Source organism: Neobacillus nitrireducens (assembly GCF_030915405.1).
Lineage (GTDB): Bacteria > Bacillota > Bacilli > Bacillales > Cytobacillaceae > Neobacillus.
The window spans coordinates 230,686-346,028 of the sequence record NZ_CP133262.1; the positions used below are offsets into that span (position 1 = coordinate 230,686).

General features: G+C 38.3%; 86 protein-coding genes, 2 pseudogenes and 1 riboswitch (2 of these 89 only partly in view). Of the genes and pseudogenes, 71 read left to right on the plus strand and 17 right to left on the minus strand.

Translation table 11 applies throughout. The annotated features are described in order from the left end of the window. From RCG22_RS01155 to RCG22_RS01170, 4 genes are all read left to right on the plus strand, one after another. Positions 1-67, plus strand: the end of a protein-coding gene (locus tag RCG22_RS01155) for a hypothetical protein (protein WP_308105352.1). The gene continues 332 nt to the left of window position 1, outside the view; 67 of the gene's 399 nt are visible here — the last part of the coding sequence; its start codon lies off the left edge, out of view; it ends in the stop codon at positions 65-67. A 1,497-nt stretch (positions 68-1,564) separates the two neighbouring features. After that, entirely contained in the window at positions 1,565-2,737 is a 1,173-nt protein-coding gene (locus tag RCG22_RS01160) for an endonuclease NucS domain-containing protein (protein ID WP_308105353.1), read from the plus strand. Positions 2,738-2,817: 80 nt separating this feature from the next. Beyond that, positions 2,818-3,291 carry a hypothetical protein gene (locus RCG22_RS01165; RefSeq protein ID WP_308105354.1) on the plus strand — a complete coding sequence of 158 codons (474 nt, stop codon included), beginning with the start codon at positions 2,818-2,820 and terminating at the stop codon, positions 3,289-3,291. A 431-nt stretch (positions 3,292-3,722) separates the two neighbouring features. After that, positions 3,723-4,541: a hypothetical protein gene (locus RCG22_RS01170; RefSeq protein ID WP_308105355.1), complete on the plus strand. Its 819-nt coding sequence runs from the start codon at positions 3,723-3,725 to the stop codon at positions 4,539-4,541. Positions 4,542-4,795: 254 nt separating this feature from the next. Here the strand turns inward: RCG22_RS01170 and RCG22_RS01175 are convergent, their stop codons facing one another. The 3 genes from RCG22_RS01175 to RCG22_RS01185 are packed head-to-tail and all read right to left on the minus strand — an operon-like array spanning position 4,796 to position 6,456. After that, positions 4,796-5,509 (minus strand): hypothetical protein, encoded by a 714-nt coding sequence (locus tag RCG22_RS01175; protein ID WP_308105356.1) that lies wholly within the window; start codon positions 5,507-5,509, stop codon positions 4,796-4,798. Between the two features lies 1 nt (position 5,510). Continuing rightward, positions 5,511-5,696, minus strand: a complete 186-nt coding sequence (locus tag RCG22_RS01180; protein WP_308105357.1) for a helix-turn-helix domain-containing protein — start codon at positions 5,694-5,696, stop codon at positions 5,511-5,513. Continuing rightward, entirely contained in the window at positions 5,680-6,456 is a 777-nt protein-coding gene (locus tag RCG22_RS01185) for a rolling circle replication-associated protein (RefSeq protein ID WP_308105358.1), read from the minus strand. The genes RCG22_RS01180 and RCG22_RS01185 overlap by 17 nt, the downstream gene beginning before the upstream one ends. A gap of 349 nt (positions 6,457-6,805) precedes the next feature. On the opposite strand from RCG22_RS01185, the gene RCG22_RS01190 reads away from it, so the two are divergent. Together RCG22_RS01190 and RCG22_RS01195 are read left to right on the plus strand one after the other, a co-directional pair. Next, complete coding sequence (locus RCG22_RS01190) at positions 6,806-7,375, plus strand: hypothetical protein (RefSeq protein ID WP_308105359.1); 570 nt, start codon at positions 6,806-6,808, stop codon at positions 7,373-7,375. Positions 7,376-7,501: 126 nt separating this feature from the next. After that, positions 7,502-8,197 (plus strand): hypothetical protein, encoded by a 696-nt coding sequence (locus tag RCG22_RS01195; protein WP_308105360.1) that lies wholly within the window; start codon positions 7,502-7,504, stop codon positions 8,195-8,197. Positions 8,198-9,024: 827 nt separating this feature from the next. Here RCG22_RS01195 and RCG22_RS01200 read toward each other — a convergent pair. Continuing rightward, on the minus strand, positions 9,025-9,288 hold the full coding sequence (locus RCG22_RS01200) for a hypothetical protein (protein WP_308105361.1): 264 nt from the start codon (positions 9,286-9,288) through the stop codon (positions 9,025-9,027). Between the two features lie 768 nt (positions 9,289-10,056). Here RCG22_RS01200 and RCG22_RS01205 point away from each other — a divergent pair. The 17 genes from RCG22_RS01205 (at position 10,057) to RCG22_RS01285 (ending at position 38,257) form a co-directional block, all read left to right on the plus strand. After that, a complete protein-coding gene (locus RCG22_RS01205; RefSeq protein ID WP_308105362.1) occupies positions 10,057-12,135 on the plus strand; it encodes an Lcl C-terminal domain-containing protein in 2,079 nt (692 codons plus the stop codon). Next, positions 12,132-13,388 carry a lecithin retinol acyltransferase family protein gene (locus RCG22_RS01210; RefSeq protein ID WP_308105363.1) on the plus strand — a complete coding sequence of 419 codons (1,257 nt, stop codon included), beginning with the start codon at positions 12,132-12,134 and terminating at the stop codon, positions 13,386-13,388. Before RCG22_RS01205 ends, RCG22_RS01210 begins: the two co-directional genes overlap by 4 nt. A 341-nt stretch (positions 13,389-13,729) precedes the next feature. Beyond that, on the plus strand, positions 13,730-13,915 hold the full coding sequence (locus tag RCG22_RS01215) for a hypothetical protein (protein ID WP_308105364.1): 186 nt from the start codon (positions 13,730-13,732) through the stop codon (positions 13,913-13,915). Positions 13,916-14,593: 678 nt separating this feature from the next. After that, positions 14,594-15,577: a tyrosine-type recombinase/integrase gene (locus tag RCG22_RS01220; protein ID WP_308105365.1), complete on the plus strand. Its 984-nt coding sequence runs from the start codon at positions 14,594-14,596 to the stop codon at positions 15,575-15,577. Positions 15,578-16,097: 520 nt separating this feature from the next. Next, positions 16,098-16,298 carry a helix-turn-helix domain-containing protein gene (locus tag RCG22_RS01225; protein ID WP_308105366.1) on the plus strand — a complete coding sequence of 67 codons (201 nt, stop codon included), beginning with the start codon at positions 16,098-16,100 and terminating at the stop codon, positions 16,296-16,298. After that, positions 16,298-17,098, plus strand: a complete 801-nt coding sequence (locus tag RCG22_RS01230; RefSeq protein WP_308105367.1) for a BrxA family protein — start codon at positions 16,298-16,300, stop codon at positions 17,096-17,098. The genes RCG22_RS01225 and RCG22_RS01230 overlap by 1 nt, the downstream gene beginning before the upstream one ends. Then, positions 17,082-17,630: a hypothetical protein gene (locus RCG22_RS01235; RefSeq protein ID WP_308105368.1), complete on the plus strand. Its 549-nt coding sequence runs from the start codon at positions 17,082-17,084 to the stop codon at positions 17,628-17,630. Before RCG22_RS01230 ends, RCG22_RS01235 begins: the two co-directional genes overlap by 17 nt. 11 nt (positions 17,631-17,641) lie before the next feature. Beyond that, positions 17,642-21,262, plus strand: a complete 3,621-nt coding sequence (gene brxC, locus RCG22_RS01240) for a BREX system P-loop protein BrxC (protein ID WP_308105369.1) — start codon at positions 17,642-17,644, stop codon at positions 21,260-21,262. A 14-nt stretch (positions 21,263-21,276) separates the two neighbouring features. Next, complete coding sequence (pglX, locus tag RCG22_RS01245) at positions 21,277-25,026, plus strand: BREX-1 system adenine-specific DNA-methyltransferase PglX (RefSeq protein WP_308105370.1); 3,750 nt, start codon at positions 21,277-21,279, stop codon at positions 25,024-25,026. 12 nt (positions 25,027-25,038) lie between these two features. After that, positions 25,039-27,276 carry a PglZ domain-containing protein gene (locus RCG22_RS01250; protein ID WP_308105371.1) on the plus strand — a complete coding sequence of 746 codons (2,238 nt, stop codon included), beginning with the start codon at positions 25,039-25,041 and terminating at the stop codon, positions 27,274-27,276. Between the two features lie 126 nt (positions 27,277-27,402). Beyond that, positions 27,403-29,454: a protease Lon-related BREX system protein BrxL gene (gene brxL, locus RCG22_RS01255; protein WP_308105372.1), complete on the plus strand. Its 2,052-nt coding sequence runs from the start codon at positions 27,403-27,405 to the stop codon at positions 29,452-29,454. Positions 29,455-29,776: 322 nt separating this feature from the next. After that, on the plus strand, positions 29,777-29,983 hold the full coding sequence (locus RCG22_RS01260) for a hypothetical protein (RefSeq protein WP_308105373.1): 207 nt from the start codon (positions 29,777-29,779) through the stop codon (positions 29,981-29,983). Positions 29,984-30,183: 200 nt separating this feature from the next. Then, positions 30,184-30,855: a hypothetical protein gene (locus RCG22_RS01265; protein WP_308105374.1), complete on the plus strand. Its 672-nt coding sequence runs from the start codon at positions 30,184-30,186 to the stop codon at positions 30,853-30,855. Between the two features lie 472 nt (positions 30,856-31,327). Next, positions 31,328-32,584, plus strand: coding sequence for a metallophosphoesterase family protein (locus RCG22_RS01270; RefSeq protein ID WP_308105375.1), 1,257 nt, complete (start codon positions 31,328-31,330; stop codon positions 32,582-32,584). Then, positions 32,581-36,114 carry an AAA family ATPase gene (locus RCG22_RS01275; protein WP_308105376.1) on the plus strand — a complete coding sequence of 1,178 codons (3,534 nt, stop codon included), beginning with the start codon at positions 32,581-32,583 and terminating at the stop codon, positions 36,112-36,114. Before RCG22_RS01270 ends, RCG22_RS01275 begins: the two co-directional genes overlap by 4 nt. Positions 36,115-37,808: 1,694 nt before the next feature. After that, complete coding sequence (locus RCG22_RS01280; protein WP_308105377.1) at positions 37,809-38,060, plus strand: hypothetical protein; 252 nt, start codon at positions 37,809-37,811, stop codon at positions 38,058-38,060. A gap of 2 nt (positions 38,061-38,062) precedes the next feature. Then, complete coding sequence (locus RCG22_RS01285) at positions 38,063-38,257, plus strand: hypothetical protein (protein ID WP_308105378.1); 195 nt, start codon at positions 38,063-38,065, stop codon at positions 38,255-38,257. 283 nt (positions 38,258-38,540) lie between these two features. Here RCG22_RS01285 and RCG22_RS01290 read toward each other — a convergent pair whose 3' ends face one another. Both RCG22_RS01290 and RCG22_RS01295 read right to left on the minus strand, forming a co-directional pair. Beyond that, positions 38,541-38,678: a hypothetical protein gene (locus tag RCG22_RS01290; protein ID WP_308105379.1), complete on the minus strand. Its 138-nt coding sequence runs from the start codon at positions 38,676-38,678 to the stop codon at positions 38,541-38,543. Further along, positions 38,669-38,881: a hypothetical protein gene (locus tag RCG22_RS01295; RefSeq protein ID WP_308105380.1), complete on the minus strand. Its 213-nt coding sequence runs from the start codon at positions 38,879-38,881 to the stop codon at positions 38,669-38,671. The genes RCG22_RS01290 and RCG22_RS01295 overlap by 10 nt, the downstream gene beginning before the upstream one ends. Positions 38,882-39,254: 373 nt before the next feature. Here RCG22_RS01295 and RCG22_RS01300 point away from each other — a divergent pair, with 373 nt between their 5' ends. After that, on the plus strand, positions 39,255-39,398 hold the full coding sequence (locus RCG22_RS01300; RefSeq protein ID WP_308105381.1) for a hypothetical protein: 144 nt from the start codon (positions 39,255-39,257) through the stop codon (positions 39,396-39,398). Positions 39,399-40,497: 1,099 nt separating this feature from the next. On the opposite strand, the gene RCG22_RS01305 is transcribed toward RCG22_RS01300, so the two are convergent. Then, positions 40,498-41,583, minus strand: coding sequence for a replication initiation factor domain-containing protein (locus tag RCG22_RS01305; RefSeq protein ID WP_308105382.1), 1,086 nt, complete (start codon positions 41,581-41,583; stop codon positions 40,498-40,500). 421 nt (positions 41,584-42,004) lie between these two features. On the opposite strand from RCG22_RS01305, the gene RCG22_RS01310 reads away from it, so the two are divergent. The 26 genes and pseudogenes from RCG22_RS01310 (at position 42,005) to RCG22_RS01435 (ending at position 76,898) form a co-directional block, all read left to right on the plus strand. Next, entirely contained in the window at positions 42,005-43,684 is a 1,680-nt protein-coding gene (locus tag RCG22_RS01310) for a hypothetical protein (RefSeq protein WP_308105383.1), read from the plus strand. Between the two features lie 375 nt (positions 43,685-44,059). Beyond that, the gene (locus tag RCG22_RS01315; protein ID WP_308105384.1) at positions 44,060-44,986 is read left to right on the plus strand and encodes a dynamin family protein; all 927 of its coding nucleotides are present in this window, start codon (positions 44,060-44,062) and stop codon (positions 44,984-44,986) included. A 117-nt stretch (positions 44,987-45,103) separates the two neighbouring features. Next, positions 45,104-46,054, plus strand: coding sequence for a hypothetical protein (locus RCG22_RS01320; RefSeq protein WP_308105385.1), 951 nt, complete (start codon positions 45,104-45,106; stop codon positions 46,052-46,054). 531 nt (positions 46,055-46,585) lie between these two features. Continuing rightward, the gene (locus RCG22_RS01325) at positions 46,586-48,682 is read left to right on the plus strand and encodes a dynamin family protein (RefSeq protein ID WP_308105386.1); all 2,097 of its coding nucleotides are present in this window, start codon (positions 46,586-46,588) and stop codon (positions 48,680-48,682) included. 708 nt (positions 48,683-49,390) lie between these two features. Beyond that, the gene (locus tag RCG22_RS01330; protein ID WP_308105387.1) at positions 49,391-50,398 is read left to right on the plus strand and encodes a helix-turn-helix transcriptional regulator; all 1,008 of its coding nucleotides are present in this window, start codon (positions 49,391-49,393) and stop codon (positions 50,396-50,398) included. Positions 50,399-50,509: 111 nt separating this feature from the next. Next, positions 50,510-51,160, plus strand: a complete 651-nt coding sequence (locus RCG22_RS01335) for a hypothetical protein (protein ID WP_308105388.1) — start codon at positions 50,510-50,512, stop codon at positions 51,158-51,160. A 601-nt stretch (positions 51,161-51,761) separates the two neighbouring features. Then, complete coding sequence (locus RCG22_RS01340; RefSeq protein ID WP_308105389.1) at positions 51,762-52,313, plus strand: hypothetical protein; 552 nt, start codon at positions 51,762-51,764, stop codon at positions 52,311-52,313. Then, on the plus strand, positions 52,274-52,813 hold the full coding sequence (locus RCG22_RS01345; protein ID WP_308105390.1) for a Wadjet anti-phage system protein JetD domain-containing protein: 540 nt from the start codon (positions 52,274-52,276) through the stop codon (positions 52,811-52,813). Before RCG22_RS01340 ends, RCG22_RS01345 begins: the two co-directional genes overlap by 40 nt. Further along, positions 52,791-54,362, plus strand: a complete 1,572-nt coding sequence (locus tag RCG22_RS01350) for a hypothetical protein (protein ID WP_308105391.1) — start codon at positions 52,791-52,793, stop codon at positions 54,360-54,362. Before RCG22_RS01345 ends, RCG22_RS01350 begins: the two co-directional genes overlap by 23 nt. Continuing rightward, complete coding sequence (locus tag RCG22_RS01355) at positions 54,352-55,104, plus strand: DUF6063 family protein (protein ID WP_308105392.1); 753 nt, start codon at positions 54,352-54,354, stop codon at positions 55,102-55,104. Before RCG22_RS01350 ends, RCG22_RS01355 begins: the two co-directional genes overlap by 11 nt. After that, positions 55,097-59,440: a coiled-coil domain-containing protein gene (locus tag RCG22_RS01360; protein WP_308105393.1), complete on the plus strand. Its 4,344-nt coding sequence runs from the start codon at positions 55,097-55,099 to the stop codon at positions 59,438-59,440. Before RCG22_RS01355 ends, RCG22_RS01360 begins: the two co-directional genes overlap by 8 nt. Before the next feature lie 1,094 nt (positions 59,441-60,534). Further along, entirely contained in the window at positions 60,535-60,681 is a 147-nt protein-coding gene (locus tag RCG22_RS01365) for a hypothetical protein (RefSeq protein ID WP_308105394.1), read from the plus strand. Positions 60,682-60,783: 102 nt separating this feature from the next. Then, a complete protein-coding gene (locus RCG22_RS01370; RefSeq protein ID WP_308105395.1) occupies positions 60,784-61,122 on the plus strand; it encodes a tyrosine-type recombinase/integrase in 339 nt (112 codons plus the stop codon). Positions 61,123-61,388: 266 nt separating this feature from the next. After that, positions 61,389-62,525 carry a DUF4145 domain-containing protein gene (locus RCG22_RS01375; RefSeq protein ID WP_308105396.1) on the plus strand — a complete coding sequence of 379 codons (1,137 nt, stop codon included), beginning with the start codon at positions 61,389-61,391 and terminating at the stop codon, positions 62,523-62,525. A gap of 325 nt (positions 62,526-62,850) precedes the next feature. Next, entirely contained in the window at positions 62,851-64,524 is a 1,674-nt protein-coding gene (locus RCG22_RS01380) for a hypothetical protein (RefSeq protein ID WP_308105397.1), read from the plus strand. 4 nt (positions 64,525-64,528) lie between these two features. Continuing rightward, on the plus strand, positions 64,529-67,528 hold the full coding sequence (locus RCG22_RS01385; protein ID WP_308105398.1) for an ATP-binding protein: 3,000 nt from the start codon (positions 64,529-64,531) through the stop codon (positions 67,526-67,528). Then, positions 67,518-68,489, plus strand: coding sequence for an HNH endonuclease (locus RCG22_RS01390; RefSeq protein ID WP_308105399.1), 972 nt, complete (start codon positions 67,518-67,520; stop codon positions 68,487-68,489). The genes RCG22_RS01385 and RCG22_RS01390 overlap by 11 nt, the downstream gene beginning before the upstream one ends. A 28-nt stretch (positions 68,490-68,517) precedes the next feature. Further along, positions 68,518-68,949 (plus strand): SMI1/KNR4 family protein, encoded by a 432-nt coding sequence (locus RCG22_RS01395; RefSeq protein WP_308107059.1) that lies wholly within the window; start codon positions 68,518-68,520, stop codon positions 68,947-68,949. Between the two features lie 11 nt (positions 68,950-68,960). Next, on the plus strand, positions 68,961-69,221 hold the full coding sequence (locus RCG22_RS01400) for a hypothetical protein (RefSeq protein WP_308105400.1): 261 nt from the start codon (positions 68,961-68,963) through the stop codon (positions 69,219-69,221). A 256-nt stretch (positions 69,222-69,477) separates the two neighbouring features. Then, the gene (locus RCG22_RS01405) at positions 69,478-70,257 is read left to right on the plus strand and encodes a DUF2726 domain-containing protein (RefSeq protein WP_308105401.1); all 780 of its coding nucleotides are present in this window, start codon (positions 69,478-69,480) and stop codon (positions 70,255-70,257) included. A 68-nt stretch (positions 70,258-70,325) separates the two neighbouring features. Beyond that, positions 70,326-71,531, plus strand: a complete 1,206-nt coding sequence (locus RCG22_RS25485; protein WP_308105402.1) for a hypothetical protein — start codon at positions 70,326-70,328, stop codon at positions 71,529-71,531. A gap of 215 nt (positions 71,532-71,746) precedes the next feature. Next, a complete protein-coding gene (locus tag RCG22_RS01415) occupies positions 71,747-72,682 on the plus strand; it encodes an NADP-dependent oxidoreductase (protein WP_308105403.1) in 936 nt (311 codons plus the stop codon). 296 nt (positions 72,683-72,978) lie between these two features. After that, positions 72,979-73,146: pseudogene (locus RCG22_RS01420) on the plus strand (electron transfer flavoprotein subunit alpha); the annotation flags it as partial. 350 nt (positions 73,147-73,496) lie between these two features. Beyond that, entirely contained in the window at positions 73,497-74,990 is a 1,494-nt protein-coding gene (locus tag RCG22_RS01425; protein ID WP_308105404.1) for an RNA-guided endonuclease InsQ/TnpB family protein, read from the plus strand. A gap of 184 nt (positions 74,991-75,174) precedes the next feature. Then, a complete protein-coding gene (locus tag RCG22_RS01430; protein ID WP_308105405.1) occupies positions 75,175-76,356 on the plus strand; it encodes a methyltransferase domain-containing protein in 1,182 nt (393 codons plus the stop codon). 134 nt (positions 76,357-76,490) lie between these two features. Continuing rightward, positions 76,491-76,898, plus strand: a complete 408-nt coding sequence (locus tag RCG22_RS01435) for a hypothetical protein (RefSeq protein ID WP_308105406.1) — start codon at positions 76,491-76,493, stop codon at positions 76,896-76,898. 173 nt (positions 76,899-77,071) lie between these two features. Here the strand turns inward: RCG22_RS01435 and RCG22_RS01440 are convergent, their stop codons facing one another. The 3 genes from RCG22_RS01440 to dld all read right to left on the minus strand — a co-directional run bounded on the left by RCG22_RS01440 (position 77,072) and on the right by dld (position 81,028). Then, on the minus strand, positions 77,072-77,833 hold the full coding sequence (locus RCG22_RS01440; protein ID WP_308105407.1) for a hypothetical protein: 762 nt from the start codon (positions 77,831-77,833) through the stop codon (positions 77,072-77,074). A 137-nt stretch (positions 77,834-77,970) separates the two neighbouring features. Further along, positions 77,971-79,023, minus strand: a complete 1,053-nt coding sequence (locus tag RCG22_RS01445; RefSeq protein ID WP_308105408.1) for a C45 family autoproteolytic acyltransferase/hydrolase — start codon at positions 79,021-79,023, stop codon at positions 77,971-77,973. Between the two features lie 322 nt (positions 79,024-79,345). Beyond that, the gene (gene dld / locus RCG22_RS01450; RefSeq protein WP_308105409.1) at positions 79,346-81,028 is read right to left on the minus strand and encodes a D-lactate dehydrogenase; all 1,683 of its coding nucleotides are present in this window, start codon (positions 81,026-81,028) and stop codon (positions 79,346-79,348) included. A gap of 532 nt (positions 81,029-81,560) precedes the next feature. Between dld and RCG22_RS01455 the strand changes: the two genes are divergently transcribed. Continuing rightward, a complete protein-coding gene (locus RCG22_RS01455; RefSeq protein ID WP_308105410.1) occupies positions 81,561-82,685 on the plus strand; it encodes an NADH:flavin oxidoreductase in 1,125 nt (374 codons plus the stop codon). Between the two features lie 66 nt (positions 82,686-82,751). On the opposite strand, the gene RCG22_RS01460 is transcribed toward RCG22_RS01455, so the two are convergent. Next, the gene (locus RCG22_RS01460) at positions 82,752-84,233 is read right to left on the minus strand and encodes a S8 family serine peptidase (protein WP_308105411.1); all 1,482 of its coding nucleotides are present in this window, start codon (positions 84,231-84,233) and stop codon (positions 82,752-82,754) included. Positions 84,234-84,474: 241 nt separating this feature from the next. Here RCG22_RS01460 and RCG22_RS01465 point away from each other — a divergent pair, with 241 nt between their 5' ends. The 6 genes from RCG22_RS01465 to RCG22_RS01490 all read left to right on the plus strand — a co-directional run bounded on the left by RCG22_RS01465 (position 84,475) and on the right by RCG22_RS01490 (position 90,093). Beyond that, the gene (locus RCG22_RS01465; RefSeq protein ID WP_308107060.1) at positions 84,475-85,392 is read left to right on the plus strand and encodes a sigma-54 interaction domain-containing protein; all 918 of its coding nucleotides are present in this window, start codon (positions 84,475-84,477) and stop codon (positions 85,390-85,392) included. 309 nt (positions 85,393-85,701) lie between these two features. Further along, positions 85,702-86,262, plus strand: coding sequence for a hydantoinase/oxoprolinase N-terminal domain-containing protein (locus RCG22_RS01470; RefSeq protein ID WP_308105412.1), 561 nt, complete (start codon positions 85,702-85,704; stop codon positions 86,260-86,262). Positions 86,263-86,301: 39 nt separating this feature from the next. Further along, on the plus strand, positions 86,302-86,511 hold the full coding sequence (locus tag RCG22_RS01475) for an SDR family NAD(P)-dependent oxidoreductase (protein ID WP_308105413.1): 210 nt from the start codon (positions 86,302-86,304) through the stop codon (positions 86,509-86,511). A gap of 50 nt (positions 86,512-86,561) precedes the next feature. Beyond that, complete coding sequence (locus RCG22_RS01480) at positions 86,562-87,236, plus strand: IS607 family transposase (RefSeq protein WP_308105414.1); 675 nt, start codon at positions 86,562-86,564, stop codon at positions 87,234-87,236. Further along, positions 87,190-88,731 carry an IS200/IS605 family accessory protein TnpB-related protein gene (locus RCG22_RS01485; protein WP_308105415.1) on the plus strand — a complete coding sequence of 514 codons (1,542 nt, stop codon included), beginning with the start codon at positions 87,190-87,192 and terminating at the stop codon, positions 88,729-88,731. The genes RCG22_RS01480 and RCG22_RS01485 overlap by 47 nt, the downstream gene beginning before the upstream one ends. Positions 88,732-89,064: 333 nt before the next feature. Further along, complete coding sequence (locus tag RCG22_RS01490) at positions 89,065-90,093, plus strand: saccharopine dehydrogenase family protein (protein WP_308105416.1); 1,029 nt, start codon at positions 89,065-89,067, stop codon at positions 90,091-90,093. Positions 90,094-90,281: 188 nt separating this feature from the next. Here RCG22_RS01490 and RCG22_RS01495 read toward each other — a convergent pair whose 3' ends face one another. After that, a complete protein-coding gene (locus RCG22_RS01495; protein ID WP_098259826.1) occupies positions 90,282-90,992 on the minus strand; it encodes an SGNH/GDSL hydrolase family protein in 711 nt (236 codons plus the stop codon). 290 nt (positions 90,993-91,282) lie between these two features. On the opposite strand from RCG22_RS01495, the gene RCG22_RS01500 reads away from it, so the two are divergent. From RCG22_RS01500 to RCG22_RS01515, 4 genes are all read left to right on the plus strand, one after another. Beyond that, a complete protein-coding gene (locus RCG22_RS01500) occupies positions 91,283-92,665 on the plus strand; it encodes an MFS transporter (protein ID WP_308105417.1) in 1,383 nt (460 codons plus the stop codon). 272 nt (positions 92,666-92,937) lie between these two features. Then, positions 92,938-94,329 carry an FAD-dependent tricarballylate dehydrogenase TcuA gene (gene tcuA / locus RCG22_RS01505; RefSeq protein WP_308105418.1) on the plus strand — a complete coding sequence of 464 codons (1,392 nt, stop codon included), beginning with the start codon at positions 92,938-92,940 and terminating at the stop codon, positions 94,327-94,329. Further along, positions 94,304-95,476, plus strand: a complete 1,173-nt coding sequence (tcuB, locus tag RCG22_RS01510; protein ID WP_308105419.1) for a tricarballylate utilization 4Fe-4S protein TcuB — start codon at positions 94,304-94,306, stop codon at positions 95,474-95,476. Before tcuA ends, tcuB begins: the two co-directional genes overlap by 26 nt. Before the next feature lie 369 nt (positions 95,477-95,845). After that, positions 95,846-96,724 carry a LysR family transcriptional regulator gene (locus RCG22_RS01515; protein WP_308105420.1) on the plus strand — a complete coding sequence of 293 codons (879 nt, stop codon included), beginning with the start codon at positions 95,846-95,848 and terminating at the stop codon, positions 96,722-96,724. A gap of 57 nt (positions 96,725-96,781) precedes the next feature. Here RCG22_RS01515 and RCG22_RS01520 read toward each other — a convergent pair whose 3' ends face one another. Further along, positions 96,782-96,961 carry a hypothetical protein gene (locus RCG22_RS01520; RefSeq protein ID WP_308105421.1) on the minus strand — a complete coding sequence of 60 codons (180 nt, stop codon included), beginning with the start codon at positions 96,959-96,961 and terminating at the stop codon, positions 96,782-96,784. Positions 96,962-97,479: 518 nt separating this feature from the next. Here RCG22_RS01520 and RCG22_RS01525 point away from each other — a divergent pair. Next, positions 97,480-98,475, plus strand: coding sequence for a hypothetical protein (locus RCG22_RS01525; RefSeq protein ID WP_308105422.1), 996 nt, complete (start codon positions 97,480-97,482; stop codon positions 98,473-98,475). 194 nt (positions 98,476-98,669) lie between these two features. On the opposite strand, the gene RCG22_RS01530 is transcribed toward RCG22_RS01525, so the two are convergent. Continuing rightward, on the minus strand, positions 98,670-99,632 hold the full coding sequence (locus RCG22_RS01530; RefSeq protein ID WP_308105423.1) for a helix-turn-helix transcriptional regulator: 963 nt from the start codon (positions 99,630-99,632) through the stop codon (positions 98,670-98,672). A gap of 111 nt (positions 99,633-99,743) precedes the next feature. Here RCG22_RS01530 and RCG22_RS01535 point away from each other — a divergent pair, with 111 nt between their 5' ends. Next, positions 99,744-100,223, plus strand: a complete 480-nt coding sequence (locus RCG22_RS01535; protein WP_308105424.1) for a GyrI-like domain-containing protein — start codon at positions 99,744-99,746, stop codon at positions 100,221-100,223. Between the two features lie 12 nt (positions 100,224-100,235). Further along, positions 100,236-100,358: pseudogene (locus RCG22_RS01540) on the plus strand (DUF8821 family protein); the annotation flags it as partial. Between the two features lie 162 nt (positions 100,359-100,520). On the opposite strand, the gene RCG22_RS01545 reads toward RCG22_RS01540, so the two are convergent. Together RCG22_RS01545 and RCG22_RS01550 are read right to left on the minus strand one after the other, a co-directional pair. Next, on the minus strand, positions 100,521-100,835 hold the full coding sequence (locus tag RCG22_RS01545; protein ID WP_308105425.1) for a DMT family transporter: 315 nt from the start codon (positions 100,833-100,835) through the stop codon (positions 100,521-100,523). Beyond that, positions 100,835-101,176, minus strand: coding sequence for a DMT family transporter (locus RCG22_RS01550; RefSeq protein ID WP_098259832.1), 342 nt, complete (start codon positions 101,174-101,176; stop codon positions 100,835-100,837). Before RCG22_RS01550 ends, RCG22_RS01545 begins: the two co-directional genes overlap by 1 nt. Positions 101,177-101,241: 65 nt before the next feature. Beyond that, a riboswitch (guanidine-I (ykkC/yxkD leader) is annotated at positions 101,242-101,339 on the minus strand. Between the two features lie 268 nt (positions 101,340-101,607). On the opposite strand from RCG22_RS01550, the gene RCG22_RS01555 reads away from it, so the two are divergent. The 4 genes from RCG22_RS01555 to argH all read left to right on the plus strand — a co-directional run bounded on the left by RCG22_RS01555 (position 101,608) and on the right by argH (position 106,229). After that, a complete protein-coding gene (locus RCG22_RS01555; RefSeq protein WP_308105426.1) occupies positions 101,608-102,324 on the plus strand; it encodes a (Fe-S)-binding protein in 717 nt (238 codons plus the stop codon). Between the two features lie 14 nt (positions 102,325-102,338). Beyond that, positions 102,339-103,769 carry a LutB/LldF family L-lactate oxidation iron-sulfur protein gene (locus RCG22_RS01560; protein WP_308105427.1) on the plus strand — a complete coding sequence of 477 codons (1,431 nt, stop codon included), beginning with the start codon at positions 102,339-102,341 and terminating at the stop codon, positions 103,767-103,769. Next, the gene (locus RCG22_RS01565; RefSeq protein ID WP_308105428.1) at positions 103,766-104,476 is read left to right on the plus strand and encodes a LutC/YkgG family protein; all 711 of its coding nucleotides are present in this window, start codon (positions 103,766-103,768) and stop codon (positions 104,474-104,476) included. Before RCG22_RS01560 ends, RCG22_RS01565 begins: the two co-directional genes overlap by 4 nt. Positions 104,477-104,699: 223 nt before the next feature. Next, positions 104,700-106,229 carry an argininosuccinate lyase gene (argH, locus tag RCG22_RS01570; protein WP_308105429.1) on the plus strand — a complete coding sequence of 510 codons (1,530 nt, stop codon included), beginning with the start codon at positions 104,700-104,702 and terminating at the stop codon, positions 106,227-106,229. Between the two features lie 230 nt (positions 106,230-106,459). Here the strand turns inward: argH and RCG22_RS01575 are convergent, their stop codons facing one another. Further along, positions 106,460-107,167 (minus strand): BsuPI-related putative proteinase inhibitor, encoded by a 708-nt coding sequence (locus RCG22_RS01575; protein ID WP_308105430.1) that lies wholly within the window; start codon positions 107,165-107,167, stop codon positions 106,460-106,462. A gap of 608 nt (positions 107,168-107,775) precedes the next feature. On the opposite strand from RCG22_RS01575, the gene RCG22_RS01580 reads away from it, so the two are divergent. The 3 genes from RCG22_RS01580 to RCG22_RS01590 all read left to right on the plus strand — a co-directional run. Further along, complete coding sequence (locus tag RCG22_RS01580) at positions 107,776-110,397, plus strand: S8 family serine peptidase (RefSeq protein WP_308105431.1); 2,622 nt, start codon at positions 107,776-107,778, stop codon at positions 110,395-110,397. Between the two features lie 26 nt (positions 110,398-110,423). After that, positions 110,424-111,272, plus strand: a complete 849-nt coding sequence (locus RCG22_RS01585) for a flagellar hook assembly protein FlgD (RefSeq protein ID WP_308105432.1) — start codon at positions 110,424-110,426, stop codon at positions 111,270-111,272. A gap of 531 nt (positions 111,273-111,803) precedes the next feature. Then, positions 111,804-115,343, plus strand: the beginning of a protein-coding gene (locus RCG22_RS01590; RefSeq protein WP_308105433.1) for a S8 family serine peptidase. Its footprint extends 3,555 nt past the window's final position; the window shows 3,540 of its 7,095 coding nt (coding positions 1-3,540); its start codon is at positions 111,804-111,806; the stop codon falls past the right edge of the window.

Sequence of the window (115,343 nt, forward strand, 5' to 3'; positions counted from 1 at the left end):
AAGGCAGATACGAAATGAAGCAGAAAAAAAGATAGCAAAAAAACTCTGGGTTAAACTAAAAGATTGATACTAATCTTATAATTAATAGCTGAGAGAACTGAAATTGTGGACTGGGGGATAAAGGTCACTAAACCCTAATATACCAAGGGATTTAGCTGGTGTCACTTGGTGGCAAGTTTGTGGCAAAACGAATCATACTGCCACCAATTGCATCTGTTTAAATCATATATACAAAAAACAAAAGCCTATTATATCTACAATTTCAAATAAAAACTGTTAAAATCCGAGTGACTTTACAACCTTGACAGGGAAGGGGGCGTGGGTTAGAAATTTAGAGTGAATTATGATGCTTAGATGTATTTATATTTTTAAAAGGAAAAATCCCTTTTAAAAAATTCCTAAAGGGTAGTAGGTATAACGAAGTCATCTGTTAATGGAGTTCGGTGCCCCACTCCAAAGTTGATCTTTCACTATAGTACTCTGGAATGGGCTGTGATAGCACAAAACCGAAAGAAATATATAAATTTCCTAAATCAGGATATTTTTACCAAAAATGGAAATAACGTTTGATTATTAAGAAGAAAATAAGAATACTTTGTGACAGTCTTGTGAATATTTTGCTCGAAGGTAGAATTTCCCCAGGTTTTGCCCTTTATATATAGATAGTGAGAGGCTTGTGAAAGGACATCACTTGTTAGATGCAAATTCACAACAAATTAACTGATAACGTTCACAATATTGGAAGCTTTTTACAGAATTGTGACAAATAAAAAAGAAAGACATAATCCAATTGGAATCTGTCATTTACGATTGTGAAAGCCTACATCAAGAAGAGCGAAGCGATAGAATCTGTCGGTGAAGAGTAGCACACCCACATCATAGACACACCCAATGAAAGCATGTGGAAGCAAACGGCATTGGGATAAGTCTGTTCTCGTTGAGAACCTACTCCCTAGTGGTAAATGCCAAAGGTGATAGGTTACAAGACTTAAAACCTTTTCTATTCATTTAGGGGTTATCTTATTACAATAGAGGCTAGCTTTCATGACATCTCTCAAAAGATCTGTAATGGCTCCCTCTCCCTCCCGCGTCCGAGTCCATACAAATAATGTTAGTGGCCGCCCGCTTCTAAGGCTGTCTCGTAAGAGACTGGAGCCACTAGAGCCTGATGACATGGTACCCCCTTAGTACATAATTTGATTTCCTTGTAAGAAACGACCAATTACCGGGCTAATAATATTGCTATGCTTACCATTCCCCAAAGCATAACCGTTCGAAACTTCAGAACCCTCCCAATTCAAAGCAAATCAAAGTGATACGCCCCCATTTTTACTCTCCTTAACCTGTTTATAAAAATAATACTAGAATTGAAGGTTGGAATATTCAATTATTAAAGGAAATTTCGGCAATAGTCTTACCGTTTTAATCGCAGAAGTGATTTATTTATATATATTTGTACTGATGTTAATCAAGACTTGCTTAACATCACATATAGAAATGTGTGAATCATTGTAAAGTTTATGGTAAAATATACCTAAAGATAATTTGAAAAAGGGGCGTCAAGGTGCATATTCTTTCAGAAAAAGAGTTCGAGGATATATTAGTATTACATCCAGAATTGATTGAAGATGGCTTAACATTGCTTGATAGGCAGGCTCAGCTGGAATCTAGAAGAACAGATTTAACTTTTTCCGATAAAGATGGGAATATTCTATTAGTCGAGTTGAAAAAGGACATGGTAACCTTAGAAAACGTCGATCAAATCACCGATTATGTTAGAAGATTAAAAGGGAAAGTAAATAAAAAAATAAGAGGGATGTTGATCGGTCAGGAGGTCACGCAACCAATCCAGGAAATATGTAAACAAAATAAAATTGAATGGAAGGAGATGACAACAGATCTTCTATTCCATTATCTACAAAACAATGATCAGAATGTATATGACTCTATCTTTATTAAGGGAAAGCTGCATAAAGAAGCAAAAACTGTACCAAAAATGAGCTTTCAAGACTATTTAAATCAGACATCACCCTTTGGTATTCCATATTCATCTTATCAATTTTTTAAGCCGGTTGATGCCAGTCCTGAACTGAGTGATGACGGCCAAGCGAATCAAAGAGTTACAGATGGCTTTAATCAGTTTATTATGGACCTTGCTTTTACACGATCCTTGTTTCATCAACAGATTAAAATAACAAGAAATCAGGATCAACCTGTTAAATGGAGCCAAAATTCGAATGGATCCTGGCAAGGATATGTCATCCCTTATACATTAACTTCAACAGATTTTCCCAATGGGTTACCTTGTGAAGTATATTTGGGAACGATAGGCTACCGTGGGAATAAAACCACATTTGCTGATGAAAAGTCTAGGTTTATCGTGGTGAAAGTAGGAACAGGAACTAACCATATGACAACGCAGTATGGTTATCATAAGTACCTAAGGACTGATAAAAAAGCACTTTTTCCATTTTTTGAGTTGAAATTTAATTCAAGAGGGTTGCCAAAAGCTTTATGGGAAACTATTTATCACACCCTTATTATTTATGGATATTATGTTCAGGACTCGGCCGATAAGAAACCGTCCAAGATTTTATGGGTAGGAGATATCCATTTGAATGATGTACAAGTAGAAGAAAAGATTAGTAATCTGCTAGAGGCACTTTTTGTGTTAACAATCGTTAAAGCTCATTATAAAGGGAGTGAAAAAGGGATAGAGTTTGATTTCCTTAAGTAAAAATATAATAAAGCCGATACTGGGGCTAGTTTGCAGCGGTTTTTGATCCTGTAACTAATAAGCATGAACGGGAGAAAAATATGCCAATTGATAGGGCGTTTAAATCGATTAATGATGCAGGTAGATTTGTAGAATCGAATAAGATCAGAATCAAAATACGAAATCTAGATGATATGCTGAATGTTCCTGAAGTGCCAGGGGTTTATTGGATAGAAACAACGATGCCGGAAAAGGAAATTTTCAATCCAAAGATTTATAAAGATAAGAAAAGAGTCACAACTCCAAAAGGTACAAAAATCATTGTTCAAGAAAAACAAAACCCATACATCATCTATAACGGTACAGAAAGCAATATAAATCGGAGACTGAAACAGCATTTATTTAAGGAAGGGAATGAGGGGACAGGGAAGCTAGGGCTAGAGATTCATAAAGGAAAATGGAAGGAATATGAATGGTCCGTCTTTTATATGAAAATTGAAGATGTTCCATTGAGAAATGCAATAGAGATCTGGTGGAGGCATAATATTGGCTGGCCGCCATTTTGCAAGAGATAGATTATCAAATTAGAAGGAGTTACATATGTTCCCTGCAACCATTACACAACGAAATACATCCTATCAGTAAATCGAACCAATGTTAACAGAAATTGAAATATAAGAATTACTTATACAGAAACAATACCGAGTTGTTGCAGTCGTTAACGAGAGTCTAGAAAAAGCAGAGTATTGTTTACAACTTTTCTCGTTTTACATGCTGCTAAATTGGAAAAAGTACGGAATTCACTTTGAAGCAAATTGCTTCCACATCGGGTCAAAGAGCCGATATTGTCGTCTGGCATAAAGATAGAGAAGTCAAGGAACATACGCTATTGGTGTTAGAATTGAAAGCTAAGCATATTTAATTAACTGATCATACTTTAGAACAGGTAAAAACCTATAATGAAATTTTAAAAGCTAAGTATATTGGAATTGCGAACGGTAATCAGGTGCAACTCTATGAAGTTCCAGGTGAAAAAACAATTCCCCTGATTAATGAACTATATACTTACTCCGAACTCGTAAAGGGAAAGGTGGAGTACACGAGCTTTCGTCCCTTGCAGCGACTATCCTATGACTTAACCACTTACGACAGATATGTATCTCACTTACGGAAGGAGGGGTATATTGGAGAAGGAACCCCTGTTGAGATGCATTCGTTTCTTTCTGAGTTGCAAAACTTTCTTTTATCCGGAAAAATGCATCTTAGCGGGCAGTACAGGTCTACCATTATAGAAGATTTATCGTACGGTGTGTTTTCCTTTGGAAATGCCAGTGGAGGATCCTTTCCAGGATATTACCGAAGTTTTATAGTACAAGATCTTGATGGTAAGTTTGAGATTTATAGAATAGGTATGTTTGGAACTCCGATCTTGATCGATGATCCTGTTTATGGGAACCGATCAGGAAATACGTATTTGACCGTTGCGAAGGATCAAACTGGTAGTTCATCAAATATTCTACAATTAAATATCGATCAGTTTTTTACCTACTCGAAAGGGAAAGATTTATATAAGGTTTTCCATAATGGCAGAAGAAATGGATTTAAAAATAAAGAAGTAATTGAAAGTGTTGAAAAATTTACACCTGACCTAATGTTGGCTGGGGAACTCTATTTAGGCTCTCTGCCTGCCCATCGCTCAATTACCAGTGAGGATGGATCTGACTTTATTGAAAGACTGATAGAATATGCATGCTTACGTGCCAAATTAGCACAAATACAGAAAAAGAAAGGAAGTAAAAACAAGAGAACCACTCTACACCGATGAAGCAAAAGAGTGGTTCGATAGTGAAGATTAACTCCAATAATAAAAAGATCATATGAGAGACATATGAATTCAGATTTGGGTTAGATGCAACTAAAACTAAAAGCAATTGAGCTGATAACCAAACAAGGAACTCGGTATTAGAGATCCTTGTTTTAAACTTGGGGTAATATTGCCCAGTTTTATTGTGATGCTTAATTCTCCTTGCCTGCAGGGAACCTACTGTTTTAATCTGATTTATTATCTTGTAATTAGTATTAACACTTTGAATAAATATTTACAATAATAAATCCACCTACTTTATTATATATCTCCGTCGAACTTTGACGTGGGAATTCAAGTAAGTTTCTCCTCTTAATATGTTCGTCTGCTTTTTCATTTCGGAGAACTTTAGGTCTTTTTAGGTTACTCTTAAATATTGTATGTGTTTGTTTAGTGCATAATGGACTTAGAAGGGTATTTGTTAACACGTCAACCAATGATTTAACTTCCATTTCCTCATTAGTTGTATCTACAAAGACTTGACTACCCCAGAGTTGAGTCATTCGCTCCTCAAGTAGCCTATCTAATTCTTCTTCGTCTAAATTAGGATCAAAATACTTTGTAGCCTCAAAGTAGTCAATGTCTGTCACAATACGAATTGAAGGCTGATTACTTGATGATTCTAAAGGAAGTTGAAGTACAGCGAGGCATTTAACGCTGGCCTGATTAAAAATATCCTGTAGAGAGGTTGAAAATTCTTCGAATATACCCTGAGCATTGGGTAAATCATTTAATTCTAATGGAAGTGTAAAATTTAGATTTATTTCCAAGTTTTCATTTATAAAATTCTTAATAAAAAGTCTCTTAAAATCAGTAATCGTGCCATTGGAACCTTTTTCAAAACTATGTTTTTCATGGTTACGTGTGCTCGTATAATCATATACAAAAACTGTGGTTCCACAGTCAACGAGTTTAGTTTGTCTCTTCATGTTAGTTGCCTCCCTCAATCCATTTAAGTAGAATTCGTTTTGATACCTTAATACGTGTGCCGATTCTAGTCACGTTAAATTCACCAGAATGAACTAGCTCATAAGCCTGCTTTCTGCCAATACCCAGTAGTTGTTGGATATCTGAGACATTTAGAATATCCGGGTAATCATTATAGTTCTTGTACATATTCCATTAGCTCCTTTGTGTTTTTAACATAATATTGTTGATAAATGGTATCACCGGTATGATGTGAAAAATAGTCTTTCCCGGTCCTTAGCGTTGGCTCACACTGTTCAAGGCATTGGTAAAAGTCATCGGGATTCTTGACCTCCAAAATAATAGGGTTTTTAAGACCGTGTGAGCGAAAGTATTTCTTGTGGCCGATTAGTCTTTGATCAGTTATCCCCTTATTGAAATAGTGCGCTAGCTTTTCATTTTCAATGGCATTAGACGTAATGATGGTTTTGTGGACAAAGCCATATTCCCAAAGTACTTGTAACTTTTTTGGAGGAACTTCTGTTAAGTTACAAACTAGATGATAGTGAATAGCTCCTTCACGTTTCTCATCCTGGAACTCTGTGACACCTAAATACTTAAATTTTGGTAGCTTGTATTTCTTTAAATGATAAGCAAGCCTTTTTTTAAAGTCTGCAAACATTTTATTACACTGCTCAATATCAGTAACATTTACATTTTCAGATGGTGCAAACGTTAGTGTGACAAATGCATATTGATTAGTAAAGTTGCATTCTAATAATCTCCGAATTTGATTCTTAGCACGACTGATGCTTTTCTTGACATTGGCTTCATAGTTTTCACTACTAAGTTCTGTAGCGTGTTTGCGACCGCCTAGACAAGTTCTGCCTGTGGGTGGGGGGTATGACTGCTGGGTGACTTCTACTAAATTGTTACTAATGATGGCTTTCGTATACTGTGGTATTTTCATATTTTCTCCAATTCATAGATATAGATTTTTAGTCAAATTAATCACTATTTATCAAGGTTTATAATATTTATTTCTTGTACACCGGCGTGCTTTTATTGTATCTGGATTTATTGCTAATAGTCGACCTCGCCCTACACCTTTAAGCAGGCAGTAATCTGATTCTCAAAAAGCCCTAATAGTGAATCTTTCACGTAGTTGCAAATTCCTTCTATTTTCGATGAAATGCTTTGATTCTTAAAAAAATGTAATGCATTACAATATTTACCAACATTATGAAAATGAGTATGATAAGTAAGAAATGGAGTAATAACCCCTTTTATGAAAACATATTTGAGAGGAGAATGATGGAATGGATAAAAGATGGGAGCATCATAAAGGTGTTAATAAGCAATATTTGATGAAATCTCAAATAAAGCCACCTGATGATGAAAAGCGAAGAGCAGAAGATATGATTCAAGATGAAGAAGTTATAAATATTTTCGTAGATGCTTCGGAACTAAAATATCAAGGGATTTTTGGACTAGGAGTTTGTTTTGTAGGACAAGGTGAAGTAATTGTAAAATCAAAAAAACATTATAATCAGTTGATGAAAAAACAAATTATTTATGCCGAGCTTTTAGCGATTATTTTTGCTCTTGAACAAATAACTACCATTCATAAACAAGGACTTAAAATTTTACCTGATATTAGGATATTTAGTGATTTAGCATTAATAGAGAAGTTAAATAGTACTAGCGACTTGACAAAAAATCAATCGATCAATTTAATTGCTGACAGGATAAGAAACCTATGGGAGACATTTGCGGAATACCAGCCTGAAAAAAAATTACAAATTCAAAGTATGAGTCATAGGGATAAGAGACATAACCCTTTTTATAAGGCAGCTCATAATGCGGCTAGAAAAATTATCGGACTTTGAATTAGTAAGTAAATTATAAGTAATTGGTGGAAATAGGAGAAATTCTTTCGTATCTGATTTTAACCAAATTAGAAAGAATTTAAAAAAATCAAATAAAATTTATATATTAATTGGGGAGGGAAAAAAATGATAAAAAAACCTTCAGAAGTATTAAAAGATTTATCGTTTGAATTAAAAAATGTAGTCGAGATTAATAATCAATATCTTGAATCTCTATTTGAAGCACAATATCACGGTAGAGGACATACCAGTATTAATTTAAATAAAGAGTCGATTGAGTGGATAAATAAGGAGCTGAATATCCTTTTTGAATTGCAGGAATCTAATCGGCTAAATCCCTTAATTGATGGTCAAGGTTCAACGCAAACAATTGATAGGTTGTATTTAAAATTGGGGATTTTGGAGAATACATTACAAAATATAAGGGCTTCTTTTATTGAATCAGGAAAATATGAGGTAAACGATTATTACTATAGAGACAAGTTTAATGCTGTTGATTTATCTAAAATTAAACATCAAATTTTGACTGACTTAGTCCAAACGCTTGTTTCGGTAAATACTATTGCTCATGAAGAAAATGTTTCTGCAATTGATGCTCTTGGAGTCATTCGCTACATTACAGAAAACATGCTTTGGTTAATAGATGAAGGTTATCATTCTCTCTTTCTTGGAAAGTTGACAGAAGAAGAAATTAAGGATGTATTAGTTCGAAAATATGATTGTCGTATGTTTGAAAAATCATATCCTATGATGGGTCTTTATGTGAATATTTGGTATCGAACATTCGCAAAGAAGGACAAAAATTGTGATGCGGAGAGGTAGTATTCTTACTCAATTTTATTCTTGAAATATAATTAGGATTTCCCATTTCTTCTCTAGAATTAATTAAATTAAAAGAATATAGGACGTAGAAAATTAAAAGTATGCTGAAGCAATAATTCCCTATATTGGTTTATTATTTTTAGAACTCTCTGAAGAATTTGCCTGAGATCTAAACATTATTTATGATAATAAACAAATTCCCGACATTATTGTTTTCCAACACTAATTCTTCAAATGGAAAAATTGTATTACTCATGGCGGGAATTTCCTTTGAATGTGTCTTTCTTGCTAATAACCAATTATTTTTAAGTTAGAGTGATCACCACTGCGTCTTTTAATTTCTACAATCAGCACAAGAGTCGCCATGCCAGTAAATATCCTGCAGTTATCTCTAAACTCCCAAATGGAGGCATAGCGAGGGTTCTAGCAGAATTACACTTTCCGCTAGAATCCTCTTCAATCCTCAAATTATTTAAAGTGTGTGACCAAACCAATCACTTAGGAAATTAATTATGAAGGTTTTTACTTTTAGTAAACAAAAATTCGAAGTTAATTATATGTATATTTAACTTGGTTAGTAAAAAAATTTCTCTATTAGGTAGTGTATTTATAAAAAAATTTGGAGGGGTAGTAGCTTTTAAGAATTCTTCGGCTAATGCCGATTTCCGCCCCACCCCCTTCATTAGGGGTTAGTTTGAACTTCTTATGGAAAACACAACTTCTTTTTCACGACGCCAGAAACAATAAATCATCTTACATGCATCAACATAGCCGAGGGAGGACGATGGAAAGTCGTAGCAGACATTCCAGGGCATTTCTAGTCACTATCAGTTTTTACCATGATAGTCTACTTCTACTCTCTTGAAATACTCCAAATGAATAGAAAGGTTTTTCTCCTTTCTTCCAGTTAATCCTCCACTTACAAAGTGGCTCATAAAAATGAGCAGACTTTTCCCCTTGTGTGGTGGCTTCGTCGTTCTTCTTCTTTCGTGTGAGATGCTATTCGCTTCGCTCACCTGAAGGAAGTTTGCTTTAATTGGGTGCCAGATTCCAATTTGTTGTTGAGTCTTTTTTCTTTTTGAATTGTTCACAAATTTAGTGAAAGATTCCAATAATGTGTCTATTGTCAGAATCTTTCGTGGAGTGACGGTTTACCCTTCGTGTCTGGGTATAGCTTACACTATTATTATATACCCGCAAAAACGCCATTTTTCTACCTCGGTCTTAAATGTCCACAAAAATTTCACGGAATGTTCGTAAATCATAAATTATTTACTAAGATACCGTTGGCAGCTAGAATCAACATTACTTGCCTACGGAAAGGATCATAATAGTGAGATTCGAAGAACTCAAAGTCACCATTTGACATAAGTTACATAAGGCAAAATTTCACCTGAAAGATATGTGTCTTGTATATTAGTGCGAAATCAGTCACATTCATAACATAAGGGGAATACCATCTAAAAACAGTGTAATGCACACCCCACATATGTGGATTGCGGACACTTGTTTTCTACCCGACTGTGGGCCGAAAACCAAATGGTTGAGGGGATTGAGCTCTACAATGGTTACTGCAACTAGGGAGACCCTACCGGTCTTTTCTTCTATTTAAGAGTATGGTCTTTGTTCTGGTTGGGTGGTATTGAGGGCGGAGCTCAGGCGGAAATTATTTGAATAAATAGTATTATTAACCTTGCTGAAAAAATATATCCAAAAAAAGTCATAAAATATTATAATGGTAAATAATACATACTTCTTCAATTAATTTAATGGGTCTCAATCATTAGAAGGGCAATATTTTACTAAAAAAACACAATAAGGAATCCGTCTATTTATCCTACTTCCTGGAGGAATGCAAAATGAACCAAATTAATAATTTATTAATAAAACGTGACCAAATAGTGGCCAGAATCAAGGAAATAGAGGAAAGTTGTGAGGGAATTGAAAATGAGAATAACGCCAGAAGAATTAATGAACTAAATCTTCAGAAGGCAAAGCTAACTGCAGAAAAATCCTTGTTAGCTGGAAAAACACATAATTTAGAAGTTGAAATTAAAAAATTGACTGATGAAATAAAAAGCCTTTCTGGGATTGGGATCAATCGTATTCTAAAAGCAATTAAAGAACAGAGATGGTATTTCTTCAAAAATAGGCCCAAGGTTGTAATGGATCGGAAAACAGGGTTACTCTGGGCAAATTTGAATTACTTTGAATATATAAAAGAGGAAGGTCAGTTTTATACTGCTTTTCAGGCAAAAGCACTATCGGACAAGCTGTCGCTTGATAATTTCAAAGGCTGGAGGGTTCCTAACCATCTTGAATTTTGGGATATGATCTCTGACAAATCATTCCCTTTTAGTCAGGGACAAAACTGGAGGATACATAATAAATATAATTGGCTTGTAGAATATCAGAATCAGATTAAGAGAAAAGATTTAGATGATGCAGGAGCAACAAACGATATTGTATCTGGTGATGGATGCCTACTTCCTTGCAGTTCCTGCTTAGCATCTGAGGACTATGCAATCAATGTATCTAAGGAGAACAAAGTTTATTCTGAGACTGAACGTGCGCAATTTACGTTGGACCTTTTTGTTAATAACGGTTTGGAACCAAGTTTTATTGATGGAGAAATAACACAACTTTTTAAAAGGATATACTTCGAAAAGCCGTCATTGATTGAGGAATTGAATTCCTTTCAAAATGAAATTATGAGCCTACAAGATGAAGTTTTGTTATCCACTTCTTTTGACTATCTTCAAATACTTTCGAAATACAATATTGAGGGTATTGATACCTCTATTATCAAATACCATGAGGCCGTCATTTCTGTGATTGATGATTTGATGGATAAGCTTCATTACTACGAGGATGTGAAAAGTGAAATCATCCGTGATTTTAATGTCATCGGCCTGAGGTTGTCGAGAAAATATGATGCAAATCCTAATCTTACAGATGAGGAAAATGAGCTATTTAAAAGCAGGCAAGCATACTTTAAAAGACATTTCGAGCTTAGTATGAACAATACGAATGCTCAACTTTTGGCTATAAAGAAGCAGGCAGAAGAGATCGGAGACCGAATTGAGGAAATTAACAGCGGGATGAATGCCCTAAAGGAACTTGCCGCTATAGAAAAAGAAGAGAGAGCTAGCTTTGCCTTCATCACTGAAAATGCGGTTACAATAATTAAAAATGCGCTGAAAAAGATTGAGTACTTTGAGAAACATAAATCATACGCAACGAACATCATAAGTTACTGGGACGAATGGAATGAAAATTACAAGACCTTCAAAACCAAATTAAGGGATGACCTTAAGGCTGCATGTGAAGATGGTGGCATAGAAAGTGATACGTATGAAGCTTGGTTTAAGGATTGGCAAAAGAAACGCTTCACGATTGAGGGAAGGTTTTTGCCGCTAATTGAATACTCTCTGAAAGGAAATCTTACCAATTTTAACGATTATGGACTGACAGAGGTTGATGTAATTGTTGGGCTGCTGGAGGAGTATAGAGAAGGAATAGATAGGTTTTATATTGAAGAAAGGAAAGCAATCCATACAAAGTGTTTCTTTTTGGTCGGTGGGGAATTGCAGGAAAAGTTTGAAGTAGAAAGTGAGCTATACAAGCTTGGATATCAATTCCAAAATGAGCTTAAAAATATTATTTTTGACCTTGAACGGGTAGAGGACCGATTGTTTTTACTGAAATGGGCTGATGGTTTGCTTGATTTGCAAATCGAAGAAATACTTGATTTTGTTAAAGATAAAGAAATTACGAAAATATCCTTGGACGTCCTTACTGAGTTCGCGGATCTTAAACGCAAGAATTTTGATACCTATATCTCGGATATCAAAGCTTACAGCGAAGGGTTACAGAGGCGTGAAAAAGAGTATAACTCACTTGTATTCAAGATGAGAAAGGAATTGGTTAAACAATGAGTTTCAGCCTTCCTCCAGCCTTTGGGCATCTAAAAGGAACGGAACAAGATGAAATATGGAATTGCACTACCCCCAGGAGGGCGGACCATATAAGTGTTTCACGAGGAGTGTATAACCATCATGGCATTTATATTTCCGATGGAGAGGTAATCCATTTTACCGGCGATGATGCAGACAATATTCTTGATTGGTCGAAAAATGAGGTAATCCAAACGGATCTAGCAGCTTTTTTGCAGGGCGGGACCCTTGAAGTGAGAGAATATACTAAGGAAGAGTTGATTGACCTTTATCCTGTTGAACATATAGTCCATTACGCAAGGGCTTGCCTTGGAGACAGGGGTTACAACTTGATTTTTAACAACTGTGAGCATTTTGCCAATATGTGCACTTTAGGGAGGTTTCGCAGTAAACAGGTGGAAAGAGTATTTGACATTTTTACAAGCGGTGAAAAACTACCGATAAAAGGGAGAAAAAATGGTATGGGTATTTTTGGAAGATTAGGGGATGCATGGAATGCTTTATGGGGTAACGGGAAAACGGGAACCAGCGGAAGAAGCAGTACAGTCACAACACAAACTTACACTTACGAACCGGACAAGGTGAAAATTGCTGAGATTGAGGCGGATATGAAAATTAGGCTGGCCAATAAAGAAAACGAACGCATAGAGCTTATGAAAAATGCCCGCCTTGACATCCTGGAATTTGAAGTGAAATCGACCATGGCAATTGAGGAGGCTAAAGCAAGAGGGTTCAATGTCATGGTCCAAACCTTTCTTTCCATGCAGGAAAAACTAAAGGAACTTGCTGAGAAAAGGCTTACCCTTATACAAAGCGGATCTATGCAAATTGTGAAGGAAATGGAAACTTTTTATGAAGAACTTTCCGACCGGGTCAAATCTGATAATGACAAATATAGTATCGATAAATTTCCTATGCTTTTATCATTGCTAGATCAATACGAAGCCGGTACACCTGCCCATGAGCTGTATCTTAAAAGGATTCAAGATGATATGGCGCTCCAGGTAAAGCATTACAACTTACAAATCGAATCAATTACTAAACGCCAGGACCAAATGGTAAACAGTCTTTTACAGGACAAGGAAACAATCCTTCAGCAAACCGGCCAGATTGCAGCAGGGATTTTGGAAAATATTTCAAAAAATTATAAAGGTCAGTTTGCATTAGAAGGCCAAAAACTCACTCAGCCAAAGCTTGAAAACGGTGCCAGGCTTTTAGAAAATACTAAATCTTAAACCAGTGCATAAGATATGGGTATTGGCTATTATGCAACTATATTATTTCTTATTTTGTAACATGTTATATTTGTATTAATAATTTAATAAGGTCAGAGATAATAATTGGATACCTCTATAATGCATTTTATTCATATACAATGGGAAGATCCTTTTTCATTATACGATCTTCCTTCATTGATGGATGGAGCAATGGATTATGGTATTTATCAGATCTACGGTAACTTAGAGTTTACGGTAGTAGAGTTCTATTGTATATAGCCAAGGCTGATTATCAGCTACTTGGTAAAAGAATTTCTCAAGACGATTGGTTTGACACAAACGATTCGAATAACATAAAAATGTATGTTGGAAGATTGCACGGTCCACAAAATCCACTAGAAGAATCATGGTCTAAAGAAATTGATTTAGCTGAAAGATTATTAATTTTTGTTCATAAACCTGCTTATTATTCATATTCTGAAATTGGGGTAACTACTGAGATCTTCTTCCAGAGTTATCTGGTTTTAGGTAGACAAGTATACTAGATAATTTAGATTATTTTACTTAGAGAATGGGAATAGTGCGAGGCTATTATGAGAAGACTCACTGAAATAGAATTAAGTAGGCTTCAATCCCAACAATAACCATTGAACACGTAATAATTTTTTTAGTCATTCTGTGCAAATTTATTAGAAATATTTATGTGAAAAAGCGTAAAAAATAAAAAATCTGCAAACCCAGAACAAAGGGTTTACAGAATGTGTCGGTAACTATAAAAAAATTGTACCTTAAATAAGTGACCTTTATTTTAATTTTTCTTTATTTTGGTAACATTTTGGTCACGTACAAAAAATAACTAACAATAACAATAAAATACTATACATTTTCATTTGTCTGAAAACCCTTTAGAATAAAGGATTATAAATAACTAATGATGATTAAAAGAAATTAAAAATACATCCTTCCCACAAACTTCAAAACTGCTTGTGACCTGCGTGCCAGGTCAGGTGGGTTCGATTCCCACGCAGTCCCGCCAAAATAACTCAATCATATCAAGGGTTTAAGCTGTTTTTTGTATGTGTTTTGTCAACAGTTTAAACTGTGATTTACGAGTGAAAAGTCATCAGTATTTTTTCTGAAAATTACAAAGTACTAGTGCGAATGATTTAGGGTGTACTAGTGTGTCAAATCCACCAAATTCTGAATGAAAGGTGGATTTTTTTATGTCTTCAATTAGGAAAACACATAGGAAAGGTTCAAGAAGTGCCCAGAGCATTAACCGTTTTAAACAAACGGAACAAAAGATGACATTGTTTGAAATGTTTGAACGATTTATGGTCTTTAAACAAACTGAAGGATTAGCAAAAGCAACAATTCGAGGTTATTATGAACATCTTCATTATCTTAATGATTACCTTGGTGGGGATGTCCCAAACGACATGGTGACGGTAGAACTATTTCGAAATTATATCGGTTATATGCTTAATGACCAAGGACTAAAACCAACGACTGTAAATGTGCGTATTCGAACCAATCGAGCCTTTTTACGCCACGCTTTTCAGGAAGGGTGGATTGAAACCCCTATACACGAAAAATTTAAGCCTATTAAAACCCCTGAGGATGAAATACAGGCTTTCACTCCAGCCGAGATTAAAGCACTACTCAATCAAATTGACGATTCACGTTTTGTCGGACTTCGTGATAAGGTGATGATTTACGTCTTATTAGATACGATGGTCAGAATTTCTGAGCTCTTAAAAATGAAAAGATGTAATGTTGATTTAAAAAGTGGCTCAATTAAACTTGAACCCCATGAAACGAAGACAAAGAGAAGCAGGAGTGTGCCAATCTCTACGAAGACTATCAAATTGCTTGAGGAATATATGAAAGAGTCGGATGATTTTGGTAGTGAATACCTTTTTGTGACATATGATGGTAGAGAAATCCTTGATAATACTTGGCGAAGAAGATTAACGGAATTGGGTGAATTGGCAGGTATCACCAATAAAAGAGTATCTCCTCATACCTTCCGACACACTGGGGCATTATTTTACATTCTGAATGGAGGAGATCCTTTTTCCCTTCAGAAGATACTTGGTCACTCTGATATGAGTATGGTGCGGAAATATATTCAAATGACGGATTTGGATGTTAAAAGACAGCATAACTCTTTCTCGCCCTTAAATAGTATTTTCGGAAAAAGATGAACGTGCGGTAGTTTATTCCTCTTGGAGTTGCTAAATCAATAAGAATACGTATATTAAGGTAGTCTTATTAAGTATCTCCTGACTGAACGCCCATTAAGTCCTAATTTTTATATATTTTCTGAGGGGGAAATAGGGCAGTTTTTTATTTTTTAATAAAACTTTCGAAGCCCACCTCCTCTTGCAAAAGAAGTTTGGTGATTTTTGGCTGTTTCAATTAGTTATGCCGGGATGGCAAAATACAAATTCTTTCATTATAATTACCAACCTCATAGGAACAAAAGATTCAAGCATATAGGGAAATAATTTATATAGCACTTTACGTCTCAAGATCAGTTGAACTCAGAAAAATAGTGTTAACATTGGTTTTATCGGCACTATTCGACAATAATATCTTGATTTCGGCATATCTATGAGGTATTTTATTAGTATATTGTGGAAATTATCTAAGAATAAGTGGCGATTTAAGCATGGTCACTTGGAGTAAATGTAATAATTACATATATAAAGAGGTAAAAAAACCATGGAAGAACGATGGCTTACTGTGGAAGACATTTGCAAATATCTCAATGTGAGCAATGAAACTATTTACAAATGGATTGAGCAACGGGAAATGCCAGGCCACCGGGTAGGACGCCGTTGGATGTTTAAACAAAACGAGGTAGATGAATGGGTTCGCTCTGGTGGTGCAGCGGACACCCCGAAAAGGATGAATAATAATTAATGGATGAATTGAATAACACAATAGAACTTGGTGTGTATGATACCGCGATTAACATCATTGGCGGGCTTAGGGATATTACGGTCATTTTCAAGGCGATAGATTCGCATTTCAGTCAATCTGATTCACTAGAAGAACTCGTTAATCAGCGAAATGAATTTAATCTGCGTACTGAAAAAAGCCGAACAAGGATTGAACGTGAGGTAAGAAAAGGATTTTTGCAGTTTAAGAACGAGGATCACCAGGATCTCATTCAGGGGATTTTCAGCGAGCGAGTGCCTCTACAGGACAAGCAGTTGGTTTTGGTTTGGCAGTTTGCTTTGAATAACAGATTATTCAGAGAAATTACATCGAGGGTTTTTGTGAAAACTTATTACTCTGGACGTACAAGCATCTCAAAAGATGATATTACTGCCTATCTGAAAGAGTTTCTTCTGCAAAATGAATCACTGCAGATCAGATGGTCAGAAAATACAATTAACACGCTATCGACCAAATACCTTAATTTGATGAGTAAGCTCGGTTTTCTAAGTCCCAGGAGAGTAAAGTCTTTCAAGCATATACGTCCATCTTCAGAAGCGCAAGTGCTCTTTCTTTACTTTGCAAAATTGTTCTCTCCTAACGCAAGTAATATCCTGACTAACGAGCTGCTTCCTATCAGCTTTATTTCTTCAGAAGATATTCAGAACCGGCTTAAAAAGCTCTCTTTGAAGGACTTCTTTAATATGAATTTCAACGGTGTTGCTTTGAACATCGAACTAACCCAAAGTTATAAAGGAGTTTGCGATGTCTTATATAAATGATCATCAGCAAAAGTTTACAGATTTGAAATTCCATATAGAAAACCAAGATCAACTTCGTCGGCAAGCAAATGGCGGGAACAGTATCTTGTTCTCATACCCGCCTGATGAAGAACAGCAGTATATTGAAAAAGCGAAAGATCTATATGCTGATAAGGCTGTATTTATTGATGTCAGCAAGCTGCTGGTTCAGTTCATTGATGAGGACGGTTGGGAGTCGTTTAAAGAGTATTATAATGACTTTACGAATACTCCCCACAAAATCTTTTGTTCTAATGATCCTACAACAGATCTGTTTGACCTGATTATTAGCGAAATTGAAAAAGCCTGTCAGAACAATAAAACTCCGTTTTTAATAAGAACAGGTTGCCTCTTTGGTACGGGAATTGAGAACGTTAACATCATGGAGAATAAGGCAGTTATGAATCTGCCTCATCCTCTTGTGATATTTTACCCAGCAAAAATTGAGGATGACAACATTTACTTTTTGAACTTCAAACTTGCATCAAAATATCGTTGCACGTTGGTGAAATAAGGGGAGCACTCATGACAAAAATAAACGAAATACTGACGCTGGATCTTCAGGAAGATATTAAGAGTGTGATCGATCTTGATGATCACTCCGAAGTGGAAATCCAACAGGAAATTGAAACTTACATTGTGACCGAAGGAATCGGTCGGCATCTTTACAACTTCACTAACCAATTTACTTCCAATATAAAAGAAACTGGGGTTTGGTTGTCCGGCTTCTATGGATCAGGTAAATCCTACTTCGGCAAGATGCTGGGTTATATTATCGACAATCCGATGATTAACGGAACACCTGCGAGAGAGCGATTTATCCCACGATTGAAAGGCGTGGCAGACGAAAGCCTAATTGAAAACTCCATCCGCAATCTTGAAGCGATCAATAGCAGAGTCGTGATTTTTGACGTAGCTAAACAGAACACAGACAAAAGTCTGGCATTCACTCTTTTTGCCAACTTCCTGAAAAGCCTTGGCTTCCGCGACGACTTATACGGCTACATGGAGTTTGATTTGTTAATCGATGGTAAACTCGAAGAGTTTAAAAGTAAAGCCGAATCGCTCGAGGGACAGGAATGGGATAAGTTGAAAACCAGCAATCGTCAGGTTGCAAGGGTCATGCGGAAAGTGTTTGCTGAAATGGGTTATAGCGAAGCTGACTACGCTGATACACATCAAGTTTACAGTTCCGCTATTGAGGATTTCTCTGCAAACAAGTTTAAAACTGAGCTTGAGAAATACTTGAAGCACCGGCCGGAGGAGACACTTGTCTTTATCTTCGATGAAGCCAGCGAAGCTATCAGCCAGAAGAAATTCACTTTATTGGATCTAGAGGGTCTTAGTGAAGCTCTTTCAAGTATCAGTAACAAAGTTTGGACCATCGCCATTGCTCAGGAAAAATTAGATGATGTTATTAACAATGCCAATGTGAACCGAAGTCAGTTGACCAAGGTAACGGATCGTTTTAAGACCAAGATTCACCTTGAATCAACAGAGGTTGATGTCATTATCAAAAACCGCCTACTCCAAAAAAAGGAAGCCGGATATCAGCAGCTTGTTAATTACCACAAAAATAACGAAGGGCTGGTATCTGATGCGACCAATTTGAAATCATCATTTCCGACTAAAACTGCAAATGGGGATGAGTTTGCAACCTACTATCCATTCCATAAGTATCAGTTCGACATTCTTCAGAAGTTTTTATTTAGCTCCAATGCGTTGGTAGCCACTCAGATCGCTGCACGTGGAATGATCATTACAACTTTTGATATTCTCCGAAAACAGATGCGGAATAAGGAAATTTACAGTTTTACCCCGGGCTACGCTATATGTACCGAGGCACAAACAGCTCCACCCATTGGACTGGTTAGTAAATACGATACTGCAAGAAAGATTCTAAAAGAGCGCAGCAGCATCATTGACGGTGAAAAGCTGCTGAAGACGATTCACCTTATGGCTGATTCAGGAGTTGTTTCGCCGACAGTAGAGAATATCACTAAAAGCTACATTTCTGATATTACAACTTACTATGATGTGAAGCCAGTCATTGAAGAGGCTCTCGGACTGCTGCTTGAAGCAAAAGTTCTGTTGCTTTCAAACAACAACTATAAAATTACTTCTGACCTTGAAGGCAAGCTCCTAGAAGAAATGAAGGACTTTGATGTTGAACTATTTAGCAAGAAAAGGTCTTTGATCAATTACATCAAGGACTACAAGCTGTTTACCCCGGTAGCCACCTTTAATGACGGCATAGACAGTTTCAAATTTAGCGTTCTTTCTGATCAGGATGACGAGCTCAGTGGCTCAGGAAACAAGCATCTGAAATTGACAGTCTACAGCCTCTTTAACATCAGCGAGAATCGGCAGGATTTTATTGAGAACCTTAAGCTGGAAACCCAGTTCGAAAAGGATGTTATCACGCTAGTCCCAGACAACGAAGAGTTTTCGCTGATTGATAAACTAATTGGTGAGGTTAGTCGCTACTTATATATGGAGGATAAATATTCCAATGATTCTGATCCCGCCAAGCGCCAGATCATTAGGGATTTCTCCATCATCCGCGAGGAAAAGGAAAAAGATCTCCGTATAAAGATTGAAAGTGCCTATCGCAATGCATCTTTGATTTATATGTACGATGAGCACCTACTTAACGCAGACAGGTTCAAAGGTACGATTAGCGAAATTCAGCGTAAAATGATCAAGAATATTTATACAAAGAGACTGGCTTCCGGGCTTTCTGAGGGTCTGGTTCCTAAAATTTTCAGCAGCCGCAAGGAAGGATTGAGCCGATTGTTTTCTGGTGATGACTTCAGGTTTTTTGATAGCCACGGTAACTTTACCGGTGATCATTTGAAGGTAGTCGAAGAAATCAATGCTAAGATTAAAAGCCGGTATGTAGATGGCCGCACACTGGAGTCAGATCTTTCCGGAGCACCGTGGGGCTACTCATTTGGGACCATTGTAACCACTTTAGCGGTTCTTCTTCGAGCCGGTCGCCTGTCTGTAAAATACAATGGTGACACATGGTTTTCTCATGAGCAGATCGTTATTCTGGAGGCCTTTACCAATGCTACGAAATTTAAGTCGGCTTCATTCAAGTCCATTACTACGACCCTATCTGCTGCCCAGAAAAATCAGGCGGTCCAACTACTTGTGGAACTTGAAATTGAGTCCCATACTAGACGAAAGGTTGACTGGAACATCAATGACTTTGATCTTGCCGACAGCATTTTGCACATGGCTGATCATTTTATTGGTGCACTGACAACGTTGAACGATACAGTCGAAGAATTTGAGACACTGTTTCCGACTGTAGCCAACCAGAAACAAACCTTGCTAAGTTTCGGCGGAAAGATTACTGAAAGCAATTACATCGAAAAGGTCGAATTTTTCCTTACTAATAGCGATCAGTTCTCAGTTGCTATTCAGACCATTCTGAAAGCGCAGAAATTCATCAAAAAGAACTTTTTCAAGGCCAAGGAGTTTATGGGTTTCATTGAAGAGGTTGCTAGAGAACTCAAAAAAGCAGACCGATCCGACAACACGATACAGGAAGCATATGATGAATTTCTACGTCTCTATAAACAGGACATGGTCAAAAATTTCGGTAACCTGCAACAGCAGGTACAAATTGTCAAAGACAGTTACTACAAGATGATTAAAAGCGCTGCAGCCGGAATGAGCCATGAATATCAGATTCTTGATGGAAAAGTAGATGCTGCGCTTAGAAAACTGAAGGGGTATCCGGCAGAGTTGAATGTGTATAACCAGAGAAAGCTTGATGAGCTTAAGCGCTATTGTTCAGACAGGATTATCAAAGAGCCTGTACTTGGGTATGCCATCAGTTGTAAAAATTGCGGCTATTCGCTTTCGGATATCCTGAACTATATAGCGTTGGCTCCTACCAAGGAGAACGAGTTAGTAATTATTCAAAGCAGTTTTGTTGCTGAAGTTCCCAAGCCGGAACCGAGTGGGGCTCCGGGTCAGCATCCTACGCCCAAGCAACCGCGCAAAGTTCGTTTTAAGGTTACCAGCAAGGTTATGACTGTTCAGGAATACAAATCGCTCCTGACCAAACAATTGGCGTTATTGACTGCTGCCAGCCCCGATGAAGAAATCGAACTGGATATAGAAACAATATGATAGGATGTTAGCCAATGAAACTGCCAGAACATGTAGATAAGATACGGAAACTTATTGAGGGTGCTTTTGATAAATATTTTGCCCGACTGGGGATTGGAAAGAACAAGCAGCTATCCATTGAAAAACTTCCCCCAGAAGTCAGAGACAAACGACTCCGTTTCGAGGAGATGCTCGAAAACCATATTGGTGAAACCGGTAATTACGAACACGCTCGCGAAAAGCTCATTGATGAGCTGACCTTTACACTGTTCAACCGTATGGCTGCTGTCAAAGTCATGGAAGCTGCTGCGCTATTCCCGCCGGTGCTGACTAAACAGCCGGAGCATGGTGATCGCTCATTTGGACACATGGCGTGGCTGGAAATGAACCCGCACATGCGTTCCGAAGAATTGGAAGGTATCCGTGAATACCTTAAATACGCCTTTAATGAGCTGGGGGAAACTCTACCGCTTTATAGTAAAGCCTATCCCTATGCTTTGCTACCTGATGCCATCAGTCTCAATGAAATCATCGACACCTTCAATGCGGTGGAAAAGGACACTCAGGTAGGCGATGATATTTGGCAAAGTGATGATGTCCTTGGCTGGATGTATGAGAGCTATAACAATATAAAGAAGAAGGCTCATAAGGACAGTGGTGGGAAAACCGAATATCATAAAGTTTCACTGCAGTCGCAGGTTTATACACCGCGCTGGGTCGTGCAGTTTCTGGTGGAAAACTCTCTTGGGAAACTTTATTTGGAAATGTATCCGAATTCCGAGATCAAAGGTCGTTACAAGATTGCCAACGCTCCTCAGACTCAGGAGCGCAAGCCTAAGCCACTGCATGAATTAAAGGTGATAGACCCGGCCTGCGGATCGGGAAATTTCCTTCTCTACGCCTTTGACTTTTTCTATGAACTTTATGTCGACCAGATCGAAAACTATGGATCCGATTATGATGAACAGGATATTCCCAAGCTGATTATTGAAAACAACCTGCACGGAATCGATCTCGATGACCGGGCGGTTCAACTGGCCCAGCTCGGCCTCTTTATCAAAGCTAAGAAAAAACGGAGAACTATTGGCGAACTCGCCTTTAATGTAGTCTCCTCAGACATCTATTTGCCTGAGTATGAGGCAGTAAAGCACATCTTTACAGAAGGGGAAACACTTGACCAAAGCCAACAGGAGCTGATTGCCGACATCTGGACCGATCTCCGGTTTGCCTACAAGTTTGGGTCCTTGATACGTCTGGATGAAAAGATAAAGGCAAAATTACTCCAATTGTTAGAACAGCGAGATATTGAAGAAGGCAATCTATTTTCAGATAAAAAACTTGGGATACCATTAAAATCTGTACAATTGGATATATTTACCGAAAGGGATATTGAAAAAGAAAAAAATTTCTCAGACACCTTCTTCAACAACCTGAAGACCGCTGTTAAGCAATACGCTAAAACTCAGGAGTACACCTTCCTAACCAGCAAGACGCGGGATGCTATTACATTCCTTGAATTACTCACCACAGAATACGATGTGGCTACCGCCAACCCGCCGTATACTGATAGTGCTGACTTTGGTCCTGAGTTGAAGAAATTCATCGAAGACAATTATAAAAAGCCATACAAGTTTCATACCAACCTGTATGCCGCTTTTATTAAGCGCTGTTATGAGCTGGTAAATAATAATGGCATGATTGCTATGATTAGTCCAAGAACTTTCATGTATATAAAAACATTTGAGTCTATCAGAGAGTACATTCTTTTGAAATCAAATGTAAATCTTTTAGCCGAGCTTGAAATGGGAGGTGTGTTTGAATTTTCTAATGTCGCTATAGATGCCGTAATGTATGTGTTTGAAAAAGGATTTTCAGATTCAATTGGCGTCTACTTTGATCTTAGAGAATATCATAATTACACAAAAAAAGGTAATATCTTTCAAAAAATATATGACAATTACATAAATGGTATACAGGATGAGCATGTTTATAAGCTAAACCAATCAAAACTGAAGATCATCAAGTCCTGGCCCTTCATTTACTGGATTTCCGATGAGTTCAGGGAAAAGTTTGCAACTGGATTAATTGAAAAAACAGCAGATATTAGAGCAGGTATCCAAACTTCAAATAATAATAGGTTTTTAAGATTCTGGTGGGAAGTAAATGACGAAGATATTCTTTCAGAAGTAGAAGGTTCAAAAAGTAGAAAAAAATGGGTGCGTTACTCCAAAGGAGGCCCATATCAAAAATGGTTTGGCAATCTCTGGCTAACAATTGACTGGGAACTTTCAGGGAAAAAGCTCCAAGAGTTTCTTATAACCAAAGGACAAGACCTTCATGCTCAAGAATATTATTTTAAGCAAGGGCTAACATATTCTGCTTCTGGATCGAAAGGGATATCTCTTCGATATTTACCACAGAATCACCTTTTTGACATAGGTGGGTCGTCTGTTTTCTTGATGAATGATTTCCAAAATACTTTCTATTTGATGGGGTTACTTAATTCAAAGTTAGTTTTTTACGTAACGGATTGCCTTAATCCAACTGTAAATAAGCAACCCGGTGATCTAAAAAGAATACCGCTCGTCATTCCTAAAAAGCAAGAGGAAGATTTTGTTGCAGAACTGAGTACTAAATGTTACTTAATTAAACGAAAACTTTGTGAATATTCGATTATTGAACCAGATTTTAAGGTGTCTCCATATAATCGGAATAATAGCCTTAAAAAGTTTTTTAATTTTGAAAACCACCTCCTAACCCAGGTGCTGATTAATGAGGCCATCATCAATGAAATGATCTTCAAGATTTATAACCTGACTGATCATGACAAAGCTATGGTTCTAGCAAAAGAAGGAGAATGCATCGGTGGGCTGCCAGTATTACCGGAAGCTCGGGTTGCCTATCTTGACGATACAGAAGCGACCAAAGAATTCCCTCTTGACGAGGTGCGTGATTTTATTGAGACTCTTTCGACTAAAGAATTTACCGATGAAGAGCGTGAGGCGATTGAAAACGGATTTCCAACCCTCTATCAGAGCAATAATGACCTGGAAGCATTCTGCATCCGCTATCAGGTCAATCCGATCAATGTCTGGTACTGGTTCAAACAGGGTAATGTAATTCCGCAGCAGCGGATGCACACACTGGCAATGGAGTTTCTTGCCGACATGATTCGGGAAATCCTCATGGAGGAAGAAGACGGGATTGTCCCGCTGGTGCCTAATGCCGGAGAAAAGGTGTTGCTGGATCGTATTGAGGAAAAATTCCGCGAAAAAGGTTTCAGCTCGGCCCAATATTCCAGTTTTGACACGGCCCTTGGCCGTCCAATCCATGAGTACCTGAACAAGCTTTTCTTCGTGGAGCTGTCCGACCACTTGAACATGTTTATGTACCTGCCGAAGACACCGTTTATCTGGCATCTCTCCAGCGGTCCGGAACAGGGCTTTGATTGTTACATTATCATCTACAAATGGAGCCGAGACAAACTTTTGCGCCTGCGCTCGGTCTATATCGAGCACCGGGAACGCTCATTGGTTAATCGTCAAAGCGATTTGGTAGGTAATGAAAGTGCCGAAGCACAGAACGAAAAAGACCGCATCTTCAGACAGCTCAAAGAGATTGAAGCCTTCAAAGTCAAGATTGATGAACTGCTTGCTGAAGGATACTCGCCCGTTCTCGACGACGGTGTCGGCAAAAATATTGCTCCATTGCAGAAAAAGAGAATGATTCCTTATGAGGTGCTCAATGCAGGTCAACTTAAAAAGTACCTTAATGCGGATTGGTAGGGAGAACTGACGATGATAGATATATGGTTTAAAAATGACCTGATGAATATTTACGGCCGTCATTCGGTGGCCGTATTCATTGATGAATCGGGCGAGGCGGAGTTTTTGCTAAAAACTGTCGAAGGTGAGTTTACCATTCATCAGCCAAATTCCGAGCTGGAGGAACTGCATGTAAAATATCTCATCGAGAAGGTGCAGCCCAGTAATGAGAGGTTCCTCATATATACTCGTTCGAAAAGAGAAGAACTAAAGTTTATCCGGGAATATTGCGAAACCTGCGGGTCTCTGGAAATCCGCTACTTGCAAAACTATATTAAGGAGAAGGTCCACCAGACTCTAAATCTAAACATTAATCTTAGCAAGGAAGAGTTGATTGCCGCCGCAAAAGTTAGCGTTGGTAAAGACCATACTTACTGGATGGATATTAGCCATAAGGGTGCAACAGTAATCTTTGACCTGAACAAAGAGCTTCTGCCTTTTGTTCATGATCCCGTTTCCTTTACAAAAGAAAAATACGATGCGCCACTTCGAGAAACATTTTACTGGGAAGTCAATGAGTTGCTTGGTCAGGAATATCTGCTTAAACCTGCGACTACACTGGCTCGTGAAGTAGTAAACGCCATACTAGATGGTTTAGCTGAAGGAAACCTCAACAAGACACTTGATTCTGTTTATAAAAATTGGCTCGATTCAGTATCTTACCGGGATTCATTTAAAGTGTATCTTGATAAGTATACACTATCGTCAGAACTTGATATTTGGAATGTCAGCATCAATCATCCGTTTCGCCTGGTGGACGAAAGATGGCTGTCCGAAGTTGGGAAAAAACTTTCAGATAAGGCTTCAATCCCGAATACCCTTGCCAAAATGCGACAACGCAATCAGAGCAGACAGGCTCAGGCGCTCGGCATACACTTCTGGAATGATGTGATTGCACTGTTGGAATTTGATTCCCAGGATATTACCTATCTGAGTTCATTCAGCGAGTGTGTAGAGTTCTATAAAAAACATTTCTGCAAGCTGGATACGGCCATTCGGAATCTATATACAGAATTTCTAAATAAAAAAGAGCTCCTCGAACCATTTCAGGAGCTCTATAAAGAGCATATCACTGTTTTTCTGGACAAATGGTTTAAATACTGGAGTGGCTACAAAGAAAACCAGACCGGTACACTGCAGGGGATCATTGATTCATCCAACGGCATGAAGACGGCAGTTATTGTGGGGGATGGGGTTGCCTATGAAATTGCGGAGCAGGTAGCCACAAAAATTAAAAGTTCAGTAAATCTCAAAAGGGATGCAATTCTTGCTGATATTCCAAGCGAGACCGAAAACAACATGAGCCGTATCTACATGAACAATGGAGTTATTGAAGCGGTTCATAGCAATCGAGAGAAATATCTGGCAGCACAGAATCTCGATGTAACAATTGATTTTATTAGACTTGATGAGGTTAACGAAGATGCTTTGGCGGGACAGTTTCTAATTTGCACTTATAAAGATATCGATGACATGGGTGAAAAGCTTCAACAGAAAGCTCTCAAGTATGTACCTGAAATCATCGACTTTTTCGCTGAAAAGATTTCACTCCTTCTCTCTAGCGGATATGGAAAAGTTTACCTGATTTCAGATCATGGTTTTGTTCTTACCGGGCTGTTAAGTGAGGCGGATAAAATTTCAGTATCTCCAAAGGGCGAGTTTGATAAGGCAGAACGCTATATCCCAACGGAAAGTAAACAACCAGAGCTAACCCCCACATTGATTGAAGCTGAAAGGGGCTATAAGCGGTTTAGGTATCTTTACTTTGCAAAGAACATCAATCCTTTCAAGACCCCTGGTTTATACGGCTATTCGCATGGAGGGGTATCACCTCAGGAACTGATAACTCCATTTTTCTGTTGGGAACGTTCCGGAGAATTGATATCGTCGCTGTCTGTTAGCATTGAAAATAAAGAAGAATTAAAAGATGTGACTGGCGAATTGTATTCAATAAAAATTCAGGCCGACAAAGGAACTGAGGATTTGTTTTCCATGGAGCGAAAGGTTTATCTGGTCTTCTTTGCGAACAAATCGCAGGTGAACAAAAGCGATGTATTCACTATTCAACAGAATAAGTGGATTACCAAAGAATATACGTTCGATGGACATCTGGAAATAGAAGTCCAACTTCTGGATGCTGCTACGAAACAGCAGCTTGACCGGGCTGTTATTAAACAAAATAAAGAAAGAGATTTAGGCGGACTTTTTTAATTAAATGGAACTAAAATGTTTGAGAAAGGCAGCGACAAGATTATTGATAAGAGCATTGATAAAATCATTGATAAGATCAATTGCTTGGTAAAGCAGCACAAATAGTGCTGATTGGAGGAGTCAGTTATGGCAGTATTAAATGACTTAGACATAAAACTTCTGGAGCACTTCAGAGGGTATGTCGTAAAAAAAGACCTTGTCCGCTCCGTAAAGATTGGAGCCAATGTACCGGTATTTGTACTTGAATACTTGATAGCAAACTCCTGCTCCACTGATGATGAAGAAAAGATTCGCATTGGTATGGAAAATGTGAAAAGGGTGCTCGGTGAACATTATGTGAATCCGGAAGAGAGTACATTGATTCAATCCAAGATCCGTGAGAGGGGTCGCTATAAAATCATTGATAAGATTTCCGTGGAACTGGATTCTAAAAAGGATATCTACTGGGCGAAGCTGCAAAACAGCAACATCAAAAATGGAAACATCAGCGATGACTTGGTGAAGCAGCATGAAAAGATGTTAATGGGGGGTATCTGGGCAATTATTGATGTGGAATACGATCCAAATATTAAAGTTGGACAGAATATATTCCCGTTTGTTATTACAGAAATTAAACCCATTCAGCTTTCCAGCTTTGATAACACCAGAATCATCAACAAACGCAAGGAATTCACAAAGAGTGAGTGGCTCGACCTTCTTTTAAGAAGCTGCGGCTATGAACCAAGTGCGGAAGGTGTCACGGATCGAATTAAAATGCTATTATTGTCTAGATTACTACCGATGGTTGAATCAAACTTCAATTTCATCGAACTTGGACCACGTTCGACAGGAAAATCCTTTGTGTTTAAGGAACTCACTCCTTATGCCGTATTGATTTCCGGTGGTCAGGGAACCGTAGCCAAGCTCTTTGTTCATGGCTCAACCGGAAAGGTTGGCGCTGTGGGTCAATGGGACGCAATCTGCTTTGATGAGGCTACAGATAAAATTTTCAAGGACCGAGACGCTGTTCCTCTGATGAAGGACTATATGGAGTCCGGTTCTTTCTCCCGGGCAGGTGCCGGTGGTGAAATCACTGGAGTTGCTTCCATCATTCTTAACGGTAACATTAACCAGCCAGTCGAAACGGTCCTGCAGACATCTCACCTGTTCAGTCCGCTTTCTGATGAAGTCAACAACGATACGGCCTTTTTAGATCGAATCCATTTTTATCTTCCTGGCTGGGAAATGATCAAGTTTTCACCGAAGCATTTTACATCCAGCTTTGGATTCAGTACGGATTACTTCTCTGAAGCATTAAAGTCATTAAGGCGTGTTACCTACACCGATGTAATCGAAAAATATTTTTCACTTGGAGCTCATCTAAAACAGCGTGATACCAAACCGGTAAAGAAGACTGTTTCCGGCTTAATTAAGCTGATGCACCCTGATGGAGAATACACCAAAGAAGATATTAAGGAGTATTTGGAAATTGCTCTCGAGATGCGTCGACGTGTCAAAGAACAACTGAAGCGTATTGGGGGAATGGAGTTCTGGGATACCAATTTCTCATACATAGACAAAGAAAGCCAGGAAGAGTTCTTTGTAGGCTTGCCTGAAGAAAAAGGTTCGAACCTTATTGAGAACACACCTTTGTCCCCAGGAGTTTGCTATACAAGTACCAGTGATGGCGAAAATGTAGCACTAGTGAAGATTGAAACCGTCGTAGTTGCAGGTTCTGGAAAGTTGAATGTTACTGGGGTCAATAACATGGCAGTGAAGGAGAATATTAAAAACACCTATCAGTACATAAAGGCTAATGAGAAAGCGATCTTGAGCGAAAAGCATTCGCTAAATAATTTTGATATCAGCATTCAGGTGACTAATCTTTTGGGTGCTGCAATCTCGTCTGGTATAGGATCTGCAGTTTATATAGCTATTGTATCGGCGCTTTACAAAAAGAATCTGAAGGCAGGCCTTGCTGTCCTCGGGAATATTTCTGTGGGAGGTGCCATTGAGCGGGTTATTAACTTTGCCGACAAGGTTACCATGCTATCTGAGAATGGTGCCAGGAGTGTAATCGTTCCGATGGATAACCTCAATGAGCTTTCAAACGTACCGCCAACAGTCCTTGGCAGCACGGATGTGCCGTTCTACCAGAACAATCATATGCTGATGCAAAAAGCAATTCTCTTGGACTAAATCAATATAAATAATAGTAACTGGATGAAATGCTACCAGCTAGAATATTCATAGGCTTTTAATGGTGGGAATTGATATTTAAAAATTGTTGAAAGTAAAACAGTGATATCTGAAATTAGCACGATTAAGCTTTATATTTTTTGGTTTTTTTGAGTCCCAGGAGGGAGAAAATTACCGGCCTACAGTATAGTGGAAACTGTAGGCTTTTTATTTTTTGGTTTTGTTGGCCATGTTAGGTGACAGTTATTTTTTGTTTAAAAACCAATAGTAGGCAATAGGAAGCAAGTAACCTTGATAAATCATCACATAAGCGGAATTTCAGGTGTTAAAATCAGTTGGTATCAATTCGTTTACTGCTAAATCTCCTACTTCCAGTTTAAGCAGTGCTGATGTATTCATGGGTGAAGATTTAAAATACACCGTCTGGTGGGAAGCTGCATATGTGTCATTTTCTGGGGAAAGGGCATCTGGGTACCGAGGAATTCCTGAATTTGCAGTGATAACGGTGAACAAGATCACCATGAAATAATAGATGAATTTACGCAGACCTCCAATGTATTAAGTGTTAAGCGCGTGCATCAAGAAAACTTAGTAACCGCCGAAAAGTTAATTAGGGGGTGTTCTTCTTCAAGTATTTCCTTACGTGAGAAAAAAACTCATTAGATTTCGTTTAAAATATCTCATTAGTGAACATAATAAATGGGAAAGGAAAAGGAGGGGGTGAAAAAAGTGTATTCTTTAGAAGAGACAATTCGCTTAAATCTGAGCACCGCCAAAGAGGAGGGAGTCAAACGCGCTGTAAGTCTTTTGCTGAACGAGACTACAATCCGTCGTATGGATGCGCACCTGAAACTATACAAACAATTCACCGATGGCAGTTTCGCGACCTCACGTAATCAACTTATAGAAATGGCTTTGGAGCAATACCTTAATGCCTCATCCCGAATCCTTCTTGAGGATTTTGGGGTGAATGATGAGGAATGGTTGGAAGGGGAACAAGATAACAAAATTAAGGAGGAAGAGAACATGCTTCAACTGCAGACCCAGGAAGCCCAGCAGGATACCATTGTTTGTTCGGCCCAGTATCATAATTACCAAAACATCTTTTTATCTGGTAATCACTGGTATTCAATAAGGACCGCCAAATGGAGACATCCCCATTTAAAATACATAGCGTTATATGTCGGGTCGCCCATCTCAGGGATTGTTGATTATGCAAAAATTGACGATTTTCAAAAGTGGACAGATGGAAGATGGGAGGTGTCGCTAAACGGAACCCCTCTGCCTTTGCCGCAGGGAAAACTTCCTTTAGGTAATGCTTCAATCCAAGACGTTCGTCGCCTCCGATACACTAATTTTCAAAAGCTAATGAGTGCAAAACAGGTTGCGGATCTATTCTAAAATATGATGGGAGGGAAGAAATCCTCCCTTTTTGCATTTGGCAAGATATAATTAGCAAGTCACGAAGGCCATCCAACCGATGATATTTACACTCGGGCGGCATACCTAGTTTATTCCTGATACCCTCAAAAATTGTTAAAGAAACGGACCCTGCCGTTTATGGTTTTTGCTATTCTGACAGTTAATAATGAAAACATTTACAAATGAAGTAACCTGACTCCGTTTTTAATGACCAGAAACGAGTTATTTATTGAAATTCTTGTGAACAAACAGGAATAATACCATTTTACTAGAATTTGTTAAAAGAAAAGTTGAGGGGATTGGAATGAATTTTCTTGTTTCACTCATCTCTCGTTCAGCATCTTGGACAATATGAAGGACATTGTGGAATTAATTGAGACAACGTGTGGGTGCCTTAGAGAATTGTAAACTTACTAAGTAGGAACAACAATAAAGTATTGAGGTGAGAAAGGTGTTTAAATTTATTCACTGTGCAGATTTACATCTTGATAGCGCGCTGCGGGGGTTATCATCAAGACCGGATGCTCCTGTGGAAGAGATTCGAAATGCCACTCGGAGAGCTCTTGAGAATCTTGTGAATCTGAGCATTCAGGAAGAAGTCAAATTTGTGATCATTGCGGGTGATGTCTATGACGGGAACTGGAAGGACCAGAACACCGGGATTTTCTTCAATTCTTGTATGTCAAAACTAAACAATGCAGGGATTATAGTCTTTTTAATCAGTGGGAATCATGATGCTGCCAGCAAGATTTCTCATACTCTAGTACCACCGCCAAATGTAAAGAAATTTTCGGTGGAGAAAGCTGAGACAAATAGATTGGATGACTTGGAGGTAGCAATCCATGGTCAAGGGTTTAAGCACCAGGCAGTGCATGAGAATCTGGCCCTCTCATACCCGGATCCTGTTCCAAACTACCTTAACATTGGCGTTTTACATACATCCGTGCAAGGTCAGTCTGGGCATGACCCGTATGCTCCCTGTACGATTGATGACTTAGTAAATAAAGGGTACGATTACTGGGCGCTGGGCCATATCCACCAGCGTCAGGTGTTAAACACAAGCCCGTACATCATATACCCTGGAAATATTCAGGGGAGGCATATTCGAGAGACAGGAAACAAAGGCTGTACGCTTGTTACAGTCAACGACGGAATGATTACGTCCGTAGAACACAAGGATTTGGATGTTCTGCGCTGGGAGTTGTGTACGGTGGACCTTACTGGTGCTGCAACCGATGATGAATATGTGAGTGCAGTTATCTCATCACTGGATTCGTCTATCGAGAAGAATAAGAATTCATTAATGGCTGTAAGGGTGGTATTACACGGACAAACGGAATTGCACGGACGTCTGCTGGCCAACGCGGACCATTACCGTGCAGAGCTTGTAAATGCAATTAACATGATTCCATCGGCCAGGATTTGGATTGAAAAAGTCAAATTTGAAACAAGCCCTTTGACAGTACCCTTATCTCTGCCAAACCACACTGATTCCCTTTCTGCACTGGAGAACACTTTGCAATCCGTAGATGAAGATTTTCTTGGGAATTTTCTTGCTCATGCGAAGTCAATTCAGGCCAAAATAAGTGCCTATACTCGGACCGAAGAAGCAACCAGTTTAGAATCGGTGGATGATGTTAAAGCATTACTGGGGAAAACGAAGGATATGCTACATTCCATGATGGTGAAAGGTGGTACGGGATTATGAGAATCCGGCGCATTGGTGTAGACTCTGTACTTCACTACAATTCTTTTAATCTTGATTTTAATGAGGGTAACGGCCTTCATGTCCTATATGGAAATAACGAGGCGGGTAAAAGTACACTTCTCAATTTGATGCTTGATCTTTTGTTCGGAGGCCAGCTAATTGGGCATTCCCGTGATTATTACGATACCAGATCTCAACTTGATGGTATTCTTGAAAATTTTAATAGTTCTCCTGTTACCATACAACGTAAGAAAAACCGCAATCGTCTGGTGCTCTCATCTGCTTCAAGTCTCTCTGAAGAAGACTTAGTTTCATTCATCAGTGGATATGACAGAGATCGTTTTATGTTGCTGTTTGGATTTGATCATGACCGCTTGAGGGAAGGTGGGCAGAGACTTCTTGAATCCGAAGGGAACGCCGGTGTTTCTTTGTTCGAGGCGGGCGGTGGCATCCAGTTTTTACAGAATCTAATGGCACAGCTTGGCAATCGCTCCAGTGAATTGTTAGACCCCAGTTTTCGCAAGAGTTCCGTTAAAAAATTAAACAAAGCCTGGACCGCATACAATAATGCAAAATCATCTGTGGATAAAGATAGTTTATCCGGGGATTTGTGGCTCCGCAATCGCAATGAAATCCTTGTACTAAGCAGGCAAGTAGAAGGGATGAAGGAAGAATTGCAGGGCAAGCAGAGAGAAGAAGCGAAACTCAAGAGGATAAACCGTGTCAGGACCATGATTACGGAACTTCAGTCCATTCGCAGGAACCTTCAGGATTACACTGGGGCAATTGTCCTGACGGATGAGCTGGACCAAATGATTCCAACGCTTATTAAGAATCACCAGGATGCATTAAAAGATTTGAATCGACTGAAAAGCGATCAGGAGAAGCAATCGGGAATTCTTCAGAGCATCCAACTCGATGCACCGGCCTTGGACCATGCAGAGGAGATTGAAAAGCTTACGGAAGGACTACAGCAATATGTTACCAGAACAACGGAGGAACTTCCTGGTTTAGAGGAAAAAATCCTAATCCGTGGTGGTGATGCAATTAATCTTTTAAAATCGATTGCGCCTAATATCTCCTTGAATGAAGTCGAGCAGTTAAGAATACCGTATGCGGATGAAATAAACATTGAATCACTTGCAGACCAATGTAAACGATTACGGCTGGACATTGAAAGGGAACAAGAAAATTACGATAAGTTAGTGTTCAAGCAGGAAAAGGTAAAACAGGACTTGCAAGAACTTGGATCGAGCAAAGATATGGCAAATCTCCAGCAGCGGGTGAAAGAATTCCGGGAGCAGGGGAACCTCGAGGAAAGCTGCACCACGATCGAGATGGAATTTCAGAAGAAAAAGCAAGAATTGAATCAGCTCTTGCAGGGCCAAACTCTTTGGAATGGATTATTGGAAAAAATTAACGAGCTAAAGATCCCTCTCCGTGAAACTATGGAGCAATATCATCAACTTTGGGAAACAACCAAGCAAAACCAAAATGAATGTGACCGCGACCTGAATACTAAAAAGAACCAATTAACGGAATTTAACAATCAATTGGAACAGTTGGAGCTCTCTGGTTATGTGCCGGTAGAAACGGATCTCGATGCTGCAAGGAACCGCAGAAACGCTGGTTGGTCATTGGTTAAACAGGCATGGCAGCAGGGCCTTCCTGAAACATCTGAAAAAGTTCAGGAATATGCGGGTAATGGAATACTGGCAGACGAGTATGAGAAATCGGTGAATGAGGCGGATCACTTGGCGGATCTGATGAGGAGGGATTCGGAACGTTCGGCCAAACGTGCACTTCTCCTCCTGCAAAAAGCCCAGACTGAACGAGATATTGATGAGTTGCTTGGAAAAAAAGAGCGTCTAGAAAATAAATTCCAAGATATCGAGGCAAAGTGGAAACAAGAATGGGAGCCATGCGGAATAGTACCGAAAACGCCTGCAGAAATGAAGGATTGGGCCAATACTTTTTATTCACCTTTGGTTAATGGATACAACGAACTTCAATCTAAGCAATTTCAGCTAGCACAGCTTAAAGAAAAGGTTTCTTCCTGTATCGCGACATTGAATAAAGAATTGCATGAAATTCAGATTCAGCCGCCATTGAACTCTGAGTTAAAGTTATTATTGGATTACTGTGACACACTTATAGCCGTGAATAATGAACGGGAAAGTGATCAAAAGTCGTTCAATAATCAAATGAAAGAGAATCAAATGAATCTGGAAGAAAACAATAACAAGCTTTCTAGAATTAAGGAGCAATTGAACGGTTTTGAGGCAGAATGGGATGAACTTCGTCAAAAGTATTCTTCGCTCCCGCAAAAAGTAGATACGGCAACCGCATATGTCCGAGAGCTTAAGAATTTGTTCGACTGTGTAAAAGAAGTCAATGACTTACAGTCCACTATTACATCATGCCAGCAAGCATGCCAGTTATTTGAAAAACAGGCAGCCGATCTTGCAGAACAATTAAAGGATCCGTTCACCTGCTCTGTTGATGTTTGGGTGCGTTCGGTACGAGAACGTCTTCAGTCGGCCAGAGACGCAGATAATAGATTCGAACAAATTCAATCTTCCATCAGCGATTTGGAGATGGATATACAAAAAGCCACTGGTGTTATGAACGAGTATGAAGTTGAACTCCAACAGTTAAAAGAGAAGTACGACTGTAAAGATATTGCTGATTTGGAAGTTCTGATTAAGCGGTCCGCAGCTTCTAAGGAACTTGACAAAAGTTACAAAGCGCAGGAAAGGTCGATTATCCAGGCGGGGGATGGGTTATCCATTGGCCAATTAGAGGCTGAACTTTCAGAGCTGGACAATCCCGATGACCTTTCAATCCGAGTTCCACAGTTGGAAGAGGAAATAACTGGCTTGCAAAACAACTTGGAAGATGAAAAAGAACGTCTCAATAAAATGCAGTTTGATTTTGATCAGCTTGATGGCAGCAAAGATGCTGCAGCCTTCAATGCCCAGTTGGTAGAAGAAAGCATAGAAGAAGTCGACCGTTATTGGAATGAATACCTGCAGGTAGAGCTGGCCAGACGCTTGCTCCAACGAACCATAGATGAGTTTCGGGAAAAGAATCAGTCTACTATCCTTGACATGGCAGGTGAAATTTTCCGGCGTTTCACTTCGGGTAAATACATGGAGTTGAGAGTAGACTATGATGACAACACGCCATTTATAGAAGCCGTTCATTCGGATGGCACGAAGCGGCGTGTTCACCAAATGAGCGATGGTACCCGGGACCAGTTGTTCTTGTCACTTCGACTAGCATTCGTCCAACAGCATCTCGACAGTTCTGACCCGCTGCCTGTGATTATTGATGATGTTTTTGTTAATTTTGATGATGAACGGACCAAAGCAGCTTTAGAAGTTTTACACGAATTGTCTGAAAAGACTCAAATCCTGTACTTCACCCATCATCAGTCCGTGGTGAATATGACAGAAAAGATGAAGGCATCTGGGAGGGTGCATGTCTATGATTTGAGTAAAACTTCAGGGGTTTTATCATTAAGCTAAGGCTTGGTGGGTTCCAACAGTATTATTTTAAAACGGCATTTTAAAAACGGCTTGGAAACCAAGAAGATGATCTCTGTTTTTTAACGGAGGTCATCTTCTTTTGATTGCAACGCTATCCATAGCGGTTGTAATAAATATTTATTGTAATGATGACACCCAATCTTAGTTCTTGGCAATAGGAAAGGATAAGCCGCGTACCAAGGGGCAGAGGTAAAAATCTCTTTTTTGAAAAGCTATGGTATTTGTAGCTGATGGCCCCAACAGGGACTCTATATTGGACATCTCCTGACTCAACGCCCAATAGGGATAAAAAATTAACCTTTTTTTGAGGCCGAAATAAATAATATATTATAGGCACGGAATATCTTTCCGAGCCTACCAGTAGTTGTAGATAATATATGAATAGTAATTCAACTAAGATGATGGAAACGGTCGGTGTGTCTTGCTTGGTTTCGTTTCCGGAATCATTACCAGTTTGATCACATGACTGTATCTTCCGAATGCATGCTAGTAATCTTGACTGCATTCATCACAGATGATGGCATGTATGTCAACTTGGAATCGCTAATCCAAGAACATAGCTTGTGGGATCCATGATTGCGTAATCATAGTTCAAGTCATGCATGGAAACCGCACCGCACCCATTTAGGTGATGTCTTGCACGACATCTTCGACGGCAAACACAATGTCTAAGTTGCATCAACCCATCAGGGTAGAATGAAACGTCGCCGCATTGCATTGATCAAAGGCTTTGGCAAGTACATCGATTGTGAAGCATGACATCATCAACGATTTAATACGAGGGCTATGTCAGTCGAGATTATTGATTGATGCATTTCTCTTCTAAAATACGGTTACCCAAGTTCTTCAAATGGACTGCTTTTAACCAAGACCCACAACCATCAATGACTAAGTGGAAGCCATGCTGCCTACTTTTGGTATGCTCCGAGTTGTGTTAGATCAAAGTACACCTACCCTGATCACTAGAAGGTCCTAAAAAAGGACAGACTTCTAGCGTCAGAAGGTTAGGTGTATTGACTCCATACTTTTGTTCAAGTCCTGAGAGATTATGAGTCACCGTTGTTAAACACGAAGATACCCTCCGTTCCCGCATCCTCCCATCCTGCCCAGAAGGATATCGCGGAAACGCTACGTCATTACAGACCAGGATTCCACCCGACCAGTTTTGCAAAGGGCGTCGTCCCCTTTTTAAGTCTCCTCTTCCAGATGGAACAACGGACCATCCTTGCCTCATGAAGAGTACGCTGATTTCATGCCATCATACGTCGGCTCAGCTCACCTTGTCCTTTTATTTCGAGTCGATGTAGGGTTTCGACTGTTATTCTTTTCGATAGTTTCTTCTTGGAAAACTATCAAACTGCATCTATTTAAAAGAGGTAGACCCTCTGACTTTGCTCTTAATACAACCCTTTAGTTTTAAAATTGCAACATTAACCTGAAGGGGATTTTTCAGGCTCCAAAATATAAGAAAATGAGATGAGATTAAGGGGATGCATTGGGAATTGAAGGGGATACTGCATCAATATATAAATGCCGTGAGTAGCCCAATGTTTTATTGCATCTAGCCTTCGGCTGGGGTTAATTACAGTCGATCATTTTGTTATACCTTTACCTTGATATAAAAAAAACAAATGGTTACCTTTCCTTCAACAAATTATTGGAGGAATGTTTTTATGGCAACCATTCATGGATTATCAAATACAAGGCTCCACAGCATATGGAGAAAAATGAAGGATCGGTGCAATAACCCAAGGGCCTCAAATTACATGAACTACGGCGGCCGGGGAATCATGGTCTGTGATGAATGGAACCAAGATTTCATGACCTTTTATGAATGGGCTATAGGTAAAGGGTATGAAGACCATTTGTCCATTGAACGAGACAATGTTAATGGAAATTATGAACCATCAATGGCAAGTGGATAACAATGAAAGAGCAAGGACGGAATAAACGTTCTACGATTCACGCAGTTATAGGCGGGGAAGAAAAGCCGCTTATCGAGTGGGCTGAACTTAATGGAATATCCTATAAAACTATTACAACGAGGTGGTACAGGGGATTACGGGGGAATGAGCTCATTGCTCCATCAAAGAAAGTGAAACATGATATCCAGACATCTTAGTCCTATTTCAGAAATTTTGAATAGGAAAGACCAATAATAAAGGCATTACCAAATTAGAAATATCCTGCATTCCCGATCTGTGAAATGGTGCTTGGTCCTATCTTCTGCGGCAGCAATCAAGCCATCCAACCAATGTTCCATGTCGGCATGATGATGTAACGGTGGTGGAAGCGGACCGCGACCAGAGCCATCATGACCATGAACGACATCCACCGTTGCACGACATCATGCAATATGAATCCAATGCAGTCATCGATGTCATGAACGAAACCAATGAATGCAATTATTCATGATGGACGACATCCACCGCTGCATGAAAGCATGCAATCCTGCATTCAAAGACATCGATGACGGCATCCACTGCTGTCATCGATGTCATAGATGACATCGTAACATGTAATGAAGATATTATTACATGCATCCATCCGTAATGAATGACATCCACAGTATGCATTCATTGAAGTCATCCGAAATGGACGACATCGAAGCATGTATCCGTGCATGATGAACGACATCAATGCATGCATCCATCGCAACGATGACATACAGCGGTGAAATGAATGACATCAATCCTTGCATCGGTGACGGATGACAAATCCATCGGTCATCATTACATGCATTCATCCAAGACGGACAACATCCACAGTGCACCTCTGCATTGAAAAGAGGGTTTCAAATACAGAGGGAAATCCTTCTCTCAATGGGGGTGAGAAGACGGGAGGATGGCTTATACTGGCTATTTTCGCCAATAGACATTGAAAAAATTAGGCTTTTTTGAATTGAAGAAAATGCTGCATTCCTTTGGGGGGATAGCAGCATTTTTGCGGTTTTATCAAGATTATTACATTGAAATCTTGGTTTTATTAAAACAGACTCCTACTATATAATATGGTGGTTTTCTTTTATTTTCGGTTGCAAATGAAAAATTTTTTCACTCCTGCAATAAGGACAGCTTTTTTACTGGATCGACACCATATAGAGTTCTTTCCATTCCTGTTTGAATATACAGAATTACCACCATGAAGGAACATTACAAGGCAAAACATATTCAGATTTAGTTCACCATGAATTGGATCCCAATCCTGACAAGGACGGAGAGCGGAAACACTACCGCTATGAAATGGAATATGAATTCGTTTAAAAGCTGAGTGAGTCCTTGAAGAATGAAGATTGGCAGAATGTCTTTATCAAAGGATTTGCCCCCTGTGACAAGGGAAAGCCTAGAGGAACTTGCATCCACCTGTTGGATTTTTTTCACGACCTCCGAATACCTTCATTCACTCGAGTGAAATCAAAAACAAGGCGTGGGAAAACTACATCCCTCAGGAGGTTGGGAAAGCGGCCGACAAAAAAGATGCGGCAAGTTAACGCTATCAATCCTTTGCTTGGGCGCAAGTATCGTATGTTTTTTGTAGAAAGCTCTCATAGCCTCCAGTTCTTCATCATAGTGGAATACGGCACACACAACTTCTTCAGTGCTTTGGTCAATTGTTCATGTTCTTTTTGGACTTTCGTTGCCAGTCCTTTTACCTTGTTTCTCCAACTGTCGGAGTGGATGGAGAAGTACAGCACGCATGAGTTTCAACTTGAAGTGGAATTGAAGGTAGAACCTGTTAAACAAGAACGACGTGTCAGACCATAAACGACGAGCACAATCCAACAGTCGTGCTCTTCCGAATAGGTCAGGTTGGTGAGGTTTTCATGTTGGAAAAACCGTGAAAAAATCGGCTGCACCATCAAACTGGCGAGCACCTGTATTCTGATAACCAACAGAATAGATCTCACGAAACTAGCAGATATCGATAATATCAAAATCTACAAGGGTCAGTATACTCAGAAACCCGATTCCGTCTCTTGAAAGAGCCACAGATGAGATGAAGGTTTCATCAAAACTACCGAGATGATTGAGGCAGTAGTAGTCTATAAAATGGCTCTGATTGTTTGAGGCATACTTGAATGCAGGATGCGATTGAAAATGACAAATGAGAAGAATTCTAATCCTGGCTGGAAATTGAAAGCTTTTTGAACCCATGTCAGGGCAACATGATCCTCTTTTACTATGGCCAAGTCTGGCAGGTCAATTAAAAATAGAAAAGGATGCTACGGCCTTCGGCCATGCATCCTATTAGAGGGAGTGCCAAAAATCTTTTACAAGACTGAAGGCATATGGATTGATTGGATATCTGCAGAATGTAAGGTAACCGTTACTCGACTTGTTATCATCCACCTGGCTTAGCCACTTAATCTACTACTTCCAACATATCTTCCGATGGGGGAAGGTGTTCCTGGGCTGAATGCTTATATTGATCGATTAAAGCATAATCCTTGGAATTCAACCGGCGGCGACCTTCTGTTATGATTGATTCAATTTGTCCTAAATCTCCATCATAGGCTTCACAAATCATTGCTAAAGATCGTGCCACTTGTTTATCGATCCAATTCTTTTTATCCTCAATAGTCGCTTGTTTTATCTCGTTTTTGGATAATGGGAGTTTTTCAACCTCCCCGAGAAACTTTATCCAAAAGGGAGCGGTCTTCCATCTTCTTTTGTTTGAATCGGTACCCTTTATGGTGAAACGCAGATACTCTTTTAAAATGCTGCATACCGTTTTTCCAATCGTTATTTCCCCGTCTTCTTCGGTTGCCAGAACCTTAGCCACAGTTTGGGCATGCTTGTTTCTTAATTGGATTTCGGTCCGGTTCCAAAACGTGATACCATCAGGTACCTTGTAATTGGTGTCTGTCCGTTCACTGAGTTTGTCATACATTCTGATTTGAATATCGGAAGTAACGGCCCCAAAGTAGACGGTGGCACCTGTGGCCTTCCCCGTATTAATGGTAAGTGTCTCAAAACGTACGGCCTTTTTGAACTTTGAGACAAGCTCTTGATTCTTGATCTTTCTTATAATGCCATTGATGGTGAAATACCCTATGAAGTCATCAACTGCAACATCTAATCGGGAAAAGGAAGCGCCGGTTGTCAACATTCTGTCAAATAGGTCTTTCCAAGAAAGCTGGTCGTATCCTTCATATTCTCTACAACCACGGCCCTTCATCTCGAGGTGAACCCCCATATCTTCCGTGCCATCATAGTAGACTGAGATTTTCCCATTACGAAGACACCGACGGTACCCATTCTGGCCGTTGCAAGACGAGAAACTGGATGGATCCAATTGAAGAATGTCCGCAATCAGTAATGCCGGACTTACATTTTTGAAGGTGGCTTCAACCCAGTCTACGCAAGCTCTCAAGCCATTTTCTAATGTACGCCCAACCCCCCTGTTAGTGTACGGAAACAAAAATTCCTTTTGCCCTTTCTTTTTCATATTGTTACATTCTCCTTCACTAATGAATTGTTCCGAAATAGATCGTGGAGCAAATACAACCCTTTAGGTTTTTAGAATGCAAGCTTTTATTGGTCAAAAATTTTTTTGGTTTAATGTGGCTGGTTAGTTCTGTATAAAGATTTGTCTGCAACTTGGAGAGTTTGGGCATGTTTAATTGGAAAGGAATTTTTCTGGATAAAATAATCAAGCCTACATTCAGCTGGTAAAGCCAGGAATGTGAGGTTTTTTTGAAAATCGGGTGATGGCCAAGTGAATGTAGCCTACCGGCCAGGATTTATGTGAATAAGGAAGCAAATTGAAATGGATGCGTAGCTATGGTCACAATTTGGATCAACACCGACGGATATTAATCAAGGAAAATGGTGTACCAATGATGCTGTAAGGGGAGAATTTGAAGATAATGACAAAGAAGATGAAGAAGAAACGCTTAAAGCATACTGAGGAAAGCATCAAAACAGCATTAGTAAATTTATATCAGGATGAATACACCTTAATCGTCTTTTATTCGGGTAGCCGATTTATTGTCCGCCACCGAGATGATCATGAGTATGAAACCAGTTATGATACTTTAATTAGAAAAAGATGCAAATGTAAAATCTGTTCCAACCTTCATAAAAAAACATTAGAGGAATTTCAGGAAGAACTGGATCGGCTTTTTCCAAAAAAGTACCGGGTTATTGGTGAGTACGAAGGATCGAGTAAGCCGCTTTTGATAGAGTGGACTGCTTGTAAGCATTCTTATCCTGTTCTGCCGTTATCAATTTTAAAGGGTGCAAAATGTCCGCGGTGTACGGGAAAGGATAAAAAGGATACGGCAAGGTTTATTTGGGAAGTTGAGAATCTGGTTGGGAATGAATATACGGTGATTGGTGAATATGTGAATACCCATATTCCTATGATTATTAAACATAATATCTGTGAAACCAAATTTCCGGTGCTGCGGAAAGATTTTATTAATGGCCAACGCTGCCCAGTATGTTCTAAAAAAAATGCCAAGCGAACGCGTTGGAATACCGATAGTTTCACAAAAAAGGTACAGGAGCTTGTGGGGAATGAATATGTGATTCAATCACCCTATGTCAACTCTAAAAACCATATTGACTTTTTTCATAAGACATGTGGGAGAACATCACCGATTTTACCTTCCAAATTTTTAAGCGGTGATCGGTGTCGACACTGTTTTGGTAGTTTCCGTATAACACATGAAGGATTTTTGCAAAAAGTCAAGGAACTCGTCGGAAACGAGTACATTGTACTTTCGAACTATCAAAGTATGCATAAGCCAGTCAAAATGGAGCATGTTGCATGTGGACGCAAATATTCTGTGGAGCCCAATAATTTTATTCGTTCGAATACTAGGTGTCCGGAATGTTTTGGTAGTGAAAAAAAGACAACCGATATTTTTAAGAGCCAGCTCTATAATTTAGTCGGGGAAGAATATGAGGTTCTGGGTGAATATCTGAATACAGACACTCATATTGAAATGAAGCATCAGCCGTGTGGAAGCATCTATCCAGTTACACCGAACAATTTTTTGCGGGGACGGCGTTGTTCACTGTGCCAAGGGAAGGCACCCAAAACAACCGAGATGTTTCGAGAGGAGGTTTTCGATTTAGTGGGAGACGAATACGTTGTTTTAGGGAATTATGTTGACGCTGACACTCATATCAAAATGCAGCATACATCGTGTAAGTATATATACGATGTTGTTCCTAATTCATTTTTATCAGGCGCAAGATGTCCCGATTGCAGAGAATATAAAGGGCAAAGAAAAATCGTAGATCATATAAAGGTAAGAAACCTTCCATATACAGTGGAATATAGAATTCCTGGTAACCTACGGTTGGATGTTGCTGTATTCGATCCGAAACATCATGGTAAATTACTTGCTGTTATTGAATTTCAAGGGGAACAACATTATCATCCCGTGTCCTTTTATGGTGGTCGTGAAAAATTCCGAAGACAAATCAAAAATGACCAACAAAAGAGAATTTATTGCATGCAAAATCACATTCATTTAATCATCATTCCATACTGGGAATTTGAACAAATCGGAAAAATTATTGATAAACATATTTGAAAACTGAGTAGTTTGAAACAAAAGTTTTAAATCTAGGTTTCTTTTTAGCGAGGAATGATACAAGCATAAAGAAATTAATGTTGGTTTAATATCTAAGATGGGGGTTGCTCCCTTTTAATATATAGGTACCATGCTTGGTGCCCAAATTTTAAAAATGATCACAAGAAAAGGAAAGCACGAAACCTTGAAATGAATAGTGATTCTAGTGCCAACACATGTAAAAAACATTTTCTCATTTGTATTTCCATGATGTCAGGCATCAATTTTCTTTGTTTACCCTATTAATTTATCATTTTTTTCCATAATGTGGTGAAAATGTCCTAACATTATATTACAATTTAATTAACAAATTAAAAAATAAAAGGGTGGTAAATAATGAGTGTCAAAACTCCAATTTCGTTGCAAACCATTAAACCCATTGTGGAACGTGTAAAAAAAGTTGATATTCAGATACGAGAAATTTCTAATCATGCGGTTATTGACTCAGAGAAACAACCAGTTTTAAAAAATCCAGAATGGATCAGTGGTCTAATTGATAGACTTACACGGGACTTTAGCATTATGATTATTGGCCAGCAATCTTCCGGCAAATCCTCATTTATTAACTCTCTTTTGGGCAGGAAATTATTAAAACATGCTGATGTCCCAACCGATGGGGTAGTTTCTGTTCTCTTGTACACAAATAAAAGTGACGGAGAACGAGCAGAAAAAATTAATAAAGATGGTACTATTGAATCTTTATCCCTAAAGGATGGGTTGCTTTTTTTACAACAACAATCAACTTCTATCAACATACAATTAAAAGTTAAAGAATTAAGGCTTTATATAAACCATCCACTTTTAAAAAAGTTTCGAATTATTAACACTCCCGGTTTGGGGGATTTATCAGAATTTGAAGAGGCAACACTGAAATATATGAACAGTGAAGAATCAGATTTAGTTATCTGGACGTTTTTTCCGGATAATGCAGCTAATATTGATGAACTGGCTGCTTTTTCAAACGTATTACATAGAAGAAAACATTCTGTATTGGGTGTCGTTACACATTCTTTAAGCGGGCAAGAGGATAATGAAGATTATTTTCCTTATGATGATATGGCACTAATTAACGTTAAAAATTCAATCCAATCAAAGCTTGGAGATTATCTTGATGAAATTATCCTTTACGATTCCCATACAACAAGAAAATTAAAAGAAAAGTTAGATGCTACCTCTGCTTTACTGAATGATGCATCGTTTCAAAAGCAATTGGAACGGTGTGGTTATTTAGCTTTAGAAGATTATTTCAAGCGAAAATTATGAAGCCAAAAAGAAAAACTTGAAGAAACTAAATATTTGATGGCATTGAAACGCTGCCAATCTCATCTTTTGGGATTACTATCGGTTACACAGGAAGCCAATTCTATATTCAAAAACAAAATGAAAATTGAACAGGATAATTTTGAAGCATGGGATCAAGTTGAACGGAAAATTATTCGCCATGCTAAAGATCGTTTGAAAACAGAAATTCGTGGAATGTCAGAAAAAAGATCACAGGAATTAATACAGATCATGAGTAATGCAACGACTGAAATTTTACAGAATGAATTCGGTTTACTAAGTACACTTGGCCGGGCATTGGTTTCATGGACAACCCTTTGTGATTCCCAAGCAGAGGCATTAAATAAGAGAATAAACTCAAATATAGAGAAAAGACTGGAGAATAGTCGATTTTACAGCAGGCTATTAAAAGATGCAGAAAGCACTTTAAAAGATGAATTAAAAAAACTGGAAATTGATTTGGAGGACTTTTATAAGGAAATAAATAAGTCTACTGAATTGCATACGGAATTAGAATTCAAGCCAGGAGCGCCTAAACAAGATTATAATAGTGTCCTTAACGAAACGCTTGCTCCTATTATAAAGGGGATTGTTTCTACGATATTACAGCAAATAACCAAAGAAACAAGTGAAAAGGTTGCAGGCGATACCGGCAAACAAATTACCCAGAAAGTTATCGAGAAAGCAGCTGGTGAAGCTGTTAAAGAAACTGGAAAAGCAGGGACCGCCAGTTTGTTAGGAAAAGTTGCAGGAGTGGTCACATTAATTTTAATTCCATTTGATATCAATAAAATAATATCCGATTTTAGTAAGGGAAAAGATGGCCTTATACAGTCAATTGAGTCTGTATATAAAATGGACCAACCATTATATGAACAAAGAATATATGATGACATCTGGTTTCAAGCTGATTCGGTTATTCAAAACATTATTGATAATGCCAAACAAACATTAAATGGAAGAATTTCCGATTGGGAAGAATGGTATGAACGGTCCAAAAAATGTCAGGAATCATTGGAAGACTTAAACACCATGATTGAGAATATATAAGGAGAATTAAGTTAATGGTAAAACAGGACCTAAAAACTTTGGCAGTTTTCTTTGGTGATGAAACCTGCATGAAGTATTTCATTCGCAGATGCTCTAAAGATAAAAAGTTTAAAGCGTAGAACAGTGAAAAAGCAAATGTGTTAAATGTGCCCATTTCTCCGAATGCTCAGCTTTGTTTTTTACCTGAACAAATACCAAATACCTGGCATTGGCAGGGAGGTGAATTGTTTTGGCTTCTGCCTGAAAGAGGTCCAGGTTTACATGACATCTCTCTTTTGAGAAGAGTATTGAACCTGCTTTTTCTACCTAAGAATGTTCCATTAAAAATCATTGTTTGTCTTCCGTCGGACCAAACCGAAAGGGAAGCCAATGATTCAAAAGATTCTATCATAAATTCAGTAATCTATCATATCCCACCCAGTTTTGAAACCGTATTAGAATTTGTTTGGATAGATTCTGACAATCATTCAAAAAAAGATATAAATAAAATCCTTTCAGAACTTTTATTGAAAGCTCAAGCAGGTGTATATAATGATAAACAGAACAATTTCACATCCAATAGAAATTGGGTCAAAAAGCATTAAATTATTGTATAAAGCTCTAGTATTAAGCAAGAAAATAGAAGGAAATGCAACTGATACCACCCTTCAGGGACGGATAAAAGGTCTTATTGATTATTGGAAAGAAGATCTTCCACAAGTAGCTCTTATTGGAGCCTTTTCATCCGGAAAGTCAACTCTGGTTAATCATTTACTTGGTGGGAAATTTCTTGTATCTGGTCGAACTCCCACAACAGCAGTTTTAACCCAAATTAAGTATGGTAGTTCCGGGAAAGCAGTCATTTATTTTCGGGATAAGGTACGGTTAGGACTTAGTTCCACTGAAAGTGGGGTAGACAAGGAAGCATTACAGTCGCTAATAATATGGCTGGATAATCCGAAAAAGTTCCGAATTAAAGAAGTAAGAGAGGTTCAAAATGAAAAGTCGATTTCAAAAAATATCAATCAATTAAAGAAGGAATTAAATCAATTATGGGATCATTTGTTTGATCACCAGTTACATAATCAACTTAAAAGTGGGGTGCGATTAAAAGGCAGAAAAATAAATATTGAACTGTTTGCAAGGACATTTGAAGTCTTTTTCCACGAACAACAGGAATTGGAATTAAATGTAGAGAAGAATGAGGAAATTTACAAGTTTCAGCACTATTTATCTGATTATTCTCATGCAATTCGGATAAAAAAGGCAATTTTATATTTGCCTAATCTTGTATTAAAAAACTTTAGCTTAATGGATACTGCAGGATTAAGCTCGCCTATACAGTTTCATACAGAAATTACAGAAGAATTACTAACAAGAGTGCCAGATAAAATACTTGTCCTATTGGATGCAAGAAGAGTGATTAATCCTAATAATCGATCTGTTTTACACACACTGAGACGATTCATTGCTGATTCCAAAGAATTGAAAAAAGTAACATTCTTACTTACCTATTGGGATATTGCCTTACGTACATATATGGAAGATGACCGTGAACCAGAACTATCCTATCAAGGTAAAAATGAACGTGCAACGGCAGCAAAGGAATACTTAGGCCATATGAAAGATAACTTAAACCGTTTGATTCAAGAAGAACTGGGGATTACGCCAAAAGCTGACATAAAGTTTTGGCCATTAGCCTTAAATGAAAATGCACCTATTGAATTACAAACAACTTTAAGTTCCTTTTTGGAGGATATAATAAAGGAATCAAAAGGGAAAATTAAAAAAGAAATGTGGAAGAAGCGGTGGAAAGCAGGTTTTGAAATCATTGATTTCATTAGGGAACAGCACCAGTATAGAATTGGATTTATCCAGTATGAAAAAAGCTTTCTTCAGCAAAAAACGAATATCGAGGATGAAATTAAAATATTGAATGAAATAGAAAGCATTGTTAGAGCATGTATAGATAGGAATATAAACAAGATTGATGGTATGGTAGATTCTGCTAAAAAAGGAATCGTATCCGAAATTAATCTTTTAAGTTCAAAGTCAGCCATCATCAATTATGCGGACAAGGGTTATCAAGTCTTTTTTTCTAAATTTATTGACTCTCTTACTTCTATTACTAAGCAGCAAACAGAAGAATTAATTGACTTAATAGATTTACCTAAAAATAACGATAATAGCAGCGGCAGTAGACTAATAAAAGATGATATTATTTTTCAAATTGATAAAAAGATATTAGGCCTTGAGGAAAATGCCAGAAGAGAAGTAAAAGACCAGGTCTCTGGTGTTGGGTATGTAATGAAATCCATTTGGGACTTTTTTTTAAGTGGTATTTATGAAATGACGGCATCGAATCGAGAATTTGCAAGAGATATTTTTCAAAGACAGGCATTTTCTACTTTAGATATTATCAAGAAAAAAGCAGATGAAAGAAATTTAAAAATGGAGAGACATTGTACTGAGGCGATTTCAAATATTTATGTACAAAAAGAACTCTTTTCCCTAAAACTCCATGAAAAGGAAAACAAAATTATTGAGTTTGATAGTCAGTTGGAAAATTTGAATGCCCTCTATAGGGAAATTAACCATCTTCAGAATGAAATTGAACAATTTTGTAAGGAGAATGGAATTCTTACGTAAGTTGTAGTTAATTTTGTCAGGCTTTACCATTGTAAATTTATAGTATTAAAGCAACAAATTAATTTAATTTAATTTAATTTAAGTGCAGCAAAAAAGTAGAGTATATATATAAGGCAAATTTATTGCAATGGAAATGATTAAGGAAATTAACGCCCACTCTAATCAATCAGCTTATTTCAGGAGCGAAAGTTGTGAAGAATTTTATGATGTAGCTATTTTGACAAAGGGACTGAGTCATTGACAAATAGAATAAAAGAAAATTATCAGATTTGATTGGAAGTAGGAGGAAATTTAATAAAATTTGAGTTATACTAAAACTAGTGGATCTGGCAAAGGTACAAGTGATTCCTTTGGAAAAAATACTAGTGTTTCTTCTAAATAAAAACTCATTAAAGGTTGATTTGGTGAGCATTTCCCTGATTTTGCCAACATCAATTATTTTGCAACCAGGGAGTGGCTTCTTCAAAACCGCTTGAGCGGCTCGTGTAGTCGCTGCTAGGTTCGATTCCTAGGCAGTCCCGCCAAAAAACATACATAATGATAACGTACAATGAATAATGCTCATTGTGCGTTTTTATTTTGTTTTAAATTATTTAAGTAAATGAACAGAGGAATATACTTCAGCTTTGTGGAATTTTTATACAGAATGGTTTTATTAAATAGTACTATAAAATTATACAATTCAATGGATTTTACGGAGTGATTAACATGAAACATGGGTCCAATACACAAAAAATAACCGTTAAGGATCGTATCATTAGATTACAAGAATTACTTAAAAAATTTACTGATGAGGATAATGGATTAACTGTTAAGCAAATTGTTGATAAATTTTATGATGAATATAATGTAGATGTTGGAATAAAAGCTATTCGTGATGACTTGAGGGAGCTAGAAGAATCCAGACTTTTTGATGTAACAGTTAATCAAGAAAAAGATGGATTAGAAAAATACTACAGCCATCAGCATCGATTGTTTGAAATATACGAATTACGTATGCTAATAGATGCAGTTTCTTCAGCAAAGTTTATTTCCAAAACCGAGACGGAAAATTTAATAAGGAAAATTGAAAATTTAACAAGTTATAACCAGGCGAAAAAACTTGAAAATAGGATACTCATCTCCGAAAGTGTAAAAAGTGAAGATCACAAAATAAAATACACTATTCATGAATTACATACTGCAATCTCAAATTCTCAAATAATAACATGTAAGTATGGAAAATACAACTTAGATAAAAAGTTTCAATTCAATCGAAATGGTGAATTTTACAAGGTAAAGCCATATGCACTTGTTTGGAATAGTGATTATTATTATTTGATTGGCGAATATTTGCCAAATGAGGAAATCCGTCATTATCGGGTGGATCGTATGAGGGATGTAACAGCTTGTCAAGAAGTCTTTGTCCGTAATCCCGAATTTAATGTAACAAAATATATTGGAAAGCTGTTTCACATGTATTCAGGTGAAGAGTCTCTTATCGAAATTGAATTTGATGCCCAATTGATTAATGTGGTGATTGATCGTTTCGGACGTGATTTGACGATTCGTCCAATAGGGGAAAATGCATTTAGAATATCTACACAAGCCATCATTAGTGACGGATTAGTTCGATGGCTACTTACCTGGGGAAGTAATGCCAAGGTGTTAACTCCCTCTTTTCTTGTTGGGAGAATGAGAGAAGAATCAGAAAAATTATATCAAAAATATCATTAACACTTGCTAATAATTAGCAGGTGTTTTTACCTTGCCCCAAAATAGGCATGGTTAGATTAAAAAACAGTTTAAAATGGAATTAAAGATTGGGAGAGAAATAGGAGTGAGGAAATGGAATTGGTAAGCAAAAAAGAGTTGCTTAAGGAATTTGAGGTGGAAGCAAGTTTTTATAATGTGAGAATTGAAGGAGAAACTTTTGAATGCAGGAACCAAGCCAGAATTAAGAGAAAAGGTGTTCAAGTTGATAAAGCGGAAGCCATTTTGATACTTTGTAATCCTGGTTCATGTGATCCTGATGTTAGTGAAAAAGTTCCAGAATTAGATCCCCGAAAGGATTTTGTTCCGTTTATAAAAGCAAACTCGGACCAAACTCAAGAACAAATTATGCGATTGATGAAGTTTAAACAATGGAGTCTAGTTAATATCGTTAACCTATCAGATATCTGTGCTGGAAATCTACAAGATTTTAAAAGTAAATATAACAAGGCAAAACAATACTCCTTTTCCTACCATTCAATATTCTCAGATACACGAAAAAATGAACTAAAAACAATAATAGATTCAAATGAGGGAAGGATTATTCTAGGATGGGGTGCGGAATCCCATTTAAAGGAGATGGCAAATGAGGTTCTTCAACACAAGCTTATAAACAACTTTATTGGTTGGAAACATGCCAAGAACCCATTCTATTATCATCCAAATCCACATGATACCAAATTAAAGAAAGAATGGCTCCGTATTATCTTAGATTTACTAAATTAAGCAAGATATCAACACTAGGAGTTATATCCATAATTACTGATCGTCAACCCTTCATAATGTTTTTATAAGATATATCTCTGAAGTACATGAGCATTCAATGATGACCTGTTATAGCGGAGAAGTCCATTTTTAAGAATGAGTACTAATGAAAAAAAGAGGTAGAACAATATATTCTTACTTCAAAAAATAACGATTGATGTGTTCTAAAACGAGAAGTAGGTGACGGGGACTGTTTCAGAGGATTTTTTTACCATCGGAACCGTCCTCTCGGAATCCTAAATTATTACCCCCTTTTTTAAATGACTACATGGTGAAAATCTAAATCTATGATGGTAATTTAAATCAATACCTTAATGGCGTTCAAATACCATTTATGATATAGAAGAGTTGTGGATTAATACCTGTCATTGGGGTCAGTCAGTCCACCGGCTAATAACGCTATTATTTAGTGGGGACTTACCCTAATGTCATACGTGCCATGATAGAGTAAAAGACTCTTAATTCACAGTATTACCCGTAAATCATGGCTACAATCATATCATTTTAAATGAAAAGGGTTTCCTTAAGATGGAGGACGACATTCTTGATAAAAGGAGATATTATGAGAAAAACAATAGAACAATACATATCGACTTTGAAAAAGGTGACGGTTGACGTTTTCGAGGTTGAGACATTTTTAAAAAAACAGGAACAACTTCAAAGAGACATGTTGGACTATAAAGAATTGGCCAATGTTATCCTTGAGTTATCCGAAGAAGGTATCATCATACCGGTCCGTTCATCCAAACCATATGCAATGGACGAACGGATCTTTAATCGGTACAAAAAAGTGAGAAAACTAGAAGACGATGAGGATCTGCTTAAAAATGAAATGTTAACCGCTTTTAACCGAAGAATGTCGATGGTTATATATTTAAAAAAGGTCCAGCAATACCTAAAAGATAAGGAGATATTATTGGCCATCAGCGATTTTCTACAGAATCAAATGCAGGATGAACCGTTTGTTTCGGTGAATGAACGTTCTTATCAATTGATTGGAAATGAAAAACTATTATTCAGTGAAAAAGGGAGTAAAATACTCAAAAACATCGGGGTCACCTATGAGGACTTGTGTTGCTATCAGACCTACGAGCCTTTTTTTATTACCAAATAGGTAAAGAAAAAGACGATGCAATCTTAATCGTGGAAAACAAAGATACCTTCTTCAGTCTCAAAAAACTGTTTATGGAAGATATCTGTTCATGGAATGGGATTTCGTTCTCAATGCTGATTTACGGCGAGGGTAATAAAATCACGAGGTCGATTGACTATCTAGAAGAATTAAATGTCCCACAAGACATAAAGGTGTACTATTTTGGTGATTTGGATCCGATGGGACTTACCATCTTCTACCGCCTGAAGGCTTCAAGCCAAAGGGAAATTCACCTGATGGTGCCTTTTTATAGAGAAATGTGGAATCATCGAAAATATAGTGAAGTAAAAAACGACCAGGAATGGAATGAGCGTGCCATCGAATGCTTTTCTTCGTATTTTGATCCCGAAGAAAGTGAGTTGTATATTCAGTATCTCAAAGAAAATAAATACATTCCTCAGGAGGCATTACACATCGAATTGTTGAGGGGGTTGTCGGATGGAACTAACCAAGCTGTTTGAAGGAATGAGTGAGCGGTACCAAAACCTCTTTTTGTTTTTGCCCGTTTATGAGTTGAATCAAGCGAAAAAACCGAAATTCAAAGAGTTGGATCTAATGGAAATCGGCTTTAGTATTTTATTGTTTATTCTTGAGAAAATGCTGACCGATCGCGGAAATGTGACGAACGAACAACTCAACCAGTTTTTAAGTCAATTGATGAAAGATGTGTATGGAGAATCGTATTCCTATGAGGAAATCAATGAGTTGCGTGAATACATCGTCGATGAAAAATTACGAAAAAGTGGTCAAGATTTTATCTACGAATATATGGATTACCAAAGGAAAGAAACGCAATATGTCCGGTTTAAACTAATCGAATATGATCACTGGACTTATCAGGATCATCAAAACAAGGAAGTCAAGCTCAGGCTGACGGAGAAAGGAATCGAGCTGCTATTTAAGACAAAGGAATACTTTTCTGAGATGCAGATTTCCATTACAATGCTTTATTTTAAGCAACAGCTGGAAAAAGGGGCGTATTCTCAAGTTTTAAACATTGCCAAAGAATTGTTGTTCCAAATTGATTCCCAAATTCGAGCGATGGATGACTACGAAGAACAAATCAAGAGAAATGTGTTGTCTGCTTTTAATCAAAAGGAATTGGAAACCCGTTTGCAGCGTTCGTATGACCAAACGAAAAGTGAAAGAAAGCAAATCATCGATTTACAGAACAATGTCGACCGGGTGAAGCTGAATTATGTCAACGGAGTGTTAACCAATAAGGAAAAGAAAAACTATGAAACGGTCTTAGAAATCGACAGATTATTAAGGAGGGCCACTCCGAAACACGAAAGGCTGTTTTCCCGTAAATTTGCGTTACTTTCATCCTTGACCAACTCGATTCAGATGTTGATTGAAAATGCCTTTTCCAAGCATTTTCATTTTGAACAGGAAATTATTCAAAATTGGATAGAGAAAAAAGTGACGGAAGAAAAAATCAGAAGAATTCTCATCCCTGTGATGCCCTATAAACGGCCACGGGCATTTAATCCGCTTCGTGCGTTTCAACCCCAAGTGATTCGAAAGAAAAATAATGATGTGGTAGAAGAGATTATCGAGGTAGATGAAGAGGCACTCCACCGACAGATCGTGTTAGCAGAACAAGAAGAAAAACGGGAATTTCTGCGGGACAAAGAAATTGTCAAAATGATTCTCCTCCCTTTGGTGGAAAAGGAATATTATTTAATTTCTGATGTGTTGAAGGGATTGCGAAAGTCCAATTTCAAAGCCTATACGGATTTTGAAGAACAGCATCTCGAACGGTTTCTGGAAATCAGCGTAGCAATGCATCAAAGTGTCTATAAAAAGTTCGAACTCATTAGTGAAGAGGAATTAATCTGGGATACGAGAGAAACGAAGCTGCAATGTGAAATAGCGAGGGAGTATCAACAACTGGTGGAAGTACAGGAGTATGAAATGTTAGAAACCCAAAAAACGTATGAGTTTTTGGATGGAACGATTTTGACGGACTATATCATCAGACGGAAGGATAAAGAAAATGACCTTTGAGGAAGATATCCTGATTGCAGCGTATCGGCTGCACCAAAGCTTAATGACCAAAGGGGAACTGCATAAAAGAAAAGATCCTGAGTTATACCGCTTGTATTCCGACCCGGAGATTCGTGAGGTGCTTCATCGCGTCTTTTTGCCAGTAGACCAAGCCATCATTGTGAAAGTAGAAGAAAAGTTATATTTTGTCCCGGAAGTTCACAACGATGCCTATAGTTTTACCAATGAAGAGTTGAGGAAAGAAGTGAAACTAGCTACCAATAAGGAGGTATACCTCACACAATTTATATGGATGAACGTCATCAGTGAATTTTACGGGGAGCAATTCTTACTGACAGGAGAAACACGTTCGTTTATCAAAGTCGATGAAATCTTAAACAAAGTGAAAGATCTGATGGGGAAATTCAAAAAACTGCCGGAAGAGGACCGGATGGACTTGGCGGTTCAATATGAACTCGACATTCCTGGAATGCTCGACGTATGGGATAACCTGCACGAAGTAACCGATAAGGTAAAAGACCTGTCCAAGTCGGATAAAAAAGATTATGGTTTTATTTTAAAGGGACTCCGCTTTTTAGAAAATGAGAACTTAATTGTGGTGAAGGAACAAGAGGAAATTGTAATGACGGAAAAAATGAAAAGCATTGTCGGTCAATATTATCATCAAGAAACCCGAATCAATGAGATTAAAAAGTTATTAAACGATATCGGTGAAAGGGAAAGGAGGGAAATTTATGCCTAGAATTAATAAAGTGCGTTTATCCAATATCCGACTCGATGATAAAAACAAAATCATCGGGGACAAGACCTTTCATCTATACGGGGAAAACAGCTTGTTTTTATTAGAAAACGGCGGAGGGAAATCCAGTATCATTCAATATATTCATCAATTGATTTTACCCAATCACGAAATGGGTAACCGGAAAATGATAGAAATGGTTCCGGTAAACAGTACTATTCATGTGGCAGCAGAGTGGATTCCAGATGAGGAGTATCGTTCTTCTTTCGTTACCGGGTTTTGTTTTGAAAACACAGGGAAAAAATCCAAGGACTCGGACGAATCGTACCAATACTTCAATTATATCATCGAATACGATTACGATGGTTCGTATCGAATCGAAGACTTGCCCTTTGTCGTGAATGGAAAGGTCAGCAACCTTCATCAATTAAAAGATAAGCTTAAAAGGTCGAAAGGGGTCCATCTCCCTCCGACAAACAACCGATACCAAGACGGGTTAGAAACGCATAAAATTCTTACAAGTGAATGGAAAAACATCTCCCTAGTCAATAGTTCAGAGGGTGGAGTCACCGACTTTTTTGAAAAAGCGGACACAACACAGCGGCTGTTGGAAAAACTGTTGATCCCGTCCGTAATGGAGAGTCTATATCCGGAAGAGAAAGAGCGATATTCTTTTAAAGAGTCGTTCAAGGAATATAAAGACAGCTTAATGGAATTACCGCAAATGAGAAAAAATCTACGGGATTACAATGTGATCAATGAGAATGCCGACCAAATCATCAATGTGTGTAAGGAATATAACACGTATAAAGAAAAACTGGTAGAGTCGCAAGTCCTATTATCCCGTCTATACGTGACCTTATTGAAGGACTCGGAAGCTAACACAAAAGAATTGGGAGAACTGGCAACCCTATTAAAACAAGTGGATGAAACCAAAGAAGAGTTAAACTGGAAAATTCAGTCCTATCAGGTTTTTTTGCTAAAAACGAAATACAAAACGGCAAAAGCGAAAGCAGAAGGTGACAAAGAACAGGTAGAAGAAACACAAAAAGAGATCGTCCAGTACAAGAGAAAAGAAAAGGAACAGCTGGCAGCAAGAGCTTATGGGGACTATAAAACGAATAAAGGAAAATGGGATCTAAAATCCGCCGAATTAGAAGCCGCTCAATTGAAAGAGGGAGAAAGACAGGAAGAACTTCAACTCATCAAAAATAATCTCTCCCGCCGATATTATTATTTAATAGACCAAGATAAACAGGCCCTAACGACCTTGGAGCAAGAAGGAAAAGAAGTAAAAATAAAGTGGGATGAGGACCGCAAAGCCTTATCCGTGATAGGTAAGGAAATAGAAAAAAAGGGGAAACGACAGGCAGTTCTTGATCATCGCGTTAAGACGTACGAAACGGAATTGCTCGGTTTAAAGAAAGAGTTGCTGGTGGACTGGAAGGAAAACGAAATCATCACACATCAACACTTAACCCAAAGAACCGAACGTGCATTGGAGCAAGAAAATCGGTATAAACAGGAGACCGAACAGAACCAAACATCGATCAAGGAGTTAGAAAAGTTGTTGGAACGGAATGAGATGAATAAGGAAACCACCAAGAAGGAGCTGACGGAGGCAGAAAAAACGTTTGAAAAGTTTGCGGACAGCGAGATTGCCTTGAGGGAAAACACCTATAAGTATCTGACCATTCGGGTAAACGATCATCTTTTTGAAGACCAAGACGCGATAGTGTGGAAGATTAATCGAGTGAAACATCAATATGAGGATGAAATCATTCGGTTGTCGATTGAGATGGATTCGATTGACCAAATCCGAAAAGTAATTGAGGCAAAAGGGTATCATATCCATCACGATTTGGAAAGAGTGAAAGAGTATTTGGTTCAAAAAGACATTGATGTCGTATTAGGAGTGGAATGGATTACCAAGGTGATAATGGATGATGTTTCAAAGAATGAGCTGCTACAAAGGAATCCATTAATCCCATTTTCAATCATTGTAGAGGACGCCCAATTGACGAAAGTCAGACGCACGTTGGACCAATACAAGGATGAATTGTCGATTCCTATCTTTTTGGTCAACAAGTCCCGTATAGAAGAAGAACCGGTGAAGGAATCCACGTTTGAAGTAGGAACTACCTCGCATCTTTTCCACCATTTTAGAGTCCGTTTGAAAATGGAAGATTGGGAAATGTATGTAGGAGAACTCGAAAGTAAATGGGGACAATGGGACGAAAAGCGGGAAGAATGGAAGCAAAAATTGCAGGAAGTACAGTCATTCGAATATACCCTCTTGGACTTTTGGAAACAGTACATGCCTTTTTCTCGTAATGAGTTATCCGGTCAGGTCAAAGAAAAAGAACTGGCGATTCAACGTTTGAAGGAAGAAAGAGCAGAGCTACTCCTGCAAAAAAAGGAAAAGGAAGCCTCCTATCGTACCTCCAAGGCAAATTGGGAAGAGAGTGAGAAAGAAAGAATCGAATTTTCGGAGAAAACGAGAAAAGTAGCAGACTTTATCGGTCGTTATCAATCTATTGAAGAAGAGAAAAAAGAGCTGGAAGTACTCAACACTCAATTGACTCTCCTTCTTCAACAAAAGAGTCACTACGATGGTCTGATGGAAACGTGGCGATTAAAAGCAGATGAAATCAAAAAACAATCCAATCAAGTAGAGACGCATCTGAAGTTGTTGAAAAAGGATGAGGTAGAGTATCAAATCCGGGATTTACAGGAAACAACCGCTTGTACGGAAGTGGAATACAAGACAATGCTTGAAAAGTATAAAGCGTTTCGAGCTACCCTTTCCGGTGATACGAAGACCATTGAGGAGATTGAATCCACGTTGACGTTTTACGAGGAATTGATCAACCGGGCAGAAGAGGATATTGGCCTAAATGGATTTACCGTTTACTCAATGGAAAAGCTGAGGCTGGACTTCGAACCACGTCTATGGGACCAAATAAAAGTAGAATTATCCTTACTAGAAGATAGAATTATAGGGGAACAGGTAAGGAAAGAAAAGTCTAATACTGCTTATATTCAAGCGCAAACGCATTATGAAACAGAATTGGAAAGATTAGGAGAAGAAGGGATGTATCCATATGGAGCCAATCCCAAGACGGAGATGGAACTCTTCCAAAGCCAGTTAGCGTTGGCGGAGTCGAATGAAAGACGTTGGAAAGAAAGAAACGAGATTCTGCAAAAACAACAATCGAATAATCAGACCGCTATCGATGATTTGGAAACGACAAAAGAGATGTTAATTGGTTCCCATTCTCTTGAGGTTTTAGTAGAAGAGAAATGGAACCGGAAGAAGCCAATCCACAATGTGAGGGAGATACGGAACAGCATCGGTACTCAGCGAAATGAGATGGAGAGCTCCAGAACCGAATTACTCAAGCAAATTGATCATCTGAATGAGGAAGTACGGAAAACCGGTAATACCCAGTTAATGCAAATGACGTTCGATTTATCCAAAATCCTGGACAGTTCGATTGAAGATTATGACGAAATCATTCGCACCTTTGTGAATTTATTGGAGTATGTCCATAAGTTGGAAGAGAGCATTCAGCTGAGGAAAAAGGAATTGGACAAGCGGAGCGGAGAATTAGTCGAGCAAATGTATGACCGAGCCGAAACCGTCTATAAAAACATTATGGAAATCGCCAATAGTTCCCAAATTGAGGAAAAGGGAGAAATCACTTCCTTATTTAAAATTTATTGGCCAAAGAAATCCATTGAAGAAGGCAAACAAGAGCTGGACCGGTTTATCCAACGGGTATTAGAAGAACTCGTAGAGATGAATAACCGAAATGCCAAGGTGGAAGAAATGGACACGATCTTTGAAAAAAGGGTCAATATGATTGATATCTTAAATTGTTATGCGGAGACCTCGCGCTGTAATATTAAGACCTTGAAGCATCGTAATGAATTACTAAATAAAAATGACTTTTATCCGTGGGATCAGGTAGCCAAGTGGAGCGGAGGAGAAAAACACGCAACTCAGATTTCTTTATTTATCACCTTGATTAACCATTTGCGCAAGAAAAGATATGCCAAGGAAAATGCCTGGAAATTTATTATCCTGGATAACCCTTTTGGGAAAGCTAGTTCCGATTTTGTTGTGAAACCAATGGTTTCACTGGCACAAAAGACCAACACCCAATTATTCTGTTTTACCGGAATAAAGGAGAAGAGCATTCAACGGGAATTCGAGACTGTCATCAGCAATCAATACGTGGAACAACGAGGGCGTCTGCATTTAAGCACGGAAGAAAAGCACAAAGACCCATCGGTTGCGGTATTAGATAGTATCTTCTTTGTTAGACAAGGGTGATAGTTTCCTTAAGAAAAATGGAACTACATCATTTGGGGTAAATTGGGGTTAGAGCCCCGATATATTAAAAAGGTGGTGCCACGGGGTGAGTCCCCGGCTAATCAACGCATTAATTAGTAGGGGACTAGTATAGTAATAAGGTCAAATAAATATGAAAAAGGCCACCGTTTTTATTGTAAAAATGGAAGTACCTATCACAGAACTTCTAATTTACTACCCCCACCAAGGAGTTGAAAACGATGGCATATTCATTATTTAACCATATTCAAAGGTAAAAATGGAAGTTAATGGACAGAGTTTGTAAGAGAGACAGGGACTGGAAATATTTTGATGGTGGCGATTGATGAAGCAAAAAACACACAAAAATCACTAATTGGAACGTTTTATGGGGATATTTAGTAAAACCCTTTGAGTTTGATGCGTTGATGACCTGGTTAGGCATTCCCAAAAAAGATTATTCATATGGAAAAGACAAAATACAACTATAAAGAGGTAGTGGTGGGCATTGAAACCACTGGGCATTATTACGAAGATATGGTTCGAAATGCAATTTATATGGGTATCATGTTAGAACCTTGAATGCAGCTACCAAAATTGCTTGTGTGGGATAGATTATCGTAACTTTGTCCAGATCCCGTATTCTTCTCTATCTAATGAGTCTATGACAACTAGAAATAAATGAAAATTATCAGAATTTGATTGCAAATTGGAGGAAATCTAATAAAATCTGAGATATACTAAAACTAGTGGATTTGACAAAAGTACAAGTGATTTCTTTAGAAGAATACTAGTGATACTCCTTGATAAAAATTCATTTGAAGTTGATTTGGCGGGAATTCTCCTGATTCTTCAGACAGCAATTATTTTGCAGTTAGGGAGTGGCTTCTTCAAAACTGCTTGTGACCTGCGTGCCAGGTCTGGTGGGTTCGATTCCCACGCAGTCCCGCCAATACTGACTTTTCTACGTTTTTAATAAAATATTCCCTCCACAGTCTTTTTCGTGTTTTTTGACTAGACTGTTACAGACTGTTTAGTGAAACTGTGGAGGGCATTTACTCTTAGTCGCCTATAAAAATTCATAGGAGGCTATTTTTATGCAAAAGAAAACCGTTCGGAAATATAGACGTGGAGAAGGTAATGGCAAGAGTGGCACGGATGTATTAGACGATTTAACTTTGGATGAAATGTTTAGTAAATTCATGACGTTTAAGAAAACAGAAGGGCTTGCACCTAGAACCTAAGAGGAATATATTATTCATTTTGAATACATAAAGGAATTTTTCGGGGACAATAAGACAAATAAAAATATCACGGTTGAAGATTTTCAGGAGTATGTCGGATACATGCTTCATGAAAAAGAATTGTCACCAATGACCGTTGATATTAGAGTACGGACTATAAGGGCATTTATCCGGTACTTTCATAAAAAAGGGTTCATAACTGAACCAATACATGAAGATTTCAAGACAATAAAAACACCGGAAGATACATTAGAATCATTCAATCCCGACGAGATAAAAAGTTTATTGTCTGTTATAGAAGAAGATTTATATACGGGATTTCGTGACAAGGTAATTGTATTTGTGCTGTTAGATACCTTAGTCCGAATATCGGAATTGGTTGCAATGAAACGTAGTAATGTAGATCTTAAAGCAGTAAATTTTGTGCCTGTCACCGCCTAATAAATGTCAAAATTTGTCGAAAAGAACTAATGTAATTTCTTGGGTGTAAATAGTTATACGATAAAGGTATTCTCTAAAAAACGCTAATATTAATGAAATAATTATATCCTAAACATTAAAAATTGAATAAGCTGAAGAATGCCCAAGATTAACTTATTAAATATGGTTATTCTTGGGCTTTTTTTGTTAAATATAATTTGTATCAAGGACCAGTATGGTAAAATAATACTATTCTTAGATAAATATATTACAAGGGGAACTACCAAATGAAGAAACCATCCTATTTTTATCAATTTCTTGAACCAATGTCAATAGAGCTAGCTTTAGTTGCACGTGAACTTGAAAATAGTATTTTCACTAGCCCACGGACCATGCTTACACATGCAAGGATATTTGTAGAAAATATTTTAAAACAGGTTATTCAAGCAGAAAGGTTGCCTGATGAGCAATGGTCAAATATAAAAGATCGGATCGATTTATTAAATGTAAACGGTTATATTAAACCTGAAATTCGAGATGCACTTCATCATGTTCGACAAATCGGTAACCAAGCTGCACACGATACTCGGACATTTCGTTTTTCAGAAGCGTTATTATCTTGGGAAGCTATTTATAAAATTGTTAAATGGTATGTAGAGGTATACGGGCCCTTTGATTTTACGGTTCCGAGTTATCAAGACCCCTCACCACAGGTGAAACAAACATTTGACATAGTAGAAATACAAGAGCGGCTCAAATCGTTAGAAAAACTACTTATTGAATCAACGGGAAAACAAAAAGGTAAGCAAGGTGAAGGGGATGCAGAAAAGACTACTGAAGGTATTTCATCAAAGCCAGAACAGCCGGGTTTTACACCTATTCGGACACTGAAATATAAAGGACAAGAACTTGAAGTTCCACACTTCTTGCGTGATGCATTTCTATTGCCTCAACGATTTGCCGTTTCTGAGACCTTTCTTATCAGACTTGGGGCTGAGCAGCAAGCCCGAATTATGAGTGAATTGCCAAACAATCTTGAGGGATTACATAACCATGTTAAACGATATAATGAAAAAAATGATGAAAGCTTCTTTCAAGAACTCACATTATTTATTGAGGAAGAGAAAATACGGAGACAACTTTCCCTTGAACGGCCGGGGGAACTATTCTACTTCTATAAAGCTGATTACATTGTCGTCACGGAAGAATTATCACAAATACCACTTACCGCGAATGAGTTCACAGGTATACCGAGCCTTTTGAAGCAGCTAAATGAGGATCAAATTGAAACAGTCGGACAGCTGCCAAAGGAGCTTGTCATTTTGGCCAAGTATGCAAATGTAGGAATCGGGACTGTTCAGAAGTTATTTGATCAATTAAAGGAAAAACAACAGCAATCTACTCTTTTATCAACAAAATATTAATGTACTGATGTTTAATGCTTGGAAGGGATATTCGGGAGAGGTATATTAGAATAATTCAACTTAATGTAGAAGGATCATGCTTTAAAACCAGTTATTCTTAGTATTTAAAACGCCCAATTTAGAGGAGTATATCACTGTGGATGTAGCACCTGACAATAGGAAGAAATAAAATGTGAAGTTTTTGTGTTAAAGGATTTTTAGCGTTTTGAGTTTCTGGGTTTGGAGGCTTGAAATGCTCATTTTTGGGCTAAAAAATGTAAAGTTCAAGTGTTATGATTAAGATAATACGTTATTACGTGAATAAACTTTGTCAGGAGAGAAAGTAATGGTCAAAGCAGAATTGAGCTATAACCCATATTTGCTTGAAACTAAAGTTAAATTTAATGGGCAAGAACCTAAAATAAATAGTCTTGTTGAGAAATACCAAGAAGGAAAATTGCATGCTTGGATTACAGAAATTCCTTCTGTTTTTTATAATGAGATGAATGGCTACGATTTTGATCTAGATTTTTCTGGGACAAAAGCAGATTTTGAGGAATTGGAACAAGCATTTGTAGATTCAGGGGTTAGCACCAAGCCCGAAACAAAAGGTAGCGGCAAAACAGCCCCTGCTAATGTGAGAATTTTCTTTAAGAATGAATTAGAAGATTCACGTACAAAAAGCAAAGAGATTGATGATATATTAACATGGCTGAACACAACACCAAATCGAAAATTTGATAATGCTGGTTTTAGATTTGAGAATTCTGAATTATTCGACGAACCATTTTCATATTTGTTAATTCAAGCGTCAAATATAAATACTTCTGTATTTGATGGCTTAGATCTTACTTTAGAAAATGCAAATACTGTTAATGAGTTACCTAAGGATTTAACCAACACACCGATTCTTTTTAATATTGATGAAAACACCAGAGCAGAATTTCTAAATTTCTTTGAGATTGTTCATTCAAGACACGACGTTAATGAAAAACAAATATTTTTCTTTATCCATCCCGATTTGAATAGGCCGCATATCGAAAGAATAATTCAAGATAAAGGAATAGCGCGCCCTCAAATTGTTTCTGCTGTAAATGATAAAATGGTAAGCGATTTCTTAGGTATTTATCCAATTGCAGACTATGTAATGAATTCAATAAAGGTCTTTAGGAAAGAGTTTGATTCACTTTCAAAAATTCTTGAATTGGAAAATGAAGAGTCAAGAATTCAAAACGCCGATGTTCACAAACAAATTGATTCATTGGAAGAATCTATTCAAAAATTAAAGGATGTAAATGAAAGATTCATTCAAAGAGATAATTTGGAAATTCCATCAACGTTAACTGCAGCAAAAATTACACTTTACGATAAGATTCAAAACTGGCGAAAAAAGAAAAATAAATATAATAATGACGTAGAAGCTACAAATGCAGCAAGAGAATACTCAGCGGATTTATCTATCTATTTTCAAACCTTTATCACTGAAGTGAATGCTATATTCAAAGTTGAAAAGGATGAAATTTTCAGATCGTTTTCTGCGTTATATTATTTTGCAGATGCATACGATGGTTATAAATCATCGGTAAAAAATGTTTTTGATTTCTCTAGCTATTATATTAATGATTTAACAAATGAATTCTTATCTTTTAGGGAACAACGAATGGTAGAACAACCAGAAGATTTATTTGGTAAGGCAAAGAAATTCTTTGATAAACAAGTGGAACCAAGACCGTTAGTGCCTGAAATTACTTATCCGATTAGTAAGTGGCGTGATAAAGCTAGTCAAATTACTATTCCTAAAGCAGAAGAAATTATAGACGCAGTTTCAGATGCCTTGAAAATATTCTATGATGATGTTGCTAGAGATTATCATGAACACCTTGAAAAATTGATTACTGAAAAGACATCACAAAAAGAAGAGATATCGGACCGACTCTCTGATGAAGAACGTAAATTACAGAAAGATAATGATTGGTTGGCGAAATTTGATGATCAGTTGAAAATTATTGAGAGAGGATAAGTTGATGATAAATAATGAATTAATGCAATCACAAAGTGGAGAACTTGTTTACCAGAATTTATCTCCAGCAGAACAGCTAGATGTCAAGTTAGATATCATTGATGAAACGATTCGTCGAAGAGAACTTTCTCGTTTGACGGAGATGGAGATTGTACCATTTGAGAATTTGGGATTACCGGCGCTTGAAGAAGATTTCATAAATAATGTTCGTCTATATAAAATCACAGAGATGGTTTATCAAAAGGGTGAGCCAGTAACCGATAAATTTACGACAGTTTTTAATACGCTTCAAACCTATAAATCATCCGTGTTCGTGATGATTGACTCTAATGGTAAGCAAACTGATTTTTTTCTAGGAGTTCGGTCTAATGGTGATAATCGTTCGACAGTAACATTAGGAGATACCTTAAAAAATACACTTGTGGGGCATTTTCCTGGTGTGAAAGTCGAAAATGAAGATCGTTCTAAAATTGCAGCGCTATCAACTAGAATAGCTAAGCAACATAATGTAGCTTCAGTTAGTGTCGTTGGTAACAATAAAAAGGATAAGGAACAAGGAAATGAACAGTTTGTTCAAGGGTTAGAAAAACTTGCTCTAGCGATGCACGGTCGTCAATTTACAGGGATAATTGTTGCTCAGAATTCATCTTCTGATGAAATTCAAAGGGTGAGAAAAAGCTATCAAAGACTTTATACGGAATTATCTCCATTACAAAAAGTACAGTTAAATGACGGTATTTCAAATTCTGGGTCAAAGAGCAAATCATTCTCTGAGATGAGCGGTAAACAAAAGGCGGCAATGATCGCTGGAACGACTTCGGGAATCATTGGTGCAGCAGTTGGTGCAGCTGTTGGTGGTATTGCTAACCCAGTAGGAATTATGCTTGGAGGTCAAATTGGTGGAACATTAGGTGGACTTTTCCAATCACTTGCACCAAATGCTCAAGTTACTGAATCATCTTCAAGTTCGGTTACAAAAACGGTAGAGAATAAAGCAATCACGGATATGCTACAACTTATCGATAGTCAGCTTAAAAGAACAAATGAGTTTGATAGTTATGGGATGTGGAATGTTGCGGGATACTTTATTTCCGATGATATGTCTGCTGCCGAGATTGCTGCAAGCAACTATCGCTCATTAATGAACGGTGAAAACTCTGGTCGTGAAGTGTCTGCTATCAACTCTTGGCGCAGTAACTTCAATAACTTTGGGGACTTAACTCAATACTTGTCACGATTTGTTCATCCACAGTTTGTATATGGTGGGAATGTGTTCACCAATGCGTCAACAGCTGTTAGTGGTAAAGAACTTGGACTTCACTTGGGCCTACCTCGAAATACAGTACCCGGTATGCCTGTAATTGAACACGCTGAATTTGGTAAAGAGGTTAATTCGTATCAATTGTTCCCGAAGAAGTCTTGTGATAATCCGAAAGAACACATCACGTTAGGTAAAGTGTTTGATCTAGGCCAAATCACTGACAAAACAGTTGAACTTGATAATAAGAGTTTGAATATGCATACCTTAATTACTGGTTCAACTGGATCGGGTAAGAGTAACACTGTTTATCAATTGCTCAATGAATTACACCATAAAGAAATTCCATTCCTAGTTGTTGAACCAGCGAAAGGGGAATATAAGGATGTATTTGGAAATTGGAATGATGTTAATGTTTACTCAACAAATCCAAATATCGCACCATTGATTAACTTAAACCCATTCAAGTTTCCAGAGGCAATTCACGTACTAGAACACGTAGATGGTTTAGTAGAAATATTCAGTGTATGTTGGCCAATGTATGATGCAATGCCAGCGTTTTTAAAAGAAGCAATTTTGAAATCATATGAAGAAGTTGGTTGGGATTTGGGCTCTTCAACTTTTGAAGGTGATGAAGTCGAATACCCTGACTTTGAAATTCTTGCGGAACAACTTGGAAAATTAATAGATGATACTGACTATTCTGCGGAGGTCAAAGGAAACTACACCGGTGCCCTAATTACTCGAGTCAAGTCTCTTACAGTTGGATTGAACAAATTCATCTTTACAAATGAACAAACCCCATACGAAAAACTTTTTGATGAGAATTGTATCTTAGATATTAGCCGTGTTAAATCTAGTGAAACTAAGGCGCTAATCATGGGGCTTATGGTTTATATTTTGAATGAATATAGGGTTGATCGGAAGTCAGAAAATAATGTTGGGCTTAAACACGTTACTGTACTTGAAGAAGCGCATAATCTTTTGAAGAATACATCAGCCGGTGGAGAATCTGATTTAATTGGTAAGTCAGTTGAAATGTTGACTAACACTATTGCAGAGATTCGTACTTATGGTGAAGGTTTCATCATAGTTGACCAATCACCTTCATCAATAGATATCGCTGCAATTAAGAATACGAATACCAAGATTGTTTTGCGTACACCTGAAGCAAACGACCGTGAAGCAGTAGGGCGCTCAATGGGATTAACGCCTGATCAAGTTAATGAAATTGCTAAATTACCCAGTGGGGTGGCTGTCGTTTATCAAAATGACTGGATCAGTCCGGTTCTGACGATGGTTGATAAAGCTAATGTCATAGAAAGTCCATATATCAATGAGAATCCTACTGTAATCAAACCGATTCGTCAGTCTCGAACGGAAATAATGAAAGCAATCATGGAACCGTGGTTGCCACATGACCAAATCTTACATGAAGAACTTATTAGTGCTTTTAATAGTTTAGAAGTTTCTCGTGTAAATAGAAAACTTTTGAGTATTATGATTGCAACCTATACGAACCATCAAGGGCATATTATCTGGGCTGAAAGCTCAATCCCTACACTGCAAAATCTGTTATTCGATATTCTTTCATTGTCCAAAACGACATTTGATACCTTTGTTGAGTCAGGCAATCCAGATGCATTGAGAGCATTCATTCAAAAGAAAACTACAGGACTAATGAAAGAACAAATTGATGAAATTTGTAGTGTATTAACAATGGAGGAAATGGCTGATGGGAATTGATTTTGGCAAAACGATTGACGCTGTTGGCGATGGCGTTAAAAATGTTGGAGAAGTAGCACATAAATCTACGGAAAATTTCCATAAGAAATTCGTGTCTAAAATTACTCCTAAGGATGGAAAGTTCGGAGATGCAACGAAGTTTGTGGCGGAAACGGTTCCTGGTATTTCTGAATACAATGCAGCCCGTGAAGGAAATTGGAAAGATTTTGCTATAGCCGCTGGTATGGATGTTGCACTGATAGGTGTAACTGTTACGACGGCTGGCTTAGCAACTGGTCCAGCTATTGCCGTGAAGGTAGGAACAGAAGTTGGAATAACTGCGGTGAAAACAGTTTTGAGAGAAGGAACAGAGGCTGTTGCAGAAAAAACTGTTAAAGAAACTGGTGAGTTAGCAGTTAAGAAGGCAACAATTGAAGTTGGACAAGCTATTGATAAAACTCGAATCCCAGAATACTTTAAAGGCCAATCTGATATTCCATCATTCGCGAAAAACATGAAATCTGAAACTGTAACCAACTACCAGGAAGCCAATCAACCTATTCGTTATGTAGAAACAAGAAATCAACATTTAAATGGGGATGTCCACACGCATTCAGGAGTTCCTTTTGTAAGAAAAATAGTTGAAATGCCTGATGGTGAAAAAATTGAAGGGGTATTTCCAGAATTTCCGCATCAATATGAAGTAATATTAGATGAAACTCAGTATTTAGATAGCGATGCAAGACAATTCAGAGCTGCTGTTAACCAATTAGGAAAAGACATTGATAGTAATCTGGATTTAGCTAAAAAATTTACTCCTGAGCAGGTAGAACAAATTAAAAATGGCGATACTCCAGATGGTTATGTATGGCATCATTCAGAACAACCTGGAATATTGCAATTGGTGGATAAGAACCTACATGATATTACTGGTCATCATGGTGGCCGCTACTTGTGGGGCGGTGGGTCAGAGCATAGATAATTGAATAGGTGGGATTTATGTGACTGTCATGAAATGGATATTAGCGAAGCAATTAGAAAATGTATCATTGATTTCAAGTTTTGAAGAAAAATATAGAATTATCTTTCCAGATGACTTTAAGGCTTGTGTAGTTGAGCATAATGGTTCAAGACCGAGACCAAATATATTTGATGTGAACTCCCGAAAAGAATTAGTGGCTAAATCATTATTATCATTTAACAGAAATGACTCTGATAATATTTGGCAAACAAACAATCAATTAAATGAAAAATTGCCAAATCAAGTAATTGCATTTATGAGTGACCAGTTTGGCAACTATATTTGCTTCGATTATCGTAATACAAAAGTACCGTCAATTATGTTCTGGGATCATGAACTATCTTACACAAATCCAAATGACTGTTTAAAATATGTTGCTGATACATTTGGAGACTTTATTAAAGGAATATATGATTTCTAATTACAGTCCCCTTGGACTTATTCTTTGAAAGTAATGAAACGGCATATTTTTTAATAGGTATTTCAAAAGAAAATTACGGACAAATATTTTATTTCGACAAAAAGATTGCCAACAATTTTCAGGAGTTTTTATTAAATTATTCTAAGGCTGAAAGATACTTTGAATTGCTTGATAATGATGTTGACCGGGCTGCTAAGGCGATAGAAACGAATTTCGCATCGATCTCGACAATGTTATCGATAAGCGCCAAGACCTCGAGCTGGATGGGTTGATTATCTGTCTTTGAACTATATCGTCATGTTGTGTGATGAAAGGCTACAGCTGCTAGATATGACAACACTTAAAGTAAGAATAAGATACTAGAAAAACTGTTGTTGACAAACTTCAAAATTGTTGTATGGTGAAGATCTTCGTAACTTTGTCCAGTTCCCCGATTCTACTCTATCCTTACTGAGTCTTTGAAAAATAGAATTAAAAGAAAATTATCAGATTTGATGGAAATAGAAGGCAATCTAATAAGAAATATTGGTGTCAGTCCCCCGATGCACTAAAGCTTCACATCATAGTGGGACTGACCCTTTTTCCTCGGGTAGAGAAAGAGATGTCATCATCCTTACCACCGTAGTGAATCATAATGAACCCAATGACTTTGCTGACAATTCAAATTTAATCAATGTGGCAGTTTCACGTGCAGTCAGGAAATTGATTGTGGTTGTATCCGAGGGCAGTGATAAATGGATAGGAACGAATATTGGTGATTTAGTGAGATATATTCAATATAATAATTTTGAAACCATCGAGAGCCAAATCTATTCTGTTTTTGATCCGCTTTACAACAGCTATTCTGATAAATTATTAGACACGTTGAAAAAGAGCAAAAAGGTTTCGGATTTCAAATCAGAAAATCTCATGAATACTGTCATTGAAAAGGTGTTGAGCTTACCAGATTTTCAAAGTCTTGACTGGGTATTGCATCAGCCCTTACAGATGCTGATAAAGGATCCGGCAATGCTAACGGCGGACGAACAACGATATGCCATGAATATATTAACTCACACCGATTTTGTGATTTTTAATAAACTAGACAAAATGCCTGTCTTGGTAGTTGAAGTAGATGGACATGCATACCATGCCGAAAATCCTGTCCAGTTAAAGCGAGACAAAATGAAGGATGAAATTTTACGGAAATATGGGATTCCTATTATCAGAATGAAAACTACCGAAAGCAGGGAAGAGGATCGTTTGAGGGAAACGTTGAATGACCTATTTAAGATAAAGTCAGACTTTGTAGAACCAATGGGTTCATAGAAAAAAGGGGATTATTATCTACCCAATACCAATATTTTTCCGAGGTGATACACTTGAATCATACCAAAATGGATAAAAAAACTATGAATAAATTACTTGGCGCTTTAGAAAGAATGAACGAAACGGCTCAGAAAATGCAGCAGAGCAAGGAACTAAAAATCTGGAGTGATATTTCCGTACCAATTACATTAAAAGAGGCACTTTCAAGGCTTACAAAAGACGAATTAAGTGACATAAGAAAAAATTTAGAAATCCAAGGCGCCAGTGCTTTAAAAAAAGGGGAATTAATAGACTTATTAAGTATGAGGATTCCACTATTGCTTGAAAAGATGTCCAAGACTATGGACCATGAGCGGTACAACTTGATCCAAAAAATAATCCGTAATGGCGGGTCTATCGTTGACCCCAAATTATCTGCACCTCAATTAGATTATTTTCGCACCAGCGGGATCCTCTTTACTGGAACGTATGAGGGAAAAAGGATTGTCGTTATACCTGAGGAAATCGTTAAGAATCAATTTTTTCGAGAGAATGACAAGCAACTAACGGAAATTTCCCGCAGGAATACTGAATGGATCAGGCTTACACATGGATTCCTCTACTATTACGGGACTTTAACTATTAATGATTTATTCAATCTGCTTGAAAAATATCTGAATAAACGTACCAATTTTTCAGAGTATCTTTCAGTAATGGAACAAGCCAGGGGATACTATAAGCGATTCCGTATGGATCATATCGGATTTTCCAATGGTAGAGTGCTTGATCCAGAAAAAGTAAAACGTGAACATCAAATAAGGAAAGACCTACCGTTTTTCCAATTTACTAAAGAACAACTGTATAGAGCCGGTGAACCCGAATTTATCGAACGGAACGATAGCTTTAATCGATTTGTCTACTATTTAATTCAAAACTATGAAATCAGCCGGCAAGAGGCGTATGCTATTGCCGAAGAATGTGTACATGTGGCTCAAATGGGAGAATCCCCAAACATAATTCTTCAATTTCTGCAAGGTAGAATCGAATTGGACAGTATAGAAACGCTGCAGGCCTGTATGGATAAAGTCGTAGATCTTATGAATAACACGAGACAGTGGTTCCTTAAAGGATATTCATCCGTAGAATTAAGGCCAGTTGAGAAGAAATCATTACGGCCATTACCAGATCGTAAAAATAATGTTGTGGATTTCACTAAAAAAGAACAATTAGCAGAAATGACCCATGTCCCTGTGGTAGTGGGAAGAAATATAAAAAGTGTTGTGGAAGATAAATGAAAAGGATCAATAAGTGCCTGGTACCATCCAAAAAATAGGATGGTGCCTGGTACATTTTTGGGAATTTAGGTTCAGTCCCCCAGTACGGCAAAGCTTTACATCACCGGGGGACTGAACCTTTTTCTGATTCTGTAAACGCTAACGAGAAGGAATGACTTCTTAAGTTATAACGAATACTAGTGCTGCAGATATAATTCAAAAAGGGAGTGCTAGTCATGCGTGCTGTTGTTATCAATGAGTATGGCAGTAAAGATGTGTTGGTCGAGCAGGAGCTGCCGAAACCAGAAATTAAAGCTAACCAAGTCCTTGTTGAGGTGTATGCAACCTCCATTAATCCTGTTGATTGGAAGCTTCGTGCAGGTTACTTGAAGCAAATGCTTGATTGGTCATTCCCAATTATCCTTGGCTGGGATGTAGCTGGTAAAATCGTTGAAGTGGGAAGTGAGGTTAAATCTTATCAGGTAGGGGATGAAATTTTTGCGCGTCCAGATACTACCGCTAAAGGTACTTATGCCGAATTTACGGCTGTAGATGAGGAATTGCTTGCGAAAAAGCCTAGCAATCTGACATTTGAGAAAGCAGCCTCCATTCCATTAGCCGGTTTAACCGCTTGGCAGTGTTTAGTGGACAATACAAAAGTTAAACAAGGAGATAAAGTACTCATCCACGCCGGAGCTGGTGGTGTAGGGAGTTTGGCCGTTCAAATGGCTAAACATTTAGGTGCCTATGTCGCAACAACCGCAAGTGAACAGAATGAGGCCTATGTAAAAGAGCTGGGAGCAGATGAATTCATTAACTACCGTACGCAGCGCTTTGAAGAAGAATTAAGTGATTATGATGTGGTCATTGATACAATGGGCGGCGACATTTTAAATAAAAGTTTCCAAGTATTAAAGCCTGGCGGCAGACTAGTAACGATAGCCGGACAACCCGATCCAGCAATAGCAGAAAAGCTTCAAGTCATGGCAAGCTCCTATTGGTTAACGCCAAATGGTAAACAGCTGGGTGAATTAGGAGAATTACTTGAAAAAGGGATTCTTAGGCCTCAAGTGGGTAGTATATTTGGCTTTTCTGTAGAAGAGTTACAAAAAGCACATGAACTAAGTGAAACACATCATGCCAAAGGGAAGATTGTCATTAAAGTGAAATAATTAACAGGAATACGGGGACAGAAATAATATACACGACAAGATTTTAAAGAATTTTCATTTCTACTATAGTTCGACCCTGACAAACCGGTATCTTTAGTTAGATAGAACACCCGCAAACACTGGCTTTTTAATATTTGTGGTGTTTTTAGTTTTCACTTAATACCTATTGTTCTTAGAGGATTTATTTTCTATTAATAAATCTTCTAACCTATATGTAGTGACCGGATATATTTGATTGTCATTGTATCTCCAACCCCTTTAAAATATATTGTGCCAGGCATCATCCAAAAAATAGGATAGTGGGAATGAAAAATTCGGGTTTAATTATTGCCATTAATAAGGACAAAGAAGCTCCTATCTTTCAGAACTGTCATTATGGAATTGTTGGTGATGCCTTTGAGATCGTTCCTATCCTAATCGAACAGTTTAAGCATGCACTTTCTAGTGATAAGGTGATGAAGTAAGTTAAGTCTGAATTATTACCATTATTCCTCTGTCCATCGTGAGTGAATTCTTCCATGAGGCTTCTGCTAGCGTGTAGCCTTTCGGATTAACAATATTTGTTTAACCTACAAAGACCTTAAAAAATTTCATTTAATCGCTTAACACTTTTTCTTTACTTCACTAAGGAGTAAAGCTTTTTTTTATCAAAAAGCTGCGTAAAACCCCTAGCTTTAGATATAGGGATATAAGCTGTATTTTTGTTTTTTATTTACGTTAGAATCGAGTGATTTCACTATACATATTAGTATAATCTCTGATATAATTAATACATATAGAACATATGTTTCTTTGTGATAAGGAGGTGAAGGCTATGTATTGTTCTTATAAAGTGCAAATCCATCCTGAACATGATTTATTCAATTACTGTGATTCGCTGTGTTTTAAAGCTAAAAATTTGTATAACATCACCAATTACTATATTCGTCAGATTTACACATCATTAAGAAAAGAAATAAGAAATGAAAATCAACTTCAAGTGTTAATGGATATTGAAACCTATTTGCCCCAAATGAATGAAATTCGCCTTAAAAGCTTTGCAAAGGCAAAAGCAAAACCTAAGAAAGCAGACAAAAACGGCAAAATAAATGAACCAAAATTGAAACTTTTCGAAATGCCAACCCAAGAGAAATCATTCATGGGATATTTCTTTTTGGAAGCACTATTTAAGGTAATGAAACAAATTGATTATACCTCAATGCCCTCACAGTCCAATCAACAAACGATGAAGAAAGTATATGATGATTGGAAAAGCTATTTTGAAGCCTCTAAGAAGTATAAAATCCATCCTGAAGGCTTTTCCGGTAAACCGAAAATTCCAAAATATAAACCGAAGAACGGTCGCACAACTTGCTATTTAACGAATCAAATTACTGAAATAAAAGAGGGTATATTGAAATTACCAGGTACTTCTCTTTCATTAACCTTGGGAAAAATCGCTCATTTTGAAGGGAATTTACAACAGATTCGGATTGTACCGTCTTACGGTCGCTATGTAATAGAGATTATTTTTAAAGATGAATCAGAAAAGGAAATCAAACGAAAGGATAAACAAAAAAATGAATTTGTGTTCACTCCAAGTCGGATAATGGGTATTGATCTAGGTGTCGATAACCTAGCAACTATCGTCGATAACACGGGGCTATGGCCTCTGCTTATCAAGGGCACAGGGTTAAAATCGACCAATCAATATTATAACAAATTAAGAGCTAAATACATGTGCATTATAAGAAATGGGAAAGGACCCAAAGAAGGGATATTTACCACGGATCGGTTGATTTCCTTGGATCGAAAAAGAAATAATCGCATCATGAACTTTTTACATAAAGCCAGCGCGAAAGTGGTGGAGATTGCCATAGAAAGAACCATTGATACCATCATCATAGGAAGAAATATCGGTTGGAAATTGGAGGTCGAAATGAAAAAATCTAAAAAACAAACCTTCATCCAAATTCCGCATGCCACGTTCATTGAAATGATTCGCTACAAGGCTGAACGTCAAGGTATTCAGGTCATTGACCGTGAAGAGAGCTATACGAGCAAGTCTAGTTTTTTGGACAATGATCCGATTCCAACCTTTGGAGAGGGTACCGATACTGAGTTTAGTGGGTATCGGTGCAGTAGAGCTTTTTACAAAATAAAAGGCTCGAAAGTGATCATTCATGCCGATGTTAATGGCGCCTTTAATATTGTTCGAAAATATGTAAAGGATGCCTTTGAAGGACTAGAGAGAAGACAGTTCCTTCAAGCCCCAAAGAAAATCAACATAATGGAGAAAAAACATGCAAAGCTGAAGGCATCAGCCTGATGTACTAGCGGGACTTGTGGTAGCCCACGTAAAGACAATGGGCTGTAAGGCCTATTCTTTCGAAACCCCTAACTTTAGTTATGGGGATACTCATGCTATAATTAGTACCAGATAATATCACTTACTAGTAGGTTTTGGTCCTGTTAAACAAAATTAATACGACGCCTAAACAGGAGATAATACTATGTTTATAAATACTAAATTAAAGTCACAAAGAGTCTCTTCCTATTTTAAGTCACTGGGTATCAAAAACTGCTTCACCAAAGAAGACTTCTGGAGGCACGTAACCGAGGTTGACTCCTTCTTGGCTAAGGAACTCCAACCCATTATGGAGCGCAAACTAAAAGGGAATCTTTATGAAGTGAAAAACCGAACACTGCCCTTCAGTTTGGCAATAGAATCATGGACGATGAATTTCCATCAGTCTTTGCTCAACTGGATCAGTCAGCAAACTCATTTAAAGCCGAAGCGGATTTTGGAAATTGGTTGTGATAATGGTTTGCTGTCTTGTTGGTTCGCCTCGATTTTTCCAGATGGGGAGATCGTTGGCATTGAACAGTGTGGAAATGGGATTCAATGTGCACAGCAGTTGGCAATAAAGCAAGAGCTTCATAACGTGAGTTTTTACCAAATGGATTTTATGGAGATAACTGAGCACTTTTCCCTAAATTCTTTTGATTTAATCATTTCATCACGGACCTTTCATGAGATTATGGGGCCAATCATGATTTCAAACTATTGGTCACTAATAGAGTACATGAAGGAGAATCCAACCTATGGGGACAGTCGTTATTTAGAAATAGTCCATCGTTTGTTAACGGAGGATGGATTGTATCTCTCTTGTGAACAATTGAAAAATTCCGCAGATCTCGGAAGGTGGGCGAATGTGCTTCAGGAAGCGGGTTTCCATATTCAATGGGATGACAGTGGTACCATCGTATACCATGAAATAGGAGTAGATAGGCTGTCTCCTGTGATTGTGGCGACAAAAAGGGAGACCAGTCTTGAAACTTTGAAAGGTATGGAACACCTATATACGAAAGGTTCCCCACTTGTATTTGAGGAAGGTAGGTCCTATAAAGGAGGAACAGCGGAGTTTGCTTATCAACAGCTGGGGGAGAAAACATTCTTCACAGGGATTCAATTGAAAGTGATGAACCATTGGCATGTGTTTCGACTTGAGCTTTGGGAGACAGATAGGTTTTTGCTTGTCTATAACTATGGAAATATGGGGTATCATGAATTGGATATTTTACCTGCCTGCGCATATGAGGGGGCACACCGGTTGATGGAGGAGGCGGTTGGAAAGTTCGGTCACCTTGGTCCGCTTGTTTGGTATCAAAACCTGGATGAACGACCAGAATAGCAGCTAATTAGTTTCAAGCCAATAGTGTCAGCACTATTCGCTTTTTTTTTACACATAGGTGATGACAGGCACCAACCCTTTTTTTTCTCATATACATGAAAAGATTTATTGATAAAAGAAAGGGGGAGGCTGCATTGTACCCAAATGATTCTTACCAGCCTTTCTATCCATATAACTATGACTACAGACAAGGACTATTTCATAAAATTCTTGCTTGTTATCAGCAAAAGCGCTGGATCAGATTATCCTTCCGAGATGGAACAACTGTTGAAGGTTTTATCAAGAACTATAATCCTTTAAGGGGAGTATTAATTTACGTTTCGATGCAAAAGAATGTAATTTCTTGTGAAGGTGTAAGGGTGGATTCTCTTCAAAAAGCAAAGAATTGCATGGGCAAAAGGTCCACATTGTCACTTCCCAATAATATTAGCCTATCTTTTACCATAGATGGTGTTGACCAATCTCAAAATATTGCTGGATGGGTGAACATAAATGAACTTATGTCGGTATCTGGACAGGTAGTTGATGCAAATTGTATTTAGGTGGGATGGACATGTAACATAAAAATTTCAATCATCGAAAAAAGGAAGCACATGGAACGTGTGCTTCCTTTTGTATTTACGCCCTTAAAACTCTACTTATGATTCTAGAAGATGAGGAAGCATACTTTTTGGTTCATTTAAGTACCGTATCATAATCAAAAAATGGTTAGTTCTTAAGCAGTTTGTTGTTTATTTCTTCTAGTTTGTTCAACCTTCTTATTTGATTTTGATTTTGATTTTTTTGATTTAGACACTCTGAAGAATAGGATTAATCCTGCAGTAAACATAAGAGTCCACACAAGTGCAAAGGTATTACCGCTAAAATAGATTCCTACTATAGGGATAAACAGTAATACGATACTTTTTAAATAGTAATTTACTTTAGGGTTTATGGCCATCAATACTGAAATAGCAACCAGCAGCGAAGGGATGAGGTGATTACCCAAAAAGGCATGATTTATATAATTTACATAGAAGTAATAGCCAAAGGATCCTATAATGGCAACTAAGGAAAGATAAAATCGTATCATCGGATTCTTATAAAAGAGAATCCAAACGGCAATAAAATTTATTCCTGCACAAATGCCAGCTACATATAATATCTGAGTAAAATTACTTATAGGATTTCTTGTAAAGTCCATAATATATTTGAAGTTATAACAGACTACTCCTATTACAAGGATTTTAAAGAGAAGTTTTACCCAAGACAGTTTCAATTTCTTTTTCTTTTTTGACAATCGGAACCTAGATAATGAGTTTCCTCCCGATTTGCTTGCATTAACTGTGTTTTTCTTTTTCCTACCTAAAAAATATTTTTGAAATCCGCTATCAACTAGTTCCTCATCAGCTTCAAATCTACTAGTGTAATCGCTTGTATTATCTTCTTGGTCATTGCCTTTTTCAATATGTTGTTCTGACGCAGAATTAAAGTCCAATTTTATATTCACCTCAAGTATTTTTTTATATTATACCTTATTTTAATATAAGTAATGATTACAAGCTCCTTTTTATATCACCACAGCTTTTGTTGATTAAAAAAATAGGAAGTGATAAAGGAGGGGGGCTGCACTCGTTAGATTTCTTCCATATTCACAAATGGCAGGTTTGTGTCTAGTTCCCCATTGATTCGTGTGATGTTGATATTTTCTCCCTTAAGCCATTGGTCAAAGTCAAAAATCAGTGGCAGCTTGTCTCCGCCCAGGGCTAGCCATGCTTTCATTTCTTTAGGAAGGTAGGCTGCAGTATGTATGGTCCCTGCCCATGCTCCATATTTTTTAGAGAAAACGCCCTTGTCTGTATCGTTCATCATTCGAAATGCCTTATATGGATTGGTAGTGCTGCTTTCCTGTCTTTCCATCGCCTGTAATCGTTGCAGAGAGTCATCCAGCCGGAAGCGATTTTCATGTTTTAGCTCATTAAAATGATTGGTACAGAAATTAGCCTGATGGATTGCTATTTCTCTGGGAGAGGCCTCAACGACGATGGACTCACCACGTTGATCCAACAAGACATAGTTAAACGAGCGGCGATGTGGAATTTCTTTTAGTAGTGAAATAGCTTGATCTACATTGGCACAATTTTCTAAGATAATCCTGCCAATCATATTACAAATAAATCCGTCATCTGACCTTACACGATTAACTAAGTTATAACCCATCGCTAATCCTTTTTCATTGATCCCATCTGTACGTCCGGTGATTTGCATGGAGGGACCAAAGACAGCATAGCCCTGATCAGTAGGTTGATAGAGAACATAACGCCCTTCATAGGAGAGCGGGTCATTATCATAGTTTCGAATCATGTAATCAGTGTCTGTGAAAATGGAGCACCCACTTTTTCCGTATTCAAGATAATAGCCGCCAAATTCCCTAACGGCATCTGCCATTTCCATTTTTAAAGAATCTGCCAATCCATTTAGCTCATCCCAAATGCGGGGAGCGAACTGTAGAATTATCCTTTTGACTACCATTTCATCTGTTATAAAATTCCGCAATTTGGATTTGGAACCCCATTGTTTTTTACGGTTTTGCAAAATGAGAGAATCCTTTAATAGCTCGCCCTGCCTATACCCAAAATCATAATGATTTCCGCGAAACTGAATGATTTCACTAAATACGCTTTTCACATCTATTCCCCATTTATCATACGATTAAGGAAATTCTACTGGATGAAGGAAAGAAATGCAAAATGCATGCTTTTGAAGTCAGACCCCCAATTTTGTCTGACCTCCCAAGGGAATAGACTTTCATGATTTCCGCTTTTTATCAGAAGAAATTGTCACCGACGTAACGGAATATCAAAACAGAGTTTGTGTAAATAAAAAAAACTGAAAGCCCGTGGACTCTCAGTTTCCTTTTTCAGATAGTAGAAATTTGGCAATTTCTATGTTTCTCTTGTAAATCAAATTTGTCAAAACGTACTCTTAAAATGGTCCTTCATAAAGATGATTAAGCCCAATGTTTAAGTTTAGAGGTCTTCCCGATTCCTGGGTTGAAGCTGTTGGTTGGGTCGCCTTTTCTGTAGTGATCAACCAGTGATGGTGCGGCTTCATAGAGATGACCGACATTATGCTCCGCTGGATAAATCGCACCGCGCGCATCCAAAAGCCCCAGCATTTTTTTCTTCAAGGCATGCGCATCGACCCCTTTTTTCAAGATGTAGTCCTGATGCAGCACGTGGCAAAGGAAATGTCCGTAGTAAAGCTTATGCTCAATCTGGCTCGAGATTTCCTCAGGCAGCGCTTCAAACCAATCCATATCATTGCGCCTTAAAGCGATATCAAGTGCCAAAATATCTTCGACTTTGTCTTGATGCACCTCCTGGAAGCGAATGGCAGCGCCCGCCGCTACAAACCGATGTAAGAACGCATCCGCTCCTTCTTTTGGCGTACAAACAAAGAATTCACCCTCAGCTTCTTTAAAAAGCTCCTTCAGATAAGTCTCCGCCTCAACGCTGCCTTCGCCTGACATTTTGAGCATCAGATGGTGCTCATACTTTTCGCGAAATTCTTCCATTCTTTTTGGCAAATGGTTTGGGAAAAGATAGCTGAGTTTTTGCAAGATACGGTCAGGTAGATAAGGCTTGAAAATTTTCATTTGGTCCAAAATCCGCTCTGCATTCGCTTTTAAGCCAAATAAGAAAGGCAAACGGTCTGTTCCCAGTTTATTGATGACAATGAATGAATCCTTGCCATATTTTTTGGCGATGTCGTAGATTTCACGGTGCATGTATTCGCCAGCGACAGGTAGATTTTTGAACTCCGATAGTGCTTTTCTCCGAATCAATTCTAGCACGCTTGGTGTATTGGTTCCGATGTAAAAGACCTTTTCGTTTTGTTCCTTCGGGAAAGTATCGAGCCGCACAGCGAACACGGCAACTTTGCCAGCAGAACCTGAAGATTCATAGAGCTGATTAGGGTCGGCATTGTATCTAGCTGGGCTATCTGCCTCAATGTCACGCACGCGCGTTTGATAAGTATGATCATGTCCGTGTTTTGGGGATTCTGGGACAGCATTTGGGTCGAAATTTCTAGCATCAAGATTGGCAATAATTTGCTCAGGCGTATCGCCTAAGTCGATCCCAAGATGATTTACCAGCTGTAGCTCGCCATTTTCATCAATACTGGCAAAAAGCGACAGCTCTGTATAGGCGGGGCCGCGTTTGACGAGTGAGCCGCCCGAGTTATTGCAAATCCCACCGATGGCTGACGCACCGAGACAAGACGAGCCAATCACAGAGTGTGGCTCTCGCCCGAGCGGTTTCAACGCACTTTCAAGTGAATAGAGCGTTGTACCCGGAAAGGCCAAGACTTGTTTGCCTTGGTTGATCAACTGGAGGTGATCCATCCGTGTGGTTGACACAATGATGACCTCACGATCATAGCCGCCTGCAGGAATTGATCCTTCTGTCAAACTTGTATTTGATGCTTGCATAATGATGATTTTGTCAAATTTAACAGCCGTTTTAAGGACTTGCCAGAGCTCTGTCAAAGTTCCTGGCTTAACAACAGCTAATGCATCCCCGCGTCCCGAGCGGTAGCCTTTGCGATAACGTAAGGTTTTTGAGGGATTGGTAATTATATATTTACGATCTAAAATCGCTTCTAGTGCTTTGATAACCGAATTTTCCATTCTTCTGCCTCCTAAATATGAAAAGTATTGCTCGTAAAAGGATTTGTGATTTTGTGAGCGATTACATTTTCACGTGATACATAAACTTTTGCTATTACTCTACTAATATAATAAATCTAAAATAATAACATATCAACTAGAAAAATGTGTTTAACCTAATATTTCGAAAGGGTGCCTATGGTGACGAGCTTAGTTGGTATCGAATTCCGAGTCTATTAAAGGCAACTAAATGAAGATGAAATTAAAAAAGTGGGACAACTACCAAAGGAACTTGTTATATTGTCAAAGTATTCCACTATAGGAATCGAGACTGTCCAGAAGCTATTTGATCAAATAAAGGAAAAACAACTAAATAGTAGAATTCCTGAACCTGTCACATCGCAATTGTAATGATGACCATGACAAATTAAAAGATTCCACTTATGTTTTTAATTTTAGAATAAACATAGGACTTAACAGTTTATATTTGTTTATTGGAATTATAGAATAAAGGAAGCAAGATAAAACGAATAAATAAAAGGAAGTGCTCGCCTTGGATCAAAAGTACGCAGGTCATACTTTGTTACAATCTGTTCCATTTGGAAATGAAATGTTAGCTAGCCGGTTGGTGATGGCTCCCATGACAAGAATGTTTTCACCGGAAGGGATTCCAGGAGAAAATGTTGCACAATATTATCGAAAACGTGCAGAGAATGGGATTGGGCTCATCATAACGGAAGGGACTGCTATTAATCACCCGGCTGCAGTCATGAGCCCTGATATTCCCCGTTTTTATGGTGAGGAAGCCTTAAATGGCTGGGCAAATGTGATGAATGAAGTCCACCAAGCAGGCGGAAAAATCATTCCACAATTATGGCATGTAGGTGCTGCCCGAAGAGCAGGTAGTGAACCTAATATTGATGCCTCTCCTGTCAGTCCGTCTGGATTTACGTTAAAAGGCCAAAGAAGTGAGAAAATAAAGGCTTTAACGAAAGAAGAAGTGACTGAAATGATTGATGCGTACGCTGAAGCGGCAGCAAATGCGAAGCGTATCGGCTTTGACGGAATTGAGTTGCATGGGGCACACGGATACTTAATTGATCAATTCTTTTGGGACCTAACGAACAAACGGACAGATGAGTATGGCGGAGGTATAGAAGAGCGAACAAAATTCGCAGCCGATATTGTTCGTGCTTGCCGGAAAGAAGTCGGACCTGATTTTCCCATTGTCTTCCGTTATTCACAATGGAAAGGAACCGATTATCAAGCAAAATTAGCTAAGAACTCGAATGAGCTTGAACAATTGCTTTCCCCATTGGTTGAAGCTGGTGTAGATATTTTCCACTGCTCGACCAGACGAATATGGGAACCTGAATTTAAAGAGGAAGATCCATCATTAACCTTGGCTGGCTGGACGAAACGAATAACGAAGAAACCAACGATTGCGGTCGGTTCTGTCGGAATTAACCGCGCTTTTCTGAGCAATCAGGATCATGATCAAGTAACAATAGAAGACAATCTCAAAATGGTAGATGAAAAAATCAAATCAGGTGAATTTGACTATGTAGCCGTTGGCCGTGCCATACTAGCTGATCCAGAATGGGCCGTAAAACTCAAAAATGGTCATCTGAATCAAGTAGTTCATTATACGAAGGAATCAGAGAAATACTTGATTTAATATCCGCATAAAAAGATAGAGTAGTACAAGATAAAGGCCCATCGATGAGATGGGCCTTACTTTATCCTATTTACCTGTTAAAGCTGAGTAAGCATTTGCTTCACCTTTACCAAAGTATGGATCATAACCTGGCTTTCCATAATCTAATGCAGTCTTTTCAATAAGTGCCTCCACTTGAGCTGGTTTGTAGTCTGGATGTGCAGCTTTGATGACTCCAGCGATGCCGGCTACCTTTGGCGAAGCCATGGAGGTTCCGTGGAGGTATGCATATCCTGGATGCTCCGGATCAATGGTAGTGAAATAAGGCTCTAAATAAGTTGGCCATGTTGACAACGCACGGTAGGTAAAGTCACGATCATTTAAAATACCGGTTGAAGCATATTTAGGACCGTTGTCCCCGCCAGGAGCGGCTACTGTAATAAAGCTATTTCCATAGTTTGAATAGAATGCCAATTGATCCTTCGACCATTGATTTGAGGAAGATACTGTTATGACACCCGGAACTCCACCTGGTGTTTCAATGGTAACCCCTTTAAAAATAAGGTTCGAATCACCATAATTGACATTTAAATAATCCGTTAATGATTTTTTATCCGCGTAGTTTAACGACTCATTACCGGCAGAGGCCACAAGGGTTACATTATTAGTCACTGCATATTTTACCGCTCGTTTCCAAAGGAGAACATCTGCAATATCACTATACTGAGTGCCATTGTATTCATATTTTAAATTGTCGTAGCCGCCAATAGACATATTCACAACGTCCACTTTATCTTTAGCAGCTTGAATCATTGCTTTAACAATTGGGGCAGTTGGGGCACTTCCAGAACTGTCAAATATGCGGTAAGCCATGATACCTAGATCTGGACCGACACCTTTTATTTTTCCATTACCCGCAATGGAACCAGCTACGTGTGTACCATGACCTTCACGATCTAGTACATCATTAGGGCTGCCTGTTTCAGAGTTGTCATTCCCAGTATACCCTCCTGCCGGAACGAAACTTTGACCTCCCACATAGTTGGCTTTAAGGTCAGGATGATTGGCATCAATACCTGTGTCAATAACACCGACTACAGCCTTATGAGTAACCTTTCCGTTTGCAACCGTACCGCCTGACTCAATATTAAAGGATTCTCCGTCATTGGTTAAATGACGAATATCCCATTGTGAGCCCCAGTATGTACCATCTTTATCAGGGGTAAGAGTTACAGGTTTACCGTCAGCTCCTGCTGGTTGCGCGTCGTCGAGCTTATAGTGCATTTCTACGTTTGCCGCAAGAATACTAGAATTAGATTTTAAATTGTTCAAAAAGTTAGGATTGGATGAGCGGACTTCTAATCCACCGATTTCCGGGATGGCATTTATCACTTCTCCTCCGGCATTTTTAATGTCTGTCTGGTAGGTTTTAGGTAATGATGATTGGTTGTAAGCAATGAGGTAGCTTTTAACTGGTGAAGTGGCAGATGTGTGCAGATTAAAAGATGATAGTGAGAGTGCTAAGATACTACTGGCAACAATAGCCATTCCTTTTTTTCTTTTTTTCAATAAAAAAACCTCCTAATCATATGTCTAACAGTTCTATTATAATAGATCGTCCACCTTTTAGAAATAATAACTTCTCGATAAAGAACGACACCGTTCTTGGATTTTTTTCTAATTTTGTTACAAAACCTCCTCTGGGAACAGCAAGTTAAGGACACGGCAGACATCCACTTTAAATATTTTTTTAGCACTTTGGTGTATCTTTTGCATTTTCAGACAAGATAAATACGAAGATAAAGCTCTCATATTCAAAGACAAAAAGATGGAAGAGGTTTTTGAACTCATCCGTTCCGTTGCCTCAGTAGATACTACCGTTCTTATTCTGGGTGAAACCGGTGTTGGAAAGCAAATGGTGGCAAATCAAATCCATTCCATGTCCCATCGGAGAGACAAACCATTTATCACCATTAATTGTGGGGCGATACCGGAAAATTTATTGGAAACAGAGCTATTTGGGTATGAGGAAGGTGCATTTTCCGGAACACGGAAAGGTGGGAAACTGGGACTCCTTCAAATTGCAGATAAAGGGACCATTTTTTTGGACGAGATTGGCGAACTGACACCTACATTACAAGTTAAACTGCTGCGAGTTTTACAGGAAAAAGTCATTATGAAGGTTGGGGGCACAAAAGAGCAGAAAATTGATGTAAGAATTATTACTGCTACGAATAAGGAACTGAAGAAAATGATTCTAACCGGCACTTTTCGGGAGGATCTGTACTACCGAATCAATGTCGTTCCCATCCAAATTCCCCCCTTACGGGAAAGGAGAGAGGATATCCACGCTTTATCTTATTATTTTCTAAAAAGATTCAATAAAAATTATCAAAAGTATATCCAGCTGCTGCCAAACCAGCTGGAACAATTGCTAGGCTATTCGTGGCCGGGCAACGTTAGGGAACTGGAAAATGTCATCGAAAGAATCGTCGTCCTTGAAAAACCTATCTTCTTTGAAAAAAAAGAACCGGTAGAGTCCTATTTTCATGAACAGAGTATTTTCAAAGACCAAATAACAAGTCTTACCGAAACCATGGAAAAAATAGAAAAAGATATTCTTTTAAAAACAATAGAGCACTGCTCAACAACCAGAGAAATGGCCAAACAACTCGGTGTCAACCAATCAACGATTGTCAGGAAACTGCAGAAATTCGGAATTCGCTAATCTTACTGCCATCCGTTATATGGGGAAATAAGGGATATCCGCTTGGCTGTTTGATGCATACCTGCATCAAAATCGATGCATGATGCCATCATACCGCTATCATTTTACTGAAAATTCAATCTAATGTAGCAGACTAACCAGCATTTCTTTGTTGGCATGATTCTTGCTTTTAAGATGAATAGAGAGTCAATTACTTAGTCAGGTGCATCAAAATCTTATACACAGTAAAAACAACAAAATTAAGCGCCTACAAACAGTTAATTATGAAAAAGGAAAGAATGTAAAACAAATAATGAGGTGTATGCTGTGATGAATCTAACGAAAAAAGAACTAGAAACAGAGGTCCGTGTGGGAATTGATACAGGGGGGACTTTTACGGATTGTGTTTTATGGCGGACTGGCGAGGAGCCGATTGTGGTCAAAGTGCCTTCCACTCCGTCTAACCCGGCAGAAGCAATTATCAATGGCCTCGAACTCCTCTGTCTTCAAGCTGGAATCCCATTTACAGCTGTTCATTTTCTTGTTCACGGAACAACGGTAGCCACAAATGCGATGCTGCAAGAGCAATGGGGAAAAGTAGGGCTGATAACGACCAAAGGGTTTCGTGATTCATTAGAAATTGGAACCCAGATGCGCCCGGAATTGTATCAGCTCCACCAAAGAAAGCTTCCTCCCATTGTCCCTCGAAACTTGATTTTGCCGATCATTGGTTTGTTAATCATCGGCTATGTGTGGTACAGGTTAGAATCGATAGCCAAAATCTTTGGCTTCTCTTGGGTCGTCATTGGTATTGTTTATATGTTGATTATTAATGCAAAAAATAAAAAAATACCAAATGAACTAAATAAAGGACATGATTCGAATATGTGAAAAACTGCTAGAAGAAGCTAGCACAAGGGGGTATATTGAATGAATAAAATTGTTGTATTAGGCGGTACTGGTACCATCGGGCAAATGATTGTTAAGGATTTAGTAGAAAGCGGTATGCAGGTGATTGCGGCTGATTTGAATTTGGCCAAATTAGAAGAGTTAAAGGAACAGACGAATCACCGAATCGAAATTGAATCATTAAATATTCAAGATCATGATAAAACGAAAAGGGTTTTCAACTGCTCCTGAATCAATAGACAATGATGGACATTGCACTCTTCGAGTGTTATAGTTAAATTATGGAAAAATTATATAGAATGAATGAAGCGGCAAATATATTAGGGATTACGGTTAAAACACTTCAACGGTGGGATCACTCGGGCAAGGCTGCTTTTATTCGTACGCCTAATGGTCAACGAAGACTGCCAGAAAGCGAGATTAATCGATTAAGAGGATCTTCTTTAAGAAAGAAACCTACTAAGAACCTAGTCATTTATGCCCGGGTGTCTTCACATGAACAAAAAATGGAAGGAGATTTACAGCGTCAAATTGATTTTATCAAAAGTAAAATGGATCTGGACGCATTCACAGAGGTTACGATTATAGCCGATGTAGGATCAGGTTTAAATGACAAACGGAAAGGCTTAGAAAAAGTAATGAAGCGTGCCAAGGAAGGTTTGCTTACTGACCTTGCCATTCGTTATCGAGATTCCCTGACTCGATTTGGTTTTCATTATTTGCAAACATACTTTGAGAGTCACCATGTAACTCTTAATATTCTAGATGACCAAACGAATGAAAAACCGCCTCAAGAGGAACTAGTGGAGGACTTAATTGATATCATTACCAGCTTTTCTGGGAAACTATATGGCATTCGAAGTCATAAAAATAAACTAGTGGAAGAAAAAGTAAAGGGGGTTTTGAAAGATGTTGCAAACCTACCAAACGAAACTAAAGAACATTCCCCTGCTTAACGGGCTCTCGTCGGACATGTACCTTCAGGAGTACTCGGAATATTTTGGGAGGTTGGAGCGTAAGCTGTTTGTCCAGTCTTACCAGAAGGGAATGGCCTCTTCTAGCCTCAAAAAGACCTTTCTTAAGCAATTTGGGATTACATCCCGGCAGTTCAATTCGCTAAGGATGCAGCTAGATGGAAAGGTCTCGTCTTTTATCGAAAAAAGAAAATTAGAACTTCATGAGTTGGAATCCAAAATTACGTACTTACAAAAAATCATCGACAAGAAAACCACTCAAAGAAGACAACTACTTCAAAAACTCCAGGAAATCCCGCAAACGCACCCTTCCTTTCAAAAAATCCATAAAACCTATCGAAACCTTAAATTTTACCTACATCAGAAGAAACGCAGGCTCAGAAACTTTCTACAAAAACTAGAAAAATGGAAGTCAATCAAGGAAAAGGGCAGAATTCAAATCTGTTTTGGCTCGAAGACGCTTTTCCATAAACAATTTCATTTAGAAGAAAATGGGTACAAGCATCACCAGGAATGGAGAAAGGATTGGCTCGATGCCCGAAGAGCACAATTTTTGGTTATTGGCTCCAAGGATGAAACTTTTGGGAATCAAACATGCACCTATAATATGAAGAACACCCTAAGATTACGTGTAGCGGATCACTTTATTGATAAATATGGAAAGTATATTGAGTTTCCTAACGTGACTTTTCCCTATGGTCAAGAGTGGTTAGACCTGGCGAAGATTCCTATTATGGGGTATACCCGGAGTGGAAGACCTCAAAAATACTATTCTTCGATTACGTATCGTTTGATCAAGCAGGACAAGGGATGGTATGTGAATGCAACCGTTGAAAGAGAAACACCCAAAGTGGGGACTTCGAATCTTAATGGGCTGATTGGAATCGATATAAATGCCGGATTCCTCTCCATATGTGAAATAGATCGATTTGGAAATCCCATCAAAAGTTGGACCATAAACGTGCCGATGTATAGCCGGAGAAAAGAACAGATCCTTGCATCTATGAATGATGCCATCAAGGAAATACTAGATTACGCTGTTTTAGTTCAAAAAGATGTGATGATTGAGAAGCTGGATTTTTCAAAGAAAAAGACCCAACTGCGAGAAAAGGGAAAAGCTTATGCAAGGATGCTTTCAGGATTTGCTTATTCCTCGTTTCAGAATTTAATGGAGTCGAAAGCAAAAAAGCTGGGTGTGAGAATCAAACGGGTCAATCCCGCCTATACAAGCCAAATTGGGCAGATAAAATTTATGGCACGATATGGCCTAAACTCCCATGCCGCCGCCGCTTGTATGATTGCGAGAAGAGGGTATCGTTTTAAAATAGAAAAACTGAAATATGATTCCATCCTATCCTTCCATAAGGATTTTGATAGAAATCAATCCAACCTTAGCAAGTGGAGAAGGATGACAAGCCATTGGAAAAAACACTATTCATTCCAAGATAAAATTGAATTGTTAAAAGCCGATCGATAAGAAAGTAAAATTGGAGCAACGCTTCCTCTTTACCTGCAAGGAAGAAAAGGACCACGTACTCCAATTTCTGTAAAGTTTTCTTTACCAACGTGGCTAACAGCCTTTCTAGAGTACTGAAAGGTATCCTGTATCGTGCTTTTCTTATTGAAAAACATGGTATTGAGACGGAAACGATAAAGTAAATTGTGGTTGAAAGACTCTGATTTTACGGATGTTTCCATTCTAGAATTAGGGCGTGATTCCCTATAGTGATTCGCAAAAAGCTCTGTTCGTTTTGCGTGCTAAATGGAAAATTACTTCCTTTAGAACACATGGATTTTTCTTTGTACATGAATGTCTATGTTTTTAGGAACGGTTTTGTCAAAAGGGAAGGTTTGCATTAATGCTACCAATTATATTTTTAATATGGATGTCATGAGAGCAGCGGCGGCTGTCGGGGTCAGTGTCCTTGACCTTGGGGGTCTCTATAAGCTGACAAAAGAGCAGTTGAAGCTAGATCAACTAATGAAAGATGCCAATATCCTGTCCATTGTTGGAATGGGGTCTGATCCGGGTACTTCAAATATTTTTAGTCGATATGGGGTGGATCTACTAGATTCAGCAGAAGAAATCCATATTCGGTATGGATCCTCGTCTTCAGGTGTAACCTTTCCATTTGCTATCGATACGATTATCGATGAAGCAACAAAAAATGCTGTGGCGGTTCAAGAGGGAACTGTCCTTGAAATCCCTCCGCTCGCCGATGAAGAGCTTACGTTTTTTCATGAAGACGTCGGAGCACAAAAAACCTATTCCATTATTCATTCAGAATTGGCTACATTGCCTGACAGCTTTCCGGAATTAAAGACCATCACTTACAAGGATTCTTGGGATCCAGCCACGATTGAAAAAATAAAAACCCTGCATTCTTTAGGACTCTTACAGACCGAACCAATAGAAGTTTTAGGAGAGAATGTTTCGCCTCGGAGGCAAATTGTTTCCCTTTTGCAAAAGCTGTTAGTCGTGAAAGAAGAACCAATTTGGGGGAAAGATTCATTGCTTGTTGAGGTAAAAGGCTGGAAGAATGGAAATAAAGCTTCCGTGAAATTAGAATTACTGACAGACTATCAGCCAAAATGGAAGGCCAGCGCCACTCAATACGCGACAGCCATCCCAGCCTCCATCGTGGCCCAAATGATCATCAACGGTGAGGTGACGGAAACAGGAGTAAAACCACCTGAAACATGTATTGATCCAAAAACATTCCTAGCCTATCTGAATCAAAAAAATGTCAACCTGCATATTACCTACACCGAAACCGTTACACCAAACCGTGAAACAGCTAACTGGCAAGCGCCTAGATTTGTGGAAACCGAACATTGACAGACTCACACAGGTTGAGAATTTTGAGGTCAGTCCCCCGGTGCATTAAAGCGTTACTTCACCAGGGACTGGCCTCATTTCTCTGAAAAGGTGCCTGATCCCCCGGATATTCCATTAATTACATAGTTACTTTTCAAGGTGTCTGCCTTTGGATTAATAGATTTACGTTTTAACTACCATACAATACACTACCTATTTGACGTCAGAATCTGATCATCAGACCACTTCATTAAATAATTAAAGACTGCCATACTAAAAGCATTATAGCCTTCTGCCGTTAAATGGATGCCGTCCTCGCTGATTAAATTAATCGAGTCACCGGCTTTTTTAATAGCTGTTCTAACATCAATTTTTGGTACCTTTAACTCATCTGCCAATTTATTTAAATGGTAGTTATACATTCCATGCCAGTGTTGAATACCCCCTAATTTACCAATCCAGTTTCCAATAGAAGGGCTATATTGGGTGGAAATGGTCTGATAATATCTGACTGGGTCTAATGGTGGCAGGGTAGCTATGATTGGGATAATACCACTATCTCGCATTTTTTTAACAATTTCACTGATATTCGCTAAATACCGTTGGAGTGAAACGATAGCTTGATGTTCCTCCTTGGGTTTTTCAATAATTTCATTCCAGTTAAAATTGCAGTCGTTTCCGCCAACTTCAATTATCGTATAATCGGGATGTTCATTTAGTACATCCTTTTCTAGTCTTGATAACATTAAATCAGAGTTATCATTAAAAACTCCTTTGTTAATAACGGTAACATCATTTTCTTCCTGCTGATTAAATAACTCTTGCAAGAAAGCAGGATAGTTTTCCTTCAGAATTCGCAATCTCCCTTTTACTACGGAAACCCCACGAGTTAAACTATCGCCAAAACAAATAATTTTCATTCATATCACCATTCTTGGGCGGATTTTTCTTTTAATATAACATCTTCATAAAATGAAGAATAATTACATTTGTCATCTTTTTGATAAAAATTAAAAAGGGGAGTGACTTATTGTCACATTTTCACTTTTCTAATATAAAAAAAATTTATGATAGTTTATAAATAAACAATATTTTTTTAATTCAATAAATTATGATAACTTTTAAATAACACCATTAATAAGCTTATTAATTGAGAAAAAGTAACAGAGGGGAAACGGGGGAAAAAAGATGAAAAGGGGAGGGAATTACCATGAGTAGAACAATTGGGCTTAATATTGCCAATCGTATGGATCGTTTACCTATTTCTTCAGTCCATAAGAGAGTAATTTTTACTTTAGCCATTGCTTATTTTTTTGAATTCGCAGATTTGAATACGTTTTCATATGCAGCACCTGCAATAATGAAACAGTGGAATTTGCCAATGAATGTTATTGCAACCATTAACGCCAGTGCTTTCTTCGGAATGTTTTTGGGGGCTACCTTAGGCGGCGTGCTTGGCGATAAAGCTGGAAGAAAGAAAGCTATTACTATTGGATTAGTACTATTATCTATATTTTCAGGGCTGAATGCGCTTGCTTGGGATGTATGGTCACTGTCAATTTTTAGATTTATAACAGGGATGGCTGCTTCAGCTTTATTGGTGAATGCTAATACTTACATCATTGAATTCTTCCCAAAAGCTGTTCGTGGTAAGTATCAAGGATTAGCGGTAGGAATTGGTATTACTGGTATCCCTATTACGAGTTATGTTGCTAGTTTGGTAGTTCCAATGGGGGATTTTGGCTGGAGACTTGTATTCATATGGGGAGCGTTGGGGATCTTCGCTTTATTCGGTATCGTAAAATTGTTTGAAATACCACGTTGGTATGAAATGAAGGGACAAGTAAGTAAAGCGAAAGCAACCATTGAACAAATTGAAAAAAGCATTGCAAGTGAAAAAGGTCCTTTAGCTAAGCCAGATCCGGAAGTTTCAGTTGCTCGTGTAACTACAGGTAAAATGTCTGATGTTTTCAAGGGAATTTACCGTAAACGTACAACCATTCTAATTGCAGTTTGGATTCTTCAAACAATTGCATTCTATGGATTTGGATCATGGGTTCCAACTCTATTGGTAAATCAAGGAATTGATATCTCGAAGACCTTACTTTATAGCACATTAATTACCTTAGGGGCTCCATTAGGCGCATTTACGGGTGCACTGATTTCGGACCGCTTTGAGAGAAAAACAAATATTATTGCTGCCAGCTTATTCCTTGCCATTGCCGTGTTCTTATTCGGGGCCACATTAAATCCAGTTATGATCGTTATCTTTGGCTTTCTTATTAACTATATCGAAAGAACCTTCTCATCAAATTTATATACTTATACATCAGAACTCTACGGAACAGAAGTGCGTTCTTTTGGACAAGGAATGACTTATGGAATCGGCCGTGCTTCCAATATTATCGGACCATTTATTATTAGTTTTATATACACAGGATTTGGATACTTTAACGTATTTATCCTGATATCCCTTGTTTGGGTTTTAACAGCTGTAGCTATATTCTTTGGCCCACGTACTTCTAAGAGAAGTCTCGAAGAAATCAACGGGACACAATCGAATGAAAAATTCCCACAATCATCCAATCTTTAGTCTGAAAAAAACGGCACTCTAAGGGGTGTCTTTTCCATTTTCAGTAATAAATATTAGGTTTTCTGAATTCTCAAAAGATGGAGTTAAAACAAGTATCTAGTATCAGTTTCTTTTTTTTTAATTTTTATACTAGTCTTAAACTTTTTTATATCACTCATAATCTATCATAAGTTAAATTTATGGACTTATATAAAATTTTAATATTTTTTTTATTCATAATATTATATTAAAGTTATATTAAAGGCTGATACATCACGAAAGGGGATTTAATAATGGAGACGGATGTTTTAGTAGTCGGTGGCGGGAACGCTGCTCTCGCTGCTGCACTATCAGCTCGCGATCAAGGGGTAGAGGTGCTGGTAATTGAAAGGGCTCCTAAATTTTATCGCGGCGGTAATAGCAGACTAACCCGGGACTATAGGGTAATGAATTTACAAGAGAATGAATATATGACTGGTAAGTATCCTGAGGAAGAATTCTTGGAGGATTTAAGGCGTGTTGCTGGGGGGGAAATCAATGAACCTATTGCAAGATTAGTTGTGCGTAAATCCGAGGAACTTCCCTACTGGCTTAACAAGCAGGGAATTCAATGGCAGCCGGCCCTTTCTGGGACCCTTCATTTAGGAAGAACGAATATCTTCCAGCTTGGCGGCGGTAAGGCTGTAATGAATTCGTACTATCAAACGGCTAAAGCAAAAGGGGTAGAAGTCTGGTACGATTCAATGCTTGAAGATATAGAAATAAGTGGCACTAAGTTCAAGGCTGCTAAAGTTCGCAGGAATAACCAGATTGAGACAATCAAAGCAAAAACGATCATATTTGCTGCTGGCGGTTTTGAAGCAAATATAGAATGGCACAAACGTTATTGGGGAGATGCTGCTGAGAATTTTATCATTCGTGGTACCCCATATAATCAGGGGAATGTTCTTGAGATGCTTCTAAATAAAGGTGCAGCACAGATAGGAGAACCCGATGCGTTTCATGCTGTTGCGGTTGATGGCAGGGCTCCAAAGTTTGACGGAGGAATTGTCACCCGGCTTGACAGTGTTCCATTTGGAATCGTTTTAAATAAGAATGGTGAGAGATTCTACGATGAAGGAGAAGACTTCTGGCCGAAACGATATGCTATTTGGGGAGGACTGATTGCCCGGCAGCCAGATCAAGTGGCTTACTCGATTATTGACAGTCAGACACTTGAAAAATTCATGCCTTCGGTATTCGAACCAGTTTCTGCAGGAACAATCGAAGAGTTGGCGGAAAAACTGGGTCTTAACCCTAAAGAAGTTGCTAAGACAGTTAAAGACTTTAACAAGGCCGTTCGTCCGGGAACGTTTAATCCAGGTGAATTAGACGACTGTAAAACAGAAGGATTAACGCCGGTAAAAAGCCATTGGGCGGTAAGGATTGATAAGCCTCCATTTTATGCTTATCCACTGAAGACTGGAATTACATTCACATACCTTTCAGTAGCAGTAAACGAGCAAGCAAGGATCAAGTGGAAGGATGGAAGCCTCTGTGACAATATGTTTGCAGCAGGAGAAATGGCAGCAGGAAATGTACTGCGTCGTGGGTATCTAGCTGGTTTTGGACTCACAATGGGTGCAGTTTTAGGAAGAATCGCAGGGGAGGAAGCAGCAAATGCAGTCAAAAGAGCTACTAGATGATGGAAAACGACAAATGAGATTATGTAATTCATGTCGCTACTGTGAGGGATACTGCGCCGTATGGCAATCTATTGAGTGGCGCCGGGATTTCACAGATAATGATATGACTTATTTGGCCAATCTGTGCCATGATTGCCGGGACTGCTACCATGCATGTCCATTTACCACACCGCATGAATTTGGCATTAATCCGCCAAAACTGTTTGCGGAATTGCGTGAAGATACCTATCGAAAATATGCAAGCCCGAGAATATTTGCCAAGCTACTCGGGGAAAAACGAAGTGGCTTTTGGGTTGCATTATTCTTTGGCATCATTTTAATGTTAGCTTTAATTTTGGGAACCAACGGAACTTCTGGACTTTTAGAAGCGCAAGTAGGAACAGGAGCTTTTTATAAGTCCATGTCAGAAGCTGCCATGATTATTGTTTTCTTGGCTTTAGGAATTTGGATGGTTGGCGGCTGGTTGATCGGAATGAGCAGATTCTGGAAGGACATTAAGTCGGCTAAGTCTGAAAAAATCATTGGAAAAGATATTGTGACTGGTACAAAATATGCACTCAGCCTTCGTTATTTGGGAGGAGAAGGTTCAGGTTGTAATTATCCAACCGAGGAGCCTTCTACTATTCGACGTAAGTTTCACCATTTTGTATCTTATGGTTTTATGCTAGATCTTGCTTCGACAGCATTAGGGGCATTTTACGCACATGTATTACACATTCCTGCTCCATATCCTGTGTACCATCCAGTAGTAATTCTGGGAACCTTAGGCGGCCTTGGAATTATTATTGGAACGATTGGACTGTTGGTACTTAAAGCAAAAAGCGATCCTGAAGTCTCCGACGAAAAAGCAGCAAAGTCAGGAACTTCATTTATTGTTTCATTACTAGTTGTTGCAGTGACAGGGATGATCTTGTTGCTGGCTCGTGAAACAGCAGCAATGGGGATTTTGTTGGCCATCCATTTAGGAAGTGTTGCAGCGTTATTCTTCACTGCTCCTTATACTAAATTTGCACACTTTGTCTATCGTTATTTAGCTCTTATCCGTTATGCACAAGAAGAGCGCATTGCAAAACAGCCTGTTCAAGAAGAAGTGAAAGTTGGAAAACAGCCTGTAACGCCAGGTGCAACGGTTGTGGGCAAACATTGATAAAATTATGTTTAAGCTAAAGATTATGAATAAACATAGCAATGCTAGGATTTGGTAGTTTAATATGTTCGGATTTACTCATAAAAGGGCTTTCGGTTAGTTTTCCGGAGCCCTTTTTATTATTCAAGGCAAAAACTCATTTTGCGTAAACGCCGGTTTTTAGAAAAACTGGAGAAGTAGTATGTCCTGGAAGCCATGTTGTTTTTTTATTAGATTCCATAAAAATTTTTTATAGCATTGGTTATATTAATAAATAAGTAGAAGGATAGATTTCTCCTTTCATGTCGTATATAATTTTAATTATTGAAATATTTTTAATTTAATTCAAATAACCATAAAAAAATTTTATGGTGAAAGAAGGAAAAATTTATGGATGAGAAAGACTGGAACATGTTGGTCACTCTCTTTGAAGAGCGAAATATTACTAGGGCTGCACAAAAATTATTTATTTCACAGCCGGCGTTAACCTATCGTATAAAACAATTAGAAACTGAGTTTAAAACAAACTTGATTGCTAGAGGAAAAAAAGGGATCGAGTTTACTGTCAAAGGAGAATATCTTGTTCAATATTCAAAAGAAATGCGTAACCAATTAAGAAAAACAAAAGAACATATTTCTAGTTTAGATAAAGAGGTAAAAGGAACGTTACGATTAGGGGTATCTGGCTTGTTTGCCCGATACCAATTACCAGTTTTATTAAAGAATTTCCTCAACTTATACCCTGATGTTGAGATTAGCCTGAAAACTGGTTGGAGTTCCAATATCCTCCAAATGTCTCAAAAGGAAGAAGCACATGTCGGTATTGTTAGAGGACCATATAATTGGAACGATAATAAAGTTTTATTTCAAAAGGAAAATATCTTTATCGTATCTAGTAAAAAAATAGATGTTAACGATCTTCCAACTCACCCAAGGGTTAATTATAAGACAGACCAGTCATTACGAGATGTTATTGAAAATTGGTGGCAGGAAACGTTTACCGTTTCACCTAATGTATCTATGGAGGTTGACCGAATTGAAACCTGTAAAGAATTAGTACTAAACGGTTTAGGTTACGCTATATTACCGGAAATTTGTATTAAGGAAGATGACGCCCTCTATAAAGAACCGATTGTTTTAAAAAATAATAGCTTTTTGCAGCGAGAAACTTGGATTTTATACAGGGACGTTACGTTGGAATTATCACAGGTTAAAGCATTTATAGATTTTCTAATTGAAAGCAAGCAGACAAAAGGGGAAGTTTTATGAAACAGCCCCTTCCTCCTTTTATATTTTTAAAGTGCATGTGCGTTGATCTCCAATTGTTTAGGAGAAATATAAAAAATATTGACGATAGAGCCATTTTTCAAATGGTATTTTATGCAGATTAGGAAAGATAACTTGTGCAGTTTCACTAGTGTAGAAGTTTGCCATTTTTTCGATGTAATCATCATCCAGTAGTGGAAAAGCTGTAACCATTCTATTATCCCGTACCAACTCCAACATAATATTTCACTCCCTGCTCTACTTTTAGCACTCCTACAAATCTTACTTTTTAAATTTTGAATTTAGTGAATAGTGTTAATATAATAATATTAACAAACCAATTAATTCTAAATAAATAAAAAAACTGACCTAATTAAACGATATTCGTCATAGTTTGATTTTATGTTCGGTAAAAGAACCATTTTTATAATGGAATAATTAGTTTTTTGACGAATCATAACGAAAATATAAAGAATAAATATGTAAATTATGTGGACAGGGGTTATCATAATAACGTTATGTAAACTATAAGTGAACTTATTTGTTCCCTTAAAGTAAGGTTTGAGGGAAGTTTTTTATTATGGACGATTGCGCTTTTATGTAGTTTTAATCGTATATTGGTAGCTCGTATTGAATGAGGAAACACCTTTATGTGATATATTTCACAAAATGTTCAATATTAATCTGGTAACAGAATGGTATCTCGTTGTATATTAAACACTATAATCGTGTTGTTTATATTGCAAGGGGGATTACAGTTGAAAAGGATATTTCAGATTCTATTATCATTAGGGCTTATTATGACACCTATATTTGCACAAGCGCATGTAAAGTGGTTTACACATGTCGTTCCACATAAGGCGTCGATTGAACATATATTATCACCAGTGTTTATTTTCTTAACTCTAGTTGCAGCCATGGTTTTAGCTACATTAACCTTGATTATTCCGAAAATGGCTGAATGGGGACCAGTGAAAAAAATAGAGGATCGTCTCTCCAGTTTAAGAAAGTATTCTAGGTATTTATTAAAATATGGAACCGCCGTTGCGTTGATGATTCAAGTGATGAATGGAACTCTCTTTGCTCCTGAGTTCCATGTTAGTAGTATGATTATTACAGTATTAACATGGGTGACAATTGGTTTCTTATTAATTCCGCATCATACTTCAACAAAAATTGGTGCTTCGATTTTATTTGGATTATTTATTTATGTGACGATCCATCATGGCATTTTCTATATGTTAGATTACGGATTTTACGTAGCCATTATTGGTGTCTTATTGGTAGGAAATACAAAGCTAGAAAAGGTAGGATTCCCATTTTTATATTTAGGGACAGGCTTATCACTTAGCTGGGTAGCGGTTGAGAAATGGGTTTATCCAAGTATGGCTTTAGATATTGTCGCTAACCACCATGTACCAACATTTGGCTTTGAACCGAGCTTGTTTGTTGTTATGGCAGCGTTTATTGAATTTGTCGTCGGTTATTTATTAGTCGTCGGTGTCTTAAATCGTGTGTTAGGTTTTGTGGTCACAGCTATTTTCATCTCAACCACGATGCTGTTTGGAATGACAGAAGTGATTGGACATTTCATGATCCACATTGTGTTAATTATCTTCATTATTGAAGGTGTTTCATTCTATAACCCGCCAATTAAAATGCATAAAACGAAAACCGACCAATTTATCTTTGTGTTTTTAAACTTCATTTTTGTTCTAGCAACATTTTTATTGATTTACTATCGTTTTGCATAAATTGTCATTCAGCAGTTATTTCATAATGTGTTCATTATATTCAGCCATAAAAATACACCCCAAAGATTAGATTTCACTCTAACTTTTGGGGTGCAGTACAAAATGGAATGGTGCTGTTTCTATTAAAGGCGATATCCTCACTTGTTTTACGCGGTTCAACGAAACGTATTTATAAGTGGTTTTACTAGCGTTAATTATGGGGAATATAGGAATAATCTCTCTTTTATACCGTCCAAGACTTCTTCAGGCATTTCCCTAACCTTGATATCCCCACCTAGGAACAGCAGCCAATTGGTTATTTCGGCCATTTCTTCTGCGTTATTAACATGGATAAATGTCTTTAGAATGGCTGTGGTTTGATATGGATTCGTATAGGAAATGGAAACATGTAAAGGATGGTATTTTTTGAACTGGGCAATCGCCTTAGGACCAAGGTCAAGGACTAGATTGATTTCTTTTTCGTTCTTACTGAGTCTTTCCAAAATCCTTTTCTCAGTTAATCTTTGTTTCGTAGTGTATGGTTCCACATTGGTGAGATTGTCAACAGGAAATATCTTTAGCTTCTCTTCCGTTAAATCAAAGCTTTCAATCAGCCAAAAGCTTTTTTCACGATACAGGTGTAAAAGATAAATAGGGTAGGTCTTTTTAATTTTCTCTTCCTCGATACTAATCAATAAATAACGATCCAACAGAAGGAGTTGGATTAGTTTTTCTAACATCGGATGGGGAAGGTCTGACAGATCCAGCAGGTCGGGATTATGGGGATTGGTCCCTTCAAAAAGCAAGATTTGATTTAACAGAACGATGGTCTCTTGTTGGTTTTCCGAGATGAGGCCAAGTAATTTTTCAGCTAATGACTGACGACTCTTCAGATAGGGGAGTTGTTGATTCCTTGTGGCCATAAAGGCTATAAAAAGAGCTTTGATTTCATTATCCGTAAAGCGAACCGTGGGCAGGACAGAGTTGTTCATGACAAAGTAACCCCCATCCCTGCCAACTTCAGCGACTAGCGGCATACCCATGGCTTCAATTTCTCTGATATCCCGAATAGCGGTCGAACGAGAGATGTTAAATTCCTGCATGATTTCAGAAATGGTAAAGTGGGCACGGTTGTTGATATACCGCATGATGGTATTAATCCTTTCAACTTTTTTCATCGTGACCTCCAAAACAGTATCATTTTTTGACATGATTTAAGGCTATTATAAACTCATCAAGTGAAAAGAGAAATCATTTGATTCACTTTTATAAAAAGGAAGGTTTTGAATATGACAAATTATACTTTAGAAGAAAAAGACAGCTTTAACGTTTTAGGTTTTGGTACGGAGCTTAAGAGCGATTACACAGACTATGCGGGCATAATCAAGGAAAAGTCGGACTTTTGGCAGGCCGTCAAACAAGATGGCAGGCTTGATTCGTTAAAATCTGTTGCGACAAATGAATACATTTTTGCTGTGAACGAGGCAGTGAATAACAAGATGATGCATTATGCTGGCGTTATGACAAAGACCTCATTACCAGAGGCAACCCGAATGATCCAATTTCCTAAAGGGGAATACCTGGTGGTTAAAGGGGAAGGGAAAACTGCTGAAGAGTTGAGTAATATGCTAACTGGCATTGCTTTCGGTCAAGTTTTGCCAGAAGAAAAGAATTATGCTTATGTCGGCGGTCCAAATACGTCGGTTGTGATGGGGCAGCGAGACGGTTTAGTATTTGGTGAAATGTGGATTCCAGTTGTCAGGAAATAAGGAGGGATATAAGAACTTGATATTGAGATTGCTTCCAAACCTTTAGAAACGTCGCTTTTTCAAGTGGAAAATATCAAAATGGCGTATGTGTTTTATGAGGATGGGCTTAGTGTCAATGCCATGTATACGATAGAATATTAACGTTACAAATACAACAAAACATGCAACAGCACGCTCTATCAACTAGAGGGTGCTGTTACTTTTTTTAAAAAATATCCTTATTTGCAATCTGCAATACTTTAGTGGATAGAGGGCTTTTATTTTTTAGCTTTTAAATTTTGATTCTACTATGCTTTATTAAGAAACAAGTTTTAGTCCTACCGCTGCACTTAGTACCATAGATATAAAGACCAACCTTTTCCAATCTTTTGATTCTCCATATAAAAGCATTCCTAATATTGCTCCACCAGACGCACCAATTCCCGTCCATATTGCATAAGCTGTCCCCATAGGGAGAGTTTTCATTGCATAAGAAAGAAACATGAAGCTTGCTCCAAATCCAAGAAATAATAGAATTAGGGACTTCCCACTACGGTCCTTATGAAGTTTATTTATCATAGCAACACCAAACATTTCAAATAAGCCTGCTAAGATTAAAGTAATCCACGCCATTAGGAATCAGCCCCTTCCTGAACTTTCCCCGTTGTAACTAATTTCAAGCCAATTACACCTGCAAGTAATAGTAATACCAAAAGTATTTTACTCATTTTCAATGGTTCACCAAAGAAAAGTATTTCTGAAATAACAGTTCCCGCTGTACCTAAACCCACAAAAACTGCATATACAGTTCCTACAGGAAGTTTTCTTCCCGCCATAATCATTCCATAGAAACTGATAATGATTGAAATGACTGTTCCAGCCCAAGTCCAAAAGTCATCTGCGTGTTTCAATCCAACAACCCAAAATACCTCAAATAGAGCCGCTACAAATACTTTAATCCAATCTGTCTTCATTAAATGATACCTCCAATTTTAATCTTTCCAAAGCTCAAAAAAGCCTGGGGGAACTGTTGAACAGTTTCTCCCAGGCTTTTATCCTTCCGTGACACAGCAAAGCTGTGAGTTTTCTCTCGGACCAGACCAACGTTAAAGCTGCGGAACCCTAGAAAACATTTCTCTTATGCAATTAATTTTAATTATACACACACCTTCAACTTATTCAATAACAACATAAAAACATTATTAATTGCCAAATACATGTTGGCATACCAAAATCAGTCTACAAGATAGTCTTTCATTCATTTTCCCAATTTCTCAGCCGCCTTGTTTTTCATTTCTAAGGCATATATTGGTAGATATTATGAACATTATAGATTTTGAATAAAGAAAAATTAATACTTTTGTATAATAACGAAGACAGTTATTAAATCAAGAGGAGACATGATATGAAAGTAACATTATTTACAACCTGTATTGTTGATTTTATGGCAATGAATGTCGGTAAAGCTACGGTTGAATTACTTGAAGGTCTTGGGCATGAGATTGATTATCCTAAGAACCAAACATGTTGCGGTCAACCTACATACAACACTGGATACGTAGAGAAAACAAAAAATACAATGAAGCACTTTATTGAAACGTTTGAACATGCTGAAGTGATTGTTTCACCTTCAGGTTCTTGTGTTTCCTTTGTAAAAGAATATCCACATATTTTTGCTGATGATAAAGAATGGAAAGAAAGAGCAGAAAAAGTTGCCGCAAAAACATATGAATTATCTCAATTTCTAATTGAAGTTATGAATATAGACGACTTTTCTGCGAAACTTCCTGGAAAGGCTGTTTACCACCACAACTGCCATACAGCAAGATTTTTAAACGTGAAAGAACAGCCATTAACCCTTCTTTCGAAAGTAGAAGGTCTAGAATTAGTAGATTTCCACAATTCGGGCAAGTGTTGCGGGTTTGGTGGTACCTTCTCTGTTAAAATGGGGGAAATTTCAGCTGAAGTTGCTGATGAAAAAGCTAGGTACATTCAAGAAGCGAATCCTGATTATTTGATAGGTGCAGACTTTGCTTGTCTCATGAATATTGGTGGACGTTTAAGTAGACTGGGATCGAATATCAAAGTCATGCATCTTGCTGAAGTGCTAAATTCAAAATAGTAAGGAGAGCCAAAATGGGAATTAAGATTAATGACCAAAGTTTTGAGAAAAATCTTGAAAAGAATCTAAACGATGATTTCATGCGTGCGGCCATGGTGAAAGCTCAAGATTTAATTAATAATAATAGAAAGAACGTGCTATCACAATTGGGAGATGGTAATTTCCGCGAGTGGCAACAACTATCAGGAGAAATTCGTGCCCACGTTCTTGAAAACTTAGATTTCTACTTAAATCAATTCGCTGAAAACGTTGTCAAAAATGGCGGTAACGTATTTTTTGCCAAGGATGCGAAGGAAGCCTCTCAGTATGTTACGAATCTAGCATTAGAAAGAGGCGTCAAAAAAGTTGTTAAAGCAAAATCGATGGTAACAGAGGAAATTGGACTGAACCATGCATTGATGGATGCTGGGGTAGATGTAAAAGAAACGGACTTAGCTGAATACATTCTGCAATTAGATGACTGGAATCCACCTTCCCATATGGTTGTACCATCTTTACATTTAAACAAAACCCAAATTCGTGAAGTTTTTGCCGATAATGGATATACGGGCGAAGATCTTCCAGAAGACTTAGCTGCATTCGCTCGTGCTCAACTGCGTAATGAGTTTGTAACGGCTGATATGGGAATTTACGGATGTAACTTTGCGATTGCAGAATCGGGAGCAATCACCTTAATTAGTAATGAAGGAAATATCGATCTTTGTACAGCTGCACCTGAGTTACAGGTATCTGTAATGGGTATGGAACGTATTGTCGCAACCTATGAAGATGCAGATATCTGTATTAGCTTATTAGGTAGAAGTGCAGTAGGGGCAAAGAATACAAGCTATACGACTTTTGTCAACGGGATTACTGAAGAAGTGGCAGCGGATGGTGCGAAAGAATTTCATGTAGTGATTGTTGATAATGGACGTTCTGAAGTATTAGCGTCTCAATTCAAAGAAGTATTACAATGTATGCGCTGTGCTGCCTGTTTAAATGCCTGTCCAGTCTACCGACAAGTGGGTGGACACTCATATAATGCGATCTATTCTGGACCACTTGGCGTTGTATTAACACCGCTGCTTGCTGGCTATGATGACTTCAAAGACCTTCCATATATGTGTTCACTTTGTGGTGAATGTACAGAAGTTTGTCCATCTAATATACCGTTACATAAATTAATTCATGAGCACAAGCGTGTATTAGCCGAAGAAAAGAAGGCTTCTGCATTTTGGGGTGCGAGTATGTCTGGAGCAGGTATGGTTCTAAGCCGTCCTTGGATGTACAAGCTAGGAACAAGTGTTGCTCCATTAATGACAAAACCATTGATGGTTGATGGGAAAATTAAAAAAGGTGTGAGTGTTCTTAAAGGTTGGACAGACAAACGTGATTTGCCTGCATTGGAAAAAACTCGTTTCAGAGATTGGTATGAATCTAGAAGTAAAGGAGGAAATAAATCATGATAAAAGGACAAATCTTAAATAGAGAGTTATTTATTTCTAACCTTTCAAACATACTTGGTCGAGAAATGCCGAAAGAGGTTGTACATCCTGAATTATCTAGCAAACCTCAGCTTGAAATTTATAAAGGCTATACTCAAGCACAATTAGCTGAAGAATTCCATAAGAATGCTCAAGTTAACAAAGCTGGATCCGGTGGTAAGATTGATTCCTTCATTATTGAGAAAAAAGATCTTGCAAAAACGGTAGCTGCGAAACTAGTTGAACATGGAACAGGCCCAATTATCGCATGGAACGATGAGCGTTTTGCGAAATGGGGTCTAAATGAAGTCTTGAAAGATGCGTATGTTTGGACCGATGAGAATGGCCGTGAAAATGTAGATAAGGCATTGAATGCGTCTTATGGCGTGTGTATAAGTGATCTTTCACTTGCCGAAACCGCTTCTTACACTGTCATTGATAAGCTGGGAAAAGGAAGATCATCAAACTTCCTGCCTTTAAATTATGTTTGTATTGTTCCGCAAAGTACCATTGTTCCTCGTTTAACACAAGGAATGCAAAAACTTCATGAAATGTCAAAAAGGGGGATAAATCCTGCAGCCATTAACTTTATTTGTGGTTCAAGTAGTTCCTCTGACATTGAGTTGAACAAAGTATGGGGAGTACACGGACCGGTTCGTTTATCATATATCATTGTTACTGATTTATAAGGTGAAACTATAAAATGATGAGTTCCAGATTCCCTATTAAGGGTATTGGAACTCATTTTTTTTATAAACATAAAAAGGCTTCATACATAAGATAAACAAAAGACTACAAGCTTTCTTTCTTATCTTTTATTTTCAAAAGTTTACGAGAATTTGAGGTTTTATTCATACTTGTAGCCTTTCTTACAGAATTAACCACGATACGGGATTTATAGGGGGAATTGTGATGTATAACATGGATAGCATTTTCGAAAAGGAAGGGCGAAAGTTTCCAGGGGCGACCTATTCAGAGGTAGTATTGGCACCTGCTTATGATCACGCTAAGCAATCTTTACTTGAGCCGATGCTGGCCGTCCATAAAGCCCACCTGATTATGCTCGTGAATCAAGGATTGCTGCAGGTGGATGAAGCTTCGCAAATTATGAAAGGTATTTGGGCACTTGATAAAGAGGCACTTCTTCAATCTACCTACGATGGACAGCACGAGGATCTTTTTTTTCTTGTCGAAAGTCAAATTATGAATGTTGCAGGCGAAGCTGGCGGAAGTTTGCACCTTGGTCGGAGCCGGAACGATATGGGGGTGGCGATGTACAGGATGGTTCTTAGGGACAAGATTCTAGTTGCCACCCGGGCGCTGCTTTCCTTTCAAGAAACACTTTTGAATGTGATTGATACCTATAAGGAAACCATTGTTCTAGGGCATACTCATACGCAGCAGGCCCAGCCGATGACATTCTCCCATTATCTTTTGGGAATGTACGATGTCGTTGACCGTGACTTAAAAAGATTGAAAGCAGCCTATGATACATGTAATACCAGTCCTCTTGGTGCGGCGGCCCTCACTACGACCGGATTTCCGATTGACCGAAATAAGGTCGCAGAATTATTAGGATTCCCGAAAATCATCAAGAGTGCCTATGATTCGATTGGTGGTGCCGATTATTTAGGGGAAATTGCCACCGCCATTCATTTAACCTTTATCAATCTCGGCCGGTTTGCCCAAGATCTTCTTTTATGGTCGAGCCAGGAGTTTTCAGCGATTCGTGTGGCAGATCCCTATGTGCAAACGAGTTCCATTATGCCGCAAAAAAGAAATCCTGTTTCTCTCGAGCATATTCGCGCATTAAGCTCAAGTGGTATTGGAAATGCTCAAACCGTACTTCAAATGTTACATAACACACCATACGGAGATATAAACGATACCGAGGATGACCTTCAGCCATATTTGTGGAAAGGTTTGCACCTCATTGATCAAGTATTTCGGTTAACAAAAGTGGTGGTTGGAACACTTGAAGTAAATGAAGCACTTTTAAAAAGAAGGGCCCAAGAAAGTTTTGCGACGATAACGGAATTAGCCGACACGCTATTTAGGGAAGCAAACATCCCGTTCCGAACCTCACATTCCATAGCCAGCCAGGTGGTTAAAATTGCCATGGCAAGAGGACTGAATGCTACCCATGTCACATCTGCACTCGTAGATGAAGCGGCAAAAGCAGTTGTAGGAGTTCCATTGAATTTACCGGAGGAGGTTATTCTTACTGCAATGGACCCAGAGCATTTTGTGAAAATTCGGTCGCTGCCTGGGGGTCCTGCACCAGAGGAAATGAAGCGAGCGATTATGGAAAGAGAAGCTAGTTTACAATCTCAACTTACCTTACACCAGACTGAGGTTGCTCGAATTACAATTTGTGTGGAAAAACTAGACCAATTGACAAGCCAGTGGGGCAAAACGGATGAAGATAACCAACCTATTTAAATCTTGATGATTGGAAAAGGTTGGAGTAGGGATGGTTTTGAAAACTAAAGGTGTGTTTATGATGAGAAAGAACGACGAAAAAAAGCGGCAAAAACTTATCAATAAACTTATTTTTTGAATGTATATAAAAAAGAAGAGGAAAAGCTTTATAATTTGCCGTTATCAAAATTAGAATACGGGTATAGGGGATTTAAAACCGCAATTTTAAACGACCTTTCCCTGATTGAATATCAAGGAAAGGCCGCTGGGGGTGCTTCCGCTTTTTTTAAAATCAATGGGTAAATGTTAATGATTTTATCTCCGCTATCCCGTTCATAAAGATTCAATATCAATGACCCATTAGAAAAAAGTTTCTCTTTTGGAATTTGAATATGAAGTTTAAATGGCTCCCACTCTTGCTCCCCATTAACAGCAATCTGTTTTTCTTTCATGTACTCCACATGGCCATCCTCAACCGAATAATATAGTACACCTTTTGTTGACCTGAATTCTCCCGTAATTATATAATCCCCTTTGGTGCCTGACACCTTTACAAACCTGTAGGCAGTGTTTTCCTCAGGGACATTTAGTTTTTGAGTACTGTATAGCTTCATACGGTTTTGGATGGGTTCATCATTTAATCTGGTCGGCTTTAACACAGCATTGACAGTATATTCTCCAGGAGGAACCCTTTTTCCCTTGAAATGATAGTTCCATTTTTCATATCTTTTAATAGTTTGGTGTGGATTTACACTAATAGTCTGAAATGCCTGTAAAAAATACTTCCCCTGTGAATAAACATAAACCACTGAACCAGCTTGGTTGGTAATTGTTATTTCAACCATTTGGGAAGTGGGAAATTCAAAGTGGAGCGGTATTTCTCCCTCGTTTTTTAGGATCATTTCGAGTTCTGCCATTTCAGGACTTGCTGTCGGGATTATATAAAATGCGTAATCCAAATCATTCACCCCTTTTGCTCCCGTTATTCTTACAAATGGAAAAAAAATCAAGATTACACATAGAAATATTCGCATTTTGGTCTCCTTTTTCCTTTATTCTCTCCGAAAAAATCCATAGACCCATGGACTAACTCCTCTATTAAATTTCAGTTATTTTGCTCAAAGAGGAAATCGTTAATGCAAGGTCTGAAAAATATATATTATAGAAATAGAGGGAAATGGGGGAATCAGAAAGGTTCAAGGGTGTGATTTTTTGACGATTATTTTTTAAAATCGACACTATATGACTAATAAGCAAGAGCAACCAAAATTCAGCCATATTGGGAATTAAACATGATTTCACCTAGTAATCTCTGTTTTGAATCTGTTATGCAAAAAGTCTTTTTATACCTACCAAATGCCGAATAAAAAAGCGCATGAAAAGATGACTATTTCTAAGTTCATTTAATAGTTTTGGGGTATTAAAAATGTTTTACAAAAAACACAAAAAATGTCGATTTTAAAAAGAAGATGAATTCAATATTTCCCCCAATTTACTAATCTTTCGAAAATTCATATTATTAAAAATGAAAGTAAAAGAGGATACATAAAGGGGAGAGGATTTTCAGATGAAAGTTTCGAAAGGTATACCATTTAAAGTACTCACGACTGCAGCGTTGTCAGTGATGTTACTTTCCAGCACATACGCTTCGGCTGAAACGCCAAACGATAGCGTAAGCGATGAGATTACACTTCAAGACATTTTGAAGCAGGGTCATGAAATTTTAATGGCTGATCAAGGACAAGCAACAGATGAAGCAAGCAATGACCCAATGGATTATCGGAATGTGAAAAACGGAAAAAACCCGTTTAAGGCAAACCAAGATGTACGAGTCATCGTGGAGCTTGATCAGCCAACTGATCAATCTGCAGCTACATCTTCCGAGAATATTCAAGATGAAGTTATCAGCAAGCTTCCAAAAGGGCAAGCGAAGTCTGTAAGACATCGCTTCCACACCGGTTTTAATGGATTTTCAATGGAAACGAAATTCAAAGACTTAAAAGACATTCAAAAAATCGATGGCGTTAAGCGGATTCATATTGCCCGCACGTTCACCGCAGCGGCGGATGAGAGTAAAGGCTTAGTTCAAGCACAAAAAGTTTGGCAGTCTCTTGGCTATGAAGGGGAAGGCATGCTAGTTGCCGTTGTCGATTCAGGCGTAGATTACAAGCATAAAGATTTGACCTTAACGGATAAAGGCAAGGCACAAGAGGAGCTGAACTCCACTAATATCCAAGCAAAACTTGCTTCAACTGAAACAGTAAACGATGTTTGGTACAACGATAAAGTTCCGACAGGATATGACTGGGCGGATAATGATAACGACGTGTTCCCTTACGCAAATCCGCATGGTATGCACGTATCAGGTATCATCTCTGCAAATGGAAATGAAAGCGCAAATGGCGTAAAAGGAATCGCATCAGGCGCACAAATCCTGGCTGAAAAAGTTTTCTCGGATAAAGGTGGCGGCGGTGCACAGGAAGATGATATCATCGCCGGCATTCAGCACGCAGTGGAAATGGGCGCAGATGTCATTAACATGAGCTTAGGCTCTGATGCAGGTCCAGTAAGTGAATCGGAAGATCCAGTTCAACAAGCGATCCGCGAAGCAACCGAACAAGGCGTATTAGTGGTGGTTGCAGGCGGAAACGCTTCTTATTCTAGCAAAAACAATGTGCTGATGAGTTCATTATTACCTTATGCTGACAATCCAGATATTGGTGTGGTTGGCTCACCTGGCGTAAGCCCATATGCATTGTCTGTTGCAAGTTACGAAAACAACAGCATCAACTACAATACGGTTCGTCTATCAGACGGAACGGAATTGGCTTATCAAGACCAAACGTATTCAGGATTTGTACTAGGGGACAAGCTTGACCCGAATAAAGAATATGAACTCGTCTATGGTGTGGAAGGAAAAGATGCCGACATCAAAAACATGGATTTAACAGGTAAAATCATGATCTGTCAGCCAAAGAGTCCATACAGCAGTTACTCGTATGTTCAAATCTATGCGCAGCGTAAAGGCGCAGTCGCAACAATCTTTGTGCCGCCGACTGTGATGAAAGACTATTCACAAGTCCAGTTCAACCCGTCTCCTGCGATTCCAGTCGTTACCACAAGCAAGTCGGACGGGCAAAGTGTCATAGAGAAGCTTCAAGCAGGTCAAAAAATCACCATGAAATTGTCGAAGGGCACATGGATTGACAATCCATTAAAGAACAATGTTTCTAATTTTTCTTCATGGGGCACACCTGAAAATCTTGATTTCAAACCAGAAATCACCGGTGTCGGCGGACAGATTTATTCGACCATTCCAAACAATAAATACCAGGTGATGAGCGGAACGTCCATGGCTACACCTCAAGTAGCAGGCGGCGCAGCATTATTAATGGAAGCCATGAAGAATAAAGGCCTCGGAAAATCGAAAGAAACTGCGCTTTTAGCAAAGCTTGCTTTAATGAATACATCAAGCATCATCGCAGACCCAAGAACCAACAATGTGCTTCCATATTCTCCGCGCATGCAAGGTTCAGGCATAATGCAGATTGCGAGTGCGATCAATACGCCAGTATTATTGCGTAATAAGCGTGCATCGCTTGAGCAGGCAGGAAGTGTTGCGCTTCATGAGATCGGTGATACTCACTTTAATTTAAAACTTGAGATGCAAGCACTTGACGGCAAGGATGTTCCAGATTCCATTGAATATAAAGTAGTAGTCGATGTGTTAACCGACGAAACCACGCATGCGTCATATGATCTTGCAACTTTCGGTTTCAAAACACGCGAAAACGACTACCTTACAACCAAAACAACCCGTATTGAAGGGGCTAATGTTCACGTGAACGGAGGCGATGCGATTACGATCAAACGTGGCAAGCAAAAAGAGCTGAGCATTGACGTTAAACTCCCAGAGAATTTAAAGAAAAACACCTTTGTTGAAGGTTTCGTGAGATTGGTTCCGACTTCTTCAAATAAAAGTGACAAAGTCGTTCCATTATCGATGCCATACATGGGCTTCTACGGAAAATGGGATGAACCGAAAAACATCGACCCATCAGCAGAGAAAAATGATGCGTTCTTAGGTTACACGACACTTTGGGATGATATTACTGATGTACCGCTGGCATTAGACCCGGTAACACATAAATATAACGCAGACCGCGTGGGACCTCGCCATATTCCATAGCAAACGGCGTCATTCCGTCCTTCACGGTGCTTCGAAACTTGTCAGAACTTGAGGCTTATATCCTCGATAAAGACGGAAATCAGGTGAACTACCTTGGTAACTACAGCGATTTCACCGGCGAGCCGTGGAAATTCCAGAAAAACATTATGAGCATCGGCGACACCTACTACAATATTGACGTTGATTCTTACTATTGGAAAGGTCAAGATAAAAATGGTAATACCCTCCCAGATGGCGATTACAAATATGTGCTTCGCTCGACCTTAGATGTTCCAGGTGCAAGACCGCAAACTACTGAAATTCCGGTGAAATTGGACTCGAAAGCGCCGCATGCCTCTAACATTCAAGTGACGCCGACTGCGGACGGAAAGTATCAAATTTCGTTCGATGTAGCAGATAACGAAGGCGGAGTAGGTTTCTTACAAGCCGTTGTCTACTTAGATGGTACCTATAATGTTTTAAAGCCAGGTCTAACCAGCTTTATCGTGAAGAAAGAGCCAAAGAGCATTGTCGTCATGGCGGAAGATGCTGCTTATAACGAGGGTTACACCGTATGGGGAGATACTTCCTACATCAAGTCAAGCATGCTCATTCAGTACATGACAGTGCAAAATTATACGAAAGTTAACGAAAATAGCCCAGCGAAAATCATCGCGTTCTCGGATAATAAACTTCACTGGAAATTCTATATCAAGGATGAAAACGGCAATGTCGTGTTCACGAAAGAATATCCATTGGAAGATGAAATCCGATTCACATGGGCACCAGGTCCTGAGATTCCAAATGGAACATATACGCTTTATGCGGACGGCGAGAATGTGGAAGGATTTAAAGTGACAGCAACAGCATCAAGCAAGTTAAATGTCTTACATTAAACCCTATTTAACTCCGCCTAAACAAGTAACGGTTGTTCAATAGCGATAAAAAGTAAATAGAATTTTTGGAAAAGCTATCAAGCCTCTTACTCATATTAGGAGTTTGATAGCTTTTTTATTATGTGAATCCGGTGCAAAATTTGTCATATTTAATAGATTTTAAATAATGGTTAACCCAATATTTACTATCATACTTTCTTGTTAATTCTTTAAAATTCCCCCAAGTTTTAATAGCTATCTATTTCCAATTATCATTTAAGAAATCCTTGAATTAATTGAATTCCACTAAAAACGTTTCCATATTTAGTGTAAAAACATGCATTTTTTTGGGGAAATCGCCGATAAACGTCAAATAAAATCGTAATTTTCCCCCAATGTACGAATTTTGTAATCTCATATACTATTTAAATATATTTAAGTATTGTGAAAATTATTGCTACTTAAATATAAAAATAATTTTGAACGCCTAGTAAAAATTTAATCAAGGGTGTGCAAAACTACTATTTTTATATATTTTAAAGGAGGGTAAAAATGAGTACAAGAATCAGAAGAAAAAAGAGATTATTATCGATTTCTGTGCTAATTGCAATGCTATTAAACTTTGCGCTCCCACAGAGTTTAACACTCGTACATGCTGCTGCTAACTCAAGTCAGCAGAGTACATCAGATGGAAGATTTGATGCAAAAGAAGTAAACCGTATTCTGGACGGTCTTACTCCTGAGCAAAAAGCAAGCATTAATAAGCTCACTGGAGCAGATAATGCCCAAAAAATTCGTGTAGATCAAAAAGATTTACGTAGTTCAAAAACTATTAATGTAATTGTTCAATTTAAACAAGATCCAGCAAAGATACAAATCATTAAGCAATCATTGGCTAAAGGTGGAGCAACTGTCAATAGTCAAGCTTTTGCAAGCGAATATTCCGACGCACAAAAAAAGGTTAAAGATTCTCATGCTAAATTTAAAAGCTTTTTAGAGACTCAGCCTAAAACGCAAATAATTGGCGGTAAAACTGTTAAGACGGCTACGAGCATTACGCGAGAATATACAGAAGCCTTTAATGGTGTATCTTTATCTCTACCTGCAAAATTAGTAGAAAAAATTGCCCAAAATCCAGAAGTTGCTTCTATTTGGTCTTCAGTTGAGTACACTGTTGCCGAAGGAGGAACTACTACACAAGCGACAAGTGAATCTGTAGGCAAACCTACAGGAGGGCTTTCTTTATTAGGATTAGATAAACTTCAAGCTGAAGGTCATACAGGTATTATTAAATCAGGTCCTCGTGCAGGCCAAAAAGTTAAGGTTGGTGTATTGGATACTGGTATTGACTACAATCACCCTGATTTGAAGGCTGTCTATAAAGGTGGACATGACTTAGTCAATAATGTAGGAATTGACCCAAATGGAAATGTTAAATATGTAGATGACCTTGACCCAATGGAAACCACATATGAAGATTGGGTAGCTGCTAAGGCGAATCCAGATCTAGTAGTAGGACCACCACCTGCAGATTATAAGCAGTATATTACAGAGCATGGATCTCACGTTTCAGGGACAATTGCTGCAAATACGACAAATAATAACGACGTATATTCAGCAAATGGTGTAGCGCCAGATGTGGCCCTTTATGGCTACCGTGTACTAGGACCAGGTGGACGCGGGACATCAGAATCTGTATTAAACGGTATTGATCAAGCAGTTAAGGATAAAATGGATGTCATCAATCTTTCGCTTGGTGCAACGATAAATGATCCTCTTTACCCAACAAGTATCGCTATTAACAATGCTACTTTAGCGGGTGTTGTGTGTGATGTTGCAGCAGGTAATGCTGGTCCTGATGCAGCTACGGTTGGATCCCCAGGAACTTCAGCATTAGCCATTACTGTTGGTGCAAGTACAATTCCGGGGGACATTCCTGTAATGACCCTAAAGAATGGCTCAGTATCTTATAAAGCACGTTTATTTGGTAAAAACTTTACCCAAGCAGACGATGCTTTTAAAGGACAAACCTTTCCAATTGTGGATGTCGGTTTAGGTCGTGCGGCAGATTACAGTGGATTAGATATGTCTGGTAAAATTGCTCTCGTGAAACGTGGCGGAGAGTTTTTATCGACTAAAATGGCAAATGCAAATAAAGCCGGCGTAGCAGGTATGATTATTTGGAACAATACTGCCGATGCAGATAACCAAGGCTATATCAACAGCTTCTTAGGCGTTAGCATGGATAATGTGTATTCTGTTTCATTAACGCAAGCAGAGGGACAAGCTCTTTCTGATGCCATTTACAAGGATCCGAAATCGGCAACGATTACGTTCCCAAATACACTTGAAACACCAGTCTCAAAGAAAGGGGACGAGTTAGCAAGCTTTAGCTCAACGGGACCAGTAAAGGATTGGACAATCAAGCCAGATGTTGTAGCGCCAGGTGTTGACATTTCTTCCACCATTCCTTATGACGTTTATGAGCCACAAGCAGGTGTAAGTGTAGAAGATAGAGATTATAAGTATTCTTATATGTTAATGTCCGGGACTTCAATGGCAACGCCTCACGTTGCAGGTATTTCAGCATTGATTTTAGCTGCTCATCCAGAATATACTCCGGCAGATGTTAAGTCGGCTTTAATGAATACAGCTAAGGATATTAATACAGATTCAAAGACTTATAGCGTATACCAAGTCGGTGCTGGACGTGTAGATCCTGCACGTGCAATTAAAGAGAATGTAAAAATCCAAGTTTTAGAAAAAGCATATGTTTCTAATTCAGATTCTACATTGAGTCAAGTTGATAATCTTACTGGAAGCATATTCTTTGGCTTTAAGGGTAGAGGAGAAGGGGCTACGAACGGCTCTGATGATGTGGTCTCATCAAAGGACTTTAGCGTAACGAATCAAGGAACAAGCAGTAAAACGTTTAATGTAAGTACTCAATTTATTTCAACCAAATTTGCTGGATCCAATAAAGTAGGACCTGGCACAGGAAATGATGTCAAAATCGATTTTTCTAACGGTGGTACAAAAGTGACATCTATTCAAGTTGGTGGAGGAAGTACCGTTAAAGAAACAGCAAGTATTACGGTTCCGTCAAACTCATTAGATGGCACTTACGAGGGTTATATTTACCTTGTAAATGCGGCGGATTCATCGGAGTCATATCGCATTCCGTTCACGATTACGGTTGCGGAAAAAGGTATTAATTCTTTTAAAGTTAATCTCAAGGCGATGACACCGGATTCAGCATCTGCCTATTCCTTCTCGGTAAATAGTGAAATGGAAAACACCTATATTTTATTAAAAGATAAGGACGGAAAATATCTAGGAGTAACAAACACTTTAACAAGTGCTAGTGGCATTTCACCAGGTGTACAATACGGCCCTAGATTAATGCTATTATCTGGACAATACCTTCCATTTAAAAAGCCATATGATGGCACCTATGATCAATCGGGATTAGCAGATAAGACAGCAGTGATAACGGAAGGTGCTTATTCTGTTGAGATGATCATGACTGACAAAGATGGGAAACGTTATACAGCAGAAGATACAGTCTATGTTGACGATACACCGCCAACGATTGCGATGGACAGTGATTCAAAGCCTGGCATTTATGAAATCGACCCTACAGGGTATCAACCGGGTCAAGAGATTAAAGGATTTTATGGTACAGTCGATGATTCTAACGTAGAAGTCATGAAAAATAATGGCGAAACTTCGGTTCCAAGTCCAAAAGATGGTAGAACACCTGTACCTGTCGATCAAGCATTGAACGGGGTTGTGGGTTACCAAGATAGTTATTTCCCAACTGTATTCTTCGATACAGATGCGAAAGGTCGTTTCCATTTTGGAGTAACTCCTGAGGACTTAAATTCAAAATTCGGTAGCTCTTTTTGGATTTATCCACATGATTATGCTGGGTCAGGAGATCCAGGCACAACAAGACAACAATATTACTTTATCAAAAAAGGTAACCCGTATGTAACCATTACCTCTTCGAGTGATGTAGATGCAGGGCCAGGTAATGAAGATAAGGTTGTAGTCGATGCGAATAAACCATTCAAGACGACAATCGCTACG

What these genes read in the sequence shown, in the direction of transcription:
- RCG22_RS01185 (WP_308105358.1), bottom strand. Translation starts at nt 6,456, where the DNA reads ATGAAAATACCACAGTATACGAAAGCCATCATTAGTAACAATTTAGTA.
- brxC (WP_308105369.1), top strand. Translation starts at nt 17,642, where the DNA reads ATGACAAAAATAAACGAAATACTGACGCTGGATCTTCAGGAAGATATT.
- RCG22_RS01315 (WP_308105384.1), top strand. Translation starts at nt 44,060, where the DNA reads ATGAGTGTCAAAACTCCAATTTCGTTGCAAACCATTAAACCCATTGTG.
- RCG22_RS01520 (WP_308105421.1), bottom strand. Translation starts at nt 96,961, where the DNA reads ATGTTGGAGTTGGTACGGGATAATAGAATGGTTACAGCTTTTCCACTA.
- RCG22_RS01325 (WP_308105386.1), top strand. Translation starts at nt 46,586, where the DNA reads ATGATAAACAGAACAATTTCACATCCAATAGAAATTGGGTCAAAAAGC.
- RCG22_RS01230 (WP_308105367.1), top strand. Translation starts at nt 16,298, where the DNA reads ATGGATGAATTGAATAACACAATAGAACTTGGTGTGTATGATACCGCG.
- RCG22_RS01495 (WP_098259826.1), bottom strand. Translation starts at nt 90,992, where the DNA reads ATGAAAATTATTTGTTTTGGCGATAGTTTAACTCGTGGGGTTTCCGTA.
- RCG22_RS01555 (WP_308105426.1), top strand. Translation starts at nt 101,608, where the DNA reads ATGAAAGTAACATTATTTACAACCTGTATTGTTGATTTTATGGCAATG.
- RCG22_RS01365 (WP_308105394.1), top strand. Translation starts at nt 60,535, where the DNA reads ATGCAAAAGAAAACCGTTCGGAAATATAGACGTGGAGAAGGTAATGGC.
- RCG22_RS01370 (WP_308105395.1), top strand. Translation starts at nt 60,784, where the DNA reads ATGCTTCATGAAAAAGAATTGTCACCAATGACCGTTGATATTAGAGTA.
- RCG22_RS01175 (WP_308105356.1), bottom strand. Translation starts at nt 5,509, where the DNA reads ATGAAGAGACAAACTAAACTCGTTGACTGTGGAACCACAGTTTTTGTA.
- brxL (WP_308105372.1), top strand. Translation starts at nt 27,403, where the DNA reads ATGGCAGTATTAAATGACTTAGACATAAAACTTCTGGAGCACTTCAGA.
- RCG22_RS01580 (WP_308105431.1), top strand. Translation starts at nt 107,776, where the DNA reads ATGAAAGTTTCGAAAGGTATACCATTTAAAGTACTCACGACTGCAGCG.
- RCG22_RS01285 (WP_308105378.1), top strand. Translation starts at nt 38,063, where the DNA reads ATGAAAGAGCAAGGACGGAATAAACGTTCTACGATTCACGCAGTTATA.
- RCG22_RS01360 (WP_308105393.1), top strand. Translation starts at nt 55,097, where the DNA reads ATGCCTAGAATTAATAAAGTGCGTTTATCCAATATCCGACTCGATGAT.
- RCG22_RS01280 (WP_308105377.1), top strand. Translation starts at nt 37,809, where the DNA reads ATGGCAACCATTCATGGATTATCAAATACAAGGCTCCACAGCATATGG.
- RCG22_RS01355 (WP_308105392.1), top strand. Translation starts at nt 54,352, where the DNA reads ATGACCTTTGAGGAAGATATCCTGATTGCAGCGTATCGGCTGCACCAA.
- RCG22_RS01290 (WP_308105379.1), bottom strand. Translation starts at nt 38,678, where the DNA reads ATGCATGTAATAATATCTTCATTACATGTTACGATGTCATCTATGACA.
- RCG22_RS01530 (WP_308105423.1), bottom strand. Translation starts at nt 99,632, where the DNA reads ATGAAAAAAGTTGAAAGGATTAATACCATCATGCGGTATATCAACAAC.
- RCG22_RS01305 (WP_308105382.1), bottom strand. Translation starts at nt 41,583, where the DNA reads ATGAAAAAGAAAGGGCAAAAGGAATTTTTGTTTCCGTACACTAACAGG.
- RCG22_RS01470 (WP_308105412.1), top strand. Translation starts at nt 85,702, where the DNA reads ATGAATCTAACGAAAAAAGAACTAGAAACAGAGGTCCGTGTGGGAATT.
- RCG22_RS01295 (WP_308105380.1), bottom strand. Translation starts at nt 38,881, where the DNA reads ATGAATGCATGTAATGATGACCGATGGATTTGTCATCCGTCACCGATG.
- RCG22_RS01430 (WP_308105405.1), top strand. Translation starts at nt 75,175, where the DNA reads ATGTTTATAAATACTAAATTAAAGTCACAAAGAGTCTCTTCCTATTTT.
- RCG22_RS01480 (WP_308105414.1), top strand. Translation starts at nt 86,562, where the DNA reads ATGGAAAAATTATATAGAATGAATGAAGCGGCAAATATATTAGGGATT.
- RCG22_RS01535 (WP_308105424.1), top strand. Translation starts at nt 99,744, where the DNA reads ATGACAAATTATACTTTAGAAGAAAAAGACAGCTTTAACGTTTTAGGT.
- RCG22_RS01250 (WP_308105371.1), top strand. Translation starts at nt 25,039, where the DNA reads ATGATAGATATATGGTTTAAAAATGACCTGATGAATATTTACGGCCGT.
- RCG22_RS01390 (WP_308105399.1), top strand. Translation starts at nt 67,518, where the DNA reads ATGGGAATTGATTTTGGCAAAACGATTGACGCTGTTGGCGATGGCGTT.
- RCG22_RS01560 (WP_308105427.1), top strand. Translation starts at nt 102,339, where the DNA reads ATGGGAATTAAGATTAATGACCAAAGTTTTGAGAAAAATCTTGAAAAG.
- RCG22_RS01490 (WP_308105416.1), top strand. Translation starts at nt 89,065, where the DNA reads ATGTCTATGTTTTTAGGAACGGTTTTGTCAAAAGGGAAGGTTTGCATT.
- RCG22_RS01210 (WP_308105363.1), top strand. Translation starts at nt 12,132, where the DNA reads ATGAGTTTCAGCCTTCCTCCAGCCTTTGGGCATCTAAAAGGAACGGAA.
- RCG22_RS01375 (WP_308105396.1), top strand. Translation starts at nt 61,389, where the DNA reads ATGAAGAAACCATCCTATTTTTATCAATTTCTTGAACCAATGTCAATA.
- RCG22_RS01485 (WP_308105415.1), top strand. Translation starts at nt 87,190, where the DNA reads ATGTTGCAAACCTACCAAACGAAACTAAAGAACATTCCCCTGCTTAAC.
- RCG22_RS01550 (WP_098259832.1), bottom strand. Translation starts at nt 101,176, where the DNA reads ATGAAGACAGATTGGATTAAAGTATTTGTAGCGGCTCTATTTGAGGTA.
- RCG22_RS01380 (WP_308105397.1), top strand. Translation starts at nt 62,851, where the DNA reads ATGGTCAAAGCAGAATTGAGCTATAACCCATATTTGCTTGAAACTAAA.
- RCG22_RS01475 (WP_308105413.1), top strand. Translation starts at nt 86,302, where the DNA reads ATGAATAAAATTGTTGTATTAGGCGGTACTGGTACCATCGGGCAAATG.
- RCG22_RS01310 (WP_308105383.1), top strand. Translation starts at nt 42,005, where the DNA reads ATGACAAAGAAGATGAAGAAGAAACGCTTAAAGCATACTGAGGAAAGC.
- RCG22_RS01385 (WP_308105398.1), top strand. Translation starts at nt 64,529, where the DNA reads ATGATAAATAATGAATTAATGCAATCACAAAGTGGAGAACTTGTTTAC.
- RCG22_RS01395 (WP_308107059.1), top strand. Translation starts at nt 68,518, where the DNA reads ATGAAATGGATATTAGCGAAGCAATTAGAAAATGTATCATTGATTTCA.
- RCG22_RS01235 (WP_308105368.1), top strand. Translation starts at nt 17,082, where the DNA reads ATGTCTTATATAAATGATCATCAGCAAAAGTTTACAGATTTGAAATTC.
- RCG22_RS01350 (WP_308105391.1), top strand. Translation starts at nt 52,791, where the DNA reads ATGGAACTAACCAAGCTGTTTGAAGGAATGAGTGAGCGGTACCAAAAC.
- RCG22_RS01335 (WP_308105388.1), top strand. Translation starts at nt 50,510, where the DNA reads ATGGAATTGGTAAGCAAAAAAGAGTTGCTTAAGGAATTTGAGGTGGAA.
- dld (WP_308105409.1), bottom strand. Translation starts at nt 81,028, where the DNA reads ATGGAAAATTCGGTTATCAAAGCACTAGAAGCGATTTTAGATCGTAAA.
- RCG22_RS01195 (WP_308105360.1), top strand. Translation starts at nt 7,502, where the DNA reads ATGATAAAAAAACCTTCAGAAGTATTAAAAGATTTATCGTTTGAATTA.
- RCG22_RS01320 (WP_308105385.1), top strand. Translation starts at nt 45,104, where the DNA reads ATGAAAATTGAACAGGATAATTTTGAAGCATGGGATCAAGTTGAACGG.
- RCG22_RS01180 (WP_308105357.1), bottom strand. Translation starts at nt 5,696, where the DNA reads ATGTACAAGAACTATAATGATTACCCGGATATTCTAAATGTCTCAGAT.
- RCG22_RS25485 (WP_308105402.1), top strand. Translation starts at nt 70,326, where the DNA reads ATGGATAAAAAAACTATGAATAAATTACTTGGCGCTTTAGAAAGAATG.
- tcuA (WP_308105418.1), top strand. Translation starts at nt 92,938, where the DNA reads ATGGAGACGGATGTTTTAGTAGTCGGTGGCGGGAACGCTGCTCTCGCT.
- RCG22_RS01275 (WP_308105376.1), top strand. Translation starts at nt 32,581, where the DNA reads ATGAGAATCCGGCGCATTGGTGTAGACTCTGTACTTCACTACAATTCT.
- RCG22_RS01545 (WP_308105425.1), bottom strand. Translation starts at nt 100,835, where the DNA reads ATGGCGTGGATTACTTTAATCTTAGCAGGCTTATTTGAAATGTTTGGT.
- tcuB (WP_308105419.1), top strand. Translation starts at nt 94,304, where the DNA reads ATGCAGTCAAAAGAGCTACTAGATGATGGAAAACGACAAATGAGATTA.
- RCG22_RS01220 (WP_308105365.1), top strand. Translation starts at nt 14,594, where the DNA reads ATGTCTTCAATTAGGAAAACACATAGGAAAGGTTCAAGAAGTGCCCAG.
- RCG22_RS01340 (WP_308105389.1), top strand. Translation starts at nt 51,762, where the DNA reads ATGAGAAAAACAATAGAACAATACATATCGACTTTGAAAAAGGTGACG.
- RCG22_RS01215 (WP_308105364.1), top strand. Translation starts at nt 13,730, where the DNA reads ATGTATGTTGGAAGATTGCACGGTCCACAAAATCCACTAGAAGAATCA.
- RCG22_RS01425 (WP_308105404.1), top strand. Translation starts at nt 73,497, where the DNA reads ATGTATTGTTCTTATAAAGTGCAAATCCATCCTGAACATGATTTATTC.
- RCG22_RS01225 (WP_308105366.1), top strand. Translation starts at nt 16,098, where the DNA reads ATGGAAGAACGATGGCTTACTGTGGAAGACATTTGCAAATATCTCAAT.
- RCG22_RS01205 (WP_308105362.1), top strand. Translation starts at nt 10,057, where the DNA reads ATGAACCAAATTAATAATTTATTAATAAAACGTGACCAAATAGTGGCC.
- RCG22_RS01330 (WP_308105387.1), top strand. Translation starts at nt 49,391, where the DNA reads ATGAAACATGGGTCCAATACACAAAAAATAACCGTTAAGGATCGTATC.
- RCG22_RS01165 (WP_308105354.1), top strand. Translation starts at nt 2,818, where the DNA reads ATGCCAATTGATAGGGCGTTTAAATCGATTAATGATGCAGGTAGATTT.
- RCG22_RS01515 (WP_308105420.1), top strand. Translation starts at nt 95,846, where the DNA reads ATGGATGAGAAAGACTGGAACATGTTGGTCACTCTCTTTGAAGAGCGA.
- RCG22_RS01565 (WP_308105428.1), top strand. Translation starts at nt 103,766, where the DNA reads ATGATAAAAGGACAAATCTTAAATAGAGAGTTATTTATTTCTAACCTT.
- pglX (WP_308105370.1), top strand. Translation starts at nt 21,277, where the DNA reads ATGAAACTGCCAGAACATGTAGATAAGATACGGAAACTTATTGAGGGT.
- RCG22_RS01190 (WP_308105359.1), top strand. Translation starts at nt 6,806, where the DNA reads ATGGATAAAAGATGGGAGCATCATAAAGGTGTTAATAAGCAATATTTG.
- RCG22_RS01415 (WP_308105403.1), top strand. Translation starts at nt 71,747, where the DNA reads ATGCGTGCTGTTGTTATCAATGAGTATGGCAGTAAAGATGTGTTGGTC.
- RCG22_RS01500 (WP_308105417.1), top strand. Translation starts at nt 91,283, where the DNA reads ATGAGTAGAACAATTGGGCTTAATATTGCCAATCGTATGGATCGTTTA.
- argH (WP_308105429.1), top strand. Translation starts at nt 104,700, where the DNA reads ATGTATAACATGGATAGCATTTTCGAAAAGGAAGGGCGAAAGTTTCCA.